Genomic DNA, 87,270 nt, shown 5'->3' on the forward strand with positions numbered 1-87,270 from the left:
GGCAGCAGGAGCAGGGCAGCGTCGCTGACAGCCAGAACGTGGCCAGTCTGCAGCAGCGCCTGGCCGCGCTGGAATCCACGCTGTCCGGCGTCAGCGGCGAGCGAACCAGCCTCAACCAGCGCCTGAATGACGCTGCCGCGGTCAACCGCTCGCTGCGTGAGGAATTGCTGGGTCAGGCCGAACGCACGCGCAATCTCGAGGACGCCGTGGCCAAGCTCGCCGAGAAGAGCCTGTCGGGCCACGATGCCATGTTGCTGGACGAGACCGAGTCCATGCTGCGCATGGCGGGTGAGCGTTACATCCTGTTCCACGATGCCCAGGGTGCGGCAGCCGCGTATACCTTGGCCGATCAGACCCTGGCGGCGGTCAACGATGGTGCATTCTCCGCGGTGCGCCAGAGCATCGAGGCCGAGCGCGACGCGCTGGCGAAGAGCCAGCCGGCAAGCCAGGCCAGTTCATTGCAGCAGCTGACCGCCTTGCGCGGCATGCTGGCCACACTGCCGCTGAAGCCGCTCGATACGCCGGACACCACGCAAGCGCCGGATACCTGGTCGCGCATCCGCCATGCCCTGGCTGGTGTGATCAGCGTGCAGCGCGACAACGGTGCGCCGCTGGCGGTGGCGGATGCACGTTTTGCACGCGAGCTGGCCGAACTGGATCTTGCGCAGGCGCAGGTCGCGCTGATGGCCTATGACAGTCCGACGTACGCCGCCGCGCTGCAGCGGGTGGATACTGCCTTGTCGACCCAGTTCGACGGCCACGCCGCCGAGGTGCAGCAGGCGCATGCCTCGCTCAGGCAACTTGCTGACGCCCTGCCGGTGAATGCGTCGGTGCAGCTGGGTGCTGCGCTGAGTGAGCTGCGCAATCTGCGCACCGTGCATGCGCTGAAACCGGATACCGACAACGCCACACCGGCGGCAGCGGCCGGCAGCACGACCAAGCCCGCTGTCGGAGCGAAGCCATGAGGGTATGGCGCTGGGTCCTGCTGCTGGTGATCGTCGCGGCGCTGGCCGCGTTCGGCTGGCACTGGGTGGCGGCAGATCCCGGCTACGTGCTGCTGCGCCTGCGCGGTTTTCGGGTGGAAACCACGGTGGTCGCCGCGGCTCTCATCTTGCTGCTGGCGTGGGCCTTGCTCACCGTGTTGTGGCGATTGCTGCGCTGGCCGTTCGGCGCGTTCACGCGGCGGCATCGTCGGCTCAGCCAGCAGCGAATGGGCGATGGTCTGATCGCCCTGATCGAGGGCCGTCACGGCGATGCCGAGCGTGATCTCAATCGTGCCTCGCGACTGCACAGCCTGCATGGACCGGCCCTGCTGGCTGCCGCCGAAGCAGCTTCGCGTCGCGGTGAACATGGCCGTGCACTGGAAGCCTTGAACCAGGCCTCGCAATCCGCGCCGCAGGCAGCCCGCGTGTTGCGCGCACGCGTGCTGCGCCGTGACGGCAAGCCGGCCGAAGCACTGGCGCTGCTGGCGCCGGAAGCCGACAAGGGCACGTTGACGCCCGGCGGCTGGCGCGAATTGGCGCTGGCGGCGCTGGCCAGTGGCGATATCCGGCGCGCCCGCGAGGCGCTCGATCCGCTGCAGAAGAGCGGCGCGCTCGGCAACCGCCCGTACGCCGCACTGGAAGCAAAAATCCTCACCGCAACGATCAACGCTGCGCCGGATGGTGCCGCACTGAATACGCTGTGGTCACAACTGCCCAAGGCGCAGCGCCGGGTGCCTGCGGTGATCGATGCGTATGCGCGGCGTGCGGCCGGCTTCGGCCTGATCCTGCCGGCGATGGATGAGGTTGAATCGGCGCTGCGCCGCGAGTGGTCGCCACTGCTGATCGAGACCTACGGCACGCTCGGCGGGGACGATATCGAGGCGCGCCTGCGCCGCGCCGAAGGTTGGTACGACGGCCATCCGAACGACGCCGTACTCCTGCTCACACTCGGCCGCATGTGCGTGCGCTTGAAGCTGTGGGGCAAGGCGCAACAGCATCTCCAGCGCTCGCTGGCGCTGGCGCCCAGCGCCGGCGCGTGGGAAGCACTCGGCGACACCTTCGCCGGGCAGGGCGACGCGGAGCAGGCACAACGCTGCTATCGCAACGCGTTGGCGTTCATCCGTGGCGAGGCGGTCGATGCGCTGCCGCCAGACAGCCGCGGAACCCGTCTCGATACCCAGTCGATCGCGGTCGAGGAACGGGATCAGCACGGTGTGCCGAGGTTGCGGGGGTAGGCGCACAATGAGGTGCAATACCTCGATCGTGAAGTGCCCGCTTTCGATTGCGGCTTCAACCGGTGGACGCAAACCTAGAGCGGCGTCAAATTCGCGTAAGCCGCCACCAGCCACTTGCTGCCGGCGCCCTCGAAGTTCACCTGCAGCCGTGTATGCGCTCCACTGCCTTCGGCGCTGAGCACCACACCTTCGCCGAAGCTGGGGTGGCTGACGCGCTGGCCGAGTTTCACCGGCAGGGTTTCTTCGAGCGACGACGAGGTTTCGCGCTGGCGACCGGCATACATCGGCCGGGTGACCTGCACGCGCGGGCGCACTTCGTCGATCAGTTCGGCGGGTATTTCGCCGAGGAAGCGCGACGGCCGCGCCAGCATTTCGGTGCCGTGCATGCGGCGCGATTCGGCATGGGTGACGAACAGTTTTTCGCGGGCGCGGGTGATGCCGACGTAAGCGAGCCGGCGCTCCTCTTCCAGCCGGCCTTCGTCGTCGACCGAGCGCTGGCTGGGAAACAGGCCTTCTTCCATGCCGACCAGGAACACCACCGGAAACTCCAGTCCCTTGGCCGAGTGCAGGGTCATCAGCTGCACGCAGTCGTCCCACGCCTCGCCCTGGTTCTCGCCGGCTTCCAGTGTGGCGTGCGACAGGAAGGCGGACAGTTCGCTCAGGCCCGCGTCGATATCTTCCTGGGTGGGCTCGAAGCGGCTGGCGACGTTGACCAGTTCGTCGAGATTCTCCACGCGCGATTCGGCATTGCCGCGAGAGTCCTTCTCGTAGAAGTCGCGCAAGCCGGTATGCGTGATCGCGTGATCGATCTGTTCGGCGAGGGTGAGCGCTTCGTCACTGCCATGCCCGCTGAAGGTCCGTGCCATCTCGTCGATCAAGGCGAGAAACGCCTTCACCGCATTCTTCGCGCGGCCAGCCAGTTCGCTGCTGCTGCTCAATTCGGTGAGCACGGCTTCCCACATCGAGGTGTTGTCGGCGCGCGCGCGGCGGCGTAATGCGTCCAGCGTGCGATCCCCGATGCCGCGTGGCGGCGTATTCACCGCGCGCTCGAACGCCGCATCGTCGTGACGGTTCGCGCTAAGGCGCAGATAGGCCAGTGCGTCCTTGACCTCGGCACGCTCGAAGAAGCGCTGGCCGCCGTAGACGCGGTACTTGATGCTGTGCTGGGTCAGCTGTTCCTCGAAGTTGCGCGACTGCGCGTTCGAGCGATACAGGATCGCGCAGTCTTTCGCGTGGCCGTGCTCGGCGATGTATTCGCGGATGCGCTCGATCACGAAGCGCGCCTCGTCCTGCTCGTTGTAGGCGGCGTACAGCGCGATGCGTTCGCCGTCCTCGCCCGCCGTCCACAGCTGCTTGCCGAGGCGGCTGCCGTTGCGCTGGATCACGCTGTTGGCAGCCTTCAGGATGGTTGAGGTGGAGCGGTAGTTCTGCTCCAGCTTGATTGTGCGGGCGCCGGGAAAATCGCGCAGGAACTGCTGCACATTCTCCACTTTCGCGCCGCGCCAGCCGTAGATCGCCTGATCGTCGTCGCCGACCACGAACACTTGTCCGGTGTTGCCGGCGAGTACGCGGATCCACGCGTATTGCAGCGTGTTGGTGTCCTGGAATTCGTCGACCAGCAGATAGCGCCAGCGTTGCTGGTAATGCTCCAGCACGGCCGGATTCTTCAGCCACAGTTCGTGGGCACGCAGCAGCAGCTCGGCGAAATCGACCAGACCGGCACGGCGGCAGGCGTCTTCATAGGCTTTGTAGATGTTGACGAAGGTGTGGGTGACCGGATGATCGCGATGCTCGATGCCGTCCGGCCGCTTGCCTTCGTCTTTCCAATTGTTGATCTGCCAGCTGGCCTGGCGCGGCGGAAATTTCGCGTCGTCCAGTCCCAGCCCTGCGATCACGCGCTTGACCAACCGCAGCTGATCGTCGGCATCGAGGATCTGGAAGGTCTCCGGCAGGCCGGCCTCGCGCCAGTGCCGTCGCAACAGGCGGTGCGCGATGCCGTGAAAGGTGCCGACGGTGAGGCCCTGGGTGCCGTTGGGAATCAGCGCTTCCAGTCGCGCGCGCATTTCGCCTGCAGCCTTGTTGGTGAAGGTGACGGCGAGAATCGCCCACGGCGGCACCCGCTCGGCCTGGGTCAGCCAGCCGATGCGGTGAGTGAGTACGCGGGTCTTGCCGGAGCCGGCGCCGGCAAGCACCAGGTAATGGCCGGGCGGGACGCAAACAGCTTCGCGCTGGGCTTCGTTGAGCGGGTCGATCAGGTACGAGACATCCATCGGGCCCATTGTAGTGGCCACAAAGAAAAACCGCCGCGGTCGCGGCGGTTTCCGCAGGTTTCGACGTGGTCAACCCTTCTTCATGAAGCCGCCAACCGCCAGCAGACCACCGACTACGATGCCGGCGATGCCAATCCACTGGGGGACGCCCTTGTCATGGGTGGCGGTTATTTTGGCCGAGCCGACTTGCAGCAATGTATCGGTGTCCTGGTAACTGGCGTGACCGGAGACGATCCAGATGCCGGCCACCAGCAAGATGATGCCGACGATGATCAGTCCTGCGCGCATGGATGCTTCCCCTCGATGGATGTGGTCCGAGTATGCCGGGTGCCGGTGTGCACAAGAAGTACAGGCCGAAGGTGCTGGCCAAAGTGCAGGCAAAAAAAGGCCCCGAAGGTTAGGGGGAACCTTCGGGGCCGGGCGGACGCGAGGGACCCAGGGGAGAGGTTCGCGTCCGTGGCGGCTCAGGGAGGTGAGCCAGCCGTGGATGCCGTTGCGTGCATCCGAAGACTTAGATGCGGATTCGGCGGGAAAGTTTCAACGGCCGGCGGAAAAAATTTATTGTCGGTTCAGTTGATGAAACCTTAACGAGCAAGCCCTTGTTGCATATGCCGGCCTGTTTGTTCCGAGCATGGCGAACTACCTCAATGCGCCTCGTCCCAGTTCGCACCGACCCCTACGTCGACCAGTAACGGCACCGCCAGTTCCGCGGCGCCGGACATCCGTTCGATCACGGCGGCGCGTACCTTGTCGATTGCATCGGCGCGCACCTCGAACACCAGTTCATCGTGCACCTGCATCAGCATGTGCACGTCATCGCGCCCGGCGATCCAGCCGGCCACCGCAATCATCGCGCGCTTGATGATGTCGGCGGCGCTGCCCTGCATCGGTGCGTTCACCGCAGCGCGCTCGGCACCCTGGCGCAGGCCCTGATTGCGCGAGGTGAGGTTTTCCAGATACAGGCGGCGCCCGAAGATGGTCTCGACGTAGCCGTCGCGATGGGCCTGTTCGCGGGTGGCGTCCATGAACGCGCGCACGCCCGGATAGCGTGAGAAATAGCGCGCCATGTAATCGCTGGCCTCACCGCGATCGACGCCAAGCTGCCGCGCCAGGCCGAACGCGCTCATGCCGTACATCAGGCCGAAGTTGATCGCCTTGGCGGCGCGGCGCTGGTTGGTGCTGACTTCTTCCGGTTTGAGCCCGAACACTTCCGCCGCCGTGGCGCGGTGCACGTCGCCACCTTCGCGGAATGCGCGCAACAGCCCTTCGTCACCGGACAGGTGCGCCATGATGCGCAGCTCGATCTGCGAATAGTCCGCCGCCAGCACTTTCCAGCCTGGCGGCGCGATGAAGGCCTGGCGGATGCGCCGGCCTTCCTCGGTGCGCACCGGGATGTTCTGCAGGTTCGGGTCGGATGATGAGATCCGTCCGGTCGCCACCGCACCCTGGTGATAGCTGGTGTGCACGCGGCCGGTACGCGGATTGACGATGCCGGACAGCTTGTCGGTATAGGTGGAGCGCAGCTTGGCGAGGCCGCGATAGTCGAGAATCAGTCGTGGCAGCTCGTGCGTATCGGCAATCGCCTCCAGCGCTTCCTCGTTGGTGGATGGCTGGCCGGTCGGCGTCTTCAGCTTGGCCTGCAGGCCAAGTTCGTCGAACAGGATCGCCTGCAGCTGTTTCGGCGAATCGAGGTTGAATTCACGTCCGGCCAGAGCGTAGGACTGCCGCTGCAATTCCAGCATGCGCTTGCCCAGCTGTTGGCTTTGCCGGCGCAGTTCATCACCGTCGATCAGTACGCCGCGACGTTCCATCGCGGCCAGCACCGGCACCAGCGGAATCTCGATGTCCTCGTAGACCTTGCGCAAGGTCGGTACGCTTTCGAGCTTGGGCCACAGCGCATGGTGCAGGCGCAGAGTGACGTCGGCGTCCTCGGCGGCATAGCGGCAGGCGGTGTCCAGGTCCACCTGCGAGAACGAAATCTGCTTCGCCCCCTTGCCGGCGACCTGTTCGTACTTGACCGTCTCGTAGCCGAGGTAGAGCCGCGCCAGCGAATCCATGTCGTGGCGTGTCACAGTAGCGTTCCACACGTAGGACTCGAGCATCGAATCGTGCTTCAGCCCCTGCACGTCGATGCCGTAGTGCGACAGGATGTTGATGTCGTATTTGGCGTGCTGGCCGAGCTTGGGCTTCTTCGCATCCTCGAATACCGGTTTCAGCGCGGCCAGCACGCTGTCGCGATCGAGTTGCTTCGGTGCGCCCGGATAGTCGTGGCCCAAGGGGATGTAGCAGGCGATGCCTGGTTCAACCGAGAGGCTGAGGCCGACGATGTCAGCCCGCATCGCATCGATGCTGGTGGTCTCGGTATCGAACGCGATCAGTTCGGCGTCGCGCAATTTTTCCAGCCATGCGTCGAGTTGTGGCTGGGTAGTGACGAGCTCGTAGCGGCCAAGCGTGGACAAGGCGGCATCCGGCGCGGCGCGGTTGCTGTCCGGCAAAGGTGTCGGGGTAGGCGTTATGGTGGATGGCCCGTCCTGGGCGTTGCTTTCCAGGGGTGAGGATGCAGAGGAGCTTGCGGCGTCGAGATCCTTCAAGGCGGCCTTGAATTCGTAGCGCGTATACAGCTCGCGCAACTGCGCGGTATCGGCTTCGCGCTGGGCCAGCTCGGTGGGACCGAGCTCCAGTGGCACATCGGTCTTGATCGTCACCAGTTCGCGTGACAGCGGCAGCTGCGGCAGCGCGGCGCGCAGACTCTCGCCGATCTTGCCGCCGATCTTGTCGGCGTTCGCGATCACGCCGCCCAGCGTGGCGTATTCGGCCAGCCACTTGGCAGCGGTCTTCGGGCCGCACTTGGGCACGCCCGGCACGTTGTCGACGGTGTCGCCGGTGAGTGCGAGGAAATCGATGATCTGCTCCGGCCGCACGCCGAATTTCTCCATCACCCCGGCGCTGTCCATCACCGTGTTGCTCATGGTGTTGACCAGGGTGACGTGCGGGTTCACCAGCTGTGCCATGTCCTTGTCGCCGGTGGAGATCTCGACCTCGATGCCGACTGCCTGTGCCTGCACGGCCAGCGTACCGATCACGTCGTCGGCTTCCACCCCGGGCACGCGCAGGATCGGGAAGCCCAGCGCACCGACGATCGCCAGCATAGGCTCGACTTGCGCGCGCAGGTCGTCCGGCATCGGTGGGCGGTTCGCCTTGTACTGGTCGTACAGGGAATCACGGAAGGTAGGGCCGGGGGCATCGCTGACGAACGCCAGATAGTCCGGCTTCGCCTTCAGCGTGGCGCGCAGCATATTGACCACCCCGAACAGCGCGCCAGTCGGTTCGCCGTGGGCGTTGCTCAGCGGTGGCAGCGCGTGGAACGCGCGATACAGATAGGAGGAGCCGTCGATCAGGATGAGTTTGGCCATGCGCCATTCTCGCATGCAAGCAGGGAACGTCATGCTTCACGGAAGGTCGGCAGGTGCACTGCTATGCTCTTGCCATCCGATTGAGGTCGCTGCCATGAAAAACGCTGTCCTGCTGGTTGCCGCCAGCGTCCTGTTTGCTTCGAACGCCTTCGCCCAATCCGCGCCGAACAACAATGTGCCACCACCGCCGGGCATCAATGATCCGGGCGTGAAGGCTGTGGCACCAGCGGCTTCGGCATCGCAGGGTGGCAATCCCATGACCCGGGAACCCCCAGCCTTGCCAGCGATGCAGGATGCCCGCAGCGGCGGCCGGGATGCCTCGTTGCCACAGATCAGGGTGCGCCAGGAAGGTGACAACACTATCCAGGAATACAGCCACAGCGGCCAGGTCTATATGGTGGTGGTCACCCCCAAGCACGGACTGCAGCAGACCTACATGGTCGACCCGCAAGGACGGCTGATCGACGAGCATGGCAAGAAACCGGTGGGGCCGGCGATGTACAAGGTGTTGGAATGGGGCAAGAGCAAGCCGGCCGCTGCGGATTCGAGTGAAGCGGCACAGGATGGCGACAACCACTGATCGCGCGTTGCCTGCCAGTGCCGGCACGCCAGCGAGCCGGTCTCGCATGACGGATTGACGAGTGTCGGGAGCGCCACGATGCAACTGCGTGAGAGCTGGTTGCTGTTTGCCCTGGGTTCGGCGCTGTTCGCAGCATTGACGGCGTTGTTCGGCAAACTCGGCGTAGTCGGCATCAACTCCAATCTGGCCACCTTCATCCGCACCATCGTGATCCTGATCGTCACCGCCGGCATCCTCAGTCTTCGCCAGGAATGGGCCAAACCCACCGGACTTCCGCTGCATAGCTGGCTGTTCCTGGTGCTGTCCGGCATCGCCACGGGTCTGTCGTGGCTGTGCTACTACCGAGCGCTGCAACTGGGACCGGTGAGCAAGGTAGCGCCGATCGACAAGCTCAGCGTGGCGATCGCGATCGTGCTGGCGTTGGTATTTCTCGGCGAGAAACCTAGCCTGCCCTTGCTGATCGGTGGCGGGCTGATCGTGGCCGGTGTCATGGTGATTGCGCTGTTCTGAAGATCCTGCATTGCATTCAGCGTGCTGCATCCAGTTCGGGGTAGTGGCGAAAGATGCCGTCCTCGTTGAATGCCAGCCGGCGCGGCGAGGCCAGGTAGGCGGCAATCCGTGGCCGTTCGGCGATTTGCGCGACGAGGGCATGCAAATGGGGCAACTTGCGATGCAGCCGGTGCATCCCCAGCGGGAAGGCATACTCGAGCCCGCTCATGATCTGGAATAGCGAGAGATCGACGTAGGAGTGTGCGGACAGCGCGTGCCGGCCATCGCTGCGCACCAGGACATTTTCGAAATAGTCGAGGTACTTGGGCATGCGATGCTGGCGGAAATCTTTCGCCCGCTGTCTGGCAGCGGCACGCTGATCCTCGTAGTACAGGCTGCTGGCGATCGGGTGATGGGTATCGTGTACCTCGGCGACCAGGTCGGCGATGGTCAGCTGCAACTGGTGCGCATACAGCCGCGCGGCGGCTACCGCCGGCACCAGTTTCAGCCGCGGCGCCAGGTAAAGCAGGATTGCCGCGGTCTGCGCGATCACCGTGCGGCCGGCCTTGAGAAAGGGTGGCGCGAACGGCAGCGCACCGGCTCGCGCGCCTTCGAGGAACGGCATGATGGTGGCGTCGCCGCGTTCGTGGGCGACATCCGCGTAATCTGCTCCGGCGTCTTCCAGCGCCAGACGCACGAACTCGCCGTGTCCCTGGATGCCGGACCAGTAAAACAGCTGGTAGCGCATGGCGGTCTCCGATGGGCGCCGCTGAGGTTAGGCATGCAGGGTTCAAGACAGCGTGAGCGAGCGACGCGCCCCGGCAAGTTTGGGTATCCGTTTCCGGGACACTGGATAAAACAATTTGATTTATCAGTGATGGAACGGTGCAATGGCCGTTGTTTACTTCCCGCACCATCGCCCCGACGGTACCGACTGCCGATGCTTCGCCGCTTCCTTCCCGATCGTTTCACCTGTGCGCTGCTGTGCACGGTGCTGCTGGCCAGCGTGCTGCCTTGTCGCGGCGCGGCCGCGCAGGTGTTCGGCGTGCTCACCGATGTGGCGATCGCGCTGCTGTTCTTCCTGCATGGTGCCAAGCTGTCGCGGGCGGCAGTGGTTGCCGGCATCACCAACTGGCGGCTGCATCTGACCGTGCTGGCCAGCACCTTCGTGCTGTTTCCGTCGCTGGGGCTGCTGCTGCGGCCGGTGTTGTCGCCGCTGGTGACGCCGGATCTGTATCTGGGCGTGATGTTCCTGTGCACGCTGCCGTCAACCGTGCAGTCGTCGATCGCATTCACCTCGATCGCGCGGGGCAACGTTTCCGCCGCGGTGTGCTCGGCGTCCGCCTCCAGCTTGCTCGGCATCTTCATCACCCCGCTGCTGGTGGGCGTGTTGCTGGAGTCGCATGGGCACGGCGGCATGTCGTGGGATGCGGTGGGCGGCATCGTGCTGCAACTGCTGGTGCCGTTCGTGGCCGGGCAGGTGGCGCAGCGCTGGATCGGAGGTTGGGTGCAGCGACACAAGCCGGTGGTCGGCTTGGTCGACCAGGGTTCGATCCTGCTGGTGGTCTACAGCGCCTTCAGCGCGGCCGTGCTGGAAGGGTTGTGGAAGCAGGCCCCACTACCGGTGCTGGCTGGCCTGCTGTTGATCAATGTCGTGTTGCTGACGCTGGCGCTGCTGGTTACCACCTACAGTTCGCGGGCACTTGGCTTCGGCAAGGAGGACGAGATCACCATCGTGTTCTGCGGTTCCAAGAAGAGTCTGGCCAGCGGCATACCGATGGCCAAGGTGCTGTTCGCCGGCCACCCGCTGGGCATGATCGTGTTGCCGATCATGCTGTTCCACCAGATCCAGCTGATGACTTGTGCCGTATTGGCGCGACGTTATGCGCGGCGAAGTGATACGGCCGAGTCATCCATGCCATCTGCTGGCGATGTGGATGTCGCGCCGGCGGACTGAGCCGTATCGGACTTGCCAACAAATACGGCCCGGGCTTGGATCCGGACCGTGTTGCATTCGAAACGTGGCGAGCAAGGGATGAATGCGGTTATTCAGTGCCGGGCGTGCTTGATTTATTTCCGCCACATTAGTGGCGGAAGTGGCGCATCCCGGTGAACACCATCGCCATGTCGTGTTCGTCGGCGGCGGCGATCACTTCGGCGTCGCGCATCGAGCCGCCGGGCTGGATCACTGCGCTGATGCCGGCCGCAGCGGCGGCATCGATGCCATCGCGGAACGGGAAGAACGCGTCGGAGGCCATCACCGATCCGCGTACCTCGAGCTTCTCGTCGGCAGCCTTGATGCCGGCGACCTTCGCGCTGTAGACGCGGCTCATCTGGCCCGCACCGATGCCGATGGTCTGGCGATCGCGCGCGTACACGATGGCGTTGCTCTTGACGAACTTGGCCACCTTCCAGGCAAAGATCAGGTCGTGGATCTGCGCCTCGGTCGGTGCGCGGCGGGTGACGATCTTCAGGTCCTCCGCGTCGACCATGCCGGTGTCGGCGCTCTGGATCAGCAGGCCCGAACCGACGCGCTTGGAGTTGTTGCCGGGATGGGCGTGCAACAGGCTGCCATCAGCCGGCAGCGGAATCACCAGCACGCGCACATTGCCCTTCTTGGCGAACGCCTTCAGTGCGTCATCGGCATAGCCCGGCGCCAGCACCACCTCGACGAACTGGCGCGCCACGATGGCCTGCGCGGTGGCGCCGTCCACCTCGCGGTTGAACGCGATGATGCCGCCGAAGGCCGAGGTGGGATCGGTCTGGTAAGCGAGGTCATAGGCACGGCCGATGCCGTCCAGGCTCACCGCGACGCCGCAGGGATTGGCATGCTTGACGATCACGCAGGCCGGCTTGGTGAAGCTGCGTACGCACTCCCATGCCGCGTCGGCATCGGCGATGTTGTTGAACGACAGTTCCTTGCCCTGCAACTGGCGGAACGTGGCCAAGGTGCCGGGTGCCGGATACAGGTCGCGGTAGAACGCCGCCTGTTGGTGCGGGTTTTCGCCGTAGCGCAGATCCATCAGTTTCACGAAACGACCGTTGACCTGGCCCGGGAACGCATCATGTCCGGCGATGGCGTCATGCGTTTCGTTGAGCTGCAGTGCCGACAGATAATCGCTGATCGCACCGTCGTAGCTGGATACGTTGTTGAACGCGGCCACCGCCAGTTTGAAGCGGGTGGTGCGGCTGAGGCCGCCATGTTGTTCGATCTCGGCCAGCGCGTCGGCGTATTGATCGGGCGAGGTCAGCACGCCGACATCGTTCCAGTTTTTCGCCGCCGAGCGCAGCATCGCCGGACCACCGATGTCGATGTTCTCGATGGCGTCTTCCAGCGTGCAGCCAGGCTTGGCCACGGTCTGTTCAAACGGGTAGAGATTCAGGACCAGCAGGTCGATCGGCGCGATGCCGAGTTCGCCCATCACGTTGTCGTCGGTACCGCGTCGGCCGAGCAGGCCGCCGTGCACCTTCGGATGCAGCGTCTTGACGCGGCCGTCCATGATTTCAGGGAAACCGGTGACGTCGCTGACGTCGGTGACTGCGATGCCGGCCTCGCGCAGTGCCTTGGCGCTGCCACCGGTGGAAAGCAGCTCGATGCCCCTGGCAGCCAGCCGCCGGCCCAGATCGATCAGGCCGGCCTTGTCGGAGACGCTGAGCAGGGCGCGTCGAACCGGGACGAGCTGGGGCGTGGGCATGGGCGGGTTTCCAGAAGGGGAAAGCCGCTCATTATAGCCGTCTGATTCGTTGACGGCTTTGGCAGGCGTTACAGCAGGCCGTGAGCGGCCAGTTTCTTGCGCAGGGTGGCGCGATTGATGCCGAGTGCACTGGCCGCCCGGCTCTGGTTGCCGTCATGGAAGGCCAGGACTTCGCGCAGCAGCGGTACTTCGACTTCACGCAGTACCAGTGCGTGCAGGCCTTCGGCGCATTGGGTGTCGCCGATATCGGCGAGATAGCGGCGCACCGTACGGCTGACGCATTCGCTCAGTGCACTTTGCGCACCGGCACGCTGCGAATCGGCGTCCTGCGTCGAGGTCTGCTTGATGGCCTCGGCGGCAGGCAGTCTTACGGCATTCACTGACATTTTCCCTCACGTACGAAGCCGCGGCTACGTGGGCCGCTGCGTATGGTTATGACTATTGCTGCAGGCCGCGCTGCGTGTTGAGCATCGGTTGGCAGTCTGCGCGAAGGGTCGAGTCTACCCGTGCGGGTCGATAATTTTAAGTGCTATTCAAAGCTGAATTCGAAAGCCACCGCCTTGTTGCCAGGATCTTCCACCTCCAGCAACAGTACCGCACTGGCGCCTGGCGCCAGGCCACGTTGCAGTACGGCCGGGTCGTCCAGGTATTCGCCGGGCTGCAGCCGGCGCATCGCGATATGTTGCCCCTGTGCGTTCGACAGGGTGATCGTGAGTACAGGATAAGGCTGCGCGAATGCCGCGTCGTTGCGAACGCTGGCGCTGATCATCAGCGCACCGGCGACACTGGGATGGGCCTGCACATTGCTGGCAAGCAGACGCAGCTGCTTCGGCGCTGCGACCAGCGGAAGCTCGCAGTTGAGTACGTGGCAGCTATTGCGCAACCAGCTACCCACGCCGGGATCGCGGATCAGCGGATCGCGTTCGGCCCAGGCCAGCTGTGCCACGAGCAGCAGGGCGAGCGTGCTGCATGCGACGACCCAGGGCCAGCGGCGTTCGCCAGGCACAAGGCTGCGCTGTCGGCGCGCCGGACGCGATGGCCGGCGTGCGCGCGCCTCGCGGGCAAAGCGCGGCGCAAATACCAACTGCGAGAAATCTTCGGTCGCAGGCGCATCCGTCACCGCCGCCTCGCTTTCGACCACGGCCGGGGGGTCGGGGCGTGGCCGGTAGACCACCAGATCCACGCATGGCGGTTCGAACGCGGGTTCGTTCACCGGCAATTCGTGGAAGGGTTCCGGTGGCAGCTGTTCGGCCAGGGTGGCGATGCTGTCAAAGCTGGCCTTGCAGTGCCCGCACACGACATGTCCATGCGCCTGCGCAAGCGTGTGCACATCCAGCGAAAACACGGACAGGCATTCGGGGCATTGGGTGTACATGCGGGCCGCTTCGATCAGTATGCGGCAAGCTTAACAGGGAGTCTCCGCGGGTTCGTGCGCACATGCGCAGCAGAGTGGTGTGTGAACGAACCCGTTGTGTGGCGTTGCCGAATTCAGGTCCGGCGTCGGCCGCTGATGCGCACCCAGTCTTCGCGGGTGTCCACGCGCAATTCGTCGAACCATTCGGCGTAGCGTTGCAGCAGTTCGTCATGCTGTCCTTGCAGAATGCCGGAGATCGCGAATGGCGCGCCGGGTTTAGCGGCGGCGGCGAAGGTGGGCGCCAAGGCGCTGAGCGGCCCGGCGAGAATGTTCGCGATGAACACGTCGGCCGCTCCCGCATCGACATCTTCGGGCAGGAACACGGCGAGGCGATCTGCAACGTCGTTGCGCTCGGCATTGTCGATGGATGCCGTGAGCGCCTGCGGGTCGTTGTCGACGCCGATCGCACTGGCTGCGCCCAGCTTCAGCGCGGCGATCGCGAGGATGCCGGAGCCGCAGCCGTAGTCGGTGATCGTCTTGCCGACCAGGTCGAGACCATCCAGCCATTCCAGACACAGTGCGGTGGTCGGATGGGTGCCGCTGCCGAACGCGAGGCCGGGATCCAATCGGACCACCACCAAATTCTCATCGGCTGGTGGCTCAATGTTCCACGGATAGATCCACAGCCGCCGCCCGAACGGCATCGGCTTGAACTGGTCCATCCATGCGCGTTCCCAGTCCTGGTCGGCGACGTGGCGGAAGGTCAGCTGGTCCGGCTCCAGCCATGGCAGCAGTTCGCCCAGCGCTTCGGTGAGGCCGCGACGATCGGCGTCTGCGTCGAACAGCGCGTTCAGCGTGATCGTCGGCCACAGCGGCAATTCGCCCACGCCGGGCTCGAAGATCGCCTGCTCGTCCGGCGTCTCCGCATTGGCATCCTGCAGCGTGATGGACAAGGCGCCGAGGTCATCCAGCGCTTCTTCGGTGCCGGGCTGCTGCTCGGTGCGGACAATCAGGGAGAGTTCGAGCCAGGGCATGCGATGTCCGTGGGTGAGCAGTGACGATAGGCGACATCCGCTGCGCGGCGAATCATGCCTCGCGCAGCGGACGGTTCTTGCGGCGCGCCGGTCAGTGACCGGTGGCGGGGTGTTCCTTCTGCTCCGCCATCCGCTTTTCCAGATAGTGGATGTTCTGGCCGCCGTGCTGGAAGCCGACGTCGGCCATGATGCGCTGCTGCAGCGGGATGTTGCACTTCACGCCTTCGATCACCGTCTCGGCCAGCGCCAGGCGCATGCGCGCGATCGCAGTCTCGCGATCGGGGCCGTGCACGATCAGCTTGCCGATCATCGAGTCGTAGTTCGGCGGAATCTTGTAGCCGTCGTACAGATGCGTGTCGACACGCACGCCGGGACCGCCCGGTGCCTCGAAGCGCTTCACCGTGCCGGGACTCGGCATGAAGGTGTCGGGATCCTCGGCGTTGATGCGGCATTCGATCGCGTGGCCGCGGATCACGATGTCTTCCTGCTTGATCGACAGCTTCTCGCCACCGGCGATCAGCAGCTGCTCGCGCACCAGATCGACGCCGGTGATCAACTCGGTCACCGGATGCTCGACCTGGATGCGGGTGTTCATCTCGATGAAGTAGAAGCGGCCATTTTCGTACAGGAATTCGAACGTGCCGGCGCCGCGGTAGTTGATGCGGATGCAGGCGTCGACGCAGACCTTGCCGATCGCGGCGCGCTGTTCGTCCGTGATGCCCGGTGCCGGCGCTTCCTCGACCACTTTCTGGTGGCGGCGCTGCATCGAGCAGTCGCGTTCGCCCAGATGGATCGCGTTGCCCTGGCCATCGGCGAGCACCTGGATCTCCACGTGGCGCGGATTCTCCAGGAACTTCTCCATGTACACCTGCTCGTTGCCGAACGCGGCCTTGGCCTCAGCCTTGGTCATGGTGATCGCATTGCCCAGGTGTGCCTCGGTGCGTACCACGCGCATGCCGCGACCACCGCCGCCACCGGCGGCCTTGATGATCACCGGGTAGCCGATCTCGCGCGCGATCTTGATATTGGTATCGACATCCTCGCCGAGCGGACCGCCGGAGCCGGGCACGCACGGCACGCCGGCGGCCTTCATCGCGCGGATCGCCTCGACCTTGTCGCCCATCAGGCGGATCACCTCGGCGGTCGGGCCGATGAAGATGAAGCCGGATTGCTCGACCTGCTCGGCGAAGTCGGCGCGCTCGGACAGGAAGCCGTAGCCCGGATGGATCGCCTGGGCGTCGGTGATCTCGGCTGCCGCGATGATGCGCGGGATGTTGAGATAGCTGTCGACCGACGGGCCGGGGCCGATGCAGATCGACTCGTCGGCCAGGCCGACATGCTTCAGATTGCGGTCCACGGTGGAGTGCACCGCCACGGTCTTGATACCCAGACTGTGGCAGGCGCGCAAGACACGCAGCGCGATTTCGCCGCGGTTGGCGATGACGACCTTCTCGAGCATCCGGGCGGCCTCAGGCAATCACGAACATGGGTTCGTCGAATTCCACCGGCTGGCCGTTCTCGACCAGGATCGCCTGCACGGTGCCGGCCACGTCGGCCTCGATCTGGTTGAACATCTTCATCGCCTCGATGATGCCCAGCGTCTCGCCAGCCTTGACCTGCTGGCCAACCTTGACGAAGGCTGGAGTGCCCGGCGTGGCCGAGGCGTAGAACGTACCGACCATGGGTGCCTTGACCACATGTCCGGCCGGCAGCGCATCGGCGGCTGGAGCCTCGGCGACGGCAGCCACGGGTGCGGCGACCGCAATCGGAGCAGGTGCCGCAGCCACGGCCACAGGTGCGGCGGCGACCGGCGCGGTGTTCTTGGGTACCCGCGACAGGCGGACGACTTCCTCGCCCTCCTTGATTTCCAGTTCGGCGAGGTTGGATTCCTCAAGCAGGTCAATCAGTTTCTTGATTTTGCGCAAATCCATCGGATCAGCCTTTTCAGTCATGCCACCACGGGTGGCCGGAAGGGTATGGGTGGCCGTGCGGCCTGGTTCGTTCTACGCCGCGTCGGGCGCTGGCGTGTGCAATCGCTGGATCGCCGCTTCCAGTGCCAGCCGGTAGCTGTCGCCGCCGAAACCACAGATCACACCAACGGCGAGATCTGCCAGGTACGAGTGGTGGCGGAACGACTCACGTGCAAACACGTTGGACAGATGCACCTCGATGAACGGAATCGCCACCGAGGCCAGCGCATCGCGCAGGGCAATGCTGGTGTGGGTGAAGGCGCCGGCGTTGATCAGGATCATCGCGATCTGGTCGTCACGGCCCTGATGGATGCGGGCGATCAGCTCATGTTCGGCGTTGGACTGGCACCAGGCCAGTTCGTGCCCGGCTTCTTGCGCGCGAGCGGCAAGTCGCTGATTGATGCCGGTAAGCGTTTCGCGGCCATAGATCTCCGGCTCGCGCGCACCCAGCAGATTGAGGTTGGGTCCATGCAGGACCAGGATCTTCGCCACAAAACCACCCAGCTAGCGTCCGGATATCCCGGAACCCGGCGCAGTGTGCGCGCAGTCGCGGATGTTGTCCAGTTCACCGCAGATCGGCGATGTTTGACGGAGAAGCGTTGAGTTTCCGTGCGGAAGCGTATGTCAGTGGCGAGTCAGGGCCTGTTCGACGCCAGCGTCAGCCATTGTTCCAGCTGTGGGGTGGACAGGGCTCCGGCATGCGTGGCCAAAATGCGACCATCGGCGTCGATCAATACGCTATATGGCAGCAATTCGCGTATATCTCCCAGCTGCAGCGTGGTGCTGGGCGAGTCGAGCTGACCCAGCAAGATCGGGTAACTTACCGGGTGAGCGGCCAGAAATGCATGGATCCGGGTCGGTTCATCCATCGCAATTCCGGCGACGATCGCACCCTGTTCGCCGAACTTGGCCTGTGCACGATTCAGCGCCGGCATCTCGTCCAGACACGGGCCGCACCAGCTGGCCCAGAAATTCAGCAACACGCGGTGACCGCGATAATCACTCAATCGGTGTGGCTTGCCGTCGAGATCGGACAGGGTGAGGGCCGGGACAGGTTGGCCAAGCATGGCCGAATCCATTCCGGCCGGCGGCTGCTGGTTGTGATGCTGCACGTAGCCACCGATCGCAGCAGCCAGCACTGCCAGACCCAGAATCAGCCAGTTGCTGCGATCAAGCATCAGCGCGCCGCTTCCGTGAGCGCCTGCTCGACCATCGAGGAGGTCAGCACCGTCGACAGCTGCTTGCCCGGGCCGCCATGTTTCGGGAACACCACGTACAGCGGTACACCGGGCGAGTGGTACTGCTGCAGGAAGGCACTAATAATCGGATTGACGTCGGTCCAGTCGCCTTTCATGTAGACCGCGCCGGTGCGTTGAAGCAGGTCGCGGAATCCCTGCGTGTCCAGCACGGTGTGCTCGTTCGCCTTGCAGGTGACGCACCAGTCGGCGGTCATGTCGACGAAGACCGGCGTCCCGGCCGCGCGCAGCTCGGCGAGCTTTTCCGGGCTGTAGGTGACCACGCCCTCCTCGGTCGCAGCGACACTGGACGGTGGCGTCACGTGGGCGAGCAGATACATCGGCACCAGCGCAGCCAACGCCAGTACCGCGACCAACACCTTGCTGAGTGCGCCGCGCGAACGACTGCGCTCGAACCACCACAGCGTCATCGCCAGCAACACCATCGCCACCAGCACCAGGCCGACCGCATCGGCGCCGCGCTGGTTTGCCAGTACCCAGACCAGCCACACGGCGGTCAGATACATCGGGAACGCCAGCACCTGCTTCAACGTTTCCATCCAGCGTCCCGGTCGCGGCAGCAAGCGCGCCAGCGCGGGCACGAAGCCGATCAACAGGAATGGCAGCGCCAGTCCGATACCCAGCATCAGGAACACCAACAGTGCCGCCAGCATCGGCGCGGCAAACGCATATGCCAGCGCGCTGCCCATGAACGGTGCGGTGCAAGGGCTGGCCACCACCACCGCCAGTACGCCGGTGAAGAAATCACCGGTCGGGCCGGAACGTGCAGCGAGGTGGGCGCCGGTATTGCCCAGCGAGGCACCGAACTGCACTACGCCGGACATGGACAGTCCGACCGCCAGCATCACCAGCGCCAGTACGCCGACCACGAGGGGTTGCTGCAGCTGGGTGCCCCAGCCCAAGGCATGACCGGCCGAGCGCAAGGCGAGAATGCCCAGGCCAAGCGCGGCAAAGCTGACCAGCACGCCGGCGGTATAGAACAGGGCATGTCGACGTGCAGTGGCGCGGTTCTCGCCGCTCTCGAGCACGCTGACTGCCTTGATCGACAACACGGGCAGCACGCATGGCATCAGGTTCAGCACCAGTCCGCCGCCGAGCGCGAGCAGGAGCGCGACGATCAGGCTGACCTGCTGAGGGCTTTCGTCGGCATTGGCCGGCGGCAATTCCGGTGCCGTCGCCGTGGTCTGGCCGGTGGCGGCGACAGCGCTGCCGAGATCGACGTTCACCGCACGCGTCATCAGCGGATAGCACAGGCCGCCGTCCTGGCAACCCTGGAAGCTGGCCTCAAGCGCCAATTGCATGCGCCCGGCGAGATCGCCATTGACCGTCACCGGCAATTCGACCTGATCGAAGTACACGGTGACATCGCCGTAATGTGCATCGTGATGCACTGTGCCGGCTGGCCATGTCGGCGTCAGGCTGAGCCCGCCGGCATCCTTGAGCTTCAGCATCGTCTGGTCGCGATACAGGTAATAGCCCTTCGGCATCGTCCAGCGCAGCAGCAATTGATGCGGGTTCTGCGCCAGCGCCTCGAAGCGGAACGCCTGTTCGGCCGGCAGCGGCGAGCTATCCATACCCATACCGGCGGTCGCACGGTTGGCACGACTGCCCAGTTGCCCGAGCGCGGCGCCGAGCGGGTTGTTGCTGGCCGGTGAGGTCGTGCTGCCGAGGTCGGTCGGCAACGGCAGATCCAGTTGTTCGGTATGCGGCGGATAACAGATCTTCGGATCGACCTCGTGGCAGCCCTGATACTGCACACTCAATTTCAATCGCGTGGTGCCGGCAGCCACGGTGTACGGCAGCGTGGCGTCGATGCTGTGGTGATACGTCTCCACGTCACCGAGGTATTCGTCATGGTGCTTCTCACCGTCTGGGAGCTGCGCTTCGCCCAGGGTCACGCCGTCGCCGGCCTTGAACTTCATGCGGCCGCGGTAGAGGTAATAGTCCGGTGCGATCGTCCAGTGCAATTTCAGCACGCCCTGCGTGGCGGCGTCGGCGCTGAGCTTGTAGGCCTCGGTCACCGGCAGCAGATTGCTCACATCCTGCGCGAATGCCGGCAACATGCCGAGCAGCAGGCCAAGCAGGACTGCGAAGCCCGTGGTTACACGGCGGGGATGAATCGAACGCATTGCAACTCCAGCATCTGGGGCTTGGGTGCTGACCCAGGCGACAGGGGATTATGGCGCAGCTGGCGTTCGTTGCCGGGATGGGTGCGGCCTTATGCCTTTTCCACCTGATCCAGCTTCATCGGGGCCAATACATGGGGTCGGTTCGTTCCGATGCGCAGCATGCCGGTGGTCAGCGCCACGCCGAGCAGGATCACCATGCAGCCGCCTGCCATGGCGACGGTGACCGTCTCACCGAGGAACAGCGCACCCCACAGCACGCCAAATACCGGAATCAGGTACAGCACGGCCATCGAGCGGGTCGAGCCGATGCGTGCCATCAGCCGATAGAACAGCACGTAGGCGAGCGAGGTGCAGGCCGCCGCGAGGCCGAACATGGCGATCCAGGCTTGCGCCGTCGGCGCTTTCGCCGGCCATAGCCAGACGGTGAAGGGCAGCAGCAGGAGTGCGGCGGCGAACTGGCTGCCGATCGCCACCGTCATCGGCGTCACCACTTGCAGGCGGCGATGGCTGTAATGGGCACCGAAGGTGTAGCAGAGATTGGCCCCGACACAAGCGGCCATCGCCCAGCCGACCGAACTGCCGCCATGACCGAAACCCAGGCTGCCGCCGATCAGCCACACCACGCCGGCCAGGCCGATCAGCAAGCCGCTGGCCCGTGGGAAGTCGAGCCTCTCGCCCAGCCACAGCCAACCGGAGGCTGCCACCAGCAGCGGCGCGATCGCGTCGAAGATGGCCGAGAGGCCGGCAGGCAGGCTTTGTGCGGCGTAGGAGAACAGGATGAACGGCAACGCCGAGTTGGTGATGCCGACAATGAGCACCGATCGCCAGTGCGTGCGCAGCTCGGCCAGCCGTTCACGCGAGTTCAGCAACGGGATGGAGCAGATGGCCGCGCCAATGGCGCGCATGCCGGCCAGTGCCATGCCACCGAACTGGTTGGCACCCATGCGCATGAACAGGAACGAGGCGCCCCACAAGGCGCCAAGCAGCAACAGGGCGACGACGTCGGACTTTTTCATGGCATCGGTTTGAAGGTGGCGGAGAACACAGGCTAATTCCGGACACTGACAGAATCTGTCAGCAGTCTTGATCCAGCCGCATGCTTCACGAGCGGGTCGTCGGGCGTGCGTGACGGACGCCGCGTCAGTCGCCGACAGCCTGTTGCACCCAGTCCAGATAGGCGGGATGCCCGTGCGCCACCGGCACCGCGATCAGCTCCGGCAGTTCATAGGGGTGCAGTTCCAGCAGACGGGCTTTCAGCGCGTCGAAGCGCCTGGCGGTGGTCTTGATCAGCAGCAGCTCCTCGTCGTCGCTGGTCACGGCACCTTGCCAGCGATAGGTGGAACGGATTCCGGGCACGCGATTGACGCAGGCGGCCAGATGTTCACCCACCAGCGCTTCGGCGAGCGCCTGGGCGCTCACTGCATCGGGGCAGCTGCAGTAACAAAGCAGGACGGTGTCGGCCATGCCTTCAGCCTAGCGGGCACCGCGCAGGAGCGCACCCCCGGATCGAGTCCGGGGCAGGCTCTGCGCGCGTCGGCCCCTCTGGATTTGCGGAGCCTGGAGCCGCCGGCCCTTGAAACCCGTCCCCATCCACCCAATTAGCTGTCCATCCCCGGTTCAAATGTTCTTGCAGCGGCGTCGCATACCCGTAAAATTGGCACTCATTTACTCCGAGTGCTAACAAGACTGCCGATCCGGGTCTTCAAAGCCTTGTCCCACCTCAATAGTCAGCTGGAGTTGTCCATGAGCACACTGCGTCCGTTGCACGACCGCGTCATCGTCAAGCGTCTCGAAGAAGAGCGCGTCTCCGCCGGCGGCATCGTCATCCCCGACAGCGCCACCGAAAAGCCCACCCGCGGCAAGGTCGTCGCCGCCGGCACCGGCCTGATCATGGCCGACGGCAAGGTGCGCCCGATGTCGCTGAAGGCTGGCGACACCGTGTTGTTCGGCAAGTACGCCGGCCAGGAAATCAAGATCGACGGTGAAGATCTGGTCTTCCTGAAGGAAGACGACATCGTGGCTGTGATCGAAGGCTGATAGCTGGAATCGGGGTTCTCAGAGCGCGTACATCCGCGCACGTTGACCTTCCCCGGCTCCGAGCCTTCGCGCTATTGCTCGAAAAGCAAAAACCCATTCCTAATTCAAAATTTTTGAGGCAAAAATTTTATGGCAGCTAAAGAAGTCCGTTTTGGCGAAGACGCCCGCGCCCGCATGCTCAAGGGCGTGAACACCCTGGCCAACGCGGTCAAGGTCACCCTGGGCCCGAAGGGCCGCAATGTCGTGCTCGAGAAGAGCTTCGGCGCCCCGACGATCACCAAGGACGGCGTGTCCGTCGCGAAGGAGATCGAACTGGCGGACAAGTACGAGAACCTCGGCGCGCAGATCGTCAAGGAAGCCGCATCGAAGACGTCCGACGTCGCCGGTGACGGCACCACCACCGCGACCGTGCTGGCGCAGGCGTTCATCCAGGAGGGCCTCAAGGCCGTCGCCGCCGGTATCAACCCGATGGACCTGAAGCGCGGCATCGACAAGGCCGTGGCTGCCGCCGTCGGTGAGCTGAAGAAGTTCTCCAACCCGACCGCGAATGACAAGGAAATCGCCCAGGTCGGCACGATCTCGGCCAACTCCGACACCAACATCGGCGACATCATCGCCACCGCGATGAAGAAGGTCGGCAAGGAAGGTGTGATCACGGTTGAAGAGGGTTCGGGCCTCGAGAACGAACTCGACGTGGTCGAAGGCATGCAGTTCGACCGCGGCTACCTGTCGCCGTACTTCATCAACAACCAGCAGAGCCAGCAGGTCGAGCTGGATGACCCGTACATCCTGATCCACGACAAGAAGGTCTCCAACGTCCGCGAGTTGCTGCCGGTGCTGGAAGCCGTTGCCAAGGCCGGCAAGCCGCTGCTGATCGTCGCCGAGGAAGTCGAAGGCGAGGCGCTGGCCACCCTGGTGGTCAACACCATCCGCGGCATCGTCAAGGTCGCTGCCGTCAAGGCGCCTGGCTTCGGTGACCGTCGCAAGGCGATCCTGGAAGACATCGCGGTGCTGACCAATGGTCAGGTCGTGTCCGAGGAAGTGGGCCTGTCGCTGGAGAAGACCACGATCGCCGATCTGGGTCGCGCCAAGCGCATCGTCATCACCAAGGAAAACACCACGATCATCGACGGTGCCGGCGACGCGGAGAAGATCCAGTCGCGCATCGGCCAGATCAAGGCGCAGATCGAGGAGACCTCCTCCGACTACGACCGCGAGAAGCTGCAGGAGCGCGTGGCCAAGCTGGCCGGCGGCGTTGCGGTCATCAAGGTCGGTGCCGGCACCGAGATCGAAATGAAGGAAAAGAAGGCCCGCGTCGAAGACGCACTGCACGCCACGCGCGCAGCCGTCGAAGAAGGCGTGGTCCCGGGCGGCGGCGTTGCGCTGATCCGTGCACTGAAGGCCGTCGAAGGCCTGAAGGGCGACAACACTGACCAGGACCTGGGCATCGCGATCACTCGCCGCGCGCTGGAAGCGCCGCTGCGTGCGATCGTTGCCAACGCCGGCGAAGAGCCGTCGGTCATCGTCAACCGCGTCAAGGAAGGCACCGGCAACTTCGGCTACAACGCCGCGACCGGTGAGTTCGGCGACATGGTGGCGATGGGCATCCTGGATCCGACCAAGGTGACCCGCACCGCGCTGCAGCACGCTTCGTCGGTTGCCGGCCTGGCGATCACCACCGAGGCGATCGTTGCCGAGCTGCCGAAGAAGGACGACGGTCACGGCCATGGCGGCGGTGGCATGGGCGGCGGCATGGGCGGCATGGGCGGCATGGACTTCTAAGTCCACCGTTCAATGCAGCAAGAAAAGAAAACCCCGCCTTCGCGGGGTTTTCTTTATCTGCGCCATCGGGGCCGGTATCGTGTTGTCGTACGCAGAAAATGCTCAGTTGGCCAAGCCGGCCTTGTCCCGCATGTCGTCAATGCAGTTCAATGCCCATTGGTGTTGGCTGGAGCGCTGGCCGGACTCGTCGTCGCATTGTTGCTCATGGTCGCCGTGCTATCCACGGTGGCACCGGCCTCTACCGTAGCGCCGGCGTCTATCGTTGCACCCGCATCCACGGTGGCACCGCTGTCGACGGTCGCCGAGTGGGTGCCAAGGGTTTGCGTGCTGTTCGTCGTGCTGTTGCCGCGTGCCTGGGAGAGGATCTGGCTGAGCGTGCGTGTCGGGCTGGAAGCTGGTGTGCCAGCTTTTGTGCTGGTGGCGACGTTGGCGCCACCACCCGGGCTGATCTGGGCGAACGCGGGGGCGGTGAGTACGCAGGCACCGATAATGAGGGCGACAAGCATGTTTATGCGCATGGGATTGACCTCCAGGATAAGTACTTGCCGTGAAACACGAAGTACAAGGCTGCACACGGCGTGCACCACATCCTAGGCGTTGTCCGCTTGGGATGTCTGAACATGGCGGTCTCCGATTCAGTCGACAGACAGCCCGACGGCATCGCGTCGTTTGGCCGGGTAGAAGCCCTGATCAGGGTGGCAGCGCAGCTGGAACCGGCTGTCCGGTTGGCACCCTGTCGATGTGGGCAATGCCGCCTGCAGAGGGTGTTTCGGCCTTCGGCAGCAGCTTGTCGAGTTTGCCGCTCATGCGCAGCTGGTTGACGCTGGCCATGGCGTCGTCGAGTTTTCGCTGGTCGCTGTCTTCGTCCGGTGGCGCGGCGCCGGGCGCTTGGGTCAGCGCGGCGAGCTGTGGGCCAATCAGGCCAGTCAGTGCGAAGTAGGCATCATCGTGGATGCCGGCCTGCGTGAGCAATTTGCCGGGAAGCAGCCATGCGGCCGTGTCCTCATGCAGCGGTTGGCCCTGATAGTGCGGATCGACCAGCAGCCACGTACCTGGCTGGCTCAGCATGTCCTTGTCATCGACGAAGCCGGTAATCTGGTAGCTGTTGCTCAGTGCCGGCAGATGATCGCCATAGAACAGCACCAGGCTCCGCCGCTGGCGTTGCGCCAGCCACGTGACCAGCCGACCGAGTTCGGCGTCGGCATGCTGCAGGTGGTAGAGGTAGGTCTGCAATTCCTGCTTGTCCGCGCCAGTGATGCCGTCCGGTACCGGGATGGCATCGCGTTCGGCGCGGTTGGCCGGTTCGACATCGTAGGGGCCATGTGCCTCGATGCTGATCGCGAAGATGAATTGCGGTGGCCCATTGTCCTTCAGCTCGCGCATGATCTGGTCGGTCATCGCGCTGTCGGCCATGTACTTGCCGTCCATCGGCGCGTTGGCAGGGAACGAGGACTGCGACACGAAACGGCTGAAGCCCAATGACTTGAACGCGGTAGTGCGGTTCCAGAAGGCCGGGTCGTTGCCGTGCAGCGCGGTGGTTTCGTAGCCATGCGCGTTCAGTGCACGCACCAGACTCGGTACGGCCTTGTGGCTCATCTGCAGGTAGGGAAACTGCAGGTTTTCGAAGTAGCGCAGCGACAGCCCGGTGAGCACCTCGAACTCGGTGCGGATGGTGCCGCCGCCGAAAGTCGGCACATGCAGGGCACCACTGATGCCGTGCGTGGCCAGCCGGCGCAGGTTGGGCGCGAAATTGCTCTGCTCATAGCCGCGCATGATGGTCGGATCGAAGAACGACTCGCTCTGTATCACCACGATGTCGGGCAGCGCATCGCCTGTGGCCGGGGTCCGCATGGACTGTTGCAGTGCTGCTGTGGATTGGTCGATCAATTGCGTTGCCGCAGCACCGTCGGGCTTGCGTTTGCCCTGGCCATACTGCAGGTGAAACATCACCAGTGAACTGATCAGGCCGGAATGCTCGCTGGTGGACGAGGCCGACCACGGCTCCAGCCAGAGCACCCTGGCGTTGTAAATGTTTGTCCACGCGGACTGGCCGACCAGCAGGCTGATCAGTGCCGCTGCCAGCACGCTGCCGGTCAGCAGCCGTTTGCCGCGGGTGTGCCGGGCAAACAGCGGTGGTTCAAGGCGCCACATCGCGATGATCAGGGCCACACTGGCCAGCAAGCCAAGATATGGCCACGGACTGTGCGGCAGATAGCCAAACAGCAGATGTGCTCCGCCCTTGCGCAACTGGCCCACCATGCGGAAATCATCCGGCAGCAGCGGGGTGCCCAGATTCGCCACCTTCAGCATGTTGACGGCGTACACCAGTCCTTGCAGCAGGAAGGCCAGCCCGAACGACAGCAAGGCGCGGCGACTGAGTACCAGCAGCAGGCCAGCCAGCAGCAGACCGGGCCATGCGTTGGCGAGCGGAAAACGAGGTTGATCGAGCATCTGCAACGGTGCCACGCCAGCCTCCCCATCCAGCAGGCCGGTCAGCAGCACGAACGCCAGCGCCAGTAACAGCAGCAACGTGACACGTGTCGCCAGCGCACGCCAAGGGCGCGGATGGCCAGAAGAATTCAACGACATGGCAGTCCTGCAGTTGCTGTCATGGTGTGGACACAAAAATGTAATTGCATCCAGATGAACCAAGTGTTGGCGCCCAACGGCAAGCTCCGGGGTGGTGAGTGACGTCTTGCAACGTTTCTTGGCGTCGACGGTGTACCAGGTTCGAGGCGTTCATTGAGCGCAGCATCCTTTGCCGCAGTGCGGCACAATGCTTGGATGCTTGTTCATGAATCCGCCGCGCTGCGCGCGCTGATAGACGATCGCTACAGCGACCTCGTTGCCCGTTGTCGCGCTGCCGGCGTGCCCTTGCACGACGATGCCGGCGTGGCCGAACGCATACGTCGCACGCTGCTGGCCAGCGATTTCGCCTTCGATGTGTGGTGCCGCCAGCCGCAATTGCTGGCGCCGCAGGGACTGGAACGCCTGCGCTCGGGCAGCGATGCCAGTGCGCGCATCGATGCCGTCAAGCTCTCCGACGACGAAGCCACCAGCATGATGGTGTTGCGGCGTTTCCGGCACGCCGAGGCATTGCGGCTGGTGTTTCGCGACGTCAACGGACTGGACGAACTACCGGAAACCCTGTCCGCCACCAGCGTGCTTTACGAGGTGCTGCTGGGTGTGTCGCTGAACTGGTCCGAGCACGCGCTGGCAGCGCGCTATGGCTATAGCCGCACGCACGATGGTGCGCGCCAGCGATTGCTGGTGATCGGTTTCGGCAAGCTGGGCGGCAGCGAACTGAACTTCTCTTCCGACATCGATCTGGTGCTGGCCTATCCGCACGGCGGTCAGACCGACGGTGCGCGACCGCTCGACAACAGCGAATACTTCATCCGGCTCGGTCGCCAGCTGGTGCGTCTGCTGAATGAGCCGACCGTGGACGGCATCTGCGCCCGGGTCGACCTGCGGCTGCGGCCGTTCGGCAACGCCGGCCGGCTGGCGCTGTCCTTTGCCGCGATGGAGCAGTACTACCAGAGCGAGGGCCGCGACTGGGAACGCTATGCCTGGATCAAGGCACGACCGGTTGCTGGCGACCTCGGTGCCGGCAAGCAGCTGCAGGAGATGCTGCGGCCGTTCGTCTATCGCAAGTATCTCGATTACACCGCGTTTGCCGGTTTGCGTGAGATGAAGACCCTGATCGACGCAGAGGTCGCGCGCAAGGATCTGGCCGACAACCTCAAGCTCGGCCCCGGCGGCATCCGCGAGATCGAATTCATCGTGCAGCTGACCCAGCTGATCCGCGGTGGCCGCGAACCCAGCCTGCGTGTTCGCGGCTTGCTGCCGGCGTTGACCGCGTGCGAGGCACGTGGCCATATCGGCGCTGCGCGTGCGCGCATGCTGCGCGAGGCGTATGTGCTGCTGCGGCGGGTGGAGAATCGTGTACAGATGTTGCGCGATGCGCAGACCCACGACGTTCCCGATGACGAGTTGAGTCGCGAGCGGATTGCGCTGAGCCTCGACTATCCCGATTGGGACACCTTGAATGCGGCGCTGGCCACACATCGCAGTATCGTCAGCGAGGAATTTGCCGCCGTGCTGGTGCCGCAAGGCGGTGGTGCCGCCAGCGTGCCGGCCGCGGATCGGGTGTTGTGGCAGCGCGCCTGTGACGAATCACTTGATACCAGTACGCTGGAAGCTTCCGGTTTCGTGCCTGGTGCCGAGCTGGTCGAGACCTTGCTGAAACTGCCGCAGGCTGCCCCGGTGCGCGCCATGTCGGCGCGCTCGCGCGAACGACTGGACCAGCTGATGCCGCAACTGTTCAGCGCCGCGCGCGGCAGCGTCGCGCCGGTGCCCTGCCTGTTGCGACTGTGTCGGCTGATGCAGGCGGTGGCACGACGGTCGTCGTACCTGGCGCTGCTGGAAGAGCAGCCTGCCGCGCGCAGGCGGCTGGTGCGCCTGTTCGGCGATAGTGCATTCCTTGCTGAACGAGTGATCGCGCAGCCGCTGCTGCTGGACGACGTGCTCGATCCGCGCATCGACCAGCTGCCGTTCAAGCGTGCCGACATTGCGGCGGAGATCGCCCGTGTACTGGCCACGCTGGAGGAGCGTGAGGCCGAAGCAGAACTCGAGCGGGTCAACGAATTCAAGGCATCCACTGCGTTCAGGCTTGGCCTTGCCTTCAACGACGGTCGTGCCGATGCGGTCGCCACTGCGCGCCGGCTCGCTGCCCTGGCCGAATCGGTGGTGGGTGCCGTGTTGATGCTGGCCGAGCGCGAGCTGATTGCGCAGCACGGTCGCTTGCCTGGGGCAGGTTCCGGCTTCTCCGTGCTCGGCTACGGCAGCCTGGGCGGGGAGGAGCTGGGTTTCGCTTCGGATCTGGATCTGGTGTTCGTCTACGACGGTCGTCGCGCGCAGGCGATGAGCGATGGTGCGCGGCCGATCGAGGGGTCGCGCTGGTACCAGCGACTCGCCCAGCGCGTGATGAACTGGCTGACGGTGCTGACCCGTGGCGGCCGTCTGTATGAAGTCGATGCGCGACTGCGCCCGGACGGTTCCAAGGGGCTGCTGGTCAGCAGCCTCGATGCCTTCGCGGCCTACCAGAAAAGCCGGGCATGGACATGGGAGCATCAGGCACTGTTGCGTGCGCGGCCGGCGGCCGGTGATGCAGCGCTCAATCACGAACTGGCCGAAGTGCGTCGCGAGATCCTTGCGGTGCCGCGCGAGCGGATCGCCGTGCTGGCGGATGTAAGCAGCATGCGCTCGCGCTGGCGTGCCGAACGCGATCGTTCGGACGCGAGCAAGCTCGATCTGAAGCAAGGCCACGGCGGTCTGCTCGACATCGAATTCGCCCTGCAGGGTCTGGTGCTGGCGCACGCGGCGCAGCATCCCGAGTTGCTGGGTGTCACGGCCAACGCCGCGCTGATCGAAGCCTGTCGTGGTGCAGGCCTGCTTGACGCCAACCAGGCGGCCATCCTGACAGTGGCGCATGCCGATCTGCTGCAGCGCGCGCTGGCCTGCACGCTCGATCTGCGTTCGCGCATCGCACCGCGTGATGCCGGGCTGGAGCAGTTGTGCGGCAGTGTGTGCGATGTCACGGCCGCGCTCGGTTTCGTGTTCGGGCCATCCGATCCTTCGATCTAGCCAGGCCAGATCACGCGATGCCATGCATCAATGGTATCCGGGTGGGCAAGTGCTCCAGCAAGTTCCTGCGCAGCGTCCTTCGCATGTCGCCATGCCACGCAGCGGATCGCCAGATTGTGTGCTGTTGCACTGCGAAAAAATCATCGTTCAGTTCAATATCGATCTTGAACTCCGGCGATGGCGGGTTAGCTTGCTGGCGGCGTAGGTAGAACTGCCCGCGGCAACGCTTGTATGGCACCTCACCAACAGGGCAAGATCGACGCAAGCCAGCTGCGTCGCTCCGGGAGGGTGGCGTGTCAGCAAGGGGGAACATGGCACGAAGGTTGTACGCGGTCCTGTTCACGATACTGAGCTGCATATTCGGTATGCGGTCAGCCGTTGCATTGGATCCGCAGACTCCGATCCATGCCTTCGTCCTGGATCACTGGAGCGTCGAGCAGGGTCTGCCGCAAATCACCATCCTCGGCATTGCCCAGGATCGCGCAGGCTTTCTATGGGTCGACACGCAGACCGCCGTGGCGCGTTTCGATGGTGCGCAATTCGTCACGTTTGACCGAGCCGGTACCGGCATCGATACCAGCATGCTCTCGGCGACCTGGGCGGATCCGCTGGGACAGGTCTGGTTCGGTGGGATACACGGTCTGCTGCTCGAGCACGATGGTCGTTTCACCGCGATGGGCGGCAATGCAGTCAATGCGATCATCGATGCAGGTGACGGCACTCCACTGTTGGCCACGTCGCAGGGGCTGGCACGTGTGCGGAATGGCCGGATCGTGCCGGTGCGCGGTTACAGCGGTCCGGCCTACAGCTTGTTGCGCGATGGCAGCGGGTGGTGGATTGGCGGCTTGGGGCGCCTATGTCATCTCGCCGCCGAATTGGATCCGCCGGCCGCGACATGCATGCAGCAAGGCAGCACAGGCCAGCAGCCGGCAGCCATCACCAAGATGGCGAGCACCCGGGGCAATCTGTGGCTGGGGACGCACTTCGGACTGATGCGCGTGGACGGGAATCGCATCGTCCCTTCCGGGCTGAGCCCGGATCTGGATACCACGTCGATTGAAAGTCTTCTGACCGACCGCGATGGCGTGTTGTGGATCGGCACGGTGCCAGCCCTGTATCGGCGCCTGCCCGATGCCACCCTGGAGCAGGCGGACGACAGCGATATCGCGCATCACCCGTGGATTCAGGCGTTGTATGAGGATCACGCCGGCAATCTGTGGATGGGCACCCACATCGGAGGCCTGTACCGGGTTTGGAACGGCTGGACGCGCCGCGTGTCATTGCGCGACGGACTGGCCGATTCACTGGTATGGAGCGTCGTGCGTGCACCACAGGGCGGTATCGTGATCGGCACCAATTCCGATGTGGAAATTTTCGATGGCAAGCACGTGCAGCCGTTGATCGCCGGCAAAGCGCTGCCGAACCCGTCTGCATACGAGCTCTATTACGACCATCGAGGCCGGCTGTGGATTGGCACCCGTGCCGGCATCGCGGTATATGAGCATGGCCGCGACGTGACTCCACCCGCCTTGGCGGCACTGGCCAGCTGGCAGATCAACGATGTACGCGAATCGACGGATGATGACATCTGGATCGGCACCTCTGGGGGGCTCTATCGCTGGCATGAGGGTGTCCTCAGCCGTGCCGACCCAGGAACGTCGGTAGCCGCGGCAACCATCCGCTCGATATTGCCGTTGGCGCCGGATCACCTGTATCTGGGCACCGAGGATGGTATGCGCGAGTGGCGCGACGGCAAGCTGAGTGAACCCGCCTGGGCCGAACCTCTGCGCGGCCACTTCGTCTCCCGCGTGGCGATGCTGGCTCCCGGCATGCTTGGGGTGGCCACCACCGATGCCGGCATCGGTGTCATGGTGAACGGGCAGCTGCGCATGATCACTCAGCAGGATGGTTTGCCCAGCGACAATGCCTGGACCCTCGACATGCTCGATGGCGAGCTCTACGTCGGCTCGATCGCCGGCGCATGGCGGCTGCCGCTCGCGCAACTACCGCTGCCGGGCATGCCCGTGCAGCAGCTGGTGCCGCAACTACTTGCCGGCGAAGAGCGCGCCACCAGTCTGCACAATACGCACTGCTGCAACGGCGGGGCCGGTGCGCGCAGTCTGATCGTCGGCGATGAGATCTGGTACAGCACGACTGACGGCGCGCTCGGGCTGGATACGCGCGCCCTCGGTGCGCAGCCGAAGCCGCCGCGCGCGATGGTCCAGTCCATCGAGCATGAGGGCAACCTGTTCTCCGGCGAGTCCTTTGATCTTCGCCAGGGCGCGCGTGACCTGGCGATTCATTACACCGCCCCCTATCTGCGCATGGGATCCGTGCGCTTCCACTACCAGCTGGAGGGTTATGACGCGGGTTGGCAGGACGTGGGTGCCCGGCGCACCGCGTTCTATACACATCTGCCGCCGGGCAAATACCGCTTCCGTGTCGCTGCTGCGCTTTCCGGCGGCACCGTGTTCGGCTCCGAGGCGGATCTGGCGATCCAGGTCGAGCCGCACTGGTATGAGCGGGTGCTGGTGCGTGCTGTGGCGGTCCTGTTGCTGTGCCTGGTGATCGCCCTGCTGGTCGGGTGGAGCTTGCGCACACAACGTCGTCGCAATGCCCGGCTGGAAGCGCAGGTCACGCAGCGCACCGAGCAGCTTGCACGCGCCATCGAAAGGTTGCGCGTGGCTAACCTCGCACTGGCCGAGGAGAGTCATACCGATGCCTTGACCTCGCTGCATAACCGACGCTACTTGCTGGCGCGGCTGCCCGACGTGCTTTCCGGTGACGAGTGCACCGGCGTGCTGCAGATCGATATCGATTATTTCAAGCAGGTCAACGATGGCTACGGTCATGCGGCGGGTGATGCGGTCTTGCGCGCGCTTGGCCGTCTGCTTACGGCCGCACGACGCGGCAGCGATATCACCGTGCGTTGGGGCGGGGAGGAGTTTCTGCTGCTGCTGTCCGGCGTCGATGCTGCTGGTGCGTTGAGTATTGCGGAGCGTTTGCGCCGGGATATCGCCATCCAGGATTTCACGGATGGTCGCGGCGGCAAGATCCGGTTGACTTGTTCGATCGGTTTCAGTCTGCATCCACTCGCCATGCATGCCGATAGCGCGACATTCGACGCTGCGCTGGAGCTGGCCGATCTTGCCCTGTATCGGGCCAAGCAGGATGGGCGCAACAACTGCGTCGGGCTGGTCGCCGCCAGGCCGTTGTCTGCGGAAATCCTGACTACTCCGTTCGCATCGCAACTCGACGCGCTGCTGGCGACGGGTCAGCTGCGCTGGGTGCGCGAAGTGCCATGAAGCAGCTCGCCGGACTGTGCGGAATAGCTTGACCGGCGTTGCGTTCAGTTCGTTCCCTGCTGCAGGATCCGTTCGCGCAATTCAGCTGCGATCAGGGCGGTTTCGCGCAAGGGTGGTACACGCGGACTTGGTATGGCCGCGTCGAGATCCTGCAGCAGCCCTGCGTCCCGCAACGAACGGTGAAAGCGCGCGAGTTTCGGCGGCAGCGATCCGATGACAAAGGTTTGCACCGGGCAGCCGACGGCACAGGCTTCGCTGAGCATGTTCACCGAATCGGGCGTGACGACGAGACGATCGGCCCAGCCGAGCACGCCCGGATAAGGATTGCGGCCATCATCGTGACCGGCCCAGACCAGACCGGGGACTCCTTGCAAGCTCTGACGGAAGACATCGATCAATGTGGATGGGGTGCGTCGCGAGGCGAGCACCAGCAGGCTGCCGCCTTCATGCTGCTGGCGGCCCAGCAGGTGAGCGGCAAGCCGGTGGGCGTAGCCGGCATCCAGGGTCATACCCTTGCGTGGGCCGCCAAGCAGCACACCGACGCGCGGCTGCGGCAGTTCGGCAAACTGCGGGCAGGATTCGCGGCCGTCGACCAGCCATGCGTCGTCCACCGGATTCAATGAGCCGAGTGGTTGCAGCACATTGGCGCCATCGACCTGGTCATGTCGTGGCGCGATCACCGTATCCCAGTGTGCGGGATCGATGCGCGGATCGAGGATCTGCACGGTATGGCACTGCCCGTGGGACAGCTGACGAAGCAGGCGGGTGAACAGGGCTGCGGCGCGGCCACAGCCGATCGCCACGCCAGGCCAAGGTGGCGTGAATAGCGAACGCTGGCCAGCAGGCAGGCTGTACTGTCCTCCGAGAGTCAGGTGCGGCGCCAGCCATGACCATGGCGCCAGTGGCTCCAGGATCAGATGGCGCAGGGGCATCTTCAGATATTCGGCCAGCGCCAGTGCCTGCCGCTGGTTGCCGGCGGCGTCGTCCGTGATCACCCAGCATTCGCCATGAAGCTTCAGCATGAGCGCAGGTGGCGAGGCATTGTTTCCCTGATCAACACAGTACGTTCCCCAAGTCGTGATCTGTTGGTGCGCGCCCGCCTATACACTTGCAAGCCTTGGCGCCATGTCGGCGCGTCGATGCAACAGAGGATACCCATGAGCGAGTCGCTTTCCGAGGCCAGCCTCGACCAGTTGTTCCGCAACGCCCGCACGTTCAATGCGTGGCTGCCGAAAGACGTGAGCGATGAACAGCTGCATCAGCTTTATGAACTGGCCAAGTTTGGTCCAACCAGTGCAAACGCATCGCCGATGCGCGTGGTGTTTGTGAAGTCGAAGGAGGCCAAGGCAAAGTTGGAGCCGTTCCTGTCCGAGGGCAACCGCGCCAAGACGATGGAAGCGCCGGTGACGGCGATCATCGCCACCGACCATGAGTTCTACGAGCATCTGCCGAAGCTGTTTCCACACGCCGATGCGCGCAGCTGGTTCGTCGGCAATCAGCCCTTGATCGACACCACCGCATTTCGCAATGCGACCCTGCAAGGTGCCTACGTGCTGATGGCGGCGCGCGCGCTTGGACTCGATTGCGGTCCGATGTCCGGTTATGACCAGGCCGGCGTGGATGCGGCATTCTTCGCCGACACCGCGGTCAAGTCGAATTTCCTGATCAGCATCGGTTACGGCGATGCCAGCCGTAATCTGTTTCCACGCAGTCCCCGCCTCACGTTTGACGAAGCCTGCACGATTGCTTGAAAAATCCCCTGAAACTAATCCTGCATCCTCATTTCCCCAAGGAGTCACTTCCATGCGCGCACTGAAATATCTCGTACTCGCCGGGCTGCTCGGCGCCGCTGTATCGGTGCAGGCTGCACCGGTCACCTACAAACTGGATCCTGGCCATACCATGGTGCTGTTCAGCTGGAACCATTTCGGTTATTCCAACCCGGTCGCTGATTTGGGCCTGGGCGACGGCACGCTGGTGTTCGATGAGCAGCATCCGGACCAGTCCAGTGTGGAGGTGACCTTGCCGCTGGCGAACCTCGACACTCATGTGCCGGCACTCGACAAGCACCTGAAGGAAGCCGATTTCTTCGATGCCGACAAGTACCCGACAGTGACGTTCAAGAGCACCAAGGTGCAGCCGCTGGGTGGCCACAAGTTCAAGGTCACTGGCGACCTGACCGTGCATGGCGTGACCAAGTCGGTGGTGCTTGATGCCACGCTGAACAAGGTGGGTCCGCATCCGATGACCAAGGCCCAGGCGATTGGCTTCGATGCCACCGCGACACTGATGCGGAAAGATTTCGGTGTCGGCGCCTATGTGCCGAACGTCAGCGACGAGATCAAGATCCGCATCACTACCGAAGGTGCGGTGCCGAAAAACGACGCGGCACAGTAAATTTCTGAAGTAAAAAAACCGCGTCGGCATGGCGCGGTTTTTTTATGACGGATACCAACTGGATCAGTTGGATTTCACGCCCGCATCCTTCAGCGATTCCAGCTTGCTCAGGTCGATGGTGGCTACCGCCTGCTTCAATTGATCGATGCTGTCGGCGTTGCCGTTTGCCTTGACCGTGAAACGCTGGCCGAGCACCATGCTGTACTCGCCGGATTTGGACTGGGTGTCCCACGCCTCGTGCACGATGTTGCCATTGGACGTGGAAGTCTTCTCGTAGCCGTGGTCGGTCTGTTTCTCTTCCTCCGGCGCCATTGCGGCGGCCATCGCCACAAATCCCTTGGCACCACCGGTATCCGTGACCTCCAGCGTGATGTGCTGGCCGCCGTCGCTGCTGTATTCGGCGGTGGCATCGGAAACCTGCATGCCCATCGCGTTGTTGCGCTGGGCCGAGATGCTGGTGCGCTTGAGGTTGCCCAGGCTGTCGGGCAGGAAGGCCTTGATCTGATCCGGAGAGAGCGCTTCGACGCTGCCGTTGGTCCCGGATACGGCGCCCATCATCTTGCCCATCGCGGCCTGCTGTGCGTTGCTGTCGCCGGATTTCTGCGCAGCGTCGAGATCCTTGCCGGCCTGCGCCGCCTGCTGGCCCATCGCCGCCAGTTTGCCGAGCGCACTATTGCTGTCGACGCTGACGCTGCTGCCGTCACTGCTGGTGATATTCATGCCGCTCATGGCGCCGCCGCCAAGCGCGGCAACCGCGAAGACCGAGCCGATGACGATGCCGACGATCCAGCCCAGCACGATCGCGATGATCACGCTCACCGCGGTGTAGCCGGCAGCCTTGTCCGGCGGGCACTTCATGGTGTGCGGCAGGCCCAGGTAGAGCAGGTAGATCGAATAGATGCCGCCGAGAATCGCGATGAGCCAGCCCAGCCAGGGCACGATCACGGCAATGCCGGCGACCCAGTAGGCCGTCCAGGCGTAGGCGACCGTCTTCAACCCTTGCGTAGTGTCCTTCTGGCCGCCAAAACTGGGTGCCAACAGACTGATGATCAGTGCGACAACATAGGCGAGTACCAGGGTCAGCACATAACGCAACAACATCTCGCCGATGCCGAAACCGATCGGCATGCGCACGGTGATGCCGAGAAAGCCGCTGCCGATCAGGCTGCCCTTGATGAAGCCGGCGATGGCCGGCAATGCCGCGAGGATCGCGATATAGCCGCTATACAGCCCGCTGACTGTGGCCGGTTCTGCTGCAGCAACCGGCCATTCGGTCTGGGGTGTCGTCAAGATGGCCTTGACGCGTTCAATGATCTTTCCAAAGTCCATGGTTTGCTCCTGAACGAGTGAACCCCGGCGCAGGGCGTCGGGGACGAGGATGTGTGTCCGTGCGTGACAAAGTTCACCTGAATCCAGTCGGCCCGATGCCACCGACCCCCCACGAGCCCCTTCCGCCCCCGGCAGAAGGCTGCAGCCTGCTACCATTTGCGGCCTGATGTCCAGTCTGGAGTTCACCCATGTCGCGTCCCCTTTCCGCGGCCGTGCCGCTGGTGCCGGCAAATGCCGAAAATCGTTACGAAGTGACGCGCAAGGACCTGCCGTTGTCTTGCCCGATGCCGGGCATGGAACTGTGGAATTCGCATCCGAAGGTCTATCTGCCGATCGTCGATGACGGCGGCGAGTCAACCTGTGCCTACTGTGGCGCGCATTACGTGCTGCGCGACTGATCGGCTGACTTTCTCCGGGTGGCTGGCGGCATTGTTTTTGCTTGCCTCAGGGAATGAAAGCCTCCAGTCCAGAGCTCATGTCCAGCATTGTCGTTCCCGCCAGGCTGCTGACTGTGGTCCAGTTGATCCCCGCGCTGCATTCGGGCGGTGCGGAGCGCTCGGCGCTGGAGATTGCACGCGCGCTGGTGCAGGCGGGTCATCGTTCGGTGGTGATTTCGGCAGGCGGCCGATTGACCGAGCAACTGCTGGCCGAGGGCAGCGAGCACATCACGCTGGATCTGGGCCGCAAGTCACTGGGCACGCTGACCCGCCTCAGCGCCTTGCGTCGGGTGCTGCATGAGCTCAAGCCCGACATCGTGCATGCCCGCTCGCGGCTGCCGGCCTGGATGGGTTGGTGGGCGTTGAAGGGGATGGCGCCGCGGCCGCATTTCATCACGACCGTGCACGGATTGAATTCGCCGGGCAGCTACAGTGCGATCCTGTTGCGTGGCGAGCGGGTAATTGCGGTTTCGCAGACCGTGCGCGACTACGTGCTCAGCCATTACCGCTGGCTGGAGCCGGGCAAGGTAAAGGTGATACCGCGAGGCATCGATCCGGCGGCGTTTCCGTACGGGCACCGACCGGACGACGCGTGGCAGAAGGCTTTCTATGCGGAATTTCCGGCGCTGGCCGGCACCCCGTTGCTGACCATGCCTGCACGCGGCACCCGCCTGAAGGGTCACCATGACGCGATCGAGCTGCTGGCTGACCTGAAACGGCGTGGAATCGAGGCACGCTTGCTGCTGCTGGGCGTGGTCGAGCCAGGTCGCGAGGCCTATGTGAAGGAACTGCGCGAGTTGATCAGCACGCGCGGGGTGACCACGCAGGTGGTGCTGACGCCGCCGCGCAGCGATATCCGGGATATCTATGCGGTGTCGTCGCTGGTGCTGCAGCTGTCGAACAAGCCCGAATCGTTCGGACGCACCGTGATCGAGGCATTGTCCCTGTGCCGGCCGGTACTTGGCTATGCACATGGTGGTGTCGGTGAGTTGCTGGCCGAGTTGTATCCGGCCGGACGCGTGCCGCCGGGGGATCGCGAACGGCTGGTGGAACGTGCTGCCGAGTTGTTGCGGGTTGCGCCGTCGATTTCGCCGCTGCAGAGCTACCGGCTGATCGACATGCAGCAGACCACGCTGGCGCTTTACGACGAAGTGGTCGGCAGCTGAGCTTGTAGCGGGTTCCGAGTCGCCGGCATCCGCAGTCGCCTACAATGCGGGATCGCCTCCGTCCCGATCCGTGCATGAATTCTTTCGGTACCTCACTCAAGGCAGCACTGCGTTCACCGCTGCTGCCGTACTGGCTGGTGGTCGCCTTGCTGCCGTTCGGGCGCAGTTCCGAACTGGGCACGTTCCTGTGCCTGCTTGGTGTAATCCTGCTGTTTGCGCGCGAGCCCCGGGCTCTGCAGCAGCATGCGGGCGCGCGCCTGCTGCTGTGGTTGCTGGGCGCCTACGCAGCTGCCGCGCTGTTGTCGGCATTCGATTCGGTGGTGCCGGGCAAAAGCTGGGGCACCGTGCTGGCTCTGCTGCGTTACGTACCGCTTGGCCTGTATGCGTGCTTCGCGATCCGGCGTGACAACAAGTTGCAGGCGCTGTATGTGGCAGTGGCGCTGGTACTCGCGTTATGGACCATGGATGCCTGGATGCAGGCGCTGACTGGCTGGAGCGTGGCCGGGCATGCCGAGGCTGAGCGTGTTTCCGGCATTTTCGGAGCCACCGACCTCAAGCTGGGTCCGACGCTGGCGGTGTTGTCGCCGTTTGCGTTGTGGGCGGCGCGACGGCGCTGGGGTTTGCCAGGTTTGCTGCTTGCGTTTGTACTGATGCTCGGGCCTGTATTGTTGGCAGGCTCGCGCGCGGCCTGGGCAAGTTACGCGTTGGTGGCGCTCGGTTTTGCCTGGCGCGAGGCACGCTCGCCACTGCGCTTTGCCGGATTCTGTGTGATCGGCGTGCTGCTGCTGGCGCTATCCGGCGGTATCGCCTGGAAAACCTCGACACGCTTCCAGATGCGGATGGATCGCACCCTGCTTGCCTTGCAAGGCACCGATCAATCCATCGATAGCGCACTCACTGGTCGGTTGGATATCTGGCAGACCAGCATGAAGATGATCGCAGCGCATCCAGTCAATGGCGTCGGCGTGCGCGGCTTCCGCTATGCCTATCCGCACTATGCGCCGGCGAACGATCACTTCCTCACCGACGAGTCCTGTGGTGTGGGTGAGGGTGCCTGCCATCCGCATCAGCTGGTGCTGGAGATACTCACCGAAACCGGTGGGCTCGGTTTGTCATTGTGGCTGGCTGGCGTCGTGCTGGCCTGGCGCGCTTGGCGCGTGGTAGGTGCCGCGGCGCGCACGCGGGCATTTCCCGCGACGCTGGCGCTTGGTGTGATGCTGTTTCCGCTGAATACCCATCTGGCCTTCTATTCGGCGTGGTGGGGTCTGCTGTTCGGCTGGCTGCTCGGCCTGTGGTGTGCTGCGCTTTATGTGGTCGGAGATGACGATGAGCCAGCGTGAGCCGTTGTCGGTCGTGGTGACCACGATGAACAACGCCGGCACGCTCGACGCCTGCCTGCACTCGGTGGCCTGGGCCGACGAGATCGTGGTGCTGGACTCGGGTTCGACCGACGCCACGCTGGCGATTGCCGCGCACTACGGTGCACGCATCCATAGCCAGCCATTTGCCGGCTACAGCGCGCAGAAGCAGGCGGCGATCGACCTGGCCAGCCAACGGTGGGTGTTGTTGCTCGACTCCGATGAGTCGCTCACGCCGGCGGGCGCCGCCATCCTGCAGCAGACATTGCAGGCGCCAGTCCATGCGGGCTATCAGCTGTGGCGCCGCGAGTGGCAGTTCTGGCGCTGGCAGTCATTGCGCAGCCGGCTCAATCATTACGTACGGCTGTTCGACCGGCAGCACGCGCGGATGAGCGATCACCAGGTACATGAAGCGGTGCTGGTGGATGGCCCGATTGGAGTGCTCGACGTAGTGATCGATCATGTCGGCGAACCCGATATTGCCGGACGAGTTGCCAAGGCCAATCGCTATTCCACCATGCAGCTGGCGGATCTGGCTCCGCGCATGGTGTCCTGGTTGCGTCTGCGCATGGTGGTCTATCCGGCAGTGGCCTTCCTGCGCTACTACGTGCTGCGCGGACATTACCGCTCGGGCTGGGCCGGCTTCATCGCCGCCCGGATCCACGCGTTCTATGCATTCCTGAAATACGCCAAGCTGTATGAGTTGCGTCGTCGGGAAACACGTTGATGTGCAGCGCGCATGGCGAGGAGAGCAGCGAAAACCATTCCTCAAAAAATCGAAGAGCCAGAAGGCGATTTCAGCTTGGCGGCATTGGTGCTTGATATTGATTGGGGCATGCTTGGGGGCATCGAGAACGCAAGAATGGTAGTGTGCAATATGCCCTTGACCCACGCCGCAATACGTACTGCCAAGGTAGCCGAGAAGCCTCAGCGTCTATATGACGGTGGCGGCCTGTACGTGGAGGTGTCCCCGTCGGGAAGCAAGCTTTGGCGGCTGAAATATCGTTACGGTGGCAAAGAGAAACGCCTGTCACTGGGGGCTTACCCGGAAATCGGTCTGAAGGAGGCTCGCGGGAAGCGCGATGCGGCTCGTTTGATGCTGGCTGACGGGCTCGATCCAGGCGAGCATCGAAAGATTGCAAAGGTAGCCGGCGCCAAGATCATCGACCCGGAGACCCTGGCCAGGGCGCCTATGCAGGGACGGGTCGCGTTGCCGTCACCTACTGGAGCGAGATCGCTGGAGGCTCTTGGCATCAGTGAACTGGAAGAGCGGGCTTATTGCATTGTCCTGGAGCACCATACGGCAACGATGGAAGATGTGGCCGCTGTGCTTGGCCTGCCATCGGACAAAGCGCAGTGGTTGCTTGACGCTATTGAATCCTATGGACTGGCATCACACTCACCTGAACGGCCACCGCGCTATATCGCCGTTCCGCCGGAAGTCGCTGTTGAAGCGCTGATCAATCAACGTCAATCGGCGCTTGAAAAGGCACGACTCGCCATACCTGAACTCAAGAGCCGGGCCAAGCTGAACGTGGGCGCGGAAGAACGTGAGCAAGTGGTGGAAGTCATCAACAGCGGTGCCGTACTCGCCCAAGTCGTTGATCGCTTGTTCAAGACAGTCAAGCACGAAATCATTGGTTTCCAACGTGCTCCACTTTATTTTCCGCGCGACTCGGAACCGGTGCTACCAGGCACGCAAGCAAAAGTCGTGTCCGACGCCAGCTTTCTTGAGTTACCAGGTGCGATCGAGAGTTTGCGGCACTCGATAGAAATGGGCGAAGAGGCCAGAACCTGCGCAGTACTTCCGTTCAAGATGCTTGTGGTCGATCGGCGCCTTGGTCTTATCAATTTACATTCCGACAATATGGGCGGCGCTGCCTTGCTGGTCCGCCCGTCTGCCTTGCTTGATGCAATGTGCATGCTTTTTGATCTGGTCTGGGAGCGTGCAACGCCCTTCGTGACGGAAACTTCCGGGACGCTGGATGCGAATCATTGCCCCTCTCGCTTGACGAAGGCGGCGGAGCAGTTGATTCCCTTGTTGGCGGCAGGGCTCAACGATAAAACCATCGCCGCTGAAATGAACATATCGGCGATGACGCTCAATCGACGTGTTGGTGAGCTTTTGAAGCATTACGGGATACGTACGCGCTTCCAGCTGGGCTGGCATGCAGCTATGGACATGCATCCGACCGGCAGGCTGCAAGCCAAGGGATAGCAAACGGCTGTCTGATGGAACGTGTCTTGCGGCAAGCTGGCGCAAGTTGTTTCGCCTCATTCAAATAGCCGGCTAAACGGCTGGTAGATATCTACCAAAGTGGGAAATCCATCAGCGCATTCGGTTGCGCGCGTCCGTGCTGGTGTCAATACTCGGCTCGACGGCAGGGAAAAGACGGCTTCAAGACAGGATGGTTTCCAAAGCATTGTCGGGGGAGTGTTTGCCGGCAGCCGCAATGTCCTGGGGATACCGCCGTAGATCTTGTTCAGTGTGCTGGCGCTCTTTGGCGATCCATACCGCCAAGGACCGGAGGAGTGTGTGCAACGCGCATTGAACAAGTATGGATGTTTTGCCTTCCGGGTTGAATTTACCTGAGCGGTGCAAGACGCCACAGGACGTGGCAACGCTGTACAGGCAAGGTGCTGTTCGCAAGATAGATCCAGCAAGTGCGCCATCGACTTTTGACCAACTTACGCAACGGGGTTGTATCCACCATGAAGCAGGGTTATTTCATTCTCAGCGCTGCCATTGCGGCGGCGCTCGCCGGCGCACCGGTGCTTGCGCAACCAGTGGTTGCAAGCAATTTCGTGACGGCAGCCAGTACCAGCGAGGCGCCACGTGTCACCCAGACGATCAACAACCAGCTGGTTTCCCCGCTGGCGAAGACGCACCTCAAGTTTGTTGAGACAACTTCACCGGGCAAGCAGTTGGCCGATTCGTTCAAGATGAATCACCTGCAGCTGGTGCTCAAGCCCAGCCCCGCGCGACAGGCCGCCTTGGCCAGCCTGATCGCCGACCAGCACAATCCGAAGTCGTCCAGTTTCCACAAGTGGCTGACCCCGGAGCAGTTCGGTGAGTCCTATGGCGTGGCCGACAGCGACATCGTCGCGGTCACCTCGTGGCTGAAGTCGCAGGGCTTCACCGTCAACAACGTGTACCCGAACAAGACCCAGATCGATTTCAGCGGCACGGTCGGTCAGGTGAAGGCAGCCTTCCATACCCAGGAAAACATCTACAACCTCGGCGTCGGTATCGGCAGCGCCGCCAAGGAACAGCACATCGCCAATGCCGGCGACATCAGCATTCCGCTGGCGCTGAAGGATGTGGTGGCCGGCGTGATGGGCCTGAACGATTTTCACCCGAAGGCGATGAACAAGCCGATCAAGGGTGCCAAGTGGGACGCCACCAAGAAAGGCATGGTGCTCAGCCAGCCGCCGGCTTCCGGCAACGCCAATGGCAAGAGCATGGCGATCAGCGTGAGTACCTCACAAAATCCGCAGGACACGATCCGTGCCCTGGTGCCCAACGATCTGGCGACCATGTACGGCATCAGGACGATCCGTGGCAATGGCGTGACGGGTAAGGGGATCACCATCGCGGTGGTTGAAGACCAGGGCATGAATGCGGCGGACTGGACCAATTTCACCACCGTGTTCAACCTGGCCCAGTACAACGGTACGTTCACCCAGTTCAACCCGGCTGCTCCCAGTGGCCCCAACAATTGCGTGACTCCGCCGTCATTCTTTGGCGAGTCCGATGAAACGGTGCTCGACGCCGAGTGGGCTACTGCCATTGCTCCGGGTGCGAACATCTGGGTCGCCAACTGCTCGGATTACACCGCGGACCTCAGCGATTACTCGACCAGCAACTACTTTGGCGGCGTGTATCTGGCGGCAAACAACCTGGTCAATGCCCCGAACGGCAGCCGTCCTGACATCATCAGCACCAGCTACGGCTACGGTGAGCAAGTGGTCGACAGCGCCAGCAAGGCTGCGATCGACTTGATGTGGGCGCAGGCCGATGCCGAAGGTATTTCGGTGTTCGTTTCCACCGGCGATTCGGGTTCCAACCCGGACTTCAACGGTAGCGTGATCAACGGCATGTACGGCAACGCCTCGATCGATGTGAACGCGTTCGCAACCTCGCCGAACGACACCGCCGTCGGTGGCACCGATCTGGCCGATGTCCTCGATGGCACCAGCAGCAAGTACTTTGCGGCGACGCCGAGCGTCGTGGGCGGCTCGGCCTTGTCGTATGTGCCGGAGATTCCGTGGAACGAGTCGTGTGGCAACGGTGTGGCCGCCACGTCGATGGGTTTCACCTCGGCAGTCGGCTTCTGCAATGCTGCTTTCGCCTTTTACCAGAGCAAGTCGAATCTGCCGACCAGCCTGATGTACTACTACATGTACAGCTGGGATACCTCGGAGGGTGGCAGCGGTGGCGCGTCGACGGTCGATCGCAAGCCGGTGTGGCAACGCATGGTTTATAACGCGGCACCGGACCAGTCGCGTGACATTCCGGACGTTGCATTGTTCGCCGGTTCGTTTGGCGATGACACCTTCGTGGCGGTGTGCTCGGCGTACGACGTGTGCACTCCGAACTTCACGCCCGGCACGACAGCAGACCAGAATCCGAGCGGCGTCGGCCTCACCGGAGGCACGTCGTTGTCCTCGCCGATGTTCGCGGGCATCCAGGCGTTGATCGATCAGGGTCTGGCGATGCGTGGCCTGTCCCCGGATCAGGGCAATGCAGCACCGACGCTGTATGCGCTGGCGGCCAACGAGTACGGCAATGCGGGTCAACCCAATTCGGCGGCCCTGAGCGCCTGTAACGCCAGCAACGGCGCCGACGGTACCAGCGGCTGCGTGTTCCACAATGTCACCCGCGGCTCGACGTCCACTGGCTGTACCAGCTGGGAAGGTACGGGCATCTACGCCGCGTACTCGTCCGACACGCCCAATTGTTACTACTACAACACCTACTCTTATATTGGTACGCCAGGAGTTGGTGATTCGTTGGCAGTCAAGGTCGGCCTCACTACCATCGATGCCAACCCCACCAGCTATACCCCTTCGAACAAGGCATACGGTGCCCAGCCGGGCTGGAGCTTTGCCTCGGGTCTGGGTTCGGTGAATGCCACCAATCTGTTGATCGCATGGCGTGCTTTCGTGGGCGCTCCGCCGGCACCGTAATGAAACAACGCCTGGAAGTTGATGGTTGATTGAAGCCCTTGGCTCATCACCATCAACTTTTCGACCAACTTATAGAAAGGGGTTATATCCACCATGAAGCAAGGGCATTTGATTCTCAGCGCTTCCATTGCGGCGGCGCTCGCCGGCGCACCGGTGCTTGCGCAACCAGTCGTTGCAAGCAATTTCGTGACGGCAGCTGTTGCCAGCGAGGCGCCGCGCGTTACCCAGACGATCAACAACCAGTTGGCTTTCCCGGTTGCGAAGACGCACCTCAAGTTCATTGAGAAGAGTGCACCGACCAAAGCACTGGCCGATTCGTTCAAGATGAATCACCTGCAATTGGTGCTCAAGCCCAGCGCCGCGCGGCAGGCCGCCCTGGCCAGCCTGATCGCCGACCAGCACAACCCGAAGTCGCCCAGGTTCAACCAATGGTTGACCCCGACGCAGTTCGGTGAATCCTACGGCGTGATGGATAGCGACATCGCTGCGGTTACATCGTGGCTGCAGGTGCAGGGCTTCACCGTCAACAACGTGTATCCAAACAAGAGCCAGATCGATTTCAGTGGCACCGCCGGTCAGGTGAAGGCGGCCTTCCACACTCAGGAAAACATCTACGACTTCGGCACCGGCAATGCGAAGGAACAGCACATCGCCAACGCCGGCGACATCAGCGTTCCGGTGGCGCTGAAGGACGTCGTTGCTGGCGTGATGGGCTTGAACGATTTTCACCCGAAGACGATGGCTAGGACGATCAAGGGTGCCAAGTGGGACGCCACCAAGAAGTCCCTGGTGTCCACGCCGGTTTCCAGCAAGACCGATGGCAAGAGCATGGCCATTAGCGTGAACCGGGACGGATCAAATCCGCAGAACACCCTCCGTGTTTTGGTGCCCAACGATCTTGCGACCATGTATGGCATCAAGACGATCCGCGGCAATGGCGTGACAGGCAAAGGGGTCACCATCGCGCTGGTCGAAAGTGCCGGCATGCCTGCGGATGACTGGACCAGTTTCACCAACGCGTTCAACCTGGCCAAATACGGCGGCACGTTCACCCAGTTTCAGCCGGCGCCGTCCACGGGGGCGAACAACTGTCTCGACGCGAACGTGACGGAGGGCGGCGGCTACCAAATTGAGAGTTCAGAAACCGTAGTTAACGCCGAATGGGCGACGGCCATCGCGCCGGGCGCCAACATCCAGGTGGCTGCCTGCGCGGACTTTGACGCCAATAACAACCTCACGACCAGCAACTTCTTTGGCGGCGTCTTCATCGCGGCGAACAATCTGATCAACGAAGCGAGTGGCCGTCCTGACATCATCAGCGCCACCAATTTCTACGGCGAGTTCTTCACCGATAGCGCCAGCAAGACTGCCATCGACTTGATGTGGACACAGGCCGATGCCGAAGGTATTTCGGTATTCGTCGGCACCGGCGACTCAGGCTCCAACCCGAGCTTCGCATCGCTATTCGGGCAGACCGAAACCATCAATGGCGCCTATGGCAATACGGCGGTGGATGCCAACGCGCTTGCGACCTCGCCGAACGTCACTGCTGTCGGTGGTACCGATCTGGCCGACATGCTCGATGGCACCACCAGCAAGTACTTCGCCGCGACGCCGAGCGTCGTGGGCGGTTCGGCGCTGTCGTATGTACCGGAGATTCCGTGGAACGAGTCGTGTGGCAATGGCGTGGCAGCCACGTCGATGGGCTATACGTCAGTCGTCAGCTTCTGCAATGCGGCCGTGGCCTATTATCTGCATCCGGCCCCGCTGCTGACTCCGTTGGGGTATCAGCAGTACAGCTGGCAAGCCTCGCTAGCCGGCGGCGGTGGCCCCTCGTCGGTGGATCCCAAGCCGACCTGGCAGCGTCAGGTCTACAACGCGGCAGCGGACCAATCACGTGACGTTCCGGACGTGGCGTTGTTCGCCGGCTCGTTTGGCAATGACACCGCCGTGGCCACTTGCTCTTCTGGTTACCCGTGCACGCCGGACTTCACGCCCGGCACGCCAACGAATCCGAATCCAGCCGGCGTCGGCTATCTCCTCGGTGGTACTTCGGTGTCCACCCCGATGTTCGCGGGCATCCAGGCGTTGATCGATCAGGGTCTGGCCGCACGTGGCATGCCCCTGGATCAGGGCAATGCAGCGCCGACGCTGTATGCGCTGGCAGCCAACGAGTACGGCGGTGCCGGGCAACCCAATTCGGCTGGCTTGAGCGCCTGCAACGCCAACAACGGCGCTGCAGGCACCAGCGGCTGCGTGTTCCACAACATCACCCGTGGATCCAATTCCACCGGCTGTTTCAGCTATACGGGCACGGGTCAGTACGCTGAGGACACGTTCACGACGCCGAATTGTTACTACTACAACTCGTTCGTCATCGAAAACACTGGTTTCGACACACTGACGTACAACGCCGGCCTCACCACCAGCGATGCCAACCCCACCAGCTATACGCCGGCAAACAAGGCGTTCAGTGCCCAGCCGGGCTGGAGCTTTGCATCGGGCCTGGGTTCGGTGAATGCCACGAACTTGCTGATTGCATGGCGTGCCTACGCGGGAGCTCCGCCGGCAGCATCATCGGCACCGTAATGAAATGACGCTTGAATGCGATGCTTGATGGAAGCCCCTGGCTGTGTAGCAGCCAGAGGCTTCGTCAGGTTCTTCGCGGAAGTCGGCGGAACGGAGATGAAGGGGAACGGCGGATTCAAGCGAAGATGCTTGTGTGATCAAGCGTCCAGCCGGAACCGAATCAAAAGGCCTTACTCCGGCGTGCGCGAAGGTCTGGCAGCGAACGTGGGTGATGATGCCGCGAGGGTGAACTGTCCGCAGTCACTCCACGAGGTTCCTACCGACTCCATGCAGCCATTCATTCCTGCCCTGCAGTTTGTTGAATGATGGGCGTGCAGAACGAGTTGCGTCGCCGGAAACCCGTCGGCAAACAGAAGGTGTCTCGCAATCTATGACCAGATTGATGTTCGGTGCCTGCATCTTGGTATCTGCTCGAAACCATACACTTATGTTTATCTTTTGTTCATTCTTGTTTGAATTTCGCTTCCCCATGCACTTATGGATCGCAAGATATTGTTGATTTATCGATCCAGCTGTTGCCGGTTTTACACTGATTTTACTTGGATTGCCTGTCTTAATTCGTAATAAATTTCGCTTTGAATGCGACGCTGCAACGACACGCAATTTTCGTGAAATCTTGCAACAATTTGAATTTGATCACGTTAATTGAGTGTTTTGGCCAATCGCTGATTATTGGCAAATACCATTGCAGACACCGATGCCGAGTTGCACACTCGACGGAGCACAACGGGGTATCAAGAGTGCTGGGGTAAGGGGCACATGCCGTTGCGTTATCGGAGAGAGATTTAACCAGCTGATTGAGTGCCGGGCTTATTTGGCGGCGCGTATTCAGGTGGATTAGTCCCTTCGTTGATTGAGCACTGGGTCGCACCACAATCAAGCGCTGTGGTGAGGCAGAAACAGGCATGGACGTAGACGTTGATGCCCGGTGTCTGGATGGAAGACGGTAATCACAAGCCGTCGCAGGGGCGTAGGTTCTGCACGCAAGGTGCTGTTCGCAAAGTAGATCCGGCTAGCGCGCCATCAACTTTTTGACCAACTTACAGGAAGGGGCTATATCCATGAAGCAGGGTTATTTCATTCTCAGCGCATCCATTGCAGCGGCGCTCGCTGGCGCACCGGTTCTGGCGCAGCCGATGGCTGCGGGCAATCTCGTGACGGCAGCTGCTGCCAGTGAGGCGCCACGCGTCACCCAGACGATCAACAACCAGCAGGTGTCCCCGCTGGCGAAGACGCACCTCAAGTTTGTTGAGACAACTTCACCGGGCAAGCAGTTGGCCGATTCTTTCAAGATGAATCATCTGCAGCTGGTGCTCAAGCCCAGCGCCGCGCGTCAGGCCGCACTGACCAGCCTGATCGCCGACCAGCACAATCCGAAGTCGTCCAGTTTCCACCAGTGGCTGACCCCGGAGCAGTTCGGTGCATCCTATGGCGTGGCCGACAGCGACATCGCCGCGGTCACCTCGTGGCTTAAGGCGCAGGGCTTCACCGTCAACAACGTGTACCCGAACAAGACCCAGATCGATTTCAGCGGCACGGTCGGTCAGGTGAAGGCAGCTTTCCATACCCAGGAAAACATCTACAACTTCGGCAAGGGCGGCAATGCCAAGGAACAGCACATTGCCAACGCCGGCGACATCAGCATCCCGCTGGCGCTGAAGGATGTGGTGGCCGGCGTGATGGGCCTGAACGATTTCCACCCGAAGGCGATGAACCGGCCGATCAAGGGCGGCAAGTGGGACGCCGCCAAGAAAGCCCTGGTGCTCAGCCAACCGAAGACTTCGAGCAAGGCCAATGGCAAGAGTCAGGCGATCAGCGTGGGCTATGCCGGAAATAACCCGCAGGGCGTGATCCGTGGCCTGGTGCCGAACGATATGGCGACCATGTACGGGATCAGCACGATCCGCGGCAATGGCGTGACGGGTACGGGCGTCACCATCGCGGTGGTCGAAGATGATTCCATGGTTCCGGCGGACTGGACCAATTTCACCAGCACCTTCAACCTGACCAGGTTCGGCGGCACCTTCAACCAGATCCAGCCGGCGCCGAGCAGTGGCGTCAACAATTGCGCTGATCCGAACACGATCTACGGCCCGGGCCAGGACGATGGCGAAACCTTGCTCGATGCAGAGTGGTCGACAGCCATTGCGCCGGGCGCGAATATCCAGGTTGCCAGCTGCGCGGACTATTACCTCGATGGCAGCAATTACTATTACGCGACCTCCAACTTCTTTGGTGGTGTCTTTGTCGCGGCGACCAATCTGATCAACGAAACAAGCGGCCGTCCTGACATCATCAGCGCCAGTTATGGCTTCGGCGAACAATTTACCGACAGCGCCAGCAAGATGGGAATCGACCTGATGTGGGCGCAGGCTGATGCCGAAGGCATTTCGGTGTTTGTCTCCACCGGTGACTCCGGCTCCAACCCGAGCTTCAACGGTGGCCTGATCAACGGCGCCGCGGGCAATACGGCAGTCGATGCCAACTCGTTCGCGACCTCGCCGAACGACACGGGCGTCGGCGGTACCGATCTGGCCGACATCATCGATGGCACCACCAGCAAGTACTTTGCGGCCACGCCGAGCGTCGTGGGTGGGTCGGCACTCTCCTATGTGCCGGAGATTCCGTGGAACGAGTCGTGCGGCAACGGCGTGGCAGCCACGTCGATGGGCTATGCCAAGGTGATCGGTTTCTGCAATGACGTCATGCGGTATGCGCTGAATCCGCCCGCTACGGCGACCAATCTGCAGTACTACCAGTACACCTGGGAGACCTCCGAAGCCGGCAGCGGTGGTCCGTCAATGTACGATCGCAAGCCAGCGTGGCAGCGTCAGGTCTACAACGCGGCGCCGGACCAGTCGCGTGACCTTCCGGATGTGTCGTTGTTCGCCGGCTCGTTTGGCGATGACACTTTCGTGGCAGTGTGCTCGGCGTACTACGTGTGCACCCCGGATTTCACTGCCGGCACGCCGGCAAATCCGAATCCGAGCGGCGTCGGCCTCAGCGGCGGCACGTCGCTGGCTTCACCGATGTTTGCGGGCATCCAGGCCTTGATCGATCAGGGTCTGGCGGCGCGTGGTCTGAACCAGGATCAGGGCAATGCGGCACCGACGCTGTATGCGCTGGCGGCCAACGAGTACGGTAGCGCCACGCAACCGAATTCGGCGAGCCTGAGCACTTGCAATGCCAACAACGGCGCCACCGGCACGAGCGGCTGCGTGTTCCACAATGTAACCAGCGGTTCGATTTCCACCGCCTGCTACAGTGAGACGGGTGCGGGTACGTACGCTGCGCAATCGTTCTTGACGCCGAATTGCTATTACTACAATACCTTGCTTGTTGATGGTACGGCAGGAACTGCAAATACGTTGACGGTCAATATCGGCCTCACCACCAGCGATGCCAACCCCACCGGCTATACCCCGACGAACAAGGCGTTCAGTGCCCAGCCGGGCTGGAGCTTTGCTGCTGGTCTGGGTTCGGTGAATGTCACCAACCTGCTGATCGCCTGGCGTGCCTTCGTAGGCGCTCCGCCGGCAGCACCATCGGCACCGTAATGAAATAACGCTTGAAAGGTGATGTTTGATGGAAGCCCCTGGCTACACGGCCAGGGGCTTTTTTATTGATCGACATAAAATCGGGTGTCGCGGGAGCTGGCTTGCGATATTCGCAAAATATTGGCGATCTGCAATCAGGCTCGCAAATTAATGCGCCTTGAGCCTTCGATGCACCTCAATGTAAATGCAATTGCAGATAAAAAAAGCAAGTCGCACACTCACCAACTTAAGGAAAGTATTGCCATCAAGTTCGAGGCTGAAGGGTATGCAGCTCTCAAGCGGCTCGGCGATGGGGTGCATCTGGTCATGGCGATCGGCGAGTGTCGAGCGATTTTCATGAATTTTTGATTCGGGCAGAACCGGGATCTGCATAACCCGAGGTAGTAGTGCAATGCGTCATGTGTATATGCAACGGGATTCAATGAGTACAGATCAACGATAACCGAAGGCGGGGGCAAAGAGCGGTCATTTGGGGCGTGGCAGGCATGCAAGCAGATGTCGTGAGTGGTGTTCGCAAAGTGGATATGGCAATTACGCCATCAACTTTTTGATCAACTTACACAGGAGCTTCATCATGAAACAAAGCTATTTCCTTCTCAGTGCGTCGATCGCCGCCGCACTGGCCGGCGCGTCCACCATGCTGATGGCGCAGCCAATTGCTTCTGCAGGTGTCAGTGAGGCGCCACGGGTCACCCAGACCGTCAGCAATACCAACGTGGTCACGATCCCGAAGACCCATCTGGCATTCATTGCCGCCGCAACGTCGAGCACCCCGCTGGCCGGCACGGTCAAGATGAATCACCTGCAGCTGATACTCAAGCCCAGTGCGGCGCGTCAGGCGGCGATGGAGACGACTATCGCCAGCCTGCACAATCCCAAATCGGCGCAGTTCCAGAAGTGGCTGACGCCGCAGGAGTTCGGTCAGGAGTTTGGCGCGAACGTCAGTGATATCGCCGCCGTGACATCCTGGCTGACCGCGCAGGGCTTCACCGTCAACACCGTCTACCCGAACAAGACGCAGATCGATTTCAGCGGCACGGTCGCTCAGGTGAATGCGGCGTTCCACACCCAGGAAAACGTCTACACGCTAAGTCAAACAGTTCAGGATAAGACAACTGGAAAAGTCACCCAGGTCCCGGTCAAGCACCTGTCCAATGCCAGCGACATCAGTATTCCGGCGGCGTTGGCACCCGTGGTGGCGGGTGTGATGGGCCTGAATGACTTCCATGCGAAGCCTCTGGCCAAGAAGCCCAAGGTCGCGCAATGGAATGCGTCGAAGAAGGGTTTTGCAGCCAAGGACGCCACACCCACGGCCCCGAGGGGGATCAGCCAAGCCGTCTCGTTCAACGGGGGCGCCTTGCGCGGTCTGGTGCCGAACGACATGTCCACGATCTACAACATCAAGACAATTCGCGGCAACGGCCTCACCGGCGCTGGTGTGACCATTGCGGTCGTCGAGGACGACGACATGGAGCCGGCGGACTGGACCAATTTCGTCAGCACCTTCAATCTTGGCCAGTACGGCGGTACGTTCAGCCAGATCAATCCGGCGCCGCCCAGTGGCCCGAACAACTGCGTGGATCCGGCCGTAGCTTATGGTTTTAACGACGATGGCACAGAGACTGTGCTCGATGCGGAATGGGCTACCGCGATCGCACCCGGCGCGACCATCCAGGTGGCTACCTGCGCAGACTATTACTTCGAGGGCAGCAACTTCTATTACGCGACCACCAACTTCTTTGGTGGTGTCTTTGTTGCGGCGACCAACCTGATCAATGAATCGAGCGGCCGTCCGGACATCATCAGTGCCAGCTACGGCTATGGCGAGTACTTTACCGATCCCGCCAGCAAGACGGGTATCGACATGATGTGGGCGCAGGCCGATGCCGAGGGCATTTCGGTATTCGTCTCCTCCGGTGACTCCGGCTCCAACCCGAGCTTCAATGGCGGCGTCATCAACGGCTATGATGGCAACACGGCGGTCGACGCCAACTCCTTCGGCACCTCGCCGCATGACACCGTGGTCGGTGGCACGGACTTCGCCGACTATCTCGAAGGCACCACCAGCCAGTACTTCGCACCGACGCCGAGTGTGGTGGGCGGCTCGGCTTTGTCGTATGTACCGGAGATTCCGTGGAACACGTCCTGCGGCAACGGCGTCGCCGCGACGGCGATGGGTTTCAGCAGTGCTGTGGCGTACTGCCAGGAATACCTGAAGTACGACCCACAGGGTGACTACCTGACATCCGAGGGCGGCAGCGGCGGTCCCTCATCCGTGGATGCGAAGCCGGCGTGGCAGCGGCAGATCTACAACGCGGCGAACGATCAGTCGCGCGATGTTCCCGATGTCTCGCTGTTCGGCGGGTCGTGGGGTGACCACACTTGGGTGATCCTCTGCACCGAAAAATATCCATGCGCACCGGGCTTCACAGGAGCGACTGCACTGGAGGCGGGTACCTCATTGTCGTCGCCGATGTTCGCCGGCATCCAGGCGCTGATGGATCAGGGACTGGCTGCGCGCGGTCTGCCGATGGACCAGGGCAATGCGGCACCGACGCTGTATGCGCTGGCGGCACAGGAATATGGCGGTGCGACCGGTACGCCACCGGCCACGCTGGCTACCTGCAACGCCAACAATGGCACCTCGGGAACCAGCGGCTGCGTATTCCACAATGTCACCAGCGGCTCGAACTCCACGCAGTGCATTGAGGAGCAACCGTCATACAGCTTCACCACCAACAACTGTTATTTCTACGGAACAGTGGACTACAACAATATACAGGTCGGCTTGACCAGCACTGTCGCTGCACCCACCAGTTACACGGCGAACAACAAGGCCTTCCCGGCCCAGCCGGGCTGGAGCTTTGCCAACGGCCTGGGCTCGGTGAATGCCACCAACCTGTTGATCGCCTGGAGGGCATACGACAACGCGCCGCCGGCGGCATCGACTGTAGTTACCGTCAAGTAATCGCTACTTTGTTTTAACGATGCCCTGGCGGCTGAAACCGCCAGGGCATCGTTTGTTTTTGCGATCTGATTTTGATTTGGTTCATTTTGCTGTCACATGGGTTTAACATTACTGGCCAGCATCACGAATAAAGCTGTCGACTTGGGGGGCGAATGACCATTATCTCGCTGCATCTGCCGAAAACGGCGGGAACGAGCTTCGGCAAGTCTCTATCGCTCCACTTCGGTGCTCGCTACAGGCCTGATTACGGTGATCAGGCCATAAGCAAACCTGTGCTCCAACGTCGCGAATCTGCGCTTGCGGCAGGTATGGAAATTGCCGAACAGGGCCTGGGCGACTGTGAATGTGTACACGGTCATTTTCTGCCGGTGAAGTATTTGCCACTTGCTGCCAGGCGCGAACTCACTTTCGTTACATGGATGAGAGAGCCTGTCGCCCGAATAATTTCCCACTACTACTACTGGCAGGAAAGCTACGATGAAAAAACTGCAGCGCCGCATCATCGGCAGGTCATCGAGCAACGCTGGACCTTGGAGCAGTTTTGCCTGAGCGAGCAGTTCAGAAATATCTATACTCAGTACTTGTGGAGCTTTCCGCTGGAAAATTTCGCCTTCATCGGTACCAGCGAAAATTATCAGGAGGACTTGCAGGAATTTTGCCGGCGTTACTTGTCGGTGAACCTGAAGCCGCAATGTCAGAATGCTGCGAAATACTCTGGCTTGCGTGATCCATTGGATAAGGCTTTTCTGGACACCGCGCGTGAATTCCATGCAGCCGACATGCAGCTGTATCAACAGGCCCTGAAGTGGCGTGAGAGATGGACTGGCGGCATGCTGCAGCAGCGCGAAAATCGGGCCGAATCTGAACTATCGGTTTTCGTCGAGTAGTACGTGCTGCGCCAGCAGCAGGATTTATCCGCTGGATATCAGCCTTCGACCAGTAACCGCTGGAACTCGCGGGCGATTACGTGCGTACTGAAGCGCTGTTGCACGTATTGATGTGCGGCCATACCCATCGACTTGCGCAGGGACGGATCGCACAACTTCAGAATGGCTTCGCGCCACGCGGGTGCATCGTCTGGTGGCAGCAGCAGCCCGGTCGCGCCTACCCGCAGTGTCTCGGGAATTCCGCCGATGTCGCTGCCCAATACAGGAACGCCGGCGGCTTGGGCCTCGACCGAAACCCGGCCGAACGTTTCCGTCGCGATTGATGGGAAGGCCAGCATCGAGAATGCGCTGTAATAGGGATGGACGTCATGGATCCAGCCCAGGAAGTGGTGTCGCGCCGCCATGGGATGCGCCGCAGCGCGGTCGCGCAGGGTCTGTGCATCCGGGCCATCACCCAGCCACAGACAGTGCAGCCGTGGCTCCACGGTCATGGCTGCGGTAGTGGCTTCGAAGAGGGGGAATATGCCCTTGCCGTCGTGCATGCGGCCGGTATAGCCGAGCACGATCGCGTCCTCGCTGATTCCAAGCGAACGCAGGATTTCGCTGCGCTGTTGTGGATCGAACCGGCACAGTTCCATGTTCACCGGGTTGTACAGCACGCGCACCAGGTGCCCCGGTGTGCCGCGATCCAGGTAGGCCTGGCGGGCATGTTGCGAAACGGCGAAGAAACGTTGCGCGAGCCGTGGAATCAGGTAGGCGGAAAACCGTTTCATGGGCGGCGCGCGATGCCGGAACAGCGCGACCTGCACGCGCAGCAGCCGTCCGGCCAGGATCAGCGGCCAGTACTCCTTGCCGAAGTTGCCGACCAGCCAGTCGGGTTTCAGATCTCGCGCGGCCCTGAAGACGGCGGCATAGCCGCGCAGATCGAGCACGTTGCGGAATTTCGCCTTGTACAGTCGCACATGCGACTGCGCCAGCCCGTGGCAGATCAGCCCGTCGGGATAGACCACCACACTGACCTCATGCCCGGCCTCGGCCATCGCCTGTATCAGTGCGACGAAATGGCTGGCGGCCCCGGTATTCTCGGGGTTGGTGCCGACAAAGAGCAGTTTCACGCGCGGCGGTCCTCGTAACCCGACATCACGCGCATTGCGAACTGTGGCAACAGGTGGTGGCGCGCGATCTGCACACGTGGCAACTGCCACAGATCCATGCCGGCGCTGGCCCGGCCTCGCGCCGTGGTGGTCGCGGCGGTGAAGCCGGCCTCACGAACCATGCCGGCCACGCGATCGTCGGCATCGCCATACGGGTAGCAGAACTGCGTGACCGGCGTGCCGAGGTGATCTTCCAGCGTCGCCTTGCTGCCGTGGATCTCGTCGCGCAGTTGCGCGTCGCTGCACTGGGTCAGGCGGGGATGGCTTCGGGTATGTGCGCCGATCTCCATGCCGCCGCGTTGCCATTCGCGCAGTTGCTCGACCGACATCAGCGGTTTGCGCACACCCAGCCGTTCGTCGTCCCACTGGTTGTACTGACCGATGCTGCCGCTGACGACGTAGCAGGTGGCGCTGAAGCCGTGGCGCTGCAGTATCGGCAACGCGGACTCCAGGTTGTCCACGTAGCCATCGTCCAGCGTGATGATGGCGATGCGGCCGCTGTGCTCACCTTGCAGGTAAGGCATCGCGGCGGACATGGACAGCCCGGTGTAGCCGAATCGCCGCAGCAGCCACATCTGCCGCGCGAACGCGCCGGGGTTCACGTACAGGCTGCGCCAGCGGCGGATGTCGCGCGGGGCGTTCGCGATGTTGTGATAGGTGAGGATCGGCAGGGGAGTTGCCGGCATATCGAGGCTCATACGATGCCCCGTGTTTCACGACGTACCGGTTGCGCGCAGGAGATGACGCCGGGTTGGCTTGAACAGGCGCGCTCGCACCGGCGAAGGGGCAGCCGGTGCGGACATGAATGGGTCGACATGGTTTGGGGAGGCCTTCGGAAACTGGTGCAATTTCACATGGGGCACCCTTTCGTCGGCCTGTCGAGTTCAATAGGGCGCAGGAGTGTCCGCTGGCCGCGTCTTGAAGCGCTTGTGCACCCACAGATACTGCTCCGGTGCCTCGCGCACCATCTGCTCGATGCAGACGTTGATGCGGGCGGTGTCGGTCAGCACATCCGCGCTCGGAAAGTCTTCCAGCGGTGCGCCCAGGCGCAAGGCGTAGCCCTGGCCGTCCGGCAGGCGACGATGGAAGAACGGGATCACCACCGCGCCGGACAACCGGGCCAGATGGTGGGTGGCGGTGATCGTGGCCGCCGGCACGCCGAAGAACGGCACGAACACACTGTCCTTGCTGCGCATGTCCTGGTCCGGTGCGTACCACAGCGTGCCGCCGCCGCGCAGTTGTTTCACCGTGCCTCGGATATCGTCCTTGTCGAACATCGCCTCGGCGTAATGCAGACGCGAGCGCAGCACGACCCACTCGAACACGGTCGAATCCATCTTGCGGTACATGCCGGCAATCCGGATGCGTTGCGAGACCAGCCGTGCGCACAGTTCCAGATGCGAGAAATGGCCGCCGACCAGCAGCACGCCCTTGCCCTGCGCACGTGCCGCTTCGAGATGCTGCAATCCCTCGATGCGGGTCGGAATGCGCGCCATGCGCCGATCGCTGCCCATCCAGCCCAGCGCGAACTCGACCATCATCAGACCGATGTCGCGCAGGTTGGCATCGACCAGCCTGGCTTGTGCAGCCGCATCGAGTTCGGGGAAGCACAGCGCGATATTCGCCTCAGCGATATGCCGTCGTTGCGAGGGAACGCGCAGCACCAGCGCACCGAGCCGGCGGCCGAGCCACAGCAACGCAGCCTGCGGCAGTTGCGCAATCAGCCAGATCACGGCCACGCCCAGCCACGCCGGCCAGTGGCGCGGCGCAAGCAGTGAGCGGGTGAAGGTGGGACGGGACATGCCGGGCATCGTCGGCATTGTAGCGGGCTACCCGGGATCAGGCTCGTGGTGGCCGCTCTCGCTATACTCCCGCGTTGTCATCAAGGATCGGCCGTTGCGCTATCTCTATACCCTCGCGATGTTCCTGGTGACGCCCTTGCTGGTGTTGCGTCTGCTCGCACGCGGAGTGCGCTCGCGACCGTACCCGCGACGCTGGCCCGAGCGTTTCGGCTTCTTCGATGCGCCCGGTTTCAGCGGCAGCCTGTGGGTGCATGCGGTATCGGTCGGCGAGGTGAATGCGGCCGAGCCGCTGATCAAGGCACTGCGCCAGGATTATCCGGACGCACCGCTGGTGATCACCACGATCACGCCGACCGGGACTGCGCGGGTGCATCAGCTGTTTGGCGACAGCGTGTTCCATGTCTATCTGCCGTACGACCTGCCGTTTTCGGTGAGCCGTTTCCTCAATCGCGTGCGACCACGGCTGGCGTTGATCGTGGAGACCGAGATCTGGCCAAACCTGTATTTCGCCTGCCGTCGTCGCGGCATCCCGCTGATGATCGTCAACGCGCGCTTGTCCGAGCGTTCGATGCGTGGTTATCGGCCGCTACGAGCGCTGGCGCGTTCGGCCTTGCGCTGCGTACACCAGATTGCCGCGCAGTCACGCACCGATGCCGCACGCTATCGGTTGCTGGGTGCCGACCCGCAAAAGATCGTGGTCACCGGCAACATGAAGTTCGACATGCCGATACCGGAGGGCGCCGTGGCCGATGGTGCGGTCATGCGCAATCACTGGGGGCCGCGGCGCCCGGTATGGATGGCCGCCAGTACGCACGAAGGTGAGGAGCAGGCCGTACTCGAGGCGCATCTGCAGGTGCTCAAGCGTCTCCCGGATGCGCTGCTGCTGCTCGCACCGCGTCACCCGGAACGCTTTCGCCTGGTCGAAAACTCGGTGCGCAGTCTGGGCTTCACGGTCGCCACGCGCAGCGCCGACGGCATCCCGCTGCCGGCTACCCAGGTGTTCGTGATCGATGCGATGGGCCAGTTGATGCCGTTCTTCGCGGCCGCCGATGTGGCCTTTGTCGGTGGCAGTCTGGTGCCCATCGGGGGGCACAATGTGCTTGAGCCAGCGGCCTTGTCCGTCCCTGTGCTGGTAGGGCCGCATACCTTCAATTTCGAGGAGATCACGCGCAGCCTGATCCAGCAGGGCGGCGCCGAGTGTGTGCGGGACAGTGCCGAACTCGGTCCGGACGTGCTGCAGCTGCTGCGTGATCCTGCCAGGCGCGAGCGGATGGGATTCGCTGCGCAACAGGTATTCGAACGCGAACGTGGTGCCGTGCAGCGGATCATGCAGCTGATCGATGCCTTGCTGCAGGAATAGCCATAAAGCACAACGGCCGGGTATGACCCGGCCGTCTTCTGCATGTGGCATCGCTGAGGGTTTACTGCAGCAGCGCGTTGATCGCCTCGACGTCCTTTAGGTCGGCGGTGCCGGCGGCCTGTTTCAGGAGCAGCTTGTTCAGGATGAACTGATGACGGGCTTGCGAATAGCTGCTTTCCGAGGAGGTCAGGGTCTGGATCGCCAGCAGCACGTCGGTCATGGTCTGGGTACCTACCGAATAGCCGGCCCGGGTAGCGTCCAGTGCTTCCTGGCCCGATTGCACCGATGCCTTGCCTGACTGCACTTGGGCGATACCGGCAAGTACCGAACGGTAATAGTTCAGCGTGCTGGCCTTGACCTGGCGACGTTCGGATTCCAGCGAGTCCTGGGCGGCATCACGCTGGTAGATCGACTGACGCACCTGCGACTGGGTAAGGCCGCCGGAGAAGATTGGCACGCTCAGCGTCAACCCGATCGTGGTTGAAGCAGGGGTGTTCTGATGGATATCGGAGTTCTGGTACCAGCTGGCGCTCTTGCCGTAGTTGACATTGGCGCTGATCGTCGGCAGATGGCCAGCACGTGCTGCGGTGATGTTGTGTTCGGCGGTCTGCACATTGTCCTTTTGCGCGAGCAGGCTGGGATTGGACTCCAGCGCAGTTCTCACCCACTCGTCGGGGTCGTTCGGCGCAGGTGGATCGAGCGGCAGGTCGTCACGCAGCTTCTTCAGGTCGCCGGTCGGCTTGCCAGTGATCTGGCTCAACGCCTCACGATCATTGTCGAGTGTGTTCTGGGCTGCAATGGTCTGTGCCTTGGCTGCCTCGTAGGCGGCCTTGGCCTGATACGAGCCGGTAATCGCCGCAATGCCTACTTTGTACTGCTGGTCGGCCTGGTCGTACTGCCGCTTGAGGGCTTCTTCGTTGGCCTTGGCAAAGGTCAGCTGATCCTCGTCGGTCAATACGGTGAAATAGGCGGTGGTGACGCGCACGAACAGCGCCTGCAGCGCGGCCTGATAGGTCTGATCCTGCGCTTCCGCAGCCGAGTGGGCTGCCTTGAGGTTGGCGTACTTGCTGAAGTCGAACACGCTCTGGCTGAGCTGGCCGTTGATGTCGCGGGTACGGGTATGACCGAAACCGCTGGTGTCGATGACCTGGCCGGGATTGTTTGGATCCTCGAAGCTCTGACTGCCGGAGCTCTTGCTCTGGCTCAGCGTCAATCCTGCCGAGACCTGTGGCAACAGCAGCGCGCGGGCCTGATCCACGCCTTCACCCGTGGACAGCCGAGTGGCATCGGCTTGCGCCAGCACCGGGTCATTAGCACGTGCCTGCTGGTAAGCATCGAGCAGGTCCTCGCCATGGCTGGGCAACGAAGTGGCGGTCAGGGCCAGGGCCAAGGTGAGCAGCTTCAAACGCATGGGTTGCCTCGTGGGGAATCGGTCAGGGGCGTCATCAGAAGACGAACCGTTGTGACGGTTCGGCGTGGGTCAGATAGGGCAGGTCGGTTTCAAACAGGGTTTCTTCGCGGTAGCGGCCCGCACCTTCATGGGTCAGCAAGGTGACCTGCTGCACCGGCGACTGGCCGTGCACGACCAGCGCGCGACTACCGGGCTTGAGCCAGGTCAGCCAGCGTGGGGGAATCTCGGACACGGCACCGGTCACCACCAGCGCGTCGAACAGCCCCTGCGGCTGCCAGGTGTTGACCGCTTCACCGGTGACCAGGGTGGCGTTGGCGATGCCTGCCGCGAGCAGGCGCCGGGCGGCGGCTGCAGTGAAGTCGGCGTGGATGTCGAGACTGGTCACCTGGGCCGACAGCGCAGCCATGCAGGCGGTAAGAAAACCCGAACCAGTGCCAATTTCAAGCACGTGATCGGTCGGCTGCAAATCCAGCGCCTGCAACACGCGACCCTCCACCACCGGCTTCATCATCACTTCGCCATGACCCAGCGGCAGGCACAGGTCGGCGAAGGCTAGCTGGCGGTGCGCGGCATCGACGAAATCCTCGCGGCGCACACGGCTGATGACATCGAGCACACGGGCATCCAGCACCTCCCACGGGCGAACCTGGTTTTCCACCATGTTCAGTCGCGCCTGTTCGAAGTTCATAGCCATTTGCTCGTGTCCCGTGCGGATCGAAAAAGGTCAAGAAGGATAAGCGCTTGGGCCTGGCCCCACAACGATGATCTGCGACAATGACAAGCCTGCCGGTTGTGCTTCAGGTCACGAAGTGCCGGAAGTCATCGCAAGCAGTTGACGGGCGTCACCTGTTGGCAGAGCTTTCGGAATTGAGCCTGAGAGTTGGCGGAGGCCATTCTGGAAAATAATTGAACTGTACCGTATAATAAAGTCTGGCTATTCATTTGTGAAGGTGCGGGCATGGTTATCAGCGCGCAAATCAGGTCCCAGCAAGGCCCAGGTCGGCCGAAGGACATGGAGAAGCGTGCGGCAATTCTGGCGGCCGCCAAGGCGCTGTTCATCCGCAATGCGTTTGCCGGCACCAGCATGGATGCCATCGCAGCGGATGCCGGTGTGTCCAAGCTTACCGTGTACAGCCATTTCGGCGACAAGGACAACCTGTTTCGCGAAGTGATCCGATCGCGGATCCAGGATCTGCTGCCGGAAGAGACGTATGCCTTCGACGCGCACCTAGGTATCCGTGACACCTTGTTGCGGGTGGCGTTGACCCATGCCCATCTGGACTGCAATGCGGAAACCGTGGGCACTTTCCGCGCCATCCTCAGCGATTGTCGGCAGGGCAATCCGCGCTACGGCCGGCTGATCTGGGAGGAAGGGACGACCCGCACGCATGGCCTGATGGAACGCCTGCTGCATCAGGCGGTTGGCGCCGGCCAGCTGGAGATCGAGGATGTACCGCGCGCCTGCGTGCAGTTCCTCACCCTGATCAAGGGCAATCTGATGATGCGTCAGATGTTTGGCTGTGCTGATTGTCCCGAGAGCTACGCCGAGGAAATCGAGAGCACTGCGCGTGCTGGCGTCACGATGTTCCTGCGCGCCTACCTGCCGCGCTGAGCCGCGACACTCGCCGATCACCCCGCTTCGTGTTTGAATAACCCGGTTGAAGCGGGGGTGCCGACGCTGGTCGGCTGAGAGAGTCCCTTCGAACCTGATCCGGTTAGCACCGGTGTAGGGAGCTTCGTCGCACGAGGTCAGCTGTCGTGCGTCCGGCGCCGTCGCTTCTGTTGTTTCACGCGAGTTGCTCGCAGCCGCGCCTCAAGTGTGCGGACTTTTCAACAGAAGCCGGATACATGCCGATGAATGCCCAGCCCTCCGATCTTGCGCGTGCCGCGCAGGAACTCTCCGAAGCCGTTGTTCGCCCGATTCCCGGTTCGCGCAAGATCCACGTGCAGGGCAGCCGGCCCGACCTGAAGGTGCCGCTGCGCGAAATCTGCCAGGCGCAGACGCCGACGCTGTTCGGCGGTGAAACGAATCCGCCGATCACCGTCTACGACACCTCCGGTCCGTATACCGACCCGGGCTATGCAGTCGATCTGGCCAGCGGCCTGCCGGCACACCGTGCCGCGTGGATCACCGAGCGCGGCGATACCGAGCAACTCGACGGGCTCGGCTCCGAATTCGGCCGCAAGCGTGCCGCTGATCCCAAGCTTGATCCGCTGCGCTTCACCGCCACACGCGTACCGCGTCGGGGCAGGGCCGGTGCCAACGTGACGCAGATGCACTATGCACGGCGCGGCATCATCACGCCGGAGATGGAATACATCGCGATCCGCGAGAACCAGAAGATCGAGGCACTGCATGGTAGTGCGCTGCTCGACCAGCATCCTGGCCAGTCGTTCGGCGCCGCGCTGCCGAAGCTGATCACGCCGGAGTTCGTGCGCGATGAAGTGGCCCGTGGCCGCGCGATCATTCCGGCCAACATCAACCATCCGGAAAGCGAGCCGATGATCATCGGCCGCAACTTCCTCACCAAGATCAACGCGAACATCGGCAACAGCGCGGTGAGCTCGGGTATCGCCGAGGAAGTGGAGAAGCTGGTGTGGTCGATCCGCTGGGGCGCGGACAACGTGATGGACCTGTCCACCGGCAAGCACATCCACGAGACGCGCGAATGGATCATCCGCAACTCGCCGGTGCCGATCGGCACCGTGCCGATCTACCAGGCGCTGGAGAAGGTCGACGGCGTGGCCGAGAACCTCACCTGGGAAATCTATCGCGACACCCTGATCGAGCAGGCCGAGCAGGGCGTGGATTACTTCACCATCCACGCCGGCGTGCTGCTGCGCTTCGTGCCGCTGACTGCCAGACGTGTCACCGGCATCGTCTCGCGCGGCGGCTCGATCATGGCCAAGTGGTGCCTGGCGCATCACAAGGAGAACTTCCTCTACACGCACTTCGAAGATATCTGCGAGATCATGAAGACGTATGACGTGTCCTTCAGCCTCGGTGACGGCTTGCGTCCGGGTTGCATCGCGGATGCCAACGATGCTGCACAGTTCGGTGAGCTGGACACCTTGGGCGAGCTGACCCAGATCGCCTGGAAGCACGACGTGCAGGTGATGATCGAAGGTCCCGGCCACGTACCGATGCACCTGATCAAGGAGAATATGGACCGCCAGCTGGAGAAGTGTGGTGAGGCGCCGTTCTACACGCTTGGGCCGCTGACCACCGACATCGCGCCGGGTTACGACCACATCACCAGCGCGATCGGCGCGGCGATGATCGGCTGGTTCGGCACTGCGATGCTCTGCTACGTGACGCCGAAGGAACATCTCGGGTTGCCGAACAAGCAGGACGTGCGCGACGGCATCATCGCCTACAAGATCGCCGCGCATGCGGCGGATCTCGCCAAGGGCAATCCGGGCGCGCAGGTGCGCGACAACGCACTGAGCAAGGCACGCTTCGAATTCCGCTGGGACGATCAGTTCAACCTCGGCCTGGATCCGGAGAAGGCCAAGGAATTCCACGACGAGACGCTACCCAAGGACGCACACAAGAGTGCACACTTCTGTTCGATGTGTGGCCCGAAGTTCTGCTCGATGAAGATCACCCAGGACGTACGCGACTATGCTGCCGAACACGGTGTTGAAGCGTTCGAAGTGATCGATGAGGGTATGGCAGGGAAGGCTGCCGAGTTTCGTGCCACTGGCAGCGAAATCTATCAACGCGAGTAAGGGTCGTCGATGAAGCTCTCAGTTCCGTTCGTCCAGTTGCCGCTGCATTTCGATACTGAACGGTTGTCTGAAGAGGTGCTTGCTTTTGACAGATCCTGCTGGCGTCTCCACCCCCAGAAGTTTCCCGGCAATTTTGCGTTGCCGCTGATTTCGGTTAACGGCAATCCCGACAATGACGCCATCAACGGCCCGATGCGGCCAACAGCCTATCTCGAACAATGTCCCTATCTGACCCAGGTGCTGCATCGGATAGGTGCTGTGTGGGGGCGCACGCGTCTGATGAAGTTGAGCGGACACGCCGAGGTCGCACCGCACGCCGATGTCAGCTACTACTGGCGCGAGCGCACGCGTGTCCACGTACCGATCGTGACCAAGCCAACCGTTCGGTTCTTCTGTGGCGAAGCTGAAGTCAACATGGCGGCCGGTGAATGCTGGATTTTCGATACCTGGCGCAGTCATAAGGTGATCAATGGCGACGAGGACGAACGGATTCATCTGGTGGCAGATACGGTCGGCAGTGAGGGATTCTGGGATCTGGTCAATCGCGGCCGGGCCCCAGGGCATCCTGGTTTCGAGGGCTGGCGCGAAGAAGCTGTTGCAGCGACGCCCGAAGAACGTCCCACGCTGATATATGAGTCAGTCAATGTGCCGGTGGTGATGACTCCATGGGAACTACAGGAACACTTGGTCTTCCTTCTCGGGGAAGTGCAACCCCACCAGCAGCTGGCTACAGCGCAGCAAGTGGCAACGCAATTCATTACCAACTGGAAAATGCTGTGGGCGCAATACGGTACCGACCGCACGGGATGGCCGTTCTATCGCGAAGAGTTGAACGCATTCGCGCATGCCATGGAAAAGATCACGGCGCCGCTCATGCTAGTCAATGGCACAAAGGTCATGGATGCCCTGCGCCCCATGCTGCTGGACGTGGCTATCGCTGGTGCCGGCAAGGATCTCGGTGCCTACGAGCCGCGGCGGCCTGTGGTGTCCGGATCGCGGCCTGCCGTGAGTGATCGTGATGAAGTATTCGATCGCCCGGTGTTCATCGTCTCGTCGCCACGTTCGGGCTCGACCTTGCTGTTCGAAACATTGGCACAGGCCCCGGGTCTGTTCACCACCGGGCAGGAGAGTCATGGCTTGATCGAAGGCATCCAGGGGCTGCATCCAGCGCATCGGGACTATGAATCCAACCGGCTCGATGCGGCAGCGGTGACGCCAGTGCGGATGAAGGAATTGCGCGATCGCCTGCTTGCCAAATTGCGCGACAGAGAGGGACGGCCAGTATCGCAGAAGCCGATTCGTCTGCTGGAGAAAACCCCGAAGAACGCATTGCGCGTACCGTTTCTGGCAAAAATATTCCCGGAGGCGCAGTTCGTATATCTGTACCGCGATCCGCGCCGGACGCTGAGCAGCATGATTGAGGCTTGGCAATCTGGTCGTTTTCGCATGTACCCGGACCTCCCCGACTGGAATGGCCTGCCGTGGTCGCTGCTGCTCGTACCGGGATGGCGTGACCTGATCGGACGGCCGCTGCAAGAGATCGTGGCAGCGCAGTGGGAGACCACCACGCGGATCCTGCTGGATGATCTCGAGGCGCTGGCGCCCGGTCGTTGCCATGTGGCGCGATACGATGCCTTCCTGATGGATCCTGCGGCTGAGGTAGAGCGACTGTGCGGTGCGCTTGAGCTTGAGTGGGATCGTTCACTCGATGAGGTTCTCCCGCTTTCACGCCATACCGTTACCGAGCCTGCTTCTGACAAATGGCGTCGGCATGAGGATCTGATCGAACAGGTTGTGCCGGGCCTGCAGGCCACGCTCGATCGAGCCGAGCGGTTCGTCGCACGCTGAACGATCAAGCACACTACAGGCAGTAAACAGGTCGATTGTGGTGCCTGCTGCGATGGGAGCCGGGTTGAAGCATTCTTCACCTGGCTTTTCCATGCGGATTCCTACGCTCTGCGGACTTACGGCGGAAATACGCGCCGATGCCCATTCCCACCTCGTCCCGCAGGAGCAAGCCATGGCCAAGGCCAAGCCGTTCGTCAGTGATATCGAGAACATCCGCAAGCGTGCACGCAAGGACATCGAAAAAGGCGCGATGACCGCGGGCTACGGCGCCGACCGCGCCACCGTGGTCAAGCTGCTCAATCATGCATTGGCGACCGAACTGGTCTGCGTGCTGCGCTACAAGTACCACTACTACATGGCGTCGGGGATCAATTCGCAAAGCGTCAAGGCCGAATTCCTGCAGCACGCGAACGAGGAGCAGGGTCACGCCGATCTGATCGCCGAGCGCATCACCCAGCTCGACGGCAAGCCGAACCTGTCGCCGGACGGTCTGCTCAGCCGCAGTCATTCCGACTACGTCGAGGGCGACGATCTGGTCGACATGATCAAGGAGAACCTGGTCGCCGAGCGCATCGCGATCGACAGCTATCGTGAAATCATCAACTACATCGGTGCCGACGATCCGACCACGCGGCGGATGCTGGAAGGCATCCTGGCAATGGAAGAGGAACATGCCGAAGACATGAACACCTTGCTGGAACAGCTGGGCAAGAAAGGTGAGCCGGCCAAGTCAGCGCCGGCCAAGAAGTCCGCTGGCGACAAGCGCGGCTGAGTTTGTTTGGCGGATGCTGCGCATGAGCAGCATCCACCAGCCGGGCATCACCAGCCGACCAGTGCCAGCTTGCCGATCGAGGTGCCTGATTCGAGCTGGCGATGCGCCTCGCGCAGGTTGGCGGCGTTGATCGGCGTCAGCGTTTCAGTACGTGTTCCGCGCAGCTCGCCGGCATCGAGCAGTGCCGCCACGCGCTGGAGGATACGGCCCTGCTCGGCCTGATCCGCCGTCTTGAAGCGCGGGCGGGCGAACATCATTTCCCAGTGGATGCCGATGCACTTGGCCTTGTACGGGTCGCCGATCTTCAGTGTGCCGCTGGGTTCCACGATCAGGCCGACATGCCCTTGCGGCGCCAGCAACTCGCCCAGCGCTTCCCAGTAACGGTCGGTGTCGGCGAGATTGATCGCGGCGTCGATCTGCACGAAACCCAGAGAGGCCAGTTGTGACGCCAGCGGCTGCCGATGATTGATTACATGCTGCGCACCCATCGAACGACACCAGTCGATGGTCTCGGTGCGCGATGCGGTGGCGATCACAGTGAAGCCGGCGCGCCGCGCCAGCTGGATCGCGATCGAGCCGACACCACCGGCACCACCGATGATCAGCAACGATTTGCCATCGCCACCGTGCTCGCTGTCGAACGGCATGCGCTGGAACAGCAGTTCCCATGCAGTGATCGTGGTCAGCGGCAGCGCCGCCGCGTCAGCCAGATCCAGCGACTTTGGCGCATGACCGACCAGACGCGCATCGACAAGTTGGTACTCGGCATTGCTGCCCGGGCGGGTGACATCGCCGGCGTAGTACACGCGATCGCCAGGCGTGAAACCGGCGACTGACTCGCCGATCGCTTCGACCGTGCCGGCCGCGTCATATCCAAGCACCTTCGGTTGTGCCTCGACCTGTGGCTTTGGCGAACGGATCTTGGTGTCGACCGGATTCACCGAGACCGCTTCGACGCGCACCAGCAGGTCGTGTTCGCCAGGTACCGGCCTGGGCAGTTCGACATCGATCAGCGACTGCGGATCGTCGATGGGCAGATAACGGGTGAGGGCAATGGCTTTCATGACGACTCCATAACTGAGGTGTGGCTGATTTCGGAGGGTAGTTGCTCGGCATTCCGTAACAGAAACATCATGCATAAGCCGATGTACGTGAGTGGTGATGCTGACGAAACCGAAGCTGGTCTAGAGGGCGGTTTCGGTACATGCCAACGCGATAGGCGGCGCGGTCGGCGGGAGTCCAAACGCACACTCCATAGTGCGACGGCAAGCCCGAGCACCGGCAGCAGGGCGGCAACCCAGGTCACCGCGCCGAGGCCAGGGCCATGGCTGATCACCATGCCGCCCAGCCACGCACCGATCGCGTTGCCGAGGTTGAACGCGGCGATGTTGAAACTCGACGCGAGCACCTGGCCACCGCTGGCCTTCTGCAGCACGCGCAACTGCAGTGGCGCCACGGTGGCGAACGCGGCGACGCCGAGCAGGCCGCTGAAGGCAATCATCGCCGGCTTGCTGTGCAGTGCGAACGTCATCATGCCGAGCACGATCGCCAGTGCCGCCAGCGAGCCCAGCAGGGTTGCCACCAGTCGTTTGTCAGCCAGCCGGCCACCGAGCAGGTTGCCGACTACCATGCCGCCGCCGAATACCAGCAGGATCGGCGACACCGCAGCGTCGGCGAAGCCGGTGACACGGGTGAGAATCGGCTGGATATAGGTGAACACCGCGAACACGCCGGCGAAGCCGAGCACGGTCATCAGCAGCCCGAGCAGCACCTGCGGATGCGCAATGCCCTTCAGTTCCTCGATGAACTTCATCGGTGCGCTTTCGCCGCGGCTGGCCGGCACCAGCATGGCGATGATCACGGTGGCGAGCACGCCGATCGCGCTGACCGCCCAGAACGTGGCGCGCCAGCCGAAGTGCAGGCCCAGCCATGCACCGGCCGGCACGCCGAGCAGGGTCGCCACGGTGAGGCCGGTGAACATGATCGAGATCGCCGAGGCCTTGCGGTCCTCCACCACCAGCCCGGTCGCCACCACCGCGCCCACGCCGAAGAAGGTGCCATGGGCCAGCGAGGTGATCACCCGCGCAAGCATCAGCACGCCGTAGCTCGGCGCCAGGGCGCTGGCCAGGTTGCCGATGGTGAAGATCACCATCAAGGCGATCAGCGCGGTCTTGTGCGGCAACCGGCTGGTGGCGGCGGTCAGCAGCGGCGCACCGACGGACACGCCCAGCGCATAGCCGGAGATCAGCAGGCCGGCCGCGGCGATGCTGACGTGCAGGTCGGCGGACACCTGCAACAGCAGGCCCATGATCACGAATTCGGTGGTGCCGATGCCGAACGCGCCGGCGGTCAGCGCGAACAGCGCCAACGGTGGGCGTGCTCGGGTGGTGGCAAGGGTGGACATGACGACAATCCGGAGGGAAACGATGCGTCAGCTTAGGCAGTTGCCTTTTCTCCAAAAAGCACCAAGATGACTAATCATTATCAATGGATTATTGATAGTCATGGATCGTGTCGGCGACCTCAGCCTGTTTCTGCGCGTACTCGATCTGGGCTCGATCAGCGCGGCCGCGCGCAGCCTGGACCTGTCGGTGGCAGTGGCCAGCCAGCGCCTGAAGCGGCTGGAGCGTGACCTCGGCGTGCGCCTGCTGCATCGAACCACGCGCCAGCTGCACGCCACGCCGGAAGGCACCGTGCTGGCCGAACAGGGCCGTGCCCTGGTGGAGGATCTGGAAGCATTGACCGGTGGGCTGCGCCAGAGTGCCACCGAAGTCGCGGGCACCGTGCGGGTTACCATGTCGGCCTCGTTCGGTCGTCAATACGTCTCACCGTTACTGCCGGAGTTCCTCGCCCTGCATCCGCGGGTGAAGCTCAGCGTCAATCTCAACGACCAGATGCTGGACCTGGTGGCCTCCGGTTTCGATCTGGCGATACGTGTTGGAGCACTTGGCGACTCCGGCCTGGTGGCGCGCAAGTTGGCGGCCAATCAACGTGTGTTGTGTGCGTCGCCGGATTATCTGCATCGGCACGGCACACCATGCACACCGGCGGATCTGGCCGAACACGACTGCCTGCTGCTCGTCGGCAGTCAGGGGCGACAGGACGTGTGGCATTTCGGTGATGGCAATGGCGGCGAAATCGCCCAGCGCGTACAGGGACGCTTCGAGAGCAATCTGGGCGAACTGCTGCGCGATGCCGTCGTGGCCGGGCTTGGCATCGCCCTGCACTCTATCTGGCACGTGCATGAGGAGCTGCGTGCGCAGCGGCTGCAGATCGTGTTACCGGATTATCCGATCGCGGAAACCGGTATCTACGCGGTTATGCCGCAGCGCAGGCTGGTGCCACCACGGGTGCGCGCCTTCGTCGATTTTCTGGCCGAACGGCTGGGCGAGGTCCCGCCGTGGGAGCGAACGCGCCACCGCTGAAGGTGGCGCGCCGTCAGTCTGTCGGCTATTACGCCTTGGCCGGCTTGCTGGCCTGGTAACGCTCGATACCGGCGAGGATCTCGGCCTTCGCTTCGGCGGCGCCGACCCAGCCCTCGACCTTCACCCACTTGCCCTTCTCCAGATCCTTGTAGTGCTCGAAGAAGTGGCCAATGCGCTCCAGCCAGTGCGGCGAGACGCCCTGCATGTCGTTGATGTGCGCGTAACCCGGGAAGACCTTGGGCGACGGAATCACGATCAGCTTCTCGTCGCTGCCGGCCTCGTCGGTCATCTTCAGCATGCCGACCGGATGGCAGCGGATCACCGAGCCGGGGATCAGCGACAGCGGCAGGATCACCAGCGCGTCCAGCGGGTCGCCGTCGCCGCCCAAGGTCCCCGGTACGTAACCGTAGTTGCACGGGTAACGCATCGGGGTGGACAGGATGCGGTCGACGAAGATCGCGCCGCTTTCCTTCTCCACCTCATATTTGACCGGCTCGGCATCCTTGGGGATTTCGATGACGACGTTGATTTCGTTCGGCACGTCGCGGCCGGCGGAGACGAGATGCAGACCCATGGGAGTTCCTTGCTGGAATGGGGGTTGGAAAGCCCGCAAGGATACGCCAAACGCTGTTGCGCCGCAGCAGCGACGGTCGTCAATGCCGACTCTGCCTAGGCTTGGCGCTGAGTCCTGAATGGCCGCTCGCGCAGCCATTTGGTGGCGATCCACTTCTCTCCGCGCAGTACCGGCAGGCCGGCATGCAGCGAGCTGCGGTCGCCACCTTCGTAGGCGAAATAGACGGCTGTGCCGCGCCGCGCGGTGACTGTCAGGCCGATCTCGGGGAAGGCAGTGCCGCCACCTTGCTCGGGCGTATTCAGATACATCACCACGCTGGCGATGCGCTGACCGCCGATCGCCGTCACCGCGCCGTAACCGGCTTGCTCCGGATCGAACCAGTCGTAATGCGGTTCGTACTCCTGACCAGGCAGGTAATGCAGTATCTGCAGTCCTTCGCCATGATTCATCGGCACGCCCAACAGACCTGCCAGACGTTGCTCGATCCGGCTGATCAGCGGCAACTCGTTCAGCGTGAAGAACATGCCTTCGCTGGTGCGTCGCTGATCCACCTGGTGCTTGCCGTCGGTGTCGACGGTGAGCGCGCGCTGCAAGCGCGGCCGCGCCAGCGCAATCAGGTCGGTGCATTCCTGTTCCGTGAGAATGCCATCCAGCACGCGCAGTGTCGGGGTGTCGACGATGAGCGTAACGTCGAGTACATGGCCATCGATGGTGACGCTGGGTGGTTCGGGATGCCTCGTGCGCAAACCGGCTGGAGTCGTCTTGTCGGTGCTGGCGTGCAAGGCCGCCAGCGGCAACTTCAATACTTCGGCGACGATGCTGCGGCTCTGCCGCGGGTCATAGCCGTTGTCCTTCATCAACTTCAGCACGTCCGGGATGCCGTGCCCGGCACGCGTGGTGGCGAGAATCCATTCGCGCAGTTCGGGGCTGATCGTGGTGCGTGAGTGCATGAGGTTGTGCGTGGGCGAGAATTCCGAAAGGTTACTTCACGCACGGCTGCAGGCGAAGTCCGGCAAGGAGCCGTGACGCGAGCCGGCAACGGCCGGCTCGCGAGGGCTGCATGACTGCGTGAGGTACCTTACTTCAGCTGATCCCACAGAAAATCGTAGGCCAGCGCGTGCATCAGTGCGGCCTGCTTGTTGTCGGCACCGGCGCCATGGCCGCCTTCGAGGTTCTCGTAGAACCATACGTTCGGAATGCCCATCGCCTGCATCTTCGCAGCCATCTTGCGCGCCTGCACCGGACCGACGCGATCGTCGCTGGTGGTGGTGTAGAACAGCACCGGTGGGTAATGCCCATCCTTGTGCAGGTTCTGGTACGGCGAGAAGGTCTTGATGAAGTTCCAGTCAGCGGTATCCGGATTGCCGTATTCGGCCATCCATGACGCACCCGCCGACAGGTGGCTGTAGCGCTTCATGTCGAGCAAGGGTACCTCGCAGGCGATCGCGCCGAACAGCTGCGGATACATCGTCAGCATGTTGCCCATCAGCAGGCCGCCATTGCTGCCACCCTCGGCGCCGAGATGCTTGGCAGATGTCACGCCACGCTTGACCAGGTCCTCGGCGACGGCGGCAAAGTCCTCGTACGCACGCGGGCGGTTTGCCTTCAGCGCAGCCTGATGCCATTGCGGGCCGTATTCGCCGCCGCCGCGGATGTTCGCCACCACGTAGACACCGCCGCGGTCCAGCCAGGCACGGCCGATGCTGCCGCTGTAATGCGGCTGCAGCGAAACTTCGAAGCCGCCGTAGCCGTACAGCAGGGTGCGGTTGGCACCGTTCAGCTTCATGCCTTTCGGGGCGATCTCGAAATACGGCACGCGGGTGCCATCCTTCGAGCTGACAAAGTGCTGGCTGACCTCGAACTTTGCAGCATCGAAGAACGCGGGTTCGTGCTTGATCGTCTCGGCCGGCACGCTGCCGAGCACGCCGCGCTGCAGTGATGACGGCGTGAGAAAGCCGGTGACGCCGAGCCAGTATTCGTCGCTGTGATCCGGGTCGGTATCGACCACGCTGATCGTGCTCATCGCCGGTGCGCCCGGCATCGCCTCGCGCTTCCAGTCGCCTTCGGGCGTTTCCATCTGCGGCGGAGTCAATACTTCCACCCGGCTCTTGACGTCGTCCAGCACGTCGAGGATCAGATGATGCTGGGTCCAGTTGTACGAGGCCAGTGAGGTATGCGCATCCGGCTTGAAAAGCACCGTGAATGCAGGCTTGCCGGCCATGAAGTCGTCGAACTTCGTCGCCAGCAGTGCACCCGACGGATAGGTGGATCCGCCAATCGTCCATGGCGAGCGCGTCAGCACCAGCAGCCATTCGCGATGGGCATCGGCGCTGGCGTCGGTCGGTACGTCGACGCGGGTCAGCTTGTCGCCGCTGCGCTGGTACAGCTCGCTGTGGAAGAAATCCTTGGCGACGGAAACGAAGTCGCGCTCGTAGCCCGGTGTGCGGTCGTGCGAGGCGCTGACCGCCAGATCGGTTGGCTTGCCCTCATACACGGTCGCGGCGGACGAGAGCGGCGTACCGCGTTTCCATTGCTTGACGATGCGCGGATAGCTCGATTCGGTCATCGAACCGGGACCGAAGTCCGTGCCGACGTAGATGGTGTTGTCGTCGATCCAGTCGACCTCGGTCTTCGCCACCGGCAGCTCGAAACCGCCCTTGACGAAGGAATTGCTGGCCATGTCGAACTCGCGCACGTTCACCGCATCGCCGCCGTCCGGTGACAGCGAGATCAGGCAGCGTTCGAATTTCGGTTTCAGGCATTGCACGCCCTTGAACACCCAGCGCTTGTTCTCGGCCTTGTTCAGCGCGTCGATGTCCAGCAGCAGCTGCCACTTCGGCTCGGTCTTGCGGTATTCGTCCAGCGTGGTGCGCCGCCAGATGCCGCGTGGATGGGCCTGGTCGCGCCAGAAGTTGTACAGCCAGCCGTCCATGCGGTTGACATCGGGAATGCGGGCATCCGAGTCGAGTACCTCGAGGATGCTGTCACGGGTCTTGACGAACTCGGCATTGTCGACAAACTGTTTTGTGGTTACCGCGTTCTGCTGCTTCACCCAGTCCATTGAACGGGTGCCGTGGATATCCTCCAGCCATTGATACGGGTCGTCCGCTACGCGGGTGTCTGCCGGCACCTTGGCGGCCTTGTCATTCTGGGCATGAGCATTGTTCATGCCGGTGAGTGTGACGCCGAGCGCCAGCATCAGCCAGACCGATTTCATGGTGTGCCCCTCAGTGTGCGAATGGATGTGTGCGTGGGATACGGCGGACGTGATCCGCGCCCGATCGAGCGTAACCGCATGATCATACGGCCGCCTGTGACTAAAGTCAGGGTGGCCCGGGTCAGTTTGGTATAAACGAAAAGTCCCGCCGAAGCGGGACTTTCGCTGTCACGGTAACGCGTGGCTTAGAGCAGGGGAATCAGCAGCAGCGCCACGATGTTGATGATCTTGATCAGCGGGTTCACCGCGGGACCGGCGGTGTCCTTGTACGGATCGCCGACGGTGTCGCCAGTGACGGCTGCCTTGTGCGCCTCGGAACCCTTGCCGCCGTGGTGGCCGTCCTCGATGTACTTCTTCGCGTTGTCCCATGCGCCGCCGCCGGTGGTCATCGAGATCGCCACGAACAGGCCGGTGACGATGGTGCCGATCAGCACGCCACCGAGCGCCTGCGCACCGGCGACGGACGAACCGGCGAGCCACTTGAAGCCGAATGCGACCACCACAGGCACCAGTACCGGCAGCAGCGAGGGCACGATCATTTCCTTGATGGCGGACTTGGTCAGCATGTCCACCGCCTTGTCGTACTGCGGCTTGCCGGTGCCTTCCATGATGCCGGGGATGTCGCGGAACTGGCGGCGCACTTCCTCGACCACGGCACCGGCCGCGCGGCCGACCGCCTCCATCGCCATCGCGCCGAACAGGTACGGGATCAGGCCGCCGATCAGCAGGCCGATGATCACGTAATGGTTCGACAGGTCGAACAGCGTGTCGGTGCCGAAGTGGGTCTTGAGGTTGTGCGTGTAGTCGGCGAACAGCACCAGCGCGGCCAGTGCGGCCGAACCGATCGCGTAGCCCTTGGTCACCGCCTTGGTGGTGTTGCCTACCGCATCGAGCGGATCGGTGACGCCGCGCACTTCGGGCGGCAAGTCAGCCATTTCGGCGATGCCGCCGGCGTTGTCGGTGATCGGGCCGTAGGCATCCAGCGCCACGATCATGCCGGCCATCGACAGCATCGCTGTCGCGGCGATCGCGATGCCGTACAGGCCGCCGAGTGCAAACGCGCTCCAGATCGCGGCGCAGATCACGATCACCGGCAGTGCGGTGGACTTCATCGAGATGCCGAGGCCCGCGATGATGTTGGTGCCGTGGCCGGTGGTCGATGCCGCGGCGATGTGCTGCACCGGGCTGTACTGCGTGCCGGTGTAGAACTCGGTGATCCACACGATCAGGCCGGTCAGCACCAGCCCGATCAGCGAGCAATGGAACAATGCGTGGTTGGAAATCACCAAGCCGTCGCCGGTGGTCAGGCCGTCCGGCAGCAGGTTGCCGGTCACGAACCAGAACGCGACGGCCGAGAGCACCGCCGACACGATCACACCCTTGTACAGCGCGCCCATGATCGAGCCGCCGGCTTTCACCTTCACGAAGAAGGTCGCAATGATCGAGGCGATGATCGACACCGCGCCGATGACCAGCGGATACAGCACGGCATTGAGGTTGTTGGCAAAGGTGAGGCCGGCCAGCAGCATCGTGGCGATCACGGTCACCGCATAGGTCTCGAACAGGTCGGCCGCCATGCCGGCGCAGTCGCCCACGTTGTCGCCGACGTTGTCGGCGATCACCGCCGGATTGCGCGGATCATCCTCGGGAATGCCAGCCTCAACCTTGCCGACCAGGTCGGCACCGACATCGGCACCCTTGGTGAAAATGCCGCCGCCAAGACGCGCGAAGATCGAGATCAGCGAGCTGCCGAAGGCCAGCCCCACCAGCGCATGCAGAGCAGGTTCGCCGCTGATGCCCATGTGGTTGAGTACCAGCCAGTAACCGGTGACGCCGAGCAGTGCCAGGCCGACCACGAGCATGCCGGTGATCGCACCGCCACGAAATGCCACGTCCATCGCCGCGCTCAGCCCACGGCGCGCGGCTTCGGCGGTGCGCACGTTGGCGCGTACGGATACGTTCATGCCGACGTAGCCAGCAGCACCCGAGAGGACGGCGCCGACCAGGAAACCGATCGCCGTCGGCCAGTTCAGGAACCAGCCGATCAGCACAAACAGCACCACGCCGACCAAGCCGATGGTGGCGTACTGGCGGTTGAGGTAGGCGCGTGCACCTTCCTGGATGGCTGCTGCAATCTCCTGCATCCGATCGTTGCCCGGCGATTGCGCCAGGATCCAGCGCGCGGAAATCGCGCCATACAAAATTGCCACTACCGCACACGCCAGAACGATCCAGCCATACTGCTGCAGCATCGGAGCCTCCCCATGAGTTGTCAGTGGCCGTCCGGAACGGGCGGTCCCATGGAGTATAGGCAGACCTTGTTGCACAGACTGTTGTGCGGCGCAGCGCGCTGATGTGTCGCCATTCCGGAAAGGAAAAGGCCATGCGCAGCGGCATGGCCTTGGGCCATCCGGATTGACGCGAACTCAATGCAGCGCGACGTCCAGGATGATACCGGTGGTGACCGCGACCAGCAGAAAGTCGTTGCCCGCACGGACCCAGCGATAGCCACGCGGCGGTGGACGCAGGCGGTAATAACCGTAGTTGCGCACCACATAGGTCGGGCCGTTATAGCGATGCCCACGTTCCCAGCGCGAATGGCGCGGGCCGCCAGCGCGATAGCCGTGGCGTCGATGATCGTCGCCGCGACCGCGGTGGTCATGGTGACCGCGGTCGTATCCGTGATGGTCGCGATCATGGCGGCCGTGATCGTCATGATCAGGGGCGGCCAGTGCCAAGCTGCCGGTAGTGAGCAGGGCGATGGCAATAAGCAGGCGGCTGATGAGTTTCATCATGGACTCCTCCGCGGAGGTCGTGGCCGCAACGGTGCGGCCATCGACTCGGGAGGGTGGATCGTAGAAACATGCGGCTGAATGGAAGGCCGTTGGCCTGTAACGACTTCAGGCTGGACTCAGCAGGCTTTGCTGCGGCGCATGGATTTGCGATTCAGTGCGAAAATGGCGGCAGCTTTCGAGCCACCGCGACGTTCTTCAGCTGTACATAGCGTGGCAGGCCATTCTTGCCATAGGGCAGCGGTGCCTCGCCATGGATCAGTGGCGCAAGGTAACGGCGCGCGGCGGCGGTGATGCCGAAACCGTCGCGGCTGATGAAGTTCTTCGGCATCTTCTTCTCGCGATTGGCGATCTTCGCCAGCGGCGCCGCCTCGACCTTCCAGCGATAAGGCGCATCGCTGCTGCGCACGATCACCGGCATCACCGCATTCATGCCGGCCAGCGCGTACTCGACCGCCGCCTTGCCGACGGCGAAGGCCTGCTCGGCGTCGACCTTCGAGGCGGCATGTCGCGCCGAGCGCTGCAGGTAATCCGGCAGTGCCCAATGATATTTGTAGCCGAGCTTCTCCTTCACCAGCGCGGCCAGTACCGGCGCCACGCCGCCGAGCTGCGCATGGCCGAACGCATCGCGCGTGCCGGCCTCGGCGAGGAATTGCCCAGCCGCATTGCGCACGCCTTCGGAGGCGACCACGGTGCACCAGCCCACGCGCTCGACGGTGGCCTTCACCTTGGCCAGGAACGCGGCTTCGTCGAACGTGTTCTCGGGAAACAGGATCAGGTGCGGCGCGGCATCCGCGCTTTCGCCCGCCAGCCCTGCGGCGGCTGCGATCCAGCCGGCGTGGCGACCCATCACTTCGAGGATGAATACCTTGGTCGAGGTCTCAGCCATCGACGCAACATCGAGGCTCGCCTCCAGCGTGGAGATCGCGGTGTACTTGGCCACCGAGCCGAAACCAGGACAGCAGTCGGTGACGGCGAGGTCGTTGTCTACCGTCTTCGGCACACCGATGCAGCGGATGTCGTAGCCCATCGCCTTGCCGAGCTGCGAGATCTTCAGCGCGGTATCCGCCGAATCGTTGCCGCCGTTGTAGAGGAACCAGCGGATGTCGTGGGCGCGAAATACATCGATCAGTCTCGCGTACTCGGCGCGGTTGTCTTCCAGCGACTTCAGCTTGTAACGGCATGAACCGAACGCGCCGCCAGGCGTACGGCGCAGCGCGGTGATGGACGCGGCCGATTCCTTCGAGGTGTCGATCAGCTCTTCGCGCAGGGCGCCGAGGATGCCGTTGCGCGCGGCGTACACCTTCACTCCCTTGGCGCGGGCAGCCTCGATCACGCCGGCGGCGGTGGCATTGATCACCGCCGTGACGCCACCGGACTGGGCGTACAGCAGGTTGCCGGTAACGGCTGGCGAGCGGCGGGTCGGGCTCATGGGCATCCTCAATCGGGCAGTGGCGGACGGATCGACGATCAGCGGCAAAGCATTTCGCAACAATCACTTGGCCTGAGTTAGTGAGTGCCGCTGTTTGACGGCATCGGGTGCAGCGGCTAATTTGGAGGTTAATTCTGGGAATCTGGCGGGCTGCCACAGTGTGCGGCAGCCCGCCAAACTTGTGGAGCATTATGCGACTCGTCCTACTTGGTGCGCCCGGCTCGGGCAAAGGTACGCAGGCTGCCCGGCTGAAGGTGGAACTGGGTGTGCCGCATATCTCGACCGGTGACATGTTGCGCGCCGCCGTTGCGGCGGGCACCGCGATGGGGCTGAAGGCCAAGGCGGTGATGGATGCCGGCCAGCTGGTTTCCGACGACATCCTCCTCGGCATGCTCGAAGAACGTCTGGCCCAGGACGATGCGAAGGCCGGTTTCATTCTCGATGGCTACCCGCGCAATCTGATCCAGGCTGATGCGCTCGATCACCTGCTGGCCAAGCTCGCCCAGCCACTGGATGCGGTGGTGAAGCTCGATGTTCCGAACGAGGCGATCATCGCCCGCTGCGAGATCCGCTTCAAGGCGGAAGGTCGCGCCGACGACAACCCGGACACCGTACGCAAGCGCCTGGCGATCTATGCCGAGCAGACCGCACCGGTGGCTGACTTCTACGCAAGGCGCGGCAAGCTGCAGGTAGTCGATGGTGTCGGTGAGCTCACCGATGTCACTGCGCGGGTCAAGCGCGCATTGCAGCAAGAATCAGCAGCGGCGAACGGCTGAGCACAGCCTGCTCCGGCTGGAGCGGGTTGCAAGGAATCTCTCCCACATGCGCATGCATATCCTCGGCATCTGCGGCACCTTCATGGGCGGTGTCGCTGCGCTGGCGCGTGAGCTTGGCCAAACGGTCGAAGGCTCAGACGCCAACGTCTATCCACCGATGAGTACTCAGCTCGAGGCGCTCGGCATCGAACTGATGCGCGGTTATACGGCGGAACATCTGCAGCCACCACCAGACCTGGTGGTGGTGGGTAACGCGATGACGCGCGGCAACCCCGCCGTCGAATACATGCTCGATGCGCAGCTGCGCTATATCTCCGGCCCGCAGTGGCTGGGCGAGACGTTGCTGGCCGGGCGCGAGGTGCTGGCGGTGGCCGGTACCCACGGCAAGACCACGACCACCAGCCTGCTGGCGCATCTGCTGGAACAAGCAGGACTCGCACCGGGTTTCCTGGTCGGCGGCGTGCCGGGCAATTTCGGTGTGTCGGCGCGGCTGGGGCAGGGCAAGCCGTTTGTGATCGAGGCGGACGAGTACGACACCGCGTTCTTCGACAAGCGCTCGAAGTTCGTGCACTACCGGCCGCGCATCGCGATCCTCAACAACCTCGAATACGACCACGCGGATATCTTTCCGGATGTCGCGGCAATCCAGCGCCAGTTCCACCATCTGGTGCGCACCGTGCCAGGAAACGGCCGGCTGATCGTCAACGCGCACGACAGGCATCTGGCTGAAGTGCTGGCGATGGGCTGCTGGACGCCGGTGGAAACCTTCGGCATCGGCTGTGGCGACTGGCAGGCCACGCTGATCGAAGCGGATGGCTCCGCGTTCGCCGTGCATCGCAGTGGCGAGCTGATCGGCGAAGTGCGCTGGCCGTTGCTCGGCAACCACAGCGTGATGAACGCGCTGGCTGCGCTGGCGGCTGCCACCACGGCGGGTGCCGATCCGTGCGCGTTGCTGCCGGCATTCGCGATGTTCGAAAGCGTGAAGCGACGGATGGAGCTGGTTGGCGAAGTGAACGGCGTGCGCGTCTACGACGACTTCGCCCATCACCCCACGGCGATCGCCACCACGCTGGCTGGATTGCGGGCGAAGGTCGGCACGGCGCGCATCCTGGTGGCGTTGGAGCCGCGCTCGAACTCGATGCGCCAGGGTGCGCATGCCGAGGCGCTGGCGCCGTCGCTGGCCGATGCCGATGCGGTGGTGTTCCTGCACCGCCCCGAACTGCCGTGGGACGCCGGTCATGTCACGGCTGCACTCGATGGTCGCGGTGGCACCGCACCCAGCGTGGATGCGCTGATCGAGGCGCTGCGGGCGCAAGTGCGCCCAGGTGATCAGGTGATCTTCATGTCCAACGGTGGTTTCGAGGCAGCACCGCGGCGGTTTGTCGAACGGCTGCGGCACGATTGAATCCGCGTTTGACGTGAAGGTCAGCGCACTCGTTACACTTGCTGCATGGCCGCCCAGTCGCCGCTCATCGACATACCCCTGTTCCCGCTGTCCTCCGTGTTGTTTCCCGGTGGCCAGTTGCAGCTGCGCATCTTCGAGCCACGCTATCTCGACCTGGTGCGCGAATGCACGCGTCATGGCACCGGTTTCGGCGTGTGCCTGATCCTGGAGGGGCATGAGGCAGGCGCGCCCGCGGTACCGGCAGCGATTGGCACGATCGCCCGGATCAACGATTTCCATAGCGGCGAGGACGGCCTGCTCGGGATCACTGCCGAGGGTGGTTCGCGTTTCCGGGTTGCGCGCAGCCGGGTACGCGCCGATGGCCTGGTGCGTGGCGATGCGGAAGTCTGGCCGGCCGAGCCGGAACTGGTGGTGCCGGTGGAATTCGCGCTGCTGCAGAGCATCCTCGAACGGCTGATCGAGACGATGGCCCCGCACTGGCGGCATGCGCCACGCAGTTCATATGACGATGCGAGCTGGCTGGGGTTCCGTCTCACCGAACTGCTGCCACTGGACAAGGTCCAACAGCAGCACATGCTCGAATTGACCGATCCGCTGCTGCGGCTGGCGGAGTTGCGTGACATCCTTCCGCGCTTCCAGAAGCCGTGAACGCGCAGCGGGTAAACTGACCAGCCGCACACCTGCATTACCGATGGAGTCGAAACGCATGGGCACCCTGGCCGGCAAGACCTTGTTCATCACCGGCGCCTCGCGTGGCATCGGTCTGGCGATTGCACTGCGCGCCGCGCGCGATGGTGCCAACATCGTGATCGCAGCCAAGAGTGGTGTACCGAATCCGAAGCTGCCCGGCACCATCCATACCGCTGCCAGCGCCGTCGAGGCGGCCGGCGGCAACGCGCTGGCGCTGCAGGTGGATATCCGAGAAGAGGATCAGGTGCGTGCCGCAGCGGCGCAGGCGGCCGAGCGCTTTGGTGGCATCGACATCGTGGTCAACAATGCCAGTGCGATCTGGCTGGCCGGCACTGCCGATACGCCAATGAAGCGTTATGACCTGATGCACCAGGTCAATACCCGCGGCACCTTCCTCGTCACGCAGAGTTGCCTGCCGTACCTGAAGCAGGCGGCCAACCCGCATGTATTGATGCTGTCGCCGCCGCCGAATCTCGACCCGAAATGGTTCGCGCCGCACACCGCCTACACCATCGCCAAGTACGGCATGAGCCTGTGTGTGCTCGGCATGAGTGCGGAGTTCGTGCCACTCGGCATCGCGGTCAACGCGTTGTGGCCGCGCACGGTGATCGCCACAGCTGCGATCGGCATGATCGATGGCGTGAAGCCCGAGCATTGCCGCAAGCCGGAGATCGTCGCCGATGCCGCGCATGCCATCCTGATCCGCCCATCACGCGACTACACCGGGCACTTCGCGATCGACGAGAATATCCTGCGCGAAACCGGCACCACGGATTTCGCGTTCTACGCGATGCAGCCGGGCGCTCCCTTGTTGCCGGATCTGTTCCTGGACTGATCGCGAAGCCCGTTTTAAGGACTTGTAGCAGCACAGGTTGAATCATTCATGGGTGTCGTTGCAGGCGACGCCTGGAGCGCATCATGCAAACGCCACACGACAACGCCCCATCCCTGATCGATCTCGGCAAGCGTTACTGGTTGCCGGTGTACAAACCGCGCGAGGTGGTGCTCGACCACGGCAAGGGCGCGCGGGTATGGGATACCGACGGGCGTGACTACGTGGATTTCGGCGCGGGCATCGCGGTGAACGCACTCGGTCATCAGGATCCGGATCTGCTCGCGGCGCTCACGGCGCAGGCGCACAAGCTTTGGCACAGCAGCAATGTGTTCTATACCGAGCCGCCGTTGCGGCTGGCGGAGGAACTGGTGCGTGCATCGCACTTCGCCGAGCGGGTGTTCCTGTGCAACTCCGGCGCCGAGGCGAACGAGGCGGCGATCAAGCTGGTGCGCCGTTGGGCGGCATCGAAAGGTCGCGCGCCGGAACAACGCACAATCATCACCTTCAGGGGCTCGTTCCACGGCCGCACGCTGGCCACGGTGACCGCCACCGCGCAGCCGAAATACCAGGAAGGTTACGAGCCGTTGCCGGCCGGCTTCCGCTATCTCGACTTCAACGATGTGGCGGCACTGGAGCAGGCGTTTGCCGCGGGCGACATCGCCGCCGTGATGCTGGAGCCGGTGCAGGGCGAGGGTGGTGTGTTACCCGCTGCACCAGGTTTCCTCAAGCGTGTCCGCGAGCTGTGCGATCAACACGACGCGCTGCTGGTGCTGGACGAGATCCAGTGCGGCATGGGCCGTACCGGCACGTTGTTCGCGCATGCGCACGCCGGCGTCACGCCGGACATCGTGACGCTGGCCAAGGCACTTGGTTGCGGGTTCCCGATCGGCGCGATGCTGGCCGGTCCGAAGGTGGCTGAGGTGATGCAGTACGGCTCGCATGGCACCACTTTCGGCGGCAATCCGATGGCCGCCGCCGTTGCCCGCGTCGCGCTGGCCAAGCTCGCGTCGCCCGCCGTGCTGGCAAATGTGGAGCGGCAGGCGAATGAACTGTGCGCGGGACTGGCACGTATCAACCATCAACTGAAGCTGTTCGCCGAGGTGCGCGGGCGCGGCCTGATGATTGGTGCCGTGCTGGCCGACGCGTACAAGGGCAAGGCGGGTGCGGTGCTCGATCATGCCGCCGCGCATGGCTTGCTGCTGCTGCAGGCCGGCCCGGACGTATTGCGCTTTGTGCCGCCGCTGACGATTACCGATGACGAGCTGGCCGAAGGGCTTGCGCGCCTGTACACGGCATTGAACGATTTCGTCGCGGCCTGAAGACCGCTGCGCCGAGAAGGAGGGTTTCCGATGAAATACCTGCACAGCATGGTGCGCGTACGCGACCTTGACGCCTCGCTGGGGTTCTACTGCGAGGGTCTGGGTCTGCGTGAAGTGCGTCGCAAGGAAGTCCCCGAGGGGAAATACACATTGGTGTTTCTTGCCGCGGCAGAAAGCCCCGAGGCGGAAATCGAGCTGACGTACAACTGGGGTGCGCAGGAGGATTACGGCTCGGCACGCAACTTCGGCCATCTGGCGTTTCGCGTCGACGACATCTACGCCACCTGCGCACGGCTGCAGGCGATGGGGTGCATCATCCATCGCCCGCCGCGCGACGGTCACATGGCCTTCGTGCGTTCGCCCGATCTGATCTCGATCGAGCTGTTGCAGGACGGGCATCTGCCGCCACAGGAACCGTGGGCGTCGATGCCCAACACCGGTCAGTGGTGATCAGCCCTTCGCTTCGCGCAAGGCGCCGCGTGCCGCTTCAAGCGTATCGGCGATGTCCTGCTCGCTGTGCGCGCTGGACATGAAGCCGGCCTCGAAGGCGGACGGAGCCAGATACACACCACGTTTCAGCATGCCGTGGAAGAAGCGGTTGAACAGCGCTGTATCGGCCGCAGTGGCCTGCGCGTAGCTCTCCACCTTTTCGTTGGTGAAGAACAGCCCGAACATGCCGCCGACGCGATTGGTGCTGAAGGCGACGCCTTCACCATCGGCCACCGACTGGAAGCCGTCCGCTAGCAGTCGTGTGCGTGCGGCGAGCTGGTCATGGAAGCCCGGTGCATGGATCAGTTCCAGCATCGCCAGACCCGCGGCCATCGCCACCGGATTGCCGCTCAGGGTGCCGGCCTGGTAGATCGGGCCGGCCGGCGCGATCTGTTCCATCAGGTCGCGCCGGCCGCCGTAGGCACCTACGGGCATGCCGCCACCGATGATCTTGCCGAACGTGGTTAGATCCGGTGTCACGCCGTAATGCGCCTGTGCGCCGCCGAGGGCGACGCGGAAGCCGGTCATCACTTCGTCGAAGATCAGCAGTGCGCCGTGCTGCGTGCACAGTTCACGCAGGCCTTGCAGATAACCGTCCTTCGGCAGGATGCAGTTCATGTTGCCGGCGACCGGCTCGATGATCAGGCCGGCAATCTCATGACCTTGCTCGGCGAACAGCAGCTTCGCGGCACCGAGATTGTTGTAGGGCAGGGTGAGCGTGAGATCGGCATTTGCCTTTGGCACGCCGGGCGAAGTGGGCACACCGAACGTCAGCGCACCGGAGCCGGCCTTGACCAGGAAGCTGTCGCCGTGGCCGTGATAACAGCCCTCGAACTTCACGATCTTTGCACGTCCGGTGGCGCCGCGGGCGAGCCGGATCGCCGACATCGTCGCTTCGGTGCCGGAGTTGACCATGCGCACCATCTCGATCGACGGGATCAGCCGGGTGATCGTCTCGGCCATGGTCACTTCGGCCGCGCAGGGCGTGCCGAACGACAGACCATTCTTCACGGCGCGCTCGACCGCTTCGCGCACGGCCGGGTGGTTATGGCCAACGATCATCGGCCCCCATGAACCGACATAGTCGATGTAACGGGTGCCTTCCACGTCCCACAGATAGGCACCATCGGCACGCGCGGTGAAGAACGGTTCGCCGCCGACCGACTTGAACGCGCGCACGGGCGAGTTCACGCCGCCGGGCATCAGCTTCTGTGCGCGTTGGAAGAGTTCGTGGTTGCTCATCGTCGGGTTCTCAATCTTGGGAATAAAGGTGGGCGAAGCGTTGGGCCGCAGCGCGCACGTCGGCGGCGCCAAAGACCGCGGAAATCACGGCGAGATAATCAGCGCCCGCTTCCACCAGGGAAGCGGCATTGTCCGGCGTGATGCCGCCAATCGCCACCCGCGGCACGCCCAGCGCGGCGCTTTGCCTCAGCAGGTCGAGCGGGGCGCGTGGCGCCAGCGGCTTGGTGGGCGAGGCGAAAAATGCGCCGAAGGCGATGTAGCTCGCCCCTGAGCGTGCTGCCATCTGTGCACGCGGCAGTGAGTCGTAACATGAAACGCCGATGATCGCGTCTTCGCCTAGCACGGCACGTGCCGCAGCGATATCGTCATCGTCCCCGCCCAGATGTACGCCGTCCGCCGCCACGGCATGTGCCAAAGCAACATCGTCGTTGATGATCAGCGGTACCGCATGCGCCGTACACAATTGCCTTAGGGCGGTGGCCTCCGCATGGCGTCGTGCGCTAACAGCGCTCTTGTCACGGTATTGCAGGAGTCGTGCACCGCCCGCCAGCGCTTGTGCGACGACATCCAGCAGGTCGCTGCGCGACCCGTCGGTAATCGCATACAGGCCCTGACCTGTCAGATTTGGGGATGGTTTCAAGTGCAGGTCTCGCGTGCGTGGATGGGGCCAATGATGTCGGCATGCTTTCGCATTGTCGGACGAGTTGAGAGAATGCGTCATTCAACCGTAAGCAAAGAAGCCCGACCATGAGCCAGAGTTCCACCGAAACCGCAGCCTTGCGCAAATGGATGTGCGTCGTCTGCGGCTATATCTATGACGAAGCCGTGGGCGTGCCCGATGAAGGCATCGCTGCCGGCACGCGCTGGGAAGATGTGCCCGATACCTGGACCTGTCCGGATTGCGGCACCACCAAGGACGATTTCGAGATGATCGAAATCGACTGAACGCCTCATCCTGCCTGCGAACGGCCCGAACCCGTCACCGGATTGACCGGGCCGTCTGCTCTCATGCTCCTGCGCACGATCATCTGGTGCGCCACACCGTGGAGCATCCCATGCAGCAATTCATTCCGTTCGAAGACGATTGGGACGCACTGGAGAGACTGCGTCCCGAGGATCTGATCCCCTATCGCGTCGGCCTGCTGGATCGGTCGGGAACGATCGTTCAACGTACTGTTCCCACATCACCTTCAATCTTCAATTCATCGGCCGTCTTCGCACCGATGCGCTGTGTCGTCCCGGCCGAGAGTTCCAGCACGTAACGGGCAGCTGCATTGCTTGGGTAGGTCGGGCACGGATCGGCCTTGCACGGCGGCACATCCAGCTGCATCGAGACCAGTCGGCGATCCGTGTCGAAATACAGGATGTCGAGCGGAATCAGGGTGTTCTTCATCCAGAACGCCCGCGGAGCCGTGTCGGGAAACACAAACAGCATGCCGTGATCGGCCGCGAGCGTGCTGCGCATCATCAGACCATGCACGCGGCCAGCTTCGTCCGTGGCGAATTCGACCGAAAAGCGCTGCCCGTGCAACTCCACGGCAGGCGCTGCATGATTTGCGGGAGCCGTGTTGGTGCAACTGGTCAGCAAGAGCAACAGGGGCGCGAGCATTCGTCTCATCAAGATGCACTCATCGATAGGTGGCGGAAGGCCGTGCGAAGTGTAGTGTCGCCACCGCCCGCGTTTTTCGTGACAGAAAAATGCACGAGGCCCTTCCCAGATGTGCGCCGCGGCGCTATGATTCGTCCCCCTTCGACGAAACGCCCTTTCGCGAAGGTCTCCGCAACAACCGCGACGAAAAAAAGCTTCATCACGGGTGTTGACGGTCTCCAAAAGCGATGTAGAATGGGCGGCTCACCTAGGACGAAACGTCTTGGGGCGCAAACCGGCAACGGGATGCAAGCGAAAAGATCTTTGACAGTGTGCGCAGGTGAATTGTGT

At 62.9% G+C, this 87,270-nt stretch carries 70 protein-coding genes and 1 riboswitch (1 of these 71 cut by a window edge); of the genes, 35 read left to right on the forward strand and 35 right to left on the reverse strand.

Annotated elements, in window-relative coordinates; all coding sequences use genetic code 11:
* A protein-coding gene (locus tag B0E51_RS10910; RefSeq protein ID WP_077444925.1) for a uroporphyrinogen-III C-methyltransferase crosses the window boundary here: on the forward strand, positions 1–965 show its 3' portion. The gene continues 184 nt to the left of window position 1, outside the view; only the last 965 of its 1,149 coding nucleotides appear in the window; its start codon lies beyond the left edge, outside the window; the stop codon is at positions 963–965.
* Positions 962–2,218, forward strand: a complete 1,257-nt coding sequence (locus B0E51_RS10915; protein ID WP_077444926.1) for a heme biosynthesis HemY N-terminal domain-containing protein — start codon at positions 962–964, stop codon at positions 2,216–2,218. The genes B0E51_RS10910 and B0E51_RS10915 overlap by 4 nt, the downstream gene beginning before the upstream one ends.
* A 74-nt stretch (positions 2,219–2,292) precedes the next feature.
* Here B0E51_RS10915 and uvrD read toward each other — a convergent pair whose 3' ends face one another.
* From uvrD to polA, 3 genes are all read right to left on the reverse strand, one after another.
* Positions 2,293–4,488, reverse strand: a complete 2,196-nt coding sequence (uvrD, locus tag B0E51_RS10920) for a DNA helicase II (RefSeq protein ID WP_077444927.1) — start codon at positions 4,486–4,488, stop codon at positions 2,293–2,295.
* A 69-nt stretch (positions 4,489–4,557) separates the two neighbouring features.
* Positions 4,558–4,776 carry a hypothetical protein gene (locus B0E51_RS10925; RefSeq protein ID WP_077444928.1) on the reverse strand — a complete coding sequence of 73 codons (219 nt, stop codon included), beginning with the start codon at positions 4,774–4,776 and terminating at the stop codon, positions 4,558–4,560.
* A 356-nt stretch (positions 4,777–5,132) separates the two neighbouring features.
* Entirely contained in the window at positions 5,133–7,901 is a 2,769-nt protein-coding gene (gene polA, locus B0E51_RS10930; protein ID WP_077444929.1) for a DNA polymerase I, read from the reverse strand.
* Positions 7,902–7,995: 94 nt separating this feature from the next.
* On the opposite strand from polA, the gene B0E51_RS10935 reads away from it, so the two are divergent.
* Both B0E51_RS10935 and B0E51_RS10940 read left to right on the forward strand, forming a co-directional pair.
* The gene (locus B0E51_RS10935; protein WP_077444930.1) at positions 7,996–8,481 is read left to right on the forward strand and encodes a DUF2782 domain-containing protein; all 486 of its coding nucleotides are present in this window, start codon (positions 7,996–7,998) and stop codon (positions 8,479–8,481) included.
* Positions 8,482–8,559: 78 nt separating this feature from the next.
* Positions 8,560–8,991 (forward strand): EamA family transporter, encoded by a 432-nt coding sequence (locus B0E51_RS10940; RefSeq protein ID WP_077444931.1) that lies wholly within the window; start codon positions 8,560–8,562, stop codon positions 8,989–8,991.
* A 16-nt stretch (positions 8,992–9,007) separates the two neighbouring features.
* Here B0E51_RS10940 and B0E51_RS10945 read toward each other — a convergent pair whose 3' ends face one another.
* Entirely contained in the window at positions 9,008–9,718 is a 711-nt protein-coding gene (locus tag B0E51_RS10945) for a glutathione S-transferase (protein WP_077444932.1), read from the reverse strand.
* Positions 9,719–9,910: 192 nt separating this feature from the next.
* On the opposite strand from B0E51_RS10945, the gene B0E51_RS10950 reads away from it, so the two are divergent.
* Positions 9,911–10,927: a bile acid:sodium symporter family protein gene (locus B0E51_RS10950; RefSeq protein WP_077444933.1), complete on the forward strand. Its 1,017-nt coding sequence runs from the start codon at positions 9,911–9,913 to the stop codon at positions 10,925–10,927.
* A gap of 127 nt (positions 10,928–11,054) precedes the next feature.
* Here B0E51_RS10950 and purH read toward each other — a convergent pair whose 3' ends face one another.
* From purH to cutA, 11 genes are all read right to left on the reverse strand, one after another.
* Positions 11,055–12,665 (reverse strand): bifunctional phosphoribosylaminoimidazolecarboxamide formyltransferase/IMP cyclohydrolase, encoded by a 1,611-nt coding sequence (gene purH, locus B0E51_RS10955; protein WP_077444934.1) that lies wholly within the window; start codon positions 12,663–12,665, stop codon positions 11,055–11,057.
* A gap of 68 nt (positions 12,666–12,733) precedes the next feature.
* Positions 12,734–13,051: a helix-turn-helix domain-containing protein gene (locus B0E51_RS10960; protein ID WP_077444935.1), complete on the reverse strand. Its 318-nt coding sequence runs from the start codon at positions 13,049–13,051 to the stop codon at positions 12,734–12,736.
* A gap of 143 nt (positions 13,052–13,194) precedes the next feature.
* Positions 13,195–14,040 carry a zinc-ribbon and DUF3426 domain-containing protein gene (locus B0E51_RS10965; RefSeq protein WP_077444936.1) on the reverse strand — a complete coding sequence of 282 codons (846 nt, stop codon included), beginning with the start codon at positions 14,038–14,040 and terminating at the stop codon, positions 13,195–13,197.
* 113 nt (positions 14,041–14,153) lie between these two features.
* Positions 14,154–15,053 (reverse strand): 50S ribosomal protein L11 methyltransferase, encoded by a 900-nt coding sequence (gene prmA, locus B0E51_RS10970; RefSeq protein ID WP_077444937.1) that lies wholly within the window; start codon positions 15,051–15,053, stop codon positions 14,154–14,156.
* 91 nt (positions 15,054–15,144) lie between these two features.
* Entirely contained in the window at positions 15,145–16,512 is a 1,368-nt protein-coding gene (gene accC / locus B0E51_RS10975) for an acetyl-CoA carboxylase biotin carboxylase subunit (RefSeq protein ID WP_077444938.1), read from the reverse strand.
* 10 nt (positions 16,513–16,522) lie between these two features.
* Positions 16,523–16,984 (reverse strand): acetyl-CoA carboxylase biotin carboxyl carrier protein, encoded by a 462-nt coding sequence (gene accB / locus B0E51_RS10980; RefSeq protein ID WP_077445013.1) that lies wholly within the window; start codon positions 16,982–16,984, stop codon positions 16,523–16,525.
* A 72-nt stretch (positions 16,985–17,056) separates the two neighbouring features.
* Positions 17,057–17,515, reverse strand: a complete 459-nt coding sequence (gene aroQ / locus B0E51_RS10985) for a type II 3-dehydroquinate dehydratase (RefSeq protein ID WP_077444939.1) — start codon at positions 17,513–17,515, stop codon at positions 17,057–17,059.
* A gap of 143 nt (positions 17,516–17,658) precedes the next feature.
* Positions 17,659–18,201 (reverse strand): TlpA disulfide reductase family protein, encoded by a 543-nt coding sequence (locus B0E51_RS10990; RefSeq protein ID WP_077444940.1) that lies wholly within the window; start codon positions 18,199–18,201, stop codon positions 17,659–17,661.
* Positions 18,201–20,408 carry a protein-disulfide reductase DsbD gene (locus B0E51_RS10995; protein WP_077444941.1) on the reverse strand — a complete coding sequence of 736 codons (2,208 nt, stop codon included), beginning with the start codon at positions 20,406–20,408 and terminating at the stop codon, positions 18,201–18,203. The genes B0E51_RS10990 and B0E51_RS10995 overlap by 1 nt, the downstream gene beginning before the upstream one ends.
* Positions 20,409–20,497: 89 nt before the next feature.
* Positions 20,498–21,424, reverse strand: a complete 927-nt coding sequence (locus B0E51_RS11000) for a DMT family transporter (RefSeq protein ID WP_077444942.1) — start codon at positions 21,422–21,424, stop codon at positions 20,498–20,500.
* A 124-nt stretch (positions 21,425–21,548) separates the two neighbouring features.
* Positions 21,549–21,872, reverse strand: coding sequence for a divalent-cation tolerance protein CutA (cutA, locus tag B0E51_RS11005; protein WP_077444943.1), 324 nt, complete (start codon positions 21,870–21,872; stop codon positions 21,549–21,551).
* Between the two features lie 279 nt (positions 21,873–22,151).
* Between cutA and B0E51_RS11010 the strand changes: the two genes are divergently transcribed.
* A complete protein-coding gene (locus tag B0E51_RS11010) occupies positions 22,152–22,445 on the forward strand; it encodes a co-chaperone GroES (RefSeq protein WP_007081521.1) in 294 nt (97 codons plus the stop codon).
* A gap of 129 nt (positions 22,446–22,574) precedes the next feature.
* Positions 22,575–24,227: a chaperonin GroEL gene (gene groL / locus B0E51_RS11015; RefSeq protein WP_077444944.1), complete on the forward strand. Its 1,653-nt coding sequence runs from the start codon at positions 22,575–22,577 to the stop codon at positions 24,225–24,227.
* Positions 24,228–24,373: 146 nt separating this feature from the next.
* Here the strand turns inward: groL and B0E51_RS11020 are convergent, their stop codons facing one another.
* Positions 24,374–24,745: a hypothetical protein gene (locus B0E51_RS11020; protein WP_143525879.1), complete on the reverse strand. Its 372-nt coding sequence runs from the start codon at positions 24,743–24,745 to the stop codon at positions 24,374–24,376.
* Positions 24,746–24,917: 172 nt separating this feature from the next.
* A complete protein-coding gene (locus B0E51_RS11025; protein ID WP_077444946.1) occupies positions 24,918–26,816 on the reverse strand; it encodes an LTA synthase family protein in 1,899 nt (632 codons plus the stop codon).
* A gap of 195 nt (positions 26,817–27,011) precedes the next feature.
* On the opposite strand from B0E51_RS11025, the gene glnE reads away from it, so the two are divergent.
* Together glnE and B0E51_RS11035 are read left to right on the forward strand one after the other, a co-directional pair.
* The gene (glnE, locus tag B0E51_RS11030) at positions 27,012–29,873 is read left to right on the forward strand and encodes a bifunctional [glutamate--ammonia ligase]-adenylyl-L-tyrosine phosphorylase/[glutamate--ammonia-ligase] adenylyltransferase (protein ID WP_077444947.1); all 2,862 of its coding nucleotides are present in this window, start codon (positions 27,012–27,014) and stop codon (positions 29,871–29,873) included.
* Positions 29,874–30,238: 365 nt separating this feature from the next.
* Entirely contained in the window at positions 30,239–33,178 is a 2,940-nt protein-coding gene (locus B0E51_RS11035) for a ligand-binding sensor domain-containing diguanylate cyclase (RefSeq protein ID WP_168172624.1), read from the forward strand.
* Between the two features lie 44 nt (positions 33,179–33,222).
* Here B0E51_RS11035 and B0E51_RS11040 read toward each other — a convergent pair whose 3' ends face one another.
* On the reverse strand, positions 33,223–34,200 hold the full coding sequence (locus B0E51_RS11040) for a mitochondrial fission ELM1 family protein (protein WP_077444949.1): 978 nt from the start codon (positions 34,198–34,200) through the stop codon (positions 33,223–33,225).
* Positions 34,201–34,335: 135 nt separating this feature from the next.
* Between B0E51_RS11040 and B0E51_RS11045 the strand changes: the two genes are divergently transcribed.
* Both B0E51_RS11045 and B0E51_RS11050 read left to right on the forward strand, forming a co-directional pair.
* Positions 34,336–34,929, forward strand: coding sequence for a malonic semialdehyde reductase (locus B0E51_RS11045; RefSeq protein WP_077444950.1), 594 nt, complete (start codon positions 34,336–34,338; stop codon positions 34,927–34,929).
* Between the two features lie 52 nt (positions 34,930–34,981).
* Positions 34,982–35,575, forward strand: coding sequence for a YceI family protein (locus B0E51_RS11050; protein WP_077444951.1), 594 nt, complete (start codon positions 34,982–34,984; stop codon positions 35,573–35,575).
* Between the two features lie 63 nt (positions 35,576–35,638).
* Here the strand turns inward: B0E51_RS11050 and B0E51_RS11055 are convergent, their stop codons facing one another.
* Entirely contained in the window at positions 35,639–36,904 is a 1,266-nt protein-coding gene (locus B0E51_RS11055) for a Yip1 family protein (RefSeq protein WP_077444952.1), read from the reverse strand.
* Between the two features lie 188 nt (positions 36,905–37,092).
* Here B0E51_RS11055 and B0E51_RS11060 point away from each other — a divergent pair, with 188 nt between their 5' ends.
* The 11 genes from B0E51_RS11060 (at position 37,093) to B0E51_RS11115 (ending at position 55,056) form a co-directional block, all read left to right on the forward strand.
* Positions 37,093–37,302 (forward strand): zinc-finger domain-containing protein, encoded by a 210-nt coding sequence (locus tag B0E51_RS11060; RefSeq protein WP_077444953.1) that lies wholly within the window; start codon positions 37,093–37,095, stop codon positions 37,300–37,302.
* A 77-nt stretch (positions 37,303–37,379) separates the two neighbouring features.
* On the forward strand, positions 37,380–38,507 hold the full coding sequence (locus B0E51_RS11065; protein WP_077444954.1) for a glycosyltransferase: 1,128 nt from the start codon (positions 37,380–37,382) through the stop codon (positions 38,505–38,507).
* Between the two features lie 74 nt (positions 38,508–38,581).
* A complete protein-coding gene (locus tag B0E51_RS11070; RefSeq protein ID WP_077444955.1) occupies positions 38,582–39,847 on the forward strand; it encodes an O-antigen ligase in 1,266 nt (421 codons plus the stop codon).
* Positions 39,828–40,592, forward strand: a complete 765-nt coding sequence (locus B0E51_RS11075; RefSeq protein WP_077444956.1) for a glycosyltransferase family 2 protein — start codon at positions 39,828–39,830, stop codon at positions 40,590–40,592. The genes B0E51_RS11070 and B0E51_RS11075 overlap by 20 nt, the downstream gene beginning before the upstream one ends.
* A 12-nt stretch (positions 40,593–40,604) precedes the next feature.
* Positions 40,605–42,083: an integrase arm-type DNA-binding domain-containing protein gene (locus tag B0E51_RS11080; protein ID WP_077444957.1), complete on the forward strand. Its 1,479-nt coding sequence runs from the start codon at positions 40,605–40,607 to the stop codon at positions 42,081–42,083.
* Positions 42,084–42,577: 494 nt separating this feature from the next.
* Positions 42,578–45,055, forward strand: a complete 2,478-nt coding sequence (locus tag B0E51_RS11085) for a protease pro-enzyme activation domain-containing protein (RefSeq protein ID WP_077444958.1) — start codon at positions 42,578–42,580, stop codon at positions 45,053–45,055.
* 93 nt (positions 45,056–45,148) lie between these two features.
* Positions 45,149–47,644 carry a protease pro-enzyme activation domain-containing protein gene (locus tag B0E51_RS11090; RefSeq protein WP_077444959.1) on the forward strand — a complete coding sequence of 832 codons (2,496 nt, stop codon included), beginning with the start codon at positions 45,149–45,151 and terminating at the stop codon, positions 47,642–47,644.
* Positions 47,645–48,705: 1,061 nt separating this feature from the next.
* Positions 48,706–51,201, forward strand: coding sequence for a protease pro-enzyme activation domain-containing protein (locus tag B0E51_RS11100; RefSeq protein ID WP_077444961.1), 2,496 nt, complete (start codon positions 48,706–48,708; stop codon positions 51,199–51,201).
* Between the two features lie 84 nt (positions 51,202–51,285).
* A complete protein-coding gene (locus tag B0E51_RS11105; RefSeq protein ID WP_143525880.1) occupies positions 51,286–51,549 on the forward strand; it encodes a hypothetical protein in 264 nt (87 codons plus the stop codon).
* Between the two features lie 226 nt (positions 51,550–51,775).
* On the forward strand, positions 51,776–54,169 hold the full coding sequence (locus tag B0E51_RS11110) for a protease pro-enzyme activation domain-containing protein (RefSeq protein WP_077444963.1): 2,394 nt from the start codon (positions 51,776–51,778) through the stop codon (positions 54,167–54,169).
* A 152-nt stretch (positions 54,170–54,321) separates the two neighbouring features.
* Positions 54,322–55,056 (forward strand): sulfotransferase family 2 domain-containing protein, encoded by a 735-nt coding sequence (locus B0E51_RS11115; RefSeq protein WP_077444964.1) that lies wholly within the window; start codon positions 54,322–54,324, stop codon positions 55,054–55,056.
* Between the two features lie 38 nt (positions 55,057–55,094).
* Here the strand turns inward: B0E51_RS11115 and B0E51_RS11120 are convergent, their stop codons facing one another.
* The 3 genes from B0E51_RS11120 to lpxL all read right to left on the reverse strand — a co-directional run bounded on the left by B0E51_RS11120 (position 55,095) and on the right by lpxL (position 58,012).
* Positions 55,095–56,171 (reverse strand): glycosyltransferase family 4 protein, encoded by a 1,077-nt coding sequence (locus B0E51_RS11120; protein ID WP_077444965.1) that lies wholly within the window; start codon positions 56,169–56,171, stop codon positions 55,095–55,097.
* The gene (locus B0E51_RS11125) at positions 56,168–56,908 is read right to left on the reverse strand and encodes a polysaccharide deacetylase family protein (RefSeq protein ID WP_077444966.1); all 741 of its coding nucleotides are present in this window, start codon (positions 56,906–56,908) and stop codon (positions 56,168–56,170) included. Before B0E51_RS11125 ends, B0E51_RS11120 begins: the two co-directional genes overlap by 4 nt.
* A gap of 186 nt (positions 56,909–57,094) precedes the next feature.
* On the reverse strand, positions 57,095–58,012 hold the full coding sequence (lpxL, locus tag B0E51_RS11130) for an LpxL/LpxP family Kdo(2)-lipid IV(A) lauroyl/palmitoleoyl acyltransferase (RefSeq protein ID WP_254424500.1): 918 nt from the start codon (positions 58,010–58,012) through the stop codon (positions 57,095–57,097).
* 94 nt (positions 58,013–58,106) lie between these two features.
* Between lpxL and waaA the strand changes: the two genes are divergently transcribed.
* Positions 58,107–59,372: a lipid IV(A) 3-deoxy-D-manno-octulosonic acid transferase gene (gene waaA, locus B0E51_RS11135; protein WP_077444968.1), complete on the forward strand. Its 1,266-nt coding sequence runs from the start codon at positions 58,107–58,109 to the stop codon at positions 59,370–59,372.
* 61 nt (positions 59,373–59,433) lie between these two features.
* Here waaA and B0E51_RS11140 read toward each other — a convergent pair whose 3' ends face one another.
* A complete protein-coding gene (locus B0E51_RS11140) occupies positions 59,434–60,783 on the reverse strand; it encodes a TolC family outer membrane protein (RefSeq protein WP_077444969.1) in 1,350 nt (449 codons plus the stop codon).
* A 34-nt stretch (positions 60,784–60,817) separates the two neighbouring features.
* Positions 60,818–61,477: a protein-L-isoaspartate O-methyltransferase gene (locus tag B0E51_RS11145; RefSeq protein WP_077444970.1), complete on the reverse strand. Its 660-nt coding sequence runs from the start codon at positions 61,475–61,477 to the stop codon at positions 60,818–60,820.
* Between the two features lie 318 nt (positions 61,478–61,795).
* Here B0E51_RS11145 and B0E51_RS11150 point away from each other — a divergent pair, with 318 nt between their 5' ends.
* The 4 genes from B0E51_RS11150 to B0E51_RS11165 all read left to right on the forward strand — a co-directional run bounded on the left by B0E51_RS11150 (position 61,796) and on the right by B0E51_RS11165 (position 67,135).
* The gene (locus B0E51_RS11150) at positions 61,796–62,395 is read left to right on the forward strand and encodes a TetR/AcrR family transcriptional regulator (RefSeq protein ID WP_254424501.1); all 600 of its coding nucleotides are present in this window, start codon (positions 61,796–61,798) and stop codon (positions 62,393–62,395) included.
* 43 nt (positions 62,396–62,438) lie between these two features.
* Positions 62,439–62,533, forward strand: a riboswitch (TPP riboswitch).
* Between the two features lie 104 nt (positions 62,534–62,637).
* Positions 62,638–64,515 (forward strand): phosphomethylpyrimidine synthase ThiC, encoded by a 1,878-nt coding sequence (thiC, locus tag B0E51_RS11155; protein ID WP_077445014.1) that lies wholly within the window; start codon positions 62,638–62,640, stop codon positions 64,513–64,515.
* A 36-nt stretch (positions 64,516–64,551) separates the two neighbouring features.
* A complete protein-coding gene (locus tag B0E51_RS11160) occupies positions 64,552–66,363 on the forward strand; it encodes a sulfotransferase (protein WP_168172625.1) in 1,812 nt (603 codons plus the stop codon).
* A gap of 172 nt (positions 66,364–66,535) precedes the next feature.
* The gene (locus tag B0E51_RS11165; RefSeq protein ID WP_077444973.1) at positions 66,536–67,135 is read left to right on the forward strand and encodes a DUF892 family protein; all 600 of its coding nucleotides are present in this window, start codon (positions 66,536–66,538) and stop codon (positions 67,133–67,135) included.
* 47 nt (positions 67,136–67,182) lie between these two features.
* Here the strand turns inward: B0E51_RS11165 and B0E51_RS11170 are convergent, their stop codons facing one another.
* Together B0E51_RS11170 and B0E51_RS11175 are read right to left on the reverse strand one after the other, a co-directional pair.
* A complete protein-coding gene (locus B0E51_RS11170) occupies positions 67,183–68,199 on the reverse strand; it encodes a zinc-binding alcohol dehydrogenase family protein (RefSeq protein ID WP_077444974.1) in 1,017 nt (338 codons plus the stop codon).
* The gene (locus tag B0E51_RS11175) at positions 68,196–69,539 is read right to left on the reverse strand and encodes an MFS transporter (RefSeq protein WP_077444975.1); all 1,344 of its coding nucleotides are present in this window, start codon (positions 69,537–69,539) and stop codon (positions 68,196–68,198) included. The genes B0E51_RS11170 and B0E51_RS11175 overlap by 4 nt, the downstream gene beginning before the upstream one ends.
* 100 nt (positions 69,540–69,639) lie before the next feature.
* Between B0E51_RS11175 and B0E51_RS11180 the strand changes: the two genes are divergently transcribed.
* Positions 69,640–70,560, forward strand: a complete 921-nt coding sequence (locus tag B0E51_RS11180; RefSeq protein ID WP_077444976.1) for a LysR family transcriptional regulator — start codon at positions 69,640–69,642, stop codon at positions 70,558–70,560.
* 28 nt (positions 70,561–70,588) lie between these two features.
* On the opposite strand, the gene ppa is transcribed toward B0E51_RS11180, so the two are convergent.
* The 6 genes from ppa to B0E51_RS11210 all read right to left on the reverse strand — a co-directional run bounded on the left by ppa (position 70,589) and on the right by B0E51_RS11210 (position 78,575).
* Positions 70,589–71,134, reverse strand: coding sequence for an inorganic diphosphatase (ppa, locus tag B0E51_RS11185; RefSeq protein WP_077444977.1), 546 nt, complete (start codon positions 71,132–71,134; stop codon positions 70,589–70,591).
* A 95-nt stretch (positions 71,135–71,229) separates the two neighbouring features.
* Complete coding sequence (locus B0E51_RS11190) at positions 71,230–72,084, reverse strand: 2OG-Fe(II) oxygenase (protein WP_077444978.1); 855 nt, start codon at positions 72,082–72,084, stop codon at positions 71,230–71,232.
* 128 nt (positions 72,085–72,212) lie between these two features.
* The gene (locus B0E51_RS11195; protein ID WP_254424503.1) at positions 72,213–74,303 is read right to left on the reverse strand and encodes a prolyl oligopeptidase family serine peptidase; all 2,091 of its coding nucleotides are present in this window, start codon (positions 74,301–74,303) and stop codon (positions 72,213–72,215) included.
* A gap of 233 nt (positions 74,304–74,536) precedes the next feature.
* Positions 74,537–76,603, reverse strand: a complete 2,067-nt coding sequence (locus tag B0E51_RS11200; RefSeq protein WP_077444980.1) for a sodium-translocating pyrophosphatase — start codon at positions 76,601–76,603, stop codon at positions 74,537–74,539.
* Between the two features lie 174 nt (positions 76,604–76,777).
* The gene (locus B0E51_RS11205; protein WP_077445015.1) at positions 76,778–77,143 is read right to left on the reverse strand and encodes an RcnB family protein; all 366 of its coding nucleotides are present in this window, start codon (positions 77,141–77,143) and stop codon (positions 76,778–76,780) included.
* A 154-nt stretch (positions 77,144–77,297) separates the two neighbouring features.
* Positions 77,298–78,575, reverse strand: a complete 1,278-nt coding sequence (locus B0E51_RS11210) for a 6-phosphofructokinase (protein WP_077444981.1) — start codon at positions 78,573–78,575, stop codon at positions 77,298–77,300.
* A gap of 191 nt (positions 78,576–78,766) precedes the next feature.
* Here B0E51_RS11210 and B0E51_RS11215 point away from each other — a divergent pair, with 191 nt between their 5' ends.
* From B0E51_RS11215 to B0E51_RS11240, 6 genes are all read left to right on the forward strand, one after another.
* A complete protein-coding gene (locus B0E51_RS11215) occupies positions 78,767–79,351 on the forward strand; it encodes an adenylate kinase (RefSeq protein ID WP_077444982.1) in 585 nt (194 codons plus the stop codon).
* A 46-nt stretch (positions 79,352–79,397) separates the two neighbouring features.
* The gene (gene mpl / locus B0E51_RS11220) at positions 79,398–80,756 is read left to right on the forward strand and encodes a UDP-N-acetylmuramate:L-alanyl-gamma-D-glutamyl-meso-diaminopimelate ligase (protein ID WP_077444983.1); all 1,359 of its coding nucleotides are present in this window, start codon (positions 79,398–79,400) and stop codon (positions 80,754–80,756) included.
* Between the two features lie 45 nt (positions 80,757–80,801).
* Positions 80,802–81,404: an LON peptidase substrate-binding domain-containing protein gene (locus B0E51_RS11225; protein ID WP_077444984.1), complete on the forward strand. Its 603-nt coding sequence runs from the start codon at positions 80,802–80,804 to the stop codon at positions 81,402–81,404.
* A gap of 58 nt (positions 81,405–81,462) precedes the next feature.
* Positions 81,463–82,281, forward strand: coding sequence for an NAD(P)-dependent oxidoreductase (locus B0E51_RS11230; RefSeq protein WP_077444985.1), 819 nt, complete (start codon positions 81,463–81,465; stop codon positions 82,279–82,281).
* 83 nt (positions 82,282–82,364) lie between these two features.
* Complete coding sequence (locus B0E51_RS11235) at positions 82,365–83,600, forward strand: acetylornithine transaminase (protein ID WP_077444986.1); 1,236 nt, start codon at positions 82,365–82,367, stop codon at positions 83,598–83,600.
* Between the two features lie 30 nt (positions 83,601–83,630).
* Entirely contained in the window at positions 83,631–84,050 is a 420-nt protein-coding gene (locus B0E51_RS11240; RefSeq protein ID WP_077444987.1) for a VOC family protein, read from the forward strand.
* Here B0E51_RS11240 and hemL read toward each other — a convergent pair whose 3' ends face one another.
* Positions 84,051–85,331, reverse strand: coding sequence for a glutamate-1-semialdehyde 2,1-aminomutase (gene hemL / locus B0E51_RS11245; protein WP_077444988.1), 1,281 nt, complete (start codon positions 85,329–85,331; stop codon positions 84,051–84,053).
* Positions 85,332–85,341: 10 nt separating this feature from the next.
* On the reverse strand, positions 85,342–85,938 hold the full coding sequence (thiE, locus tag B0E51_RS11250; RefSeq protein WP_254424504.1) for a thiamine phosphate synthase: 597 nt from the start codon (positions 85,936–85,938) through the stop codon (positions 85,342–85,344).
* 140 nt (positions 85,939–86,078) lie between these two features.
* Between thiE and B0E51_RS11255 the strand changes: the two genes are divergently transcribed.
* Positions 86,079–86,276 (forward strand): rubredoxin, encoded by a 198-nt coding sequence (locus B0E51_RS11255; RefSeq protein ID WP_077444990.1) that lies wholly within the window; start codon positions 86,079–86,081, stop codon positions 86,274–86,276.
* Positions 86,277–86,496: 220 nt separating this feature from the next.
* Here B0E51_RS11255 and B0E51_RS11265 read toward each other — a convergent pair whose 3' ends face one another.
* Positions 86,497–86,949, reverse strand: coding sequence for a DUF192 domain-containing protein (locus B0E51_RS11265; protein ID WP_168172626.1), 453 nt, complete (start codon positions 86,947–86,949; stop codon positions 86,497–86,499).
* Between the last annotated feature and the right edge of the window lie 321 nt (positions 86,950–87,270).

The organism is Rhodanobacter sp. C05 (assembly GCF_002001165.1).
GTDB lineage: Bacteria > Pseudomonadota > Gammaproteobacteria > Xanthomonadales > Rhodanobacteraceae > Rhodanobacter.

Bases quoted from the DNA above. Each gene is read 5' to 3' on its own strand.
- B0E51_RS11115 (WP_077444964.1), top strand. From the start codon at position 54,322: ATGACCATTATCTCGCTGCATCTGCCGAAAACGGCGGGAACGAGCTTC.
- ppa (WP_077444977.1), bottom strand. From the start codon at position 71,134: ATGGGTCTGCATCTCGTCTCCGCCGGCCGCGACGTGCCGAACGAAATC.
- B0E51_RS11080 (WP_077444957.1), top strand. From the start codon at position 40,605: ATGGCGAGGAGAGCAGCGAAAACCATTCCTCAAAAAATCGAAGAGCCA.
- B0E51_RS11060 (WP_077444953.1), top strand. From the start codon at position 37,093: ATGTCGCGTCCCCTTTCCGCGGCCGTGCCGCTGGTGCCGGCAAATGCC.
- thiC (WP_077445014.1), top strand. From the start codon at position 62,638: ATGAATGCCCAGCCCTCCGATCTTGCGCGTGCCGCGCAGGAACTCTCC.
- B0E51_RS11225 (WP_077444984.1), top strand. From the start codon at position 80,802: ATGGCCGCCCAGTCGCCGCTCATCGACATACCCCTGTTCCCGCTGTCC.
- B0E51_RS11145 (WP_077444970.1), bottom strand. From the start codon at position 61,477: ATGGCTATGAACTTCGAACAGGCGCGACTGAACATGGTGGAAAACCAG.
- B0E51_RS11230 (WP_077444985.1), top strand. From the start codon at position 81,463: ATGGGCACCCTGGCCGGCAAGACCTTGTTCATCACCGGCGCCTCGCGT.
- uvrD (WP_077444927.1), bottom strand. From the start codon at position 4,488: ATGGATGTCTCGTACCTGATCGACCCGCTCAACGAAGCCCAGCGCGAA.
- groL (WP_077444944.1), top strand. From the start codon at position 22,575: ATGGCAGCTAAAGAAGTCCGTTTTGGCGAAGACGCCCGCGCCCGCATG.
- B0E51_RS11010 (WP_007081521.1), top strand. From the start codon at position 22,152: ATGAGCACACTGCGTCCGTTGCACGACCGCGTCATCGTCAAGCGTCTC.
- accC (WP_077444938.1), bottom strand. From the start codon at position 16,512: ATGCTCGAGAAGGTCGTCATCGCCAACCGCGGCGAAATCGCGCTGCGT.
- purH (WP_077444934.1), bottom strand. From the start codon at position 12,665: ATGCCCACGCCCCAGCTCGTCCCGGTTCGACGCGCCCTGCTCAGCGTC.
- B0E51_RS11045 (WP_077444950.1), top strand. From the start codon at position 34,336: ATGAGCGAGTCGCTTTCCGAGGCCAGCCTCGACCAGTTGTTCCGCAAC.
- B0E51_RS11210 (WP_077444981.1), bottom strand. From the start codon at position 78,575: ATGAGCCCGACCCGCCGCTCGCCAGCCGTTACCGGCAACCTGCTGTAC.
- B0E51_RS11065 (WP_077444954.1), top strand. From the start codon at position 37,380: ATGTCCAGCATTGTCGTTCCCGCCAGGCTGCTGACTGTGGTCCAGTTG.
- B0E51_RS10945 (WP_077444932.1), bottom strand. From the start codon at position 9,718: ATGCGCTACCAGCTGTTTTACTGGTCCGGCATCCAGGGACACGGCGAG.
- B0E51_RS11140 (WP_077444969.1), bottom strand. From the start codon at position 60,783: ATGCGTTTGAAGCTGCTCACCTTGGCCCTGGCCCTGACCGCCACTTCG.
- B0E51_RS11240 (WP_077444987.1), top strand. From the start codon at position 83,631: ATGAAATACCTGCACAGCATGGTGCGCGTACGCGACCTTGACGCCTCG.
- B0E51_RS10935 (WP_077444930.1), top strand. From the start codon at position 7,996: ATGAAAAACGCTGTCCTGCTGGTTGCCGCCAGCGTCCTGTTTGCTTCG.
- B0E51_RS10990 (WP_077444940.1), bottom strand. From the start codon at position 18,201: ATGCTTGATCGCAGCAACTGGCTGATTCTGGGTCTGGCAGTGCTGGCT.
- hemL (WP_077444988.1), bottom strand. From the start codon at position 85,331: ATGAGCAACCACGAACTCTTCCAACGCGCACAGAAGCTGATGCCCGGC.
- B0E51_RS10995 (WP_077444941.1), bottom strand. From the start codon at position 20,408: ATGCGTTCGATTCATCCCCGCCGTGTAACCACGGGCTTCGCAGTCCTG.
- B0E51_RS11265 (WP_168172626.1), bottom strand. From the start codon at position 86,949: ATGAGACGAATGCTCGCGCCCCTGTTGCTCTTGCTGACCAGTTGCACC.
- B0E51_RS11075 (WP_077444956.1), top strand. From the start codon at position 39,828: ATGACGATGAGCCAGCGTGAGCCGTTGTCGGTCGTGGTGACCACGATG.
- B0E51_RS11050 (WP_077444951.1), top strand. From the start codon at position 34,982: ATGCGCGCACTGAAATATCTCGTACTCGCCGGGCTGCTCGGCGCCGCT.
- lpxL (WP_254424500.1), bottom strand. From the start codon at position 58,012: ATGTCCCGTCCCACCTTCACCCGCTCACTGCTTGCGCCGCGCCACTGG.
- accB (WP_077445013.1), bottom strand. From the start codon at position 16,984: ATGGATTTGCGCAAAATCAAGAAACTGATTGACCTGCTTGAGGAATCC.
- cutA (WP_077444943.1), bottom strand. From the start codon at position 21,872: ATGGCCGACACCGTCCTGCTTTGTTACTGCAGCTGCCCCGATGCAGTG.
- mpl (WP_077444983.1), top strand. From the start codon at position 79,398: ATGCGCATGCATATCCTCGGCATCTGCGGCACCTTCATGGGCGGTGTC.
- B0E51_RS10925 (WP_077444928.1), bottom strand. From the start codon at position 4,776: ATGCGCGCAGGACTGATCATCGTCGGCATCATCTTGCTGGTGGCCGGC.
- B0E51_RS10960 (WP_077444935.1), bottom strand. From the start codon at position 13,051: ATGTCAGTGAATGCCGTAAGACTGCCTGCCGCCGAGGCCATCAAGCAG.
- B0E51_RS11215 (WP_077444982.1), top strand. From the start codon at position 78,767: ATGCGACTCGTCCTACTTGGTGCGCCCGGCTCGGGCAAAGGTACGCAG.
- B0E51_RS11020 (WP_143525879.1), bottom strand. From the start codon at position 24,745: ATGCGCATAAACATGCTTGTCGCCCTCATTATCGGTGCCTGCGTACTC.
- B0E51_RS11205 (WP_077445015.1), bottom strand. From the start codon at position 77,143: ATGAAACTCATCAGCCGCCTGCTTATTGCCATCGCCCTGCTCACTACC.
- B0E51_RS11170 (WP_077444974.1), bottom strand. From the start codon at position 68,199: ATGAAAGCCATTGCCCTCACCCGTTATCTGCCCATCGACGATCCGCAG.
- B0E51_RS10940 (WP_077444931.1), top strand. From the start codon at position 8,560: ATGCAACTGCGTGAGAGCTGGTTGCTGTTTGCCCTGGGTTCGGCGCTG.
- B0E51_RS11190 (WP_077444978.1), bottom strand. From the start codon at position 72,084: ATGCACTCACGCACCACGATCAGCCCCGAACTGCGCGAATGGATTCTC.
- B0E51_RS11175 (WP_077444975.1), bottom strand. From the start codon at position 69,539: ATGTCCACCCTTGCCACCACCCGAGCACGCCCACCGTTGGCGCTGTTC.
- B0E51_RS11180 (WP_077444976.1), top strand. From the start codon at position 69,640: ATGGATCGTGTCGGCGACCTCAGCCTGTTTCTGCGCGTACTCGATCTG.
- B0E51_RS11255 (WP_077444990.1), top strand. From the start codon at position 86,079: ATGAGCCAGAGTTCCACCGAAACCGCAGCCTTGCGCAAATGGATGTGC.
- B0E51_RS11070 (WP_077444955.1), top strand. From the start codon at position 38,582: ATGAATTCTTTCGGTACCTCACTCAAGGCAGCACTGCGTTCACCGCTG.
- B0E51_RS11035 (WP_168172624.1), top strand. From the start codon at position 30,239: ATGCGGTCAGCCGTTGCATTGGATCCGCAGACTCCGATCCATGCCTTC.
- B0E51_RS10950 (WP_077444933.1), top strand. From the start codon at position 9,911: ATGCTTCGCCGCTTCCTTCCCGATCGTTTCACCTGTGCGCTGCTGTGC.
- polA (WP_077444929.1), bottom strand. From the start codon at position 7,901: ATGGCCAAACTCATCCTGATCGACGGCTCCTCCTATCTGTATCGCGCG.
- B0E51_RS11235 (WP_077444986.1), top strand. From the start codon at position 82,365: ATGCAAACGCCACACGACAACGCCCCATCCCTGATCGATCTCGGCAAG.
- B0E51_RS11025 (WP_077444946.1), bottom strand. From the start codon at position 26,816: ATGTCGTTGAATTCTTCTGGCCATCCGCGCCCTTGGCGTGCGCTGGCG.
- B0E51_RS11165 (WP_077444973.1), top strand. From the start codon at position 66,536: ATGGCCAAGGCCAAGCCGTTCGTCAGTGATATCGAGAACATCCGCAAG.
- B0E51_RS11040 (WP_077444949.1), bottom strand. From the start codon at position 34,200: ATGCTGAAGCTTCATGGCGAATGCTGGGTGATCACGGACGACGCCGCC.
- B0E51_RS11150 (WP_254424501.1), top strand. From the start codon at position 61,796: ATGGAGAAGCGTGCGGCAATTCTGGCGGCCGCCAAGGCGCTGTTCATC.
- B0E51_RS10965 (WP_077444936.1), bottom strand. From the start codon at position 14,040: ATGTACACCCAATGCCCCGAATGCCTGTCCGTGTTTTCGCTGGATGTG.
- B0E51_RS11100 (WP_077444961.1), top strand. From the start codon at position 48,706: ATGAAGCAGGGTTATTTCATTCTCAGCGCATCCATTGCAGCGGCGCTC.
- glnE (WP_077444947.1), top strand. From the start codon at position 27,012: ATGCTTGTTCATGAATCCGCCGCGCTGCGCGCGCTGATAGACGATCGC.
- B0E51_RS11090 (WP_077444959.1), top strand. From the start codon at position 45,149: ATGAAGCAAGGGCATTTGATTCTCAGCGCTTCCATTGCGGCGGCGCTC.
- B0E51_RS11055 (WP_077444952.1), bottom strand. From the start codon at position 36,904: ATGGACTTTGGAAAGATCATTGAACGCGTCAAGGCCATCTTGACGACA.
- B0E51_RS11195 (WP_254424503.1), bottom strand. From the start codon at position 74,303: ATGAACAATGCTCATGCCCAGAATGACAAGGCCGCCAAGGTGCCGGCA.
- B0E51_RS10915 (WP_077444926.1), top strand. From the start codon at position 962: ATGAGGGTATGGCGCTGGGTCCTGCTGCTGGTGATCGTCGCGGCGCTG.
- B0E51_RS11125 (WP_077444966.1), bottom strand. From the start codon at position 56,908: ATGAGCCTCGATATGCCGGCAACTCCCCTGCCGATCCTCACCTATCAC.
- B0E51_RS11000 (WP_077444942.1), bottom strand. From the start codon at position 21,424: ATGAAAAAGTCCGACGTCGTCGCCCTGTTGCTGCTTGGCGCCTTGTGG.
- B0E51_RS11110 (WP_077444963.1), top strand. From the start codon at position 51,776: ATGAAACAAAGCTATTTCCTTCTCAGTGCGTCGATCGCCGCCGCACTG.
- B0E51_RS11200 (WP_077444980.1), bottom strand. From the start codon at position 76,603: ATGCTGCAGCAGTATGGCTGGATCGTTCTGGCGTGTGCGGTAGTGGCA.
- B0E51_RS11085 (WP_077444958.1), top strand. From the start codon at position 42,578: ATGAAGCAGGGTTATTTCATTCTCAGCGCTGCCATTGCGGCGGCGCTC.
- prmA (WP_077444937.1), bottom strand. From the start codon at position 15,053: ATGCCCTGGCTCGAACTCTCCCTGATTGTCCGCACCGAGCAGCAGCCC.